The 110,529-nt window shown below is 65.9% G+C and carries 113 protein-coding genes and 1 tRNA gene (2 of these 114 cut by a window edge); 46 read left to right on the forward strand and 68 right to left on the reverse strand.

Annotated elements, in window-relative coordinates:
- The 3 genes from ABUE31_RS12980 to ABUE31_RS12990 all read left to right on the forward strand — a co-directional run.
- Window positions 1-235, forward strand: partial view of a glycosyltransferase family 2 protein gene (locus ABUE31_RS12980; protein ID WP_367724023.1) — the 3' portion only. The gene continues 728 nt to the left of window position 1, outside the view; 235 of the gene's 963 nt are visible here — the last part of the coding sequence; its start codon lies off the left edge, out of view; the stop codon is at window positions 233-235.
- A 2-nt stretch (window positions 236-237) separates the two neighbouring features.
- Window positions 238-777 (forward strand): sugar transferase, encoded by a 540-nt coding sequence (locus ABUE31_RS12985; RefSeq protein WP_367724025.1) that lies wholly within the window; start codon window positions 238-240, stop codon window positions 775-777.
- Window positions 778-871: 94 nt separating this feature from the next.
- Window positions 872-1,579, forward strand: coding sequence for an ABC transporter ATP-binding protein (locus ABUE31_RS12990; protein ID WP_367724026.1), 708 nt, complete (start codon window positions 872-874; stop codon window positions 1,577-1,579).
- Between the two features lies 1 nt (window position 1,580).
- On the opposite strand, the gene ABUE31_RS12995 is transcribed toward ABUE31_RS12990, so the two are convergent.
- The 10 genes from ABUE31_RS12995 to ABUE31_RS13040 form a co-directional block, all read right to left on the reverse strand.
- Window positions 1,581-2,681: a DegT/DnrJ/EryC1/StrS family aminotransferase gene (locus ABUE31_RS12995; protein WP_367724028.1), complete on the reverse strand. Its 1,101-nt coding sequence runs from the start codon at window positions 2,679-2,681 to the stop codon at window positions 1,581-1,583.
- 5 nt (window positions 2,682-2,686) lie between these two features.
- Window positions 2,687-3,232: a DapH/DapD/GlmU-related protein gene (locus tag ABUE31_RS13000; protein WP_367724029.1), complete on the reverse strand. Its 546-nt coding sequence runs from the start codon at window positions 3,230-3,232 to the stop codon at window positions 2,687-2,689.
- Window positions 3,229-4,374: a glycosyltransferase family 2 protein gene (locus tag ABUE31_RS13005; protein WP_367724030.1), complete on the reverse strand. Its 1,146-nt coding sequence runs from the start codon at window positions 4,372-4,374 to the stop codon at window positions 3,229-3,231. The genes ABUE31_RS13000 and ABUE31_RS13005 overlap by 4 nt, the downstream gene beginning before the upstream one ends.
- Before the next feature lie 2 nt (window positions 4,375-4,376).
- Window positions 4,377-5,066 (reverse strand): glycosyltransferase family 2 protein, encoded by a 690-nt coding sequence (locus ABUE31_RS13010; protein WP_367724031.1) that lies wholly within the window; start codon window positions 5,064-5,066, stop codon window positions 4,377-4,379.
- Window positions 5,063-5,962 carry a hypothetical protein gene (locus ABUE31_RS13015; protein ID WP_367724032.1) on the reverse strand — a complete coding sequence of 300 codons (900 nt, stop codon included), beginning with the start codon at window positions 5,960-5,962 and terminating at the stop codon, window positions 5,063-5,065. Before ABUE31_RS13015 ends, ABUE31_RS13010 begins: the two co-directional genes overlap by 4 nt.
- Window positions 5,963-6,132: 170 nt before the next feature.
- Entirely contained in the window at window positions 6,133-7,035 is a 903-nt protein-coding gene (rfbD, locus tag ABUE31_RS13020; RefSeq protein ID WP_367724033.1) for a dTDP-4-dehydrorhamnose reductase, read from the reverse strand.
- Window positions 7,032-8,096, reverse strand: coding sequence for a dTDP-glucose 4,6-dehydratase (gene rfbB, locus ABUE31_RS13025; protein ID WP_367724034.1), 1,065 nt, complete (start codon window positions 8,094-8,096; stop codon window positions 7,032-7,034). Before rfbB ends, rfbD begins: the two co-directional genes overlap by 4 nt.
- A gap of 39 nt (window positions 8,097-8,135) precedes the next feature.
- On the reverse strand, window positions 8,136-8,696 hold the full coding sequence (rfbC, locus tag ABUE31_RS13030; RefSeq protein ID WP_367724035.1) for a dTDP-4-dehydrorhamnose 3,5-epimerase: 561 nt from the start codon (window positions 8,694-8,696) through the stop codon (window positions 8,136-8,138).
- Window positions 8,689-9,576, reverse strand: a complete 888-nt coding sequence (gene rfbA, locus ABUE31_RS13035) for a glucose-1-phosphate thymidylyltransferase RfbA (protein WP_367724036.1) — start codon at window positions 9,574-9,576, stop codon at window positions 8,689-8,691. The genes rfbC and rfbA overlap by 8 nt, the downstream gene beginning before the upstream one ends.
- 192 nt (window positions 9,577-9,768) lie before the next feature.
- Window positions 9,769-10,362 (reverse strand): biotin transporter BioY, encoded by a 594-nt coding sequence (locus ABUE31_RS13040; RefSeq protein ID WP_367724037.1) that lies wholly within the window; start codon window positions 10,360-10,362, stop codon window positions 9,769-9,771.
- Between the two features lie 101 nt (window positions 10,363-10,463).
- Between ABUE31_RS13040 and ABUE31_RS13045 the strand changes: the two genes are divergently transcribed.
- Window positions 10,464-11,363 carry an MBL fold metallo-hydrolase gene (locus ABUE31_RS13045; RefSeq protein ID WP_367724038.1) on the forward strand — a complete coding sequence of 300 codons (900 nt, stop codon included), beginning with the start codon at window positions 10,464-10,466 and terminating at the stop codon, window positions 11,361-11,363.
- Here ABUE31_RS13045 and ABUE31_RS13050 read toward each other — a convergent pair.
- Window positions 11,334-12,230 carry a DUF1499 domain-containing protein gene (locus ABUE31_RS13050; RefSeq protein ID WP_367724039.1) on the reverse strand — a complete coding sequence of 299 codons (897 nt, stop codon included), beginning with the start codon at window positions 12,228-12,230 and terminating at the stop codon, window positions 11,334-11,336. The two genes, ABUE31_RS13045 and ABUE31_RS13050, sit on opposite strands and share 30 nt — an antisense overlap.
- Before the next feature lie 205 nt (window positions 12,231-12,435).
- On the opposite strand from ABUE31_RS13050, the gene ABUE31_RS13055 reads away from it, so the two are divergent.
- Entirely contained in the window at window positions 12,436-12,822 is a 387-nt protein-coding gene (locus tag ABUE31_RS13055) for a hypothetical protein (protein ID WP_437344118.1), read from the forward strand.
- Between the two features lie 55 nt (window positions 12,823-12,877).
- Here ABUE31_RS13055 and ppdK read toward each other — a convergent pair whose 3' ends face one another.
- Window positions 12,878-15,541 (reverse strand): pyruvate, phosphate dikinase, encoded by a 2,664-nt coding sequence (ppdK, locus tag ABUE31_RS13060; protein WP_367724040.1) that lies wholly within the window; start codon window positions 15,539-15,541, stop codon window positions 12,878-12,880.
- Between the two features lie 271 nt (window positions 15,542-15,812).
- Here ppdK and ABUE31_RS13065 point away from each other — a divergent pair.
- A tRNA-Gln gene (locus ABUE31_RS13065) sits at window positions 15,813-15,887 on the forward strand.
- A 99-nt stretch (window positions 15,888-15,986) separates the two neighbouring features.
- On the opposite strand, the gene smc is transcribed toward ABUE31_RS13065, so the two are convergent.
- From smc to ABUE31_RS13080, 3 genes are all read right to left on the reverse strand, one after another.
- Complete coding sequence (gene smc / locus ABUE31_RS13070; protein WP_367724041.1) at window positions 15,987-19,445, reverse strand: chromosome segregation protein SMC; 3,459 nt, start codon at window positions 19,443-19,445, stop codon at window positions 15,987-15,989.
- A gap of 54 nt (window positions 19,446-19,499) precedes the next feature.
- A complete protein-coding gene (locus tag ABUE31_RS13075) occupies window positions 19,500-20,231 on the reverse strand; it encodes a DsbA family protein (protein WP_367724042.1) in 732 nt (243 codons plus the stop codon).
- A gap of 147 nt (window positions 20,232-20,378) precedes the next feature.
- Complete coding sequence (locus ABUE31_RS13080) at window positions 20,379-20,885, reverse strand: DUF721 domain-containing protein (protein ID WP_367724043.1); 507 nt, start codon at window positions 20,883-20,885, stop codon at window positions 20,379-20,381.
- Window positions 20,886-20,942: 57 nt separating this feature from the next.
- Here ABUE31_RS13080 and mutY point away from each other — a divergent pair, with 57 nt between their 5' ends.
- Both mutY and ABUE31_RS13090 read left to right on the forward strand, forming a co-directional pair.
- Window positions 20,943-22,055, forward strand: a complete 1,113-nt coding sequence (mutY, locus tag ABUE31_RS13085) for an A/G-specific adenine glycosylase (protein WP_367724044.1) — start codon at window positions 20,943-20,945, stop codon at window positions 22,053-22,055.
- Window positions 22,056-22,063: 8 nt separating this feature from the next.
- Entirely contained in the window at window positions 22,064-22,675 is a 612-nt protein-coding gene (locus tag ABUE31_RS13090) for an HAD family hydrolase (protein WP_367724045.1), read from the forward strand.
- Window positions 22,676-22,679: 4 nt separating this feature from the next.
- Here ABUE31_RS13090 and ABUE31_RS13095 read toward each other — a convergent pair whose 3' ends face one another.
- Window positions 22,680-23,813 carry a site-specific DNA-methyltransferase gene (locus ABUE31_RS13095; RefSeq protein ID WP_367724046.1) on the reverse strand — a complete coding sequence of 378 codons (1,134 nt, stop codon included), beginning with the start codon at window positions 23,811-23,813 and terminating at the stop codon, window positions 22,680-22,682.
- Window positions 23,814-23,964: 151 nt separating this feature from the next.
- Here ABUE31_RS13095 and ABUE31_RS13100 point away from each other — a divergent pair, with 151 nt between their 5' ends.
- Window positions 23,965-24,648, forward strand: coding sequence for an HAD family hydrolase (locus ABUE31_RS13100; RefSeq protein ID WP_367724047.1), 684 nt, complete (start codon window positions 23,965-23,967; stop codon window positions 24,646-24,648).
- An 11-nt stretch (window positions 24,649-24,659) separates the two neighbouring features.
- On the opposite strand, the gene ABUE31_RS13105 is transcribed toward ABUE31_RS13100, so the two are convergent.
- Complete coding sequence (locus ABUE31_RS13105; RefSeq protein ID WP_367724048.1) at window positions 24,660-25,241, reverse strand: hypothetical protein; 582 nt, start codon at window positions 25,239-25,241, stop codon at window positions 24,660-24,662.
- A 133-nt stretch (window positions 25,242-25,374) separates the two neighbouring features.
- Here ABUE31_RS13105 and thrC point away from each other — a divergent pair, with 133 nt between their 5' ends.
- The 4 genes from thrC to ABUE31_RS13125 are packed head-to-tail and all read left to right on the forward strand — an operon-like array spanning window position 25,375 to window position 31,583.
- Window positions 25,375-26,778, forward strand: a complete 1,404-nt coding sequence (thrC, locus tag ABUE31_RS13110) for a threonine synthase (RefSeq protein WP_367724049.1) — start codon at window positions 25,375-25,377, stop codon at window positions 26,776-26,778.
- 7 nt (window positions 26,779-26,785) lie between these two features.
- Window positions 26,786-28,078 (forward strand): M16 family metallopeptidase, encoded by a 1,293-nt coding sequence (locus tag ABUE31_RS13115; protein WP_367724050.1) that lies wholly within the window; start codon window positions 26,786-26,788, stop codon window positions 28,076-28,078.
- A gap of 16 nt (window positions 28,079-28,094) precedes the next feature.
- A complete protein-coding gene (locus ABUE31_RS13120; protein WP_367724051.1) occupies window positions 28,095-28,691 on the forward strand; it encodes a GNAT family N-acetyltransferase in 597 nt (198 codons plus the stop codon).
- Between the two features lie 9 nt (window positions 28,692-28,700).
- Window positions 28,701-31,583, forward strand: a complete 2,883-nt coding sequence (locus ABUE31_RS13125; RefSeq protein WP_437344122.1) for an EAL domain-containing protein — start codon at window positions 28,701-28,703, stop codon at window positions 31,581-31,583.
- A 7-nt stretch (window positions 31,584-31,590) separates the two neighbouring features.
- Here ABUE31_RS13125 and ABUE31_RS13130 read toward each other — a convergent pair whose 3' ends face one another.
- Complete coding sequence (locus ABUE31_RS13130; protein WP_367724052.1) at window positions 31,591-32,196, reverse strand: YqgE/AlgH family protein; 606 nt, start codon at window positions 32,194-32,196, stop codon at window positions 31,591-31,593.
- A 138-nt stretch (window positions 32,197-32,334) separates the two neighbouring features.
- Between ABUE31_RS13130 and ABUE31_RS13135 the strand changes: the two genes are divergently transcribed.
- Together ABUE31_RS13135 and ABUE31_RS13140 are read left to right on the forward strand one after the other, a co-directional pair.
- Window positions 32,335-33,129, forward strand: coding sequence for a protein-disulfide reductase DsbD domain-containing protein (locus ABUE31_RS13135; RefSeq protein WP_367724053.1), 795 nt, complete (start codon window positions 32,335-32,337; stop codon window positions 33,127-33,129).
- Window positions 33,130-33,220: 91 nt separating this feature from the next.
- Window positions 33,221-33,703: a peroxiredoxin gene (locus tag ABUE31_RS13140; RefSeq protein WP_367724054.1), complete on the forward strand. Its 483-nt coding sequence runs from the start codon at window positions 33,221-33,223 to the stop codon at window positions 33,701-33,703.
- A gap of 32 nt (window positions 33,704-33,735) precedes the next feature.
- Here ABUE31_RS13140 and rnhA read toward each other — a convergent pair whose 3' ends face one another.
- The 11 genes from rnhA to coxB form a co-directional block, all read right to left on the reverse strand.
- Window positions 33,736-34,260, reverse strand: coding sequence for a ribonuclease HI (gene rnhA, locus ABUE31_RS13145; RefSeq protein ID WP_367724056.1), 525 nt, complete (start codon window positions 34,258-34,260; stop codon window positions 33,736-33,738).
- Window positions 34,257-35,219, reverse strand: a complete 963-nt coding sequence (locus tag ABUE31_RS13150; RefSeq protein ID WP_367724057.1) for a homoserine kinase — start codon at window positions 35,217-35,219, stop codon at window positions 34,257-34,259. Before ABUE31_RS13150 ends, rnhA begins: the two co-directional genes overlap by 4 nt.
- Before the next feature lie 11 nt (window positions 35,220-35,230).
- The gene (ispH, locus tag ABUE31_RS13155) at window positions 35,231-36,235 is read right to left on the reverse strand and encodes a 4-hydroxy-3-methylbut-2-enyl diphosphate reductase (RefSeq protein ID WP_367724183.1); all 1,005 of its coding nucleotides are present in this window, start codon (window positions 36,233-36,235) and stop codon (window positions 35,231-35,233) included.
- An 86-nt stretch (window positions 36,236-36,321) separates the two neighbouring features.
- Window positions 36,322-37,065 (reverse strand): SURF1 family protein, encoded by a 744-nt coding sequence (locus ABUE31_RS13160; protein WP_367724059.1) that lies wholly within the window; start codon window positions 37,063-37,065, stop codon window positions 36,322-36,324.
- On the reverse strand, window positions 37,062-37,445 hold the full coding sequence (locus ABUE31_RS13165) for a DUF983 domain-containing protein (RefSeq protein ID WP_367724060.1): 384 nt from the start codon (window positions 37,443-37,445) through the stop codon (window positions 37,062-37,064). Before ABUE31_RS13165 ends, ABUE31_RS13160 begins: the two co-directional genes overlap by 4 nt.
- 115 nt (window positions 37,446-37,560) lie before the next feature.
- The gene (locus ABUE31_RS13170; RefSeq protein ID WP_367724061.1) at window positions 37,561-38,448 is read right to left on the reverse strand and encodes a cytochrome c oxidase subunit 3; all 888 of its coding nucleotides are present in this window, start codon (window positions 38,446-38,448) and stop codon (window positions 37,561-37,563) included.
- Between the two features lies 1 nt (window position 38,449).
- Window positions 38,450-39,073: a cytochrome c oxidase assembly protein gene (locus ABUE31_RS13175; RefSeq protein ID WP_367724062.1), complete on the reverse strand. Its 624-nt coding sequence runs from the start codon at window positions 39,071-39,073 to the stop codon at window positions 38,450-38,452.
- An 11-nt stretch (window positions 39,074-39,084) separates the two neighbouring features.
- On the reverse strand, window positions 39,085-39,240 hold the full coding sequence (locus ABUE31_RS13180) for a cytochrome c oxidase system small membrane protein (protein WP_496400957.1): 156 nt from the start codon (window positions 39,238-39,240) through the stop codon (window positions 39,085-39,087).
- Window positions 39,241-39,245: 5 nt separating this feature from the next.
- Entirely contained in the window at window positions 39,246-40,199 is a 954-nt protein-coding gene (locus tag ABUE31_RS13185) for a heme o synthase (RefSeq protein ID WP_367724063.1), read from the reverse strand.
- Window positions 40,200-40,307: 108 nt separating this feature from the next.
- The gene (gene ctaD / locus ABUE31_RS13190; protein ID WP_367724064.1) at window positions 40,308-41,966 is read right to left on the reverse strand and encodes a cytochrome c oxidase subunit I; all 1,659 of its coding nucleotides are present in this window, start codon (window positions 41,964-41,966) and stop codon (window positions 40,308-40,310) included.
- A gap of 28 nt (window positions 41,967-41,994) precedes the next feature.
- Window positions 41,995-42,861, reverse strand: coding sequence for a cytochrome c oxidase subunit II (gene coxB / locus ABUE31_RS13195; RefSeq protein ID WP_367724065.1), 867 nt, complete (start codon window positions 42,859-42,861; stop codon window positions 41,995-41,997).
- 345 nt (window positions 42,862-43,206) lie between these two features.
- On the opposite strand from coxB, the gene ABUE31_RS13200 reads away from it, so the two are divergent.
- The 3 genes from ABUE31_RS13200 to ABUE31_RS13210 all read left to right on the forward strand — a co-directional run bounded on the left by ABUE31_RS13200 (window position 43,207) and on the right by ABUE31_RS13210 (window position 46,022).
- The gene (locus ABUE31_RS13200; protein WP_367724184.1) at window positions 43,207-43,788 is read left to right on the forward strand and encodes an invasion associated locus B family protein; all 582 of its coding nucleotides are present in this window, start codon (window positions 43,207-43,209) and stop codon (window positions 43,786-43,788) included.
- Between the two features lie 106 nt (window positions 43,789-43,894).
- Window positions 43,895-45,310 carry a metalloprotease TldD gene (gene tldD / locus ABUE31_RS13205; protein ID WP_367724066.1) on the forward strand — a complete coding sequence of 472 codons (1,416 nt, stop codon included), beginning with the start codon at window positions 43,895-43,897 and terminating at the stop codon, window positions 45,308-45,310.
- A 7-nt stretch (window positions 45,311-45,317) separates the two neighbouring features.
- On the forward strand, window positions 45,318-46,022 hold the full coding sequence (locus ABUE31_RS13210; RefSeq protein WP_367724067.1) for an NAD-dependent deacylase: 705 nt from the start codon (window positions 45,318-45,320) through the stop codon (window positions 46,020-46,022).
- A 43-nt stretch (window positions 46,023-46,065) separates the two neighbouring features.
- Here ABUE31_RS13210 and ABUE31_RS13215 read toward each other — a convergent pair whose 3' ends face one another.
- The 6 genes from ABUE31_RS13215 to ABUE31_RS13240 all read right to left on the reverse strand — a co-directional run bounded on the left by ABUE31_RS13215 (window position 46,066) and on the right by ABUE31_RS13240 (window position 51,893).
- Window positions 46,066-47,307, reverse strand: coding sequence for a class I SAM-dependent RNA methyltransferase (locus tag ABUE31_RS13215; RefSeq protein ID WP_367724068.1), 1,242 nt, complete (start codon window positions 47,305-47,307; stop codon window positions 46,066-46,068).
- Window positions 47,304-48,077, reverse strand: a complete 774-nt coding sequence (locus tag ABUE31_RS13220) for a TlyA family RNA methyltransferase (RefSeq protein WP_367724069.1) — start codon at window positions 48,075-48,077, stop codon at window positions 47,304-47,306. The genes ABUE31_RS13215 and ABUE31_RS13220 overlap by 4 nt, the downstream gene beginning before the upstream one ends.
- A gap of 37 nt (window positions 48,078-48,114) precedes the next feature.
- Window positions 48,115-48,393, reverse strand: a complete 279-nt coding sequence (locus ABUE31_RS13225; protein WP_367724070.1) for a hypothetical protein — start codon at window positions 48,391-48,393, stop codon at window positions 48,115-48,117.
- A gap of 133 nt (window positions 48,394-48,526) precedes the next feature.
- Window positions 48,527-50,443 (reverse strand): 1-deoxy-D-xylulose-5-phosphate synthase, encoded by a 1,917-nt coding sequence (gene dxs, locus ABUE31_RS13230; protein ID WP_367724071.1) that lies wholly within the window; start codon window positions 50,441-50,443, stop codon window positions 48,527-48,529.
- A 101-nt stretch (window positions 50,444-50,544) separates the two neighbouring features.
- Window positions 50,545-51,465: a pirin family protein gene (locus ABUE31_RS13235; RefSeq protein ID WP_367724072.1), complete on the reverse strand. Its 921-nt coding sequence runs from the start codon at window positions 51,463-51,465 to the stop codon at window positions 50,545-50,547.
- A 56-nt stretch (window positions 51,466-51,521) separates the two neighbouring features.
- Window positions 51,522-51,893: an MAPEG family protein gene (locus ABUE31_RS13240; RefSeq protein WP_367724073.1), complete on the reverse strand. Its 372-nt coding sequence runs from the start codon at window positions 51,891-51,893 to the stop codon at window positions 51,522-51,524.
- An 80-nt stretch (window positions 51,894-51,973) separates the two neighbouring features.
- Here ABUE31_RS13240 and ABUE31_RS13245 point away from each other — a divergent pair, with 80 nt between their 5' ends.
- Window positions 51,974-52,342: a winged helix-turn-helix transcriptional regulator gene (locus tag ABUE31_RS13245; RefSeq protein ID WP_367724074.1), complete on the forward strand. Its 369-nt coding sequence runs from the start codon at window positions 51,974-51,976 to the stop codon at window positions 52,340-52,342.
- Window positions 52,343-52,376: 34 nt separating this feature from the next.
- Here the strand turns inward: ABUE31_RS13245 and ABUE31_RS13250 are convergent, their stop codons facing one another.
- The 7 genes from ABUE31_RS13250 to ABUE31_RS13280 all read right to left on the reverse strand — a co-directional run bounded on the left by ABUE31_RS13250 (window position 52,377) and on the right by ABUE31_RS13280 (window position 58,015).
- A complete protein-coding gene (locus ABUE31_RS13250) occupies window positions 52,377-52,643 on the reverse strand; it encodes a DUF2277 domain-containing protein (RefSeq protein WP_367724075.1) in 267 nt (88 codons plus the stop codon).
- A gap of 53 nt (window positions 52,644-52,696) precedes the next feature.
- Window positions 52,697-53,515: a porin family protein gene (locus ABUE31_RS13255; RefSeq protein ID WP_367724076.1), complete on the reverse strand. Its 819-nt coding sequence runs from the start codon at window positions 53,513-53,515 to the stop codon at window positions 52,697-52,699.
- 4 nt (window positions 53,516-53,519) lie between these two features.
- Window positions 53,520-54,983 (reverse strand): metal-dependent hydrolase family protein, encoded by a 1,464-nt coding sequence (locus ABUE31_RS13260; RefSeq protein ID WP_367724077.1) that lies wholly within the window; start codon window positions 54,981-54,983, stop codon window positions 53,520-53,522.
- A gap of 125 nt (window positions 54,984-55,108) precedes the next feature.
- Window positions 55,109-55,360 (reverse strand): exodeoxyribonuclease VII small subunit, encoded by a 252-nt coding sequence (locus ABUE31_RS13265; protein ID WP_367724078.1) that lies wholly within the window; start codon window positions 55,358-55,360, stop codon window positions 55,109-55,111.
- 2 nt (window positions 55,361-55,362) lie between these two features.
- Complete coding sequence (locus ABUE31_RS13270) at window positions 55,363-56,289, reverse strand: histone deacetylase family protein (protein WP_367724079.1); 927 nt, start codon at window positions 56,287-56,289, stop codon at window positions 55,363-55,365.
- An 88-nt stretch (window positions 56,290-56,377) separates the two neighbouring features.
- Window positions 56,378-57,352, reverse strand: coding sequence for a hypothetical protein (locus tag ABUE31_RS13275; RefSeq protein WP_367724080.1), 975 nt, complete (start codon window positions 57,350-57,352; stop codon window positions 56,378-56,380).
- Between the two features lie 57 nt (window positions 57,353-57,409).
- A complete protein-coding gene (locus ABUE31_RS13280) occupies window positions 57,410-58,015 on the reverse strand; it encodes a TetR/AcrR family transcriptional regulator (RefSeq protein WP_367724081.1) in 606 nt (201 codons plus the stop codon).
- A gap of 132 nt (window positions 58,016-58,147) precedes the next feature.
- Here ABUE31_RS13280 and ABUE31_RS13285 point away from each other — a divergent pair, with 132 nt between their 5' ends.
- A complete protein-coding gene (locus ABUE31_RS13285) occupies window positions 58,148-59,371 on the forward strand; it encodes an MFS transporter (RefSeq protein WP_367724082.1) in 1,224 nt (407 codons plus the stop codon).
- A gap of 44 nt (window positions 59,372-59,415) precedes the next feature.
- Here ABUE31_RS13285 and ribB read toward each other — a convergent pair whose 3' ends face one another.
- Both ribB and aroC read right to left on the reverse strand, forming a co-directional pair.
- Entirely contained in the window at window positions 59,416-60,510 is a 1,095-nt protein-coding gene (gene ribB / locus ABUE31_RS13290; RefSeq protein WP_367724083.1) for a 3,4-dihydroxy-2-butanone-4-phosphate synthase, read from the reverse strand.
- 104 nt (window positions 60,511-60,614) lie between these two features.
- Complete coding sequence (aroC, locus tag ABUE31_RS13295; RefSeq protein ID WP_367724084.1) at window positions 60,615-61,709, reverse strand: chorismate synthase; 1,095 nt, start codon at window positions 61,707-61,709, stop codon at window positions 60,615-60,617.
- 300 nt (window positions 61,710-62,009) lie between these two features.
- Between aroC and ABUE31_RS13300 the strand changes: the two genes are divergently transcribed.
- Window positions 62,010-62,264 (forward strand): DUF1344 domain-containing protein, encoded by a 255-nt coding sequence (locus tag ABUE31_RS13300; protein WP_367724085.1) that lies wholly within the window; start codon window positions 62,010-62,012, stop codon window positions 62,262-62,264.
- Window positions 62,265-62,267: 3 nt separating this feature from the next.
- Here the strand turns inward: ABUE31_RS13300 and ABUE31_RS13305 are convergent, their stop codons facing one another.
- The 3 genes from ABUE31_RS13305 to ABUE31_RS13315 form a co-directional block, all read right to left on the reverse strand.
- Window positions 62,268-62,849: a histidine phosphatase family protein gene (locus tag ABUE31_RS13305; protein WP_367724086.1), complete on the reverse strand. Its 582-nt coding sequence runs from the start codon at window positions 62,847-62,849 to the stop codon at window positions 62,268-62,270.
- A 37-nt stretch (window positions 62,850-62,886) separates the two neighbouring features.
- Window positions 62,887-63,705 carry an enoyl-ACP reductase FabI gene (gene fabI / locus ABUE31_RS13310; RefSeq protein WP_367724087.1) on the reverse strand — a complete coding sequence of 273 codons (819 nt, stop codon included), beginning with the start codon at window positions 63,703-63,705 and terminating at the stop codon, window positions 62,887-62,889.
- Between the two features lie 108 nt (window positions 63,706-63,813).
- Complete coding sequence (locus ABUE31_RS13315; RefSeq protein WP_367724088.1) at window positions 63,814-64,629, reverse strand: MipA/OmpV family protein; 816 nt, start codon at window positions 64,627-64,629, stop codon at window positions 63,814-63,816.
- A gap of 181 nt (window positions 64,630-64,810) precedes the next feature.
- On the opposite strand from ABUE31_RS13315, the gene ABUE31_RS13320 reads away from it, so the two are divergent.
- The gene (locus tag ABUE31_RS13320) at window positions 64,811-65,386 is read left to right on the forward strand and encodes an HdeD family acid-resistance protein (RefSeq protein WP_367724089.1); all 576 of its coding nucleotides are present in this window, start codon (window positions 64,811-64,813) and stop codon (window positions 65,384-65,386) included.
- On the opposite strand, the gene ABUE31_RS13325 is transcribed toward ABUE31_RS13320, so the two are convergent.
- A complete protein-coding gene (locus ABUE31_RS13325; protein WP_367724090.1) occupies window positions 65,387-66,370 on the reverse strand; it encodes a bifunctional riboflavin kinase/FAD synthetase in 984 nt (327 codons plus the stop codon).
- Window positions 66,371-66,381: 11 nt separating this feature from the next.
- Window positions 66,382-67,242: a TIGR01459 family HAD-type hydrolase gene (locus ABUE31_RS13330; protein WP_367724091.1), complete on the reverse strand. Its 861-nt coding sequence runs from the start codon at window positions 67,240-67,242 to the stop codon at window positions 66,382-66,384.
- Window positions 67,243-67,423: 181 nt separating this feature from the next.
- Here ABUE31_RS13330 and ABUE31_RS13335 point away from each other — a divergent pair, with 181 nt between their 5' ends.
- The 3 genes from ABUE31_RS13335 to ABUE31_RS13345 all read left to right on the forward strand — a co-directional run bounded on the left by ABUE31_RS13335 (window position 67,424) and on the right by ABUE31_RS13345 (window position 72,676).
- Window positions 67,424-68,596, forward strand: a complete 1,173-nt coding sequence (locus tag ABUE31_RS13335; protein ID WP_367724092.1) for an EAL domain-containing protein — start codon at window positions 67,424-67,426, stop codon at window positions 68,594-68,596.
- Between the two features lie 142 nt (window positions 68,597-68,738).
- A complete protein-coding gene (locus tag ABUE31_RS13340; RefSeq protein ID WP_367724093.1) occupies window positions 68,739-70,685 on the forward strand; it encodes a pilus assembly protein in 1,947 nt (648 codons plus the stop codon).
- 35 nt (window positions 70,686-70,720) lie between these two features.
- Window positions 70,721-72,676 carry a TadE/TadG family type IV pilus assembly protein gene (locus ABUE31_RS13345; RefSeq protein ID WP_367724094.1) on the forward strand — a complete coding sequence of 652 codons (1,956 nt, stop codon included), beginning with the start codon at window positions 70,721-70,723 and terminating at the stop codon, window positions 72,674-72,676.
- 35 nt (window positions 72,677-72,711) lie between these two features.
- Here the strand turns inward: ABUE31_RS13345 and ABUE31_RS13350 are convergent, their stop codons facing one another.
- From ABUE31_RS13350 to ABUE31_RS13370, 5 genes are all read right to left on the reverse strand, one after another.
- Entirely contained in the window at window positions 72,712-74,253 is a 1,542-nt protein-coding gene (locus ABUE31_RS13350) for a DHA2 family efflux MFS transporter permease subunit (protein ID WP_367724095.1), read from the reverse strand.
- A gap of 42 nt (window positions 74,254-74,295) precedes the next feature.
- A complete protein-coding gene (locus ABUE31_RS13355) occupies window positions 74,296-75,474 on the reverse strand; it encodes an HlyD family secretion protein (RefSeq protein ID WP_367724096.1) in 1,179 nt (392 codons plus the stop codon).
- Window positions 75,471-75,947 (reverse strand): MarR family winged helix-turn-helix transcriptional regulator, encoded by a 477-nt coding sequence (locus tag ABUE31_RS13360; RefSeq protein WP_367724185.1) that lies wholly within the window; start codon window positions 75,945-75,947, stop codon window positions 75,471-75,473. Before ABUE31_RS13360 ends, ABUE31_RS13355 begins: the two co-directional genes overlap by 4 nt.
- Window positions 75,948-76,034: 87 nt before the next feature.
- The gene (locus ABUE31_RS13365; RefSeq protein ID WP_367724097.1) at window positions 76,035-76,811 is read right to left on the reverse strand and encodes an anti-sigma factor family protein; all 777 of its coding nucleotides are present in this window, start codon (window positions 76,809-76,811) and stop codon (window positions 76,035-76,037) included.
- The gene (locus tag ABUE31_RS13370; protein WP_367724098.1) at window positions 76,811-77,347 is read right to left on the reverse strand and encodes an RNA polymerase sigma factor; all 537 of its coding nucleotides are present in this window, start codon (window positions 77,345-77,347) and stop codon (window positions 76,811-76,813) included. Before ABUE31_RS13370 ends, ABUE31_RS13365 begins: the two co-directional genes overlap by 1 nt.
- Before the next feature lie 240 nt (window positions 77,348-77,587).
- Here ABUE31_RS13370 and ABUE31_RS13375 point away from each other — a divergent pair, with 240 nt between their 5' ends.
- The 6 genes from ABUE31_RS13375 (at window position 77,588) to ABUE31_RS13400 (ending at window position 84,364) form a co-directional block, all read left to right on the forward strand.
- The gene (locus ABUE31_RS13375; RefSeq protein ID WP_367724099.1) at window positions 77,588-79,006 is read left to right on the forward strand and encodes a S8 family serine peptidase; all 1,419 of its coding nucleotides are present in this window, start codon (window positions 77,588-77,590) and stop codon (window positions 79,004-79,006) included.
- A gap of 154 nt (window positions 79,007-79,160) precedes the next feature.
- On the forward strand, window positions 79,161-79,457 hold the full coding sequence (gene groES, locus ABUE31_RS13380; RefSeq protein ID WP_367724100.1) for a co-chaperone GroES: 297 nt from the start codon (window positions 79,161-79,163) through the stop codon (window positions 79,455-79,457).
- Window positions 79,458-79,509: 52 nt separating this feature from the next.
- Window positions 79,510-81,162 carry a chaperonin GroEL gene (groL, locus tag ABUE31_RS13385; RefSeq protein ID WP_367724101.1) on the forward strand — a complete coding sequence of 551 codons (1,653 nt, stop codon included), beginning with the start codon at window positions 79,510-79,512 and terminating at the stop codon, window positions 81,160-81,162.
- A gap of 351 nt (window positions 81,163-81,513) precedes the next feature.
- Window positions 81,514-82,290: a sulfite exporter TauE/SafE family protein gene (locus ABUE31_RS13390; RefSeq protein ID WP_367724102.1), complete on the forward strand. Its 777-nt coding sequence runs from the start codon at window positions 81,514-81,516 to the stop codon at window positions 82,288-82,290.
- 140 nt (window positions 82,291-82,430) lie between these two features.
- Window positions 82,431-83,828: a class II fumarate hydratase gene (gene fumC / locus ABUE31_RS13395; protein WP_367724103.1), complete on the forward strand. Its 1,398-nt coding sequence runs from the start codon at window positions 82,431-82,433 to the stop codon at window positions 83,826-83,828.
- 113 nt (window positions 83,829-83,941) lie between these two features.
- Window positions 83,942-84,364 carry a DoxX family protein gene (locus ABUE31_RS13400; RefSeq protein ID WP_367724104.1) on the forward strand — a complete coding sequence of 141 codons (423 nt, stop codon included), beginning with the start codon at window positions 83,942-83,944 and terminating at the stop codon, window positions 84,362-84,364.
- 81 nt (window positions 84,365-84,445) lie between these two features.
- On the opposite strand, the gene ppx is transcribed toward ABUE31_RS13400, so the two are convergent.
- Together ppx and ABUE31_RS13410 are read right to left on the reverse strand one after the other, a co-directional pair.
- Window positions 84,446-85,957 (reverse strand): exopolyphosphatase, encoded by a 1,512-nt coding sequence (gene ppx, locus ABUE31_RS13405; RefSeq protein WP_367724105.1) that lies wholly within the window; start codon window positions 85,955-85,957, stop codon window positions 84,446-84,448.
- The gene (locus ABUE31_RS13410) at window positions 85,954-88,158 is read right to left on the reverse strand and encodes an RNA degradosome polyphosphate kinase (protein ID WP_367724106.1); all 2,205 of its coding nucleotides are present in this window, start codon (window positions 88,156-88,158) and stop codon (window positions 85,954-85,956) included. The genes ppx and ABUE31_RS13410 overlap by 4 nt, the downstream gene beginning before the upstream one ends.
- A 162-nt stretch (window positions 88,159-88,320) precedes the next feature.
- Here ABUE31_RS13410 and ABUE31_RS13415 point away from each other — a divergent pair, with 162 nt between their 5' ends.
- From ABUE31_RS13415 to rsmA, 3 genes are all read left to right on the forward strand, one after another.
- Complete coding sequence (locus ABUE31_RS13415; protein ID WP_367724107.1) at window positions 88,321-88,566, forward strand: zinc-finger domain-containing protein; 246 nt, start codon at window positions 88,321-88,323, stop codon at window positions 88,564-88,566.
- A gap of 153 nt (window positions 88,567-88,719) precedes the next feature.
- Window positions 88,720-89,658, forward strand: a complete 939-nt coding sequence (locus ABUE31_RS13420; protein WP_367724108.1) for a SurA N-terminal domain-containing protein — start codon at window positions 88,720-88,722, stop codon at window positions 89,656-89,658.
- Between the two features lie 28 nt (window positions 89,659-89,686).
- Window positions 89,687-90,514: a 16S rRNA (adenine(1518)-N(6)/adenine(1519)-N(6))-dimethyltransferase RsmA gene (gene rsmA / locus ABUE31_RS13425; protein ID WP_367724109.1), complete on the forward strand. Its 828-nt coding sequence runs from the start codon at window positions 89,687-89,689 to the stop codon at window positions 90,512-90,514.
- A gap of 16 nt (window positions 90,515-90,530) precedes the next feature.
- On the opposite strand, the gene gmk is transcribed toward rsmA, so the two are convergent.
- The 9 genes from gmk to fabD form a co-directional block, all read right to left on the reverse strand.
- Complete coding sequence (gmk, locus tag ABUE31_RS13430) at window positions 90,531-91,184, reverse strand: guanylate kinase (protein ID WP_367724110.1); 654 nt, start codon at window positions 91,182-91,184, stop codon at window positions 90,531-90,533.
- A gap of 3 nt (window positions 91,185-91,187) precedes the next feature.
- Complete coding sequence (locus ABUE31_RS13435; protein ID WP_367724111.1) at window positions 91,188-92,078, reverse strand: YicC/YloC family endoribonuclease; 891 nt, start codon at window positions 92,076-92,078, stop codon at window positions 91,188-91,190.
- A gap of 66 nt (window positions 92,079-92,144) precedes the next feature.
- The gene (gene mltG, locus ABUE31_RS13440) at window positions 92,145-93,350 is read right to left on the reverse strand and encodes an endolytic transglycosylase MltG (RefSeq protein ID WP_367724112.1); all 1,206 of its coding nucleotides are present in this window, start codon (window positions 93,348-93,350) and stop codon (window positions 92,145-92,147) included.
- Between the two features lie 95 nt (window positions 93,351-93,445).
- Window positions 93,446-94,708, reverse strand: coding sequence for a beta-ketoacyl-ACP synthase II (gene fabF, locus ABUE31_RS13445; RefSeq protein WP_367724113.1), 1,263 nt, complete (start codon window positions 94,706-94,708; stop codon window positions 93,446-93,448).
- A 40-nt stretch (window positions 94,709-94,748) separates the two neighbouring features.
- On the reverse strand, window positions 94,749-94,985 hold the full coding sequence (locus ABUE31_RS13450) for an acyl carrier protein (protein ID WP_367724114.1): 237 nt from the start codon (window positions 94,983-94,985) through the stop codon (window positions 94,749-94,751).
- Window positions 94,986-95,183: 198 nt separating this feature from the next.
- Window positions 95,184-95,924, reverse strand: a complete 741-nt coding sequence (fabG, locus tag ABUE31_RS13455) for a 3-oxoacyl-[acyl-carrier-protein] reductase (RefSeq protein WP_367724115.1) — start codon at window positions 95,922-95,924, stop codon at window positions 95,184-95,186.
- Window positions 95,925-95,954: 30 nt separating this feature from the next.
- Window positions 95,955-96,221 carry a type II toxin-antitoxin system RelE family toxin gene (locus ABUE31_RS13460; protein ID WP_367724116.1) on the reverse strand — a complete coding sequence of 89 codons (267 nt, stop codon included), beginning with the start codon at window positions 96,219-96,221 and terminating at the stop codon, window positions 95,955-95,957.
- Window positions 96,205-96,426 carry a type II toxin-antitoxin system RelB family antitoxin gene (relB, locus tag ABUE31_RS13465; RefSeq protein ID WP_367724117.1) on the reverse strand — a complete coding sequence of 74 codons (222 nt, stop codon included), beginning with the start codon at window positions 96,424-96,426 and terminating at the stop codon, window positions 96,205-96,207. The genes ABUE31_RS13460 and relB overlap by 17 nt, the downstream gene beginning before the upstream one ends.
- Before the next feature lie 58 nt (window positions 96,427-96,484).
- Window positions 96,485-97,426, reverse strand: a complete 942-nt coding sequence (fabD, locus tag ABUE31_RS13470; RefSeq protein WP_367724118.1) for an ACP S-malonyltransferase — start codon at window positions 97,424-97,426, stop codon at window positions 96,485-96,487.
- A 209-nt stretch (window positions 97,427-97,635) separates the two neighbouring features.
- On the opposite strand from fabD, the gene ABUE31_RS13475 reads away from it, so the two are divergent.
- Window positions 97,636-99,543 (forward strand): LTA synthase family protein, encoded by a 1,908-nt coding sequence (locus ABUE31_RS13475; RefSeq protein WP_437344119.1) that lies wholly within the window; start codon window positions 97,636-97,638, stop codon window positions 99,541-99,543.
- A 16-nt stretch (window positions 99,544-99,559) separates the two neighbouring features.
- Here ABUE31_RS13475 and ABUE31_RS13480 read toward each other — a convergent pair whose 3' ends face one another.
- From ABUE31_RS13480 to ABUE31_RS13490, 3 genes are all read right to left on the reverse strand, one after another.
- On the reverse strand, window positions 99,560-100,138 hold the full coding sequence (locus tag ABUE31_RS13480) for a dihydrofolate reductase family protein (RefSeq protein WP_367724119.1): 579 nt from the start codon (window positions 100,136-100,138) through the stop codon (window positions 99,560-99,562).
- Between the two features lie 69 nt (window positions 100,139-100,207).
- The gene (locus ABUE31_RS13485) at window positions 100,208-100,687 is read right to left on the reverse strand and encodes an SRPBCC family protein (RefSeq protein WP_367724120.1); all 480 of its coding nucleotides are present in this window, start codon (window positions 100,685-100,687) and stop codon (window positions 100,208-100,210) included.
- Between the two features lie 57 nt (window positions 100,688-100,744).
- The gene (locus ABUE31_RS13490) at window positions 100,745-101,278 is read right to left on the reverse strand and encodes an SRPBCC family protein (RefSeq protein WP_367724187.1); all 534 of its coding nucleotides are present in this window, start codon (window positions 101,276-101,278) and stop codon (window positions 100,745-100,747) included.
- 493 nt (window positions 101,279-101,771) lie between these two features.
- Here ABUE31_RS13490 and rpsF point away from each other — a divergent pair, with 493 nt between their 5' ends.
- From rpsF to ABUE31_RS13545, 11 genes are all read left to right on the forward strand, one after another.
- Window positions 101,772-102,230 (forward strand): 30S ribosomal protein S6, encoded by a 459-nt coding sequence (gene rpsF / locus ABUE31_RS13495; RefSeq protein WP_367724121.1) that lies wholly within the window; start codon window positions 101,772-101,774, stop codon window positions 102,228-102,230.
- Window positions 102,230-102,478 carry a 30S ribosomal protein S18 gene (gene rpsR, locus ABUE31_RS13500; protein WP_367724122.1) on the forward strand — a complete coding sequence of 83 codons (249 nt, stop codon included), beginning with the start codon at window positions 102,230-102,232 and terminating at the stop codon, window positions 102,476-102,478. The genes rpsF and rpsR overlap by 1 nt, the downstream gene beginning before the upstream one ends.
- A gap of 206 nt (window positions 102,479-102,684) precedes the next feature.
- Window positions 102,685-103,263 (forward strand): 50S ribosomal protein L9, encoded by a 579-nt coding sequence (gene rplI / locus ABUE31_RS13505; RefSeq protein WP_367724123.1) that lies wholly within the window; start codon window positions 102,685-102,687, stop codon window positions 103,261-103,263.
- A gap of 180 nt (window positions 103,264-103,443) precedes the next feature.
- Window positions 103,444-104,751 (forward strand): cyclopropane fatty acid synthase, encoded by a 1,308-nt coding sequence (locus ABUE31_RS13510; protein WP_437344123.1) that lies wholly within the window; start codon window positions 103,444-103,446, stop codon window positions 104,749-104,751.
- A gap of 205 nt (window positions 104,752-104,956) precedes the next feature.
- On the forward strand, window positions 104,957-105,280 hold the full coding sequence (locus tag ABUE31_RS13515) for a YnfA family protein (protein ID WP_367724125.1): 324 nt from the start codon (window positions 104,957-104,959) through the stop codon (window positions 105,278-105,280).
- Between the two features lie 2 nt (window positions 105,281-105,282).
- Complete coding sequence (locus ABUE31_RS13520; RefSeq protein WP_367724126.1) at window positions 105,283-106,245, forward strand: small ribosomal subunit Rsm22 family protein; 963 nt, start codon at window positions 105,283-105,285, stop codon at window positions 106,243-106,245.
- 230 nt (window positions 106,246-106,475) lie between these two features.
- Window positions 106,476-107,966, forward strand: coding sequence for a replicative DNA helicase (locus tag ABUE31_RS13525; RefSeq protein ID WP_367724127.1), 1,491 nt, complete (start codon window positions 106,476-106,478; stop codon window positions 107,964-107,966).
- Window positions 107,967-108,036: 70 nt separating this feature from the next.
- Window positions 108,037-108,294 (forward strand): type II toxin-antitoxin system Phd/YefM family antitoxin, encoded by a 258-nt coding sequence (locus tag ABUE31_RS13530; protein WP_367724128.1) that lies wholly within the window; start codon window positions 108,037-108,039, stop codon window positions 108,292-108,294.
- Between the two features lie 2 nt (window positions 108,295-108,296).
- On the forward strand, window positions 108,297-108,737 hold the full coding sequence (locus tag ABUE31_RS13535; RefSeq protein WP_367724129.1) for a hypothetical protein: 441 nt from the start codon (window positions 108,297-108,299) through the stop codon (window positions 108,735-108,737).
- Complete coding sequence (gene radA, locus ABUE31_RS13540) at window positions 108,737-110,140, forward strand: DNA repair protein RadA (RefSeq protein ID WP_367724130.1); 1,404 nt, start codon at window positions 108,737-108,739, stop codon at window positions 110,138-110,140. The genes ABUE31_RS13535 and radA overlap by 1 nt, the downstream gene beginning before the upstream one ends.
- Window positions 110,141-110,167: 27 nt before the next feature.
- Window positions 110,168-110,529, forward strand: the 5' portion of a protein-coding gene (locus ABUE31_RS13545; RefSeq protein WP_367724131.1) for a CvpA family protein. The gene runs 325 nt beyond the window's last position; only the first 362 of its 687 coding nucleotides appear in the window; it begins with the start codon at window positions 110,168-110,170; its stop codon lies off the right edge, out of view.

Genomic DNA, 110,529 nt, shown 5'->3' on the forward strand with positions numbered 1-110,529 from the left:
GAAGCTCCTGCTCGACGGCCGCTTCAAGCGATGGACGGACGCCAACCTCGCATCGCTCGGCTGCAATCGCGACCTGCTGACGCCGGACGCGCTCGCCGCGCTCGACGAGTTTGCCGAGGCCCGCCAGGGGAACATGCTCGGTGCCATGGCGCGGCTGCGCCGGTCCGGCGTCTACCGCCAGACGCTGCAGGGCACGCTTGGCCTCTGGGGCGCGGCCCTGTTCAGGCTGCTTTAGCAATGAAGCGTCTCCTCGACATCGCGCTCGCCCTGCCGCTCGGCCTGATTGCCCTGCCCGTCGTCCTCGCCGCCGCGCTTTGGGTCCGGCGGACGTCGCCCGGCCCGGCCTTCTTTTCGCAGCTTCGCGTCGGCAGGAACGAACGCCCCTTCCGCTGCCTCAAACTGAGGACGATGCATCACGGCACGACCTCGCTGCCGACGCACGAGGTCGGCGCCGACGCGGTCACCGACGCGGGCCGCGTGCTGCGCAGGCTCAAGCTCGACGAACTGCCGCAGCTCTGGAATGTTCTTGTCGGGGAGATGAGCCTGGTCGGCCCCAGGCCCTGCCTGCCGATCCAGCACGAACTGATTGCGCTGCGCCGCGCCTTCGGCGTCACCGGGCTCCGGCCGGGCATCACCGGGCTCGCCCAGCTTCGAGGCATCGACATGTCCGACCCCGGGAAATGCGCCGGCGCCGATGCGGAGTACCTGAGGGCCCGCTCACTGCGGACAGACCTGGATATCCTTCTCAGGACCGTTTCCGGGGGGATCGCACGGTGAAGCCGGATCGCATCCTGTGTCGCCCGACTTGCAAATCTGCGCCGACGACCGCATGGGTCGCCATCCAGATGTTCGTCATGTCCCGGGTCTGACCATGGTTTTCGTCCGCGCCAGCAATGTCGGCCTGCGCTATCCCATACCGCGGCGCGTCAGGTTGCGCGGCGAGGCGGCCGGCAGGGTCGGCGGTCGCTTCCAGACATCGGCCGGCGGTTCGCGCTACGTGACGGCGCTCGACGGCATCAGCTTCGAGCTCGGGTCGGGCGACCGCCTGGGTCTCGTCGGCACGAATGGCGCCGGCAAGACGACTTTGCTCAAGGTGCTGTACGGCATCTATGAGCCCACCTCCGGAACGATGGAGACGCAGGGCCGCGTCGATGCCCTCTTCAACATCAACCTCGGCTTCCGCGCCCAGGCGACCGGTCGACGCAACATCGTGTTGCGCGGCCTGATCGCCGGCTGGAGCATGGCGGAGATCGAGACGCGGATGGACGACATCATCGCCTTCAGCGAACTCGGCGACTTCATCGACATGCCGTTCGACACCTATAGCCAGGGCATGGGCGCAAGGCTCGCCTTCGCCATCGCCACCGGCTTCCAGCCGGAGATCCTGCTGATGGACGAGTGGATCGGCGCGGGCGACAAGGCGTTTCAGGACAAGGCCAAGACCCGCCTGGAAGCGATGGTGGACAAGGCCGGCATCATCGTGCTCGCCTCGCACAACGACGACCTCATCAAGCGCGTCTGCAACAAGATCATGACGCTCGAGAACGGCCGCGTTGCGTCGCTGGACGCGATCGGCTGATCTAAGCGAACAGCCCGCCAAGCGCTTCGAACAGGCCGTCGCGCAAGTTGCCGGCATTGGCGCTGTAGACCGGAAAGCAGACAATCTGGTTCGAGACCCGGTTCGAAACCTCCAGGCTGACCGGTGTCGGCAAAGACGCGCCGACGGCGTTCGAAACCGAAGGCCAGTAGTACCGACGCGTTTCGATGCCCCGTCCCTGAGCCTTTCGCACGATCTCGTCGGCAGATTGTCCTTCGAAAACCACGGGATACATGGTCCAACCGCTTCCTCTGGTCACGCCCTGCAGCGTCCTTGCGCCGGGGACGGATGCAAAGAAGCTGTCGTAGCGGTGGGCAATCTCTTCCCTGGCCTGCTGCATTTCATCAACGCGACCAAGCTGCGACAAGGCGATGGCAGCGTGCAGTTCGTCCATCTTGCCATTGGTGCCGGTCGAATACCTCCTGTCCGCCTCGAACCCGAAGTTCAACTTCTTTCGGATCTCCACCGCAGCGTCGGCAGGCGCGAGGATGACACCCCCTTCTCCGATGGCGAAGACCTTGGTGGCGTGGAGTGAAAATACCTCGACCTCTCCGTCGTCTGACCCGAACTTGGGCAGGCTCGCGCCACCGAGGCTGGCCGCGGCATCGAACGTAAGCGGCAGCCGGCGGTCTCGACAGAAGGCGATCAGGTGCGATTGGTCGCGAACCAGCCCGAACGGTCGAACGGAGACCACCCCGTGGAGGGTCATCTTCCCCATCGCCTCCGCAAGGCTTTCGATACTGATCTCGAGCGTATCGGCATCGATATCGACTGGAACGGGGTTCAGTCCCGCGAGGCGGATGGCATGATAGGTGGCGGCGAATGTAAAATTCGGCAGCGCGATGTTCATACCCGCGTCGAAACGGGCCAGCAACGCCGCCAGCAGGCCCTGCGTCGCCGAGCAGCAAGTTACCGCTTCGTAGCCCGAAACCGCATAGCGCGCCGCCAGCGACGTTTCCAACGATCGGGATATGGGACCGAAATTGGCATAGATGCCCGTTTCGAACACCCGCTCGTAAACGGGAATCCATTCAGAGGTTCGCGGAATGTCCGGGATGATGAACGGATATGCCGGCTTTTCCAAGAACATTACCTCACCACGACGCCTGCCGGGATGCGGGCGCCTTGCTCGATTTCCATGCGCGGCACCACCACGACGCCAGCGCCAATCATTGCGTAGCTCCCGACCCGGACCCCTCCGCAGAGCACGGCTCCCGGCCCGACAAACGCGCCATCGCCGATCACGCAATCATGCTCGACGATTGCCGCGGTGTTCACGATCGTCAGATGTCCGAGCGCCGCGTTGGGTCCGACGTAGGATTGATGGCCGACGAAGACACCCTCGCCGATACGCTCGGTCCGCACCACAGCCAACGCAGACTTGAGTGAGAACCAGCGCGTGCCGGCTTCCAGGAGGCGCCCCGCAAGCTCTGTCCGCGCCCTCGACGGGCCGATCGCTAGATGAAACCGCGCGTCAGGAAAGCGCCCTATGTCGTCGAAAGACCCCAGGCGCTCCGACTTGCCGTCGTCAACGTCCGATAGGTGGAACAATCGTTCGAACTGGCCGCTCGCAACGTCGCGACACGCGCGAGCGTGGCCGCCGTCGCCAATCAGAATGTGCGCACACCCGTTCAACGCGGCAGACTTCGCCAGACCCGGCGCAGCACATGAAACGCCACTTTCCAGTACACTCTTGCTGCCTGCGACTTGGCGGTCCGGATGCGCCTTTGCAGATACTCCGCGACCTCGCGCTTGAAGCTGTAGCGCACGATGGAGACTGCCGGATCAGCGACACGGCGCGCAAAGAGCCCGGACACGACCGCTTCGAGTATTTCGGGCTGGTCGCCGAACTTCCGTCTCAGGTTCTTCACCACGAGGTCGTCGTCAAGACCATTCAGGCTGATAATCTCGTTGCCCCATTCGGCAGCCTTGCCGAGATTTCCGACGGAAACAAAATAGCGAACGAACCCGTGGTAAATGTACGAAAGTTCGTCCTTGGACCAGGGTCCCTCCGGCACGACATCGGCCGGCCCATAGGTCGCGGAAGCAACGTCCAGCCTGAAGCCGATCTCGTCGCGCAGTCGCACGTACCGTTTCATCAACTCGAAGGAGGTGTCGAACGAATTCCTCAGACTTGACGGCGAGAGTTCGCCAAACTCGGTCGCGCAGACATGATCCACCTTGACGATTGTGCTGCCGCTCGACCAGATCCGCCGGAACAGGTCCCAGTCGCAGGACCGGCGCAAGATGATACTGGAATCGTACCATCCCGACCTTTCGAACACTTCGGGCCGGATCAGAATACCGGCATTTGGCACGTCGGCCGATGTCGCCTGGAACGATGCACCGATAACCTCCGGTTCGCGTGTACCGATCAGCCAGCTTGACCCGTCGACCGTCATGATCCTGGTTTGGCCGTAGACGACATCAGCGCCCGTCCGCTCCATGGCGGAGACCAGCGTTTGAAGTGCATCCGGCGCGAGGATGTTGTCGTCAAACATCCACGTGATCGCACCCGCCTCGGGGCTTCTCGCCAGGAAGCATCGCCCGAGTGACTTGGCCACGGAATTCAGGTTCGGCGAACCTGTGATCACCCGTACCCTGCGATCCTCGGAAGCGAACCTCGCCAGCAGCTGAGCGGTCCCGTCGTAGCTCCCATCGTCATAGCAAATCAGTTCAAAGTCGGCGTAGGTCTGTTCCAGAACCGATGCGATGGCTCTTTCCAGCCAGCCACTCGCGGCCTGGCAGAACGTCGTGAGGTGAATGCTGACGAGCATAGTTAAGTCTCGAGAAAAACTTCAGACGGCTTCGGGACGAACGTCGGATAGTTGTTTTCCTTGTAATGCCACAGTAGCGGCCGGTTCACGAATCCAATCTTCGGGTTCATCTTGGTTTTGATCCTCGAAAACCTGTCCCAGTCCCCAGGATTGCCGCGCTTGAAGGCCTCGACGTCCCAGCCAACCTGCTTGTGCCGCCGATGGTAGAAAACCGAACCGGTCGTGATCTGCCCAAGCCGGAACCTGCCATCTCCCAACCGCACCCATTGTCGGTTTGGCAACTGCGAAAAGAAGGCGTGATGCACGAAGTCGTATTCTTCCGTGAGACACTTGGCCAGACATAGCTCCAGCTTGTCGGGAGCCATTTCATCGTCGTCATCAATGTGGCAGATGTACTCGCCGGTCGCATGAAGGAGCGCCGCATTCATCGCGTTGGTTCCGGCGACCTGCCACCGGGCGACACCCGGACGCGGATAAGGACCGCGCCTCGGCAGATTCTCAAATACTATCCGCGGGTCGGCGACGTCCAGGATCTTCCGGACATTTCTCTCCTCTATGAAATCCCCGACAATGCACACCTCGAAATCCTGTTCGGTCTGCTGAAGTATTGACGGCAGACACCGCCCTATCAAAAGTTCGACCCGATCGCTCGCGGCGATACATATGGAAATCCTGGCCACGTTACGGTTCACCCGAGCGCCTGATGCTTCTTGTGCTGCCCACCTTCAAAAAGAGCGCCCCGATCCCCCAGCACCCTTGTCTCAAACATCTTAGCTACACTTTCGATATCTGAATATATCAGTTTCGACAACATTTCCTCCTTCTCAATATACTCACCATCGATATGAATGCCAATTTCATTGACAATTTTTCTCCACTCATCCGACCTCATGCTCGACGAACAAAGCGCTCTAATCGATTTCTGCATATCGCTTCCGATTTCTAAATCAGAAAGAATTAAGTTTAACTTTCTTACTAATTCCACCTCGAGATATCCAAAACTTTCATTCATATCTTTTTGTCTATAATTGTTATCAATTAATTCTATCGCTGCGCAGAAATTTTCTATCAACGCTGACCGGGGTTCTGAGCGGGAAACATGAATGATCGCGACTTCTTTGGGGTTCAGACCGGACGCGAAGGACGATACGAAGTCGGGCCGCATCCCGGGCATACCGAATATCTGGTCAATCGCCTCCGCCAGCGACTTCGTCGAACCATGCTTGACCATCTCCTGCCAAAGGGAGGGTATCCGATACTGTGGCGAGTTGATCGTCACCAAGAGCCGCACATCGTGCTTCGAGAGAAAGCACAGACGGTTCAGGGCACCTGCATCCGCGAAGGAAAAATCCTCACTCGACAAAATCAAATGGCGAACCCCTGCTGCGTCGGCAACTGCGACCAGGTTCTCCAGCAGTCTTCCGCCTCGAATGTGGTCGAGAGCGAGGCGGGAGTGGCCCGGACCCCGATCGGTTGGCGCGGGATACCAGATCGAACGCGGGCCGCTGCCTCCATAGCGATCTAAAAGAAACGTCTGTATCGACGTAGTTCCGGTCTTATGAGGACCGATATGGAGGCTTATCTGCATTCTCCGTGCATGACAGATTCAATATTCTACGGCAACCGCATTCAGCAGCACTTGAACGGATTCAATTTTTACTGTTGTTAACGGCCTGAAAGCGCCCGAGACGCTGCGATTGCGCAAGCATTCTTGGGCGCAACGCGAGGATTCGGCGCTCACTCTCCTTCCGAAAGGCGCTATCTGGTCGGTCCGGGAACTTCCTTCGCCACCATCCGCGCCACCACCGCACGGCACGAATCCCGCCAGTCCGGCGCGCGCCACCCGAACGTCGTCTCGAACTTCGCGCAGGACAGGCGCGAATTGCGCGGCCGGTATGCGCGCATCGGAAAGTCCTGCGACACGACTTCCTCCACCTCGGCCGACGGCCCACCGAGGCGGCTGCTTTGCGCAAAGATCTCGCGCGCGAAGCCGGCCCAGTTCGTGCTGCCATGCCCGGCCAGGTGGAACGTCCCGCTGGCGGCAGGGGCGCCGGCCGCAAGCGCCGATGCGACGCGCAGCACGCCCTCCGCCAGGTCGGCCGCGGCGGTCGGGTTGCCCCACTGGTCGGCCACCACCCTCACCTTGTCCCGGCCGGCCGCCAGGCCAAGCATGGTTGTCGCGAAGTTCTGCCCGAACGGGCTGTAGACCCAGGCCGTGCGCAGGATCGCATGGCGCGGATTGACGTCGGCGACGGCCCTTTCGCCGGCGAGCTTGCTCATGCCGTAGACATTGCGGGGATCGGGCGGATCGGTCTCGACGCGCTCGCCCGGCTGATCGCCGGCGAACACATAGTCGGTGGACAGGTGGACGATCGCCGCGCCCGCTTCCGCCGCGCCCGCTGCCACCGCGGCGGCGCCGGCGGCATTCACGGCGAAGGCCGCCTCCGGCTCGTCCTCGGCGGCGTCGACCGCTGTGTAGGCGGCCGCGGAAACGACGACATCAGGCTTCGCCGCCACGATCGTCGCCCTCACGCTCGCCGGATCGTGCAGGTCGAGCCCGGGCCGTCCCGCCAGAACGACATCCATTTCCGGACGCCCGGCAGCCCGCTCGGCAAGGCTCCGCGCAAGCTGGCCGCGGCTGCCCGTAACCAGGATCTTCATTGCGCGGCCGACGGCACGCCAAGCCGCTCGCCGGCATATTTTGCGTCGCGGATAGGTCTCCACCACCACTCGTTGTCGAGATACCAGCGAACCGTTCTTGCCAGCCCGCTCTCGAAGGTCTCGGCAGGTTTCCAGCCAAGTTCGCGGCGGATCTTGGTGGCGTCGATCGCATAGCGGCGGTCGTGCCCCGGCCGGTCCGCCACGAAGGCGATGAGTTCGCGATAGCTGCCGGAACGGGCGGGCCCGATCGCGTCGAGCAGATCGCAGATCGCCCGCACCACGGCGAGGTTGCTGCGTTCGGCGCCGCCGCCGACATTGTAGCTCTCCCCTGCCACCCCTGTCGTCGCCACCAGTTCCAGCGCCCGCGCGTGGTCGTCGACGAACAGCCAGTCGCGAACATTGGCGCCGGCGCCGTAGACCGGGATCGGCCTGCCGTGGAGCGCGTTCAGAATCGTCAGCGGGATCAGCTTTTCCGGGAAGTGGAACGGGCCGTAGTTGTTGGAACAGTTGGAGAGGACGACAGGCAGCCCGTATGTCTCGTGCCAGGCCCGGGCGAGATGGTCGGACGCCGCCTTCGACGCCGAATACGGCGACGACGGGGCATAGGGCGTTTCTTCCGTGAACACGCCTGCGTCGAACGGCAGGTCGCCGAACACCTCGTCCGTCGAGACATGGTGAAAACGGAACGCCTCGGCCTTTCCGCCGTCCAGGCCGCGCCAGTAGGAAAGCGCCGCGCTCAACAGCTGGAAGGTGCCGACAATGTTGGTCTCGATGAAATCGGCCGGCCCGTCGATCGAGCGGTCGACATGGCTTTCCGCCGCAAGATGCATGATGACGTCGATCTCATGCCGGCGCAGCAGGTCGCCGATCGTCGCCGCGTCGCAGATGTCCGCCTTCACGAAGCTGTAGTTGGGATGGTTCTCAATCTGCCGCAGCGAAGTCAGGTTGCCGGCATAGGTCAGCTTGTCGACGTTGACGACTGTATGCACGGGATTCGCACAGAGCAGCCTGCAGACCGCCGACCCGATGAAACCTGCTCCGCCGGTAACCAGAAAGTTCATCTGACCTCGATTGCAATTCGCCGCCGCACCGCGCCTGGCTCAACTCTGCTCGAAAAGCTCTGCGTCGGCGAGAAGGGGCGCACGGTCGTCCTTCTCGGACAGGGTGATGCCGGCCGCGGGCAGGCGCCAGTCAATGCCGAGCGCCGGATCGTCGAAGCGGATCGAGCGTTCGTGCGTCGGGGCATAGCGCGCCGTCACCTTGTAGAGGACTTCGGTATCCGGGACGAGCGTCACGAAACCGTGCGCATAGCCCTTCGGAACGAAAATCTGGTTCCATTTCTCCGCCGACACTTCCAGCGAGAGCCATCGGCCGAAAGTGGGCGAGCCCCGGCGAATGTCGACGGCGACGTCCAGTATGGCACCCCGCGTGACGCGGACCAGCTTGTCCTGGCCGAACGGCGGCAACTGATAGTGCAGGCCGCGCAGCACGCCGGCCGGCTTCGAACAGGAATGGTTGTCCTGCACGAATGCTACGTCGAGCCCGTGCTCCGCTAGGGCCGCTGCATTGTACGTATCGGAAAAGAAACCGCGATGGTCGCCGAAACGAGGCGGCGTGATTTCGAGGACGCCCGGCAGCGCGAGTTGCCTTACCTCAGGCATCGCCGCGTTCCAGTTCAGCCATGCGCCGCTTCAGGTAGCGGGCATACTCGTTGTTGCCCAGTCGGTCGGCGCGCGCCAGGACGCTGCCGGGATCGAGCCAGCCCATGTCGACGCCGATCTCTTCCGGGCAGGCGATCTTGATGCCTTGCCTGTGTTCAATGGTCCGCACGAAGGAAGCGGCGTCGTGCAGGCTCTCGTGGGTGCCCGTGTCGAGCCACGCGAACCCCCGGCCCAGCCGGTGAACGCGCAGGCTTCCGCGCTCGAGATACGCGTTGTTGACGGCCGTGATCTCGAGTTCGCCGCGCGCCGAAGGCGTCGTCGCCGCAGCGATCTCGACCACGTCGTTGTCGTAGAAGTAGAGCCCGGTCACGGCCCAGTTCGACCTGGGCTGGGCCGGCTTTTCCTCGATGGTCAGGGCGCGCCCGGTGCCTCGGTCGAAGCTCACAACGCCGTACCGTTCCGGATGATCGACCTGGTAGGCGAATACCGACGCGCCGGACGGGTTCCGCGCGGCTTCCTGGCAGATCCGCGACAGGCCCTCGCCGAAAAAGATGTTGTCGCCGAGGATCATGGCGACCGAACTGTCGCCGATGAAGTCCCTGCCGATCACGAAGGCTTCGGCAAGGCCCCGCGGCTCGGCCTGCTCGGCGTAGGAAAGCCGGATGCCGAACGCCGAGCCGTCTCCCAGGAGCTGCCGGAAAAGCGGCAGGTCGTGCGGCGTCGAGATCACCAGGATGTCCCTTATCCCCGCCAGCATCAGGACGCTGAGAGGATAGTAGATCATCGGTTTGTCGTAGATCGGAAGAATCTGTTTCGAAACGGCAAGCGTAAGCGGATAAAGTCGAGTACCGCTTCCGCCCGCCAGAATAATACCCTTCATCCTGCTCCCGTTCTCCAAATGCCGCCGGCGAACTAAGCTGAAGCGGTCTGGCTATCGAAACCGATTCATCTTGCAACGGCAAGATGAATCGGCAGGTCGAACGTGGCAGATTCCCCGGTCAGCCGGTCAACGGCCCGGGCAGGGTACGGGGCCGAGGCCGCGCTGTTGGTCGGCCTCCCCGTCTTGCGGTCGTCAGCCGCGCTTCGGCAGCAGCGACCAGACTGCGGGCACCAGGGCGGCTGCCAGCGCAACCTTGATCAGATCGGGCACCAGGAAGGGGACGACGCCGAACTCCCAGGCCTTGGCAGAGCCGATCAGCACGGCCAGCCAGGCATAGCCCATCGCCAGCATCACCGCGTCGGCGGCAAGCATGACGCCGAAGAGCTTCAAGGGATTGCGGTCAAGCCCGCGATCGGCGGCCCAGCCGACGATCGCGGCCATCACGACGAAGCCGGCAAGGTAGCCGCCCGTGGTGCCGAGCATGTAGACGACGCCGAGGCCCTTCTCGGGCGTACCCTGGAACACCGGGAAGCCCATCGCCCCTTCGGCAAGGTAGAGCAGCAGCGTGGCGACGCCGAGGCGCAGGCCGAAACCGGCGGCGATCAGCAGGACGACGAGGGTCTGCAGCGACATGTCGACGGGACCAAGCACAACCTTGGTCTTTGCCGAAAGCGTCAGCAGCAGGGTTCCCGCCACGACGAGGAAAAGCTGCGCGCCCAGGCGGGCTGCACCCTTTTGCGGCAAGGCGAGGTCGACGAGCGGACGGGCGGTGACTGCAAAGCTCATGGTGATTCCTGTTTCGACATCGGCTGATCCCACAGCCCTTCGGTTCCGGTATATTTGCTTCCGTGATAAGCGGCAATGGTTTCGGTTGCCCGGTCTGTCCCATGAGCCTCAATTTCGATCGCGACTTCGAACCCGCCTATGGCGAGCCGATCCGGGTTTCGGCCAGAGTCTCCCGCCTGACCGCCCGGAATCCGAGCCCGTTCACCTTTCACGGCACGAACACCTACCTCATTGGCGAAACCGAACTGGCGATCGTCGACCCGGGCCCCGACGACGACCGTCATCTGGCGGCCCTGCTTCGGGCGATCGGTGACCGGAAGGTGAGCCATATTCTCGTCAGCCACACGCATCGCGACCACTCGCCACTCGCCAGGCGGCTTGCTGTTGCGACTGGCGCGACGGTCTGCGCCGAGGGACCACATCGCCCGGCGCGGCCGGGCCAAGGCTTGTCGCCGCTTGATACGGCAGCCGACACCGACTTCGCCCCGGACGTTTTTCTGGCGGAGGGATCTCGCATCGAGGGCGTTGGCTGGGCGCTGCAAACGGTGCTCACGCCCGGCCATGCCGCGAACCACGCCGCCTTCGCTCTCGAAGGCGAAGGCGTGCTCTTCTCGGGCGATCACGTGATGGGCTGGTCGACGTCGATCGTCGCGCCGCCGGACGGTTCGATGCGCGACTACATGCAATCTCTGGAAAGGCTGATCGACCGCGACGACAAGCTGCTGCTGCCCGGCCACGGCGGCCCGGTCCCAAGTCCGCAACCCTACCTTCATGGCCTGAGGGATCACCGTCTGGCGCGCGAGCGGTCGATCATCGACCGTCTCGCCCGGGGCGACCGGTCGATCGACGAGATCGTGGCCGCGGTCTACCGGGACACGGACCCCCGCATGCATGGCGCGGCCGCGCTGTCCGTCCTCGCCCATCTGGAAGATCTGGTGGAGCGCGATCTGGTGGAGACTGACAGCGTCCCGTCAATCGGGGGGATCTTCCGACCGGTCTAGCGGCTCGGCGGGCTCGGCTGGTTCCGGCGGCGGCGCAGCCTCGGCGGGCTCTGGCGGCGGCGGAGGCGGTTCCGGCGGCTCGACCGGCGTCACGACGGTCAGGTAGGCGACCTCGGTGTCGAGTTCGGCCAGGAAGGATTCGATCCGGGCCGCGTTGTCGCCGAAATCGTGCGGCCAGTAGCGCGACGCCGATCGCATGTCGACATAGGTCGACGTGTCCTCGTCGATCAGCCGTATGGCGACGTCTACCGGGAAGCCGAACAGGAACGACCCGGCCTGCGCCTCGATCGTGATCTCGGTCGCATCCGCCGGTATCTCAGCCGGACTGACGACCGTCCAGCCTCGCCGCTCGATGACTTCGGAGACGACGTCTGCAACCTGGCCGATCGGCGCTTCGTAGCGCCGGCCGGTCGCGGCCGGATAGCTGTCGTGCTGAAGCTTGCGGCGCTCCGGCGTGAACGGCTCGACCGCGTTCATGCCGGCCGTTCGTCGCGCCGCGGCTATGGCGAACTCCGGCGGATCGTCGGGGTCTGTCGAAATGTCGTTCATCATGGGCAGCGTAAAGCCGCGATAGGCCGTGATGAAGAAAGGCGTGAGCACCAGGAGGGCGACGAGGATCGCGAAGACCAGCGTGCCACCGCCCTTGCCGCCGTGATCCCAGAACAGGAAGACCGCTCGCACCGCGAAGGCCAGCGCGAGGATCGCGATCGCGCCGACGACGCCGAGCACCGCCGGCATGTCCGGCGTGGCCACGAAACCGATGCGGTGGGCGACGCCCGCCGTAAGAAGGACGACCGCCGAGAAGATGGCGAGCCGGCGCGACCAGACGGTGGCGTTTGAAACGCGCCGTTCGAGGTATTCGTCCATGAGTTCGGTCGCCGCCCGTTGCTGTTCGCCGGGGTGCTACTTAGAGCCTTTTCCCTGCGGCGGAAAGGCTTCGGGCGCTCTCCCGCAGCCGCATGACCGGATGACCTGACCCGGCGGCACGCGCGCTCGCCATATTGCGGCCATCGTCGACGCCGATTCTTGGCGGCGGCGGGGTTTTGTATGCGAATGGCCAAAGAGGTTGCGCATGAACGCCGAAGAATCGATCGAGCACCAGCCTGAGCAAGGCAGTTCCGTAACCGGCGCGGCCGAGGCGATGCTTGAGCCGGCGATTCCGATCGCCCGGATATCCCACGAGGTGTCCGACCAGGAGTTCGAACAGGTCGTGCGCGGCGCGCTCGAAGTCGTCGAGGGAACGCTCCTCTTCAAGATGAAGACCAGCGTCGACGGCGAGACGCAGCATGCCGCCGCCGCCGTGGTCGGGCTCGGAGAAGGACGGCAGTTCCTCCTGCTCACGCTGCCGGCGACAGGCGGCCAGCTCAAAGTCGAGACGGCCTCGCACAGCCGGAGCCCGCTGGCGGGAATCGCCGAGTCTTATGCCGGCCTGATGGACGTGCTGAAGGCCGCCGCCTGACGCGCCTGCGCGCTCTGTCGGACGGCGTCTGCGCCGCCCGAAGTTGGCCGAGACCTCAGCCGTTCTTCACCGCGGCCTGCGCGGCCGCCAGTCTCGCGATCGGCACCCGGTAGGGCGAGCACGAGACGTAGTCGAGGCCGACCTGCTCGCAGAAGCGGATCGACGCAGGGTCGCCGCCGTGTTCACCGCAGATGCCGAGCTTGATGCCGGGCCGGGTCGCCCGTCCCTTCTCGGCCGCAAGCTTCACCAGTTCGCCGACACCGTCGAGGTCGAGCGAGACGAACGGATCCTGATCGACGATGCCCTTCTGCCGGTAGGTCTCCAGGAAGGACGCCGCGTCGTCGCGCGAAATGCCGAACGCCGTCTGTGTCAGGTCGTTGGTGCCGAAGGAGAAGAACTCGGCCGTTTCCGCGATGACATGCGCGCGCACCGCGGCGCGCGGCAGCTCGATCATCGTGCCGGTGAGGTAGTCGATCGTTTCGCCGCTCTCCTTCATGACGGCCGCCGCCACGGCGTCGATGCGCGCCTTGACGAAATCGAGCTCCTTCTTGAGCCCGACCAGCGGCACCATCACTTCCGGCACCACCGGCTTTCCCGTCCTCCTTCCGGCCTCGACCGCCGCCTCGAAGATCGCGCGCGCCTGCATCTCGGCGATCTCGGGATAGGAGATCGCCAGCCTGCAGCCGCGGTGCCCGAGCATCGGGTTGAATTCGTGCAGGGCCTCGGTGCGCTGGCGCAGCTTGTCGGCGCTGACCGCCATCACGGCGGCGACTTCCTCGATCTCCTCGTCCGACTTCGGCAGGAACTCGTGCAGCGGCGGGTCGAGCAGCCGTATCGTCACCGGAAGACCGGCCATGATCTCGAACAGTTCGACGAAGTCCGATCGCTGCATGGGCAGGAGCTTGTCCAGCGCCGAACGGCGGCCCTGCTCGGTGTCGGCAAGGATCATTTCGCGCATCGCCACGATGCGCTCGCCATCGAAGAACATGTGTTCCGTGCGGCAAAGGCCGATTCCCTCGGCGCCGAACGAACGGGCCATGCGGGCGTCCGCGGGGGTCTCTGCATTCGTCCGCACGTTCATGCGGCGGATCGCGTCGGCCCACTCCATCACGGCGGCGAAGTCGCCGGAAAGTTCCGGCTGGAGCATGGGAACGGCGCCCTTGAGCACCTGGCCGTTGCTGCCGTCGATGGTGATGACGTCGCCCTTGCGGAAGGTCGAGCCCATCGCCATCAGCGTGCCGGACCGGTAGTCGACGCGCAACGAGCCCGCGCCCGAGACACAAGGCTTGCCCATGCCGCGCGCCACCACCGCGGCGTGGCTGGTCATGCCGCCGCGCGTGGTCAGGATACCCTCGGCGGCATGCATGCCGTGGATGTCCTCCGGACTCGTCTCGATGCGAACGAGGATGACCTTCTTGCCGAGCGCCTTCATCTCCTCGGCATCGTGCGAGGAGAACACGATCTCGCCGGTTGCGGCGCCGGGCGACGCCGGCAGTCCGACGGCGACGATGTCGCGCGGCGCCTTCGGGTCGATGGTCGGATGCAGGAGCTGGTCGAGCGAGGCGGGATCGATCCGGCCGACGGCTTCCTCGCGCGAGATCAGTCCTTCAGCCGCCATGTCGACCGCCATCTTCAGCGCGGCCTTGGCGGTGCGTTTGCCGGAACGGGTCTGGAGCATCCACAGCTTGCCGCGCTCGATGGTGAACTCGAGGTCCTGCATGTCGCGGTAGTGCTTTTCCAGCCGGTCGGAGATCTCGACGAAGGAAGCGAACGCCTCCGGCATGATCTTTTCCAGCGAAGGCCGGTCCGAGCCCGCGTCGATGCGCGCCGCCTCGGTGATGTTCTGCGGCGTGCGGATTCCTGCCACCACGTCCTCGCCCTGGGCGTTGACCAGGAACTCGCCGTAAAGCGCCCTCTGCCCTGTCGAGGGGTTTCGCGTGAAGGCAACGCCGGTGGCCGAAGTGTCGCCCATGTTGCCGAACACCATCGCCTGGATGTTCACCGCGGTGCCCCAGCCTTCGGGGATGTCATGCAGGCGCCGGTAGGTGACGGCGCGCGCATTCATCCAGCTCGAGAAGACCGCGCCGATCGCCCCCCAGAGCTGCTCCTGCGGGTCCTGCGGGAAGGGGTTGCCCAGTTCTTCCTCGACCTTGGCCTTGTAGAGGCCGATGACGGCGCGCCAGTCGTCGGCGGAAAGCTCGGTATCCAGTTCGAAGCCGCGCTGCGCCTTCTCGTCCTCGAGTATCTCCTCGAAAACCTCGTGGTCGACCCCGAGCACCACGTTGGAGAACATCTGGATGAACCGGCGGTAGCTATCATAGGCGAAGCGCGCGTCGCCGGAATCGGCGGCGAGCACCTCCACCGTGCGATCGTTCAGACCGAGGTTGAGTACGGTGTCCATCATGCCGGGCATCGACGCGCGCGCGCCTGAGCGCACGGAAACGAGGAGCAGCCTCACGGGATCGCCGAGCTTGCGGCCGGTCAGGCCGGCGATGTGGTCGAGCGCCAGCGAAACCTCGGCCGAGAGCGCTTCCGGATAGGCGCGCCCGTTGGCATAGAACCAGTTGCAGGCCTCGGTGGTGATCGTGAAGCCGGGCGGGACGGGCAGTCCCAGGCGGCACATCTCAGCGAGATTGGCGCCCTTGCCGCCGAGCAGGTTCTTGTCGCCGGCCTGCCCCTCCGCCGCACCGTCGCCAAACGTGTAGACCCATTTCGTCATCTTTGCTCCTCACGGAAAGCTGCCGGAACTGGCGATCCGGTGCGACCGTTAAGATGCTGCATTGCGAAAGGCAACCGGGCGCAGCTCCTACAATCGATTAGCGTTAGCCGGCACAGGAGGAAAACCACCACGGCAGGCAGGCCATCGATGTCCGGGCTGGACGCACCGGGGCGGTGGGTCCCACCGTGAAGCTGCGAACGCGGCCTCTGCGCCCGATTGTGCTTTTCAAAGACGCTGTTATAAGGCCGCTCACGTCGATGCTTCGGCACGGTGGGGCGTAGCCAAGCGGTAAGGCAGCGGTTTTTGGTACCGCCATTCCCTGGTTCGAATCCAGGCGCCCCAGCCAACGCGGCAGACGGACTTGCCTCGACTGAAAAAGTGCGTTTCGCGGGAGTGAATGGCACCGTGGCAGCAACGGCGGGCCGGCGGCGACCGCCGCGAAAGACTAGCTTGCCTCGCGCATCCGCTCCGCGGCTTCGAGGCTGACCGACACGAGCTGGCTCACCCCCTGCTCCGCCATCGTCACGCCGAACAGCCTGTTCATGCGCGCCATGGTGATCGGATTGTGGGTGATGATGACGAAGCGCGTCTCCGTCGACGCCGCCATCTCGTCCATCAGGTTGCAGAAGCGCTCCACATTGTGGTCGTCCAGCGGTGCATCCACCTCGTCGAGCACGCAGATCGGCGCGGGATTGGTCAGGAACACCGCAAAAATCAGCGCCATCGCCGTCAGCGCCTGCTCGCCGCCCGAAAGCAGCGTCATCGTCTGCGGCTTCTTGCCCGGCGGGCGCGCCAGGATCTCCAACCCGGCTTCCAGCGGGTCTTCGGATTCGATGAGCTGGAGCTCGGCCGTGCCACCGCCGAAAAGATGCGTGAACAGCCTCTTGAAATGGCCGTTCACGACCTCGAATGCGGCAAGCAGGCGCTCGCGCCCCTCGCGGTTGAGGCTCTGGATCGCCTGCCTGAGCTTGCGGATCGCCTCGATGACGTCCTCGCGTTCCGAAACGATGGTCTCGAGCCGCTCGCTCAGTTCGCGCTGCTCCTCCTCGGCGCGCAGGTTGACCGCGCCGAGCCTCTCGCGTTCGACCTTGAGACGGTCGAGCCGCCGCTCGATATCGGCCATGTCGGGCAGCGGCGCGTCCGGATCGAGTTCCGCCTGGCGGATCGCCAGATGCGGCGGGGTATTCAGTACTTCCTGGATACGCGCCTCGGCTTCCTTGCGCCGCTCGTCGGCCGCATTCAGCCGCTCTTCGGCCCGGACCCTGCTTTCGCGCGCTTCCGACAGCGCCTGAACGGAGCCGAGCGCGGTCTTGTCGAGCGCCGCCTGCCGCGTTTCCGCCTCCTGCAGCCGGTCGGCTGCCGCCTTGCGCAGCGTCTCTGCCTGCGAAAGCTGGCTGAGCAACGCCCGGCGCTTGGCGTCGATCTCGTCGGGCGCGTCGCTCAGGGTCTCGATCTCCGACGCAGTCTCGTCGCGGCGCTCGGCCAGTGCGGCGATCTGCGTGTCGGCGTTCGCCGCGCGCTGCACCCAGGTCGCACGGTCGGTTGCGATCGCTGCGAGCCGCCTGGTCCGCGCCTCGGCCTCGCGCTTCAGCCCGTCGTGGAGCGCGCGCGCGTCGGCGAGCAGCCCGCGGTCTCGCGTCACCGTCGCGGCGAGCGCGGCAAGCCTTTCGCCGAGGTCGCCGAGATCGGGCGCTTCGGCGAGCTGCATTTCCGCCTCCGCGACCGCCTCGGCGGCCTCGGAAAGATCGTCGGCAATGCGTGCGCGCGACTCCTCGAGCGACTGACGGCGCGCTGCGAATTCGCCCGCGGCCCTTTCGGCCCGGGAGAGCGCATCGCGCGCCTCGCCGAGACGGTTTTGCGCATCGCGCCAGCCCTGCCTTGCGGCCGCTTCGCCCGCCACGCGGTCGCGAACGGCCTGCTCGGCGTTTGCCAGCGCGGCTTCGGCGGCCCTGACCTTTTCGCTTGCGCCGGCCAGTTCGAGTTCGAGTTCGGCCAGCCGGTTCTTCTGCGCCAGGCGCTGCGCCGCGGCCGTCGGCGCGTCGGCGCTCGCCGTAAAGCCGTCCCAGCGCCACAGCGCGCCATCCTTGCCGACCAGACGCTGGCCGGTCTTCAGCTGGCCCTGCAGGCGGCGGCCATCGGCGGAATCGACGATGCCGATCTGCGCCAGGCGGCGCGCGAGCTGGCGCGGTGCGCGCACCACGCTGGCAAGGCTCTGAACGCCCTCCGGCAGCGCCGGATCGGCGTCGCCTGCCTCGACATCTGACCAGTGCGCGGGCGCTTGCGGATCGAGCGCGGCGTCGAGGTCTTCGCCAAGCGCAGCGCCAAGCGCCGTCTCGAAGCCGCGATCGACCTTGATCTGTTCCAGCACCGCCGGGAAGCGGTCCCCGCTTACCGCACTGATGATCTTGGCCAGCGTCCGGGCTTCGGTTTCGATGCTGGCGAGCGCGGCGCGCGCCTCCTGCAGCGGCGGACGGGCGGCGCTCTCGGCCGCGCGAGCTTCGGCCACCGCCCTTTCGGCGTCGCCGGCCACCGCCTCGGCCTGCTCGAGCCTGGCCTGGGCTTCTTCGGCCAACTGCTGCTTCTCGGCCGGGTCGGCGAGCGCGGCGATGCGCTGTGCAATCTCGTCCGCTTCGCGGTCGATGCCGGTAAACTGGCGCTCCAGACGCTCGCGCCGCTCCGTCGTCTCGCGCAACTGCCGTTCGATCTGGTTTCGCGCCGCAACCGCTTCCGCCCGCTCGGCCGTCAGCTTGGCAAGCGCGGCCTCGCTCAGCGTCAAGGCGGTCGAAGCGCCTTCGAAGGCGGCGCGCGTGGATGTTTCGCGGTCCAGCGACGAGGCGTTTTCCTCGTTGAGCGAGGTTTCCTCGGCGTCCAGCCGCTGCAGGACGTCCGCATTGTCGCGGATCATCTGCTCCTCGCGGGCCATGTCCGCGTCAAGCTGCTCAAGCCGTCGGGCGAGTTCGGCGCGCCTACGCTCGATCCGGGTCGCCTCTTCCTCGATCTGCGCCTTGGCGATGGACAGGCGCTGGAACGCGGCCGCCGCAGACGCCTCGGCCTCGCGCAGCTCCGGCATCTTGTGAGCGCCGATCGCCTGCTCCTTGGCGGCCTCCATCTGGGCGCTGGCGCGCTCGCCGACGACCGAGGTGGCCGCCGACAGCGCCGACTGAGCCTCCGCTTCCTGCGCCTTTGCCTGCGTCCAGCGCACATGCAGCAGCGTCGCCTCGGCCTTGCGGATGTCTGCGGAGAGGTTCTTGAAGCGCGAGGCCTGCCGCGCCTGGCGCTTCAGGTTCTCGATCTGGCCTTCGAGTTCGCCGACGACGTCGTCGAGGCGCTCGAGATTCTGTTCGGCGGCGCGCAACCTGAGTTCCGCCTCGTGCCGGCGGGTGTGCAGGCCCGAAATGCCGGCCGCTTCTTCGAGCAGTGCGCGACGCGCCTGCGGTTTCGCCTGGATCAGTTCGCCGATGCGTCCCTGCCCGACCATCGAAGGCGAGCGCGCGCCCGTCGACTGGTCGGCGAACAGCAGTTGCACGTCCTTTGCGCGCGCTTCCTTGCCGTTGATGCGGTAGACGGAGCCCGCCTCGCGCTCGATACGGCGCGATACCTGCAGTTCGTCCGCATCGTTGAAGGCGGCCGGCGCGGTGCGGTCGACATTGTCGAGGAAAAGCGTGACCTCGGCCGTGTTTCTGGCCGGCCGGGTGCCCGAGCCCGAGAAGATGACGTCGTCCATGCCGGACGCGCGCATGTTCTTGTAGGAGCTTTCGCCCATCACCCAGCGCAGCGCCTCGACAAGGTTGGACTTGCCGCAGCCGTTGGGCCCGACGATCCCCGTCAGGCCACGCTCGATGACGAACTCGCCGGGTTCAACGAAGGATTTGAAGCCGAGAAGGCGAAGACGGGAGAATTTCATGCGCACCTGCCCGCAGGCGCGCGAAAGCCCGCCCCGGCGCGGGCTGCGCGGGCGTCAGAGCATGCCGTCGATGATCGCCGACATTTCCGCAATCGTCAGGGCCCCTTTATAGGTCTTCCCGTTGATGAAGAAGGTCGGGGTCGAGTCTACCTTGAATTCTTCCGAACCCCGCTTCTGCACTGCTCTCACATCGTCCAGAAGCTTCTGGTCCGTCAAGCAGGCCTCGAACGACTCCTGTGAAAAACCCGCAAGCTTCGATATCTGGAGCAGCGCATCCTTGGCATTGTCGACGGCCGCCCAGCCGCGCTGCTGCTTGAACAGCACGTCGATCATCGGGAAATAGTTATCCTTCGAGCAGCGCGCCAGCATGAACCCGGCCTCGGCGCGCGGGTCGAACGGGAATTCGCGGAAAATGAGCCGCGCCTTGCCCGTGTCGATATACTTCGCCTTCAGTTCCGGCAGCGTGGTCTCGTGGAAATGCGCGCAGTGCGGGCAGGTCATCGAGGCGTATTCGACGATGGTGACGGGCGCGTCAGCCTTACCCAGCGACATCTCCGGCAGCGCGCCAGGCTCGAGCAGCTTGGCCATGTCCACGCTTCCCGAGGATTCCGGCGCTGCCGGCGTGGCCGAGGTGGTGATGGGCGATGGCGCATCGGCCGCCGGCGCGGCGGGTTCGGATGCCTCTGCCTTGGCCGTATCGCCGGAATCGCTGCAGGCCGCGACGAGCGCGGTTGCCGAAACGGCAAGAAGCGAAAGAACGGTTCGACGGTGCAGGTTACGTGTCATGCGAATCACCCGTTTGTGGTTTGATATTGCAACGCCGGCACGCCGAATGGCGAGCGTTGGCGCGAATTAGGCCATCCCCGTCCCCAATCCAATCGTCAAAACCAAGGCCTCGATCACGTTCGCGAGAGGCGCGGACCGGCAGATGGATCAGTTTCGGGGCTTGCGGGCGGCAAGAACGCTGGCTCCCAACCGCTCGAGCGAGGCACGCAGATCGGCGTCCTCGATCTTGTCGACCGCGCCCGAAACGCGAGCCTTTTCCTGCTCGGACAAGCTGCGGAGTGCCGGCCTTTCCGGCTTCTGCGGCGGCCGGACCGGCTTCTGCACGATGCGAATCCGGCCGATCGCGGAAAAGCCGAGGAAGGCGTTGACGCGGGCAATGATCTCGCCGGTTTCGTGCTGCAGGTGCAGCGCCGCGATACCCTCGCAGGCGATGACCAACACCGCCGGCTCGAACGCATCGTCGTCCTGCATGCGGCGCGGCCACCGGATTTTCTCGGGCCGCGAGGTGCGTGCCAGCCTGGGACCGACGATCTCTTCCCAGGACTGCACCAGCCCGATCGAAATGCCCGCGCGCCGGCGCAGCACCGGGTCGAGGATCGCCGTTGCAAGGTCGCTCACCGCGACGGCATTGCGGCCGGGCCCATTTCCTGCCATGGCGTCGAGTATCCAGTTCGCCTTCAACCTTGCCGCAACGGGCAGTCCCAAGAAGCAATGGCACCCAGTAGCGCCGCCCGCAAGGGCGTGTCAAAGCACCAGGACGATCTCGCGGGGCGGTTGCTCGCCTGGTACGATGCGCACCACCGCGAGTTGCCCTGGCGGATCGGCCCGGCCGAACTCGCAGCCGGCGCGATGCCGGATCCCTACCACGTCTGGCTGTCGGAGATCATGCTGCAGCAGACGACCGTCGAGGCGGTAAAGCCTTATTTCCGCAAGTTCCTGGAGAAGTGGCCGACGGTGGCCGACCTGGCCGCGGCCGACGCCGACGACGTCATGAAGGCCTGGGCCGGGCTCGGCTACTATTCCCGCGCCAGGAATCTCAAGAAATGCGCCGACTTCGTCGCGTCCGAGCTTGAAGGTGCCTTTCCCGGCAGCGAGGACGGCCTGCGCGAATTGCCGGGGGTCGGCGCCTACACGGCGGCGGCGATCGCCGCCATCGCGTTCGGCCGTCGCGCTTCGGTGATGGACGGAAACGTCGAGCGCGTCATGTCGAGGCTGTTCGAAATCCGCACGCCACTTCCCTCGGCCAAGCCCGAGATACGCGCCCTGCTCGACGGCCTTGTCCCCGAAGACCGGCCGGGCGACTTCGCCCAGGCCATGATGGACCTCGGCGCGACGGTCTGCACGCCGAAGCGGCCGCGCTGCATGCTGTGCCCGCTCAGGGAAGACTGCCGGGCGATCGTCGCCGGCGATCCCGAACTCCTGCCGGTGAAGGGCAAGAAGATCGAAAAGCCGCAGAGACGGGGCGCGGCCTATGTCGCGGTCAGGAAGGACGGAGCGATCCTGTTGCGCAAGCGCCCTGACGAAGGCCTGCTCGGCGGCATGAGCGAGGTCCCGACGACCGGCTGGACTGCGCGCGTCGACGGCGACACGGGCGTCGAGGCCGCCCCCTTTGCGGCCGACTGGCGTCATCGGGGGAGCGTCGCGCACGTGTTCACGCATTTCACCCTGGAACTGACCGTCTACCGGGCGGATATCGGGTCGCTCGCGACCCCGGCAGGCCATTGGTGGTCGCCGATTTCCGCGGTACATGACGAGGCCTTGCCCACCGTCATGAAAAAGGCAATCGAATCGGCCATTCCCGGCGCGACGAAACGCAGGCATTGAGGACCAGCATGACCGAAATACGCCACATCGTCTTCGACATCGGGAAGGTCCTCCTCCACTACGACCCGGACCTGCCCTTCAGCCGGCTCATACCGGACCCCGACGAGCGCAGGTGGTTCTTCGACAACGTCTGCACCTCTGCCTGGAACATCGAGCAGGATCGCGGCCGCACCTGGGAGGAGGCCGAGGCGGAGATCATTCCCCTGTTCCCCGACCATGCGGAAAACATCCGCAATTTCCGCCGCCACTGGCACGAGATGGTGCCGCACGCCTATGACGACAGCGTCGCTCTGATGGAGCAGCTCATCGACGGCGGCCACGACGTGACGCTGCTGACCAACTGGGCCGCCGACACATTCGTCGAGGCGCGCGGGCGTTTTCCGTTCCTGGAAAAGCCGCGCGGCATCACCGTTTCGGGCGACATCCGAGCGATCAAGCCGGAACGCCGGATCTACGACCATCATGCCGACACGTTCGGACTGGCGCCCGCGGCGACGCTGTTCATCGACGATAGTCCGAAAAACGTCGACGGCGCGAAGGCCGCAGGCTGGCAGGCCGTCCTGTTTACCGGGGCCGAGCAGCTGGAAGCCGACCTGCGTCGGCTTGGCGTCAGGCTCTAGCCGGTCAGGCCCCTGCCCGCTCCATGCCGAGGCGGGCGATGCGGCGCAGTTCGTCGATCTGGGTCAGGCCGCCGTTGCGCTCGTAGTGCCAGAAGGTCCATCCGTTGCAGGCGTCGAAGCCCTGCACCTGCGCCCCGACGCGGTGAATGGAACCTGCGATGTCGCCGACCGCGAGCGTGCCGTCGGCGCGAACGCGCGCCGCCCAACGCCGCCTGGAATCATAGAGCGTCGTGCCGGGCTTCATCACGCCGGCGTCGATCAGGCTGACGAAGGCCACCCGCGGCTCGGCCCGCTTGCCCGAGATCGTGGCGAGATCCTCCGATGCCATCGGCGTCACGGACGCGATACGCGCGGTGGCAGCATCGATGTAGCCCTGTTCCCGCTCGATGCCGACGAAGTTGCGGCCAAGCCGCTTCGCCACCGCACCGGTCGTGCCCGAGCCGAAGAACGGGTCGAGGATGACGTCGCCGGGCTTGGTCGAGGCCAGCATGACGCGCGCGAGCAGCGCTTCGGGCTTCTGCGTCGGGTGCAGCTTCTCGCCGTTCTCGTCCTTCAGCCGCTCGCCGCCGGTGCAGATCGGAAACAGCCAGTCGGAACGCATCTGGACGTCGTCGTTCGCCGCCTTCATCGCCTCGTAGTTGAAGGTATAGCCCTTGGCCTTCTGGTCGCGCGAAGCCCAGATCATCGTCTCATGGGCATTCTGGAAACGGCGGCCGCGGAAGTTGGGCATCGGGTTGGTCTTGCGCCACACGACGTCGTTGAGTATCCAGAAGCCGAGATCCTGCATCGTCGCGCCGACGCGGAAGATGTTGTGGTAGGAGCCGATCACCCAGATCGTTCCGTTGGGCTTGAGCACGCGCCGCGCGGCAAGCAGCCAGGCGCGGGTAAAGGCGTCATAGGCCGCGAAGCTCTCGAACTGATCCCAGTGATCGTCGACCGCATCGACCTTCGACTGGTCCGGACGATGCAGGTCGCCGTCGAGCTGCAGGTTGTAGGGCGGGTCGGCGAAAATGACGTCCACCGACTTTTCAGGCAGCTTGTCCAGCGACGCGACGCAGTCGCCTTTCAGGATCGTGTTCAGCCATGCGGGCTGTGCGGAAACGTCGGCGGAGCGGTCGAGAAGCGCGGCTGCGGACATGCTGATACTCGGACAAACGGTTACTGTTCACTGTCCGTTATGGTTACCGTTCTCGGTAAAGATTTAATGAAGCGCGCAGCCGCGTCGATTTGCGATGCAACGCCTCATGGTGTATGGCGCGCGGCTCCTCCCCTCACTCGGTTGCCGAAAAATGCCCCAGCCAGACCTCGTCATCTTCGACTTCGACGGCGTCCTCGTCGACAGCGAGATCATTGCCGCCCGCGTCGAGGCCGAGATGATCACGCAGGCGGGTTACGAGATCACCGGCGCCGAACTTTCGGAGCGCTATGCCGGACTGACCTTCAAGGACATCATGCTCAAGATCGAAGAGGTCGCGGCCATCCCGTTCCAGGCTTCGCTGATCGATCAGGCGGAAGCGATGGTCGACCAGCGGCTGCGGGCCGACGTGCGCGCGATCGAAGGCGCGCGCGAGGCGGTCGCCTCGGTTGCGGCCAACCGCTGCATCTGCTCGAACTCGCGCGCCGAACGGATCGGCTTCATGGCCGAGAAGACCGGGCTTGCACCCTTCTTCGCCGGCCGCATCTATTCGTCGCTGGAAACGCCGACCCGAAATCCCAAGCCTGCGCCGGATGTCTTCCTGCATGCCGCCGCAACGCTTGGCGCCAACCCGCGAAACAGCTTCGTCGTCGAGGATTCAGTCCATGGGATCGCCGGCGCGAAGGCCGCCGGCATGCGCGTGATCGGGTTCACGGGCGCATCGCACAGCTATCCGGGCCACGCGGACGCCTTGACCGAGGCGGGCGCGGAAACCGTCATCCGACGGTGGGCGGACTTTCCCGGCGTGCTGGCGGCGCTTTCGGAGTGGTCCGCCTAGGACCGGCCAGCCTAGAACAGGTCCTCGTCCTGCTTCTTCTTGGCCGGGACGTCGAAGCCGGCGAAGACCTGCAGCGTGTTGTTGTCCGGGATCGGAACCACGACGTTGGGGTCGTTGAACACGAACTGCTGTGCCTGGTTGCCGGCAAGCCCCACCTGGTGGTTGTAGGTCTGCGAATACAGAACCTCGCCGTCGCTGCGCACGACGCTGACCTTGATCGGCAGCGTCACGGCGCCGGGCGGGCTGGCTGGGCCGGGCACCACGCGGCCGGCAACGGCCACTTTCATCGCCAGCATGCCGGTCGTGCGGCTGCAGCTGCGCGTCGATTCCGAGATCGAGGCCTGGAAGATGAGTTTTGCCGCGTCGCCTTCGCCGCCCTTGGCGTAGCGATTGATGAAACCCTCGGGTTCCTTGACCACCACCTTGGGGCAATAGGCCAGCAGTTCGCTCGCCAGGACCTTGCCCTCCTGGGGCTTCTTTTCCTGCGAGCCGCCGAGCCCCAGGACACCTCCGGAGTCACCGGACTGACAACCCGAAGCCGCGAACACCAGGCCGGCAAGAGCCAACCCCGCCAGAAAACGAGCCGTCGCCAATCGAAAACTCCACTTCCCACTCGTAAAGCCGCTGCTCTATAGCAACGGCGGGACGAAAATGCGACTGACGAAGTTGCGGAAATCGCGGCTTCGCGGCAGTCAATGCGCCAAGGCAACGGAAGGACGGCCGGACATGAAGTACACGAGCACCCGGGGCGAAGCGCCAATCCTCGGTTTTTCGGACGCGGTGCTCGCCGGGCTGGCCCGCGACGGCGGCCTCTACCTGCCGCTGACATGGCCGGAATTCAGCGCCGCCGAAATCCGGGCGATGCGCGGCCTCTCCTATCCGGACCTCGCGGTCCGCCTGCTGACGCCGTTCCTCGGCGGCGAAATCGCACCGGCGACCTTCAAGCGCCTGGCGCACGAGGCCTACGCCACGTTCCGGCACGAGGCCACCTGCCCGATCGTGCAGCTGGCTCCGAACACCTTCGTCCTGGAGCTGTTCCATGGTCCCACGCTCGCCTTCAAGGACGTGGCCATGCAGTTGCTGGCCCGCCTGATGGACCACATCCTGGCAGAGCGAGGCCAGCGCGCGACGATCGCCGGCGCCACCTCCGGCGACACCGGAGGGGCCGCGATCGAGGCCTTTGGCGGGCGCGAGCGCACCGACATCTTCATCCTCTTCCCGAATGGAAAGGTGTCGCCGGTCCAGCAGCGCCAGATGACGACGCCGAATGCGTCCAACGTCCATGCGCTCGCCATCGAGGGCAATTTCGACGACTGCCAGGGTCTCGTGAAGGACATGTTCAACGACCACGGCTTTCGCGACCGCGTCTCGCTGTCGGGCGTGAACTCGATCAACTGGGCGCGCATCATGGCGCAGATCGTCTACTACTTCTCGTCGGCAATCTCGCTGGGCAGCCCGGACCGGCCCGTCTCGTTCACCGTGCCGACCGGCAATTTCGGCGACATCTTCGCGGGCTACGCGGCCAAGCGCATGGGCCTGCCCGTCGAACGGCTGGTCATCGCGACCAACGACAACGACATTCTGGCGCGCACGCTCGAGAGCGGCGAATACCGGATGAAGGACGTGATCGAAACGACTTCGCCGTCGATGGACATCCAGATCTCGTCGAACTTCGAGCGGCTTCTGTTCGAGGCCGCCGGCCGGGACGCAGCGTCGGTGCGCCGTTCGATGGACGGCCTCAAGCAGTCGGGCGCCTTCACGATCGAGCCGCCGGCGCTCGCCCGCATCCGCGCCGAGTTCGATGCCGGCCGCACCACCACCGGCGAGGCAGCGGCCACGATCCGCTCGACGCTGGAGGCGAGCGGCTACCTGCTCGACCCGCACACCGCGACCGCCGTCAGCGTGGCGCGGCGCACTGCCGGCCGCGAAACGCCGATGGTCGTGCTCGCGACCGCGCATCCGGCGAAATTCCCGGCCGCCGTCGAGGCTGCCTGCGGAGTCTCGCCGTCGCTGCCGGACTGGCTCGCGCCCATCATGGACGCAAAGGAAAGATACACGGTACTTCCATCCGACCTAAAAATGGTAGAAGATCATATAAACCGTCATGCGCGTGCGGTGTCAGGGAGTTAAGGTCTGTATGGGTGTTGAGGTAAGCCGTCTGTCGAACGGCCTGACAGTCGCCACCGAAACCCTTCCAAGCATCGAATCCGTTGCACTCGGCGTGTGGGTCAAGTCCGGCGCGCGCAACGAGCGCGACGACGAACATGGAATGGCGCACCTGCTGGAGCACATGGCGTTCAAGGGGACGTCGCGCCGCAGCGCCTTCCAGATCGCTTCCGACATCGAGAACGTGGGTGGAGAGATCAACGCCGCGACCAGCGTCGAAACCACCTCCTACTACGCCCGGGTGCTTTCCGGCGACGTGCCCCTCGCCATCGACATTCTCGCCGACATCCTGACGGACTCGAGGTTCGATCCCGGCGAACTGGAGCGCGAACAGCACGTCATCCTGCAGGAGATCGGCGCCGCGCACGATACGCCCGACGACATCGTCTTCGACAAGTTCACCGAGACCGCCTACCGGCACCAGACCATCGGCCGCTCGATCCTTGGCACGCCGGAGACGGTGAAGTCGTTCACCTCGCAGCAGATCCACGACTTCATCAACCGGCAGTACGGCGCCGAACGCATGGTCGTCGTCGCGGCCGGCGACGTGCAGCACGACACGTTCGTACGGGACGTCGAAAAACGCCTCGGCTCGTTCCGCAGCAAGGCGGACAGCACGGTTCCGACCTATGCCCAGTATATCGGCGGCGACTTCCGCGAGAACCGCGACCTGATGGACGCGCAGATCATCCTCGGCTTCGAGGGACGCGCCTATCACGTGCGCGACTTCTACGCCTCGCAGGTGCTGTCGATGATCCTCGGCGGCGGCATGTCGTCGAGGCTCTTCCAGGAGGTGCGCGAAAAGCGCGGCCTCTGCTATTCGGTCTACGCTTTCCATTGGGGCTTCTCGGACACCGGCATCTTCGGCGTCCACTCGGCGACCGGCCAGAGCGACATCTCCAACCTCATCCCGGTCATCGTCAACGAACTGCAGAAGGCCGGCGAAAGCATCGCGCAGGACGAGCTCGACCGGGCGCGGGCGCAGTACCGTGCGGGCCTGATCATGTCGGGCGAGAGCGCGGCCAGCCGGGCCTCCCAGATCGCCCGCCAGTTGCTGTTGTTCGGCAGGCCGATCGCCAAGGAAGAGCTTATGGAGCGGCTTTCCGCACTGACCGTGGAGCGGCTCCGGGATCTGTCGGAACGGCTGTTCGCGACGACCCCGACGATCGCCGCCGTCGGCCCTATCGGTCGGCTCGCGCCCTACGAGGCGATCCGCGACGCGCTGCCCGGACAAGAGGCGAGCCTGCGCCGCCGCGCCGTCTGATCCCTCGGCACGGCGCATGTTCGGGCTCTCCCTGCTCCGCCGCGACAGTCCGGCGCTGAAGGGCGAACGCGTCATCCTGCGCCTGCCGGTCGCCGGCGACTACGCCGCCTGGGCGGCGCTGCGCGGAGAGAGCCGCGCGTTCCTCGAACCATGGGAACCCACCTGGGCGCCGGACGAACTGGAGAAGGCGGCCTGGCGATACCGGCTCCGACGCTACCGCGAGGATTTTTCGCGCGGTGCGGCCGTCGCATTCTTCATCTTCGACCGGCAATCCGGCGCACTTCTCGGTGGCCTGACGCTGGGGAATATTCGTCACGGCGTCGCCCGTTCCGGGCACATCGGCTACTGGATCGGGGAAAAGTATGCAGGCCAGGGCTACATGGCCGAAGCCCTCGATCTGCTTGCAAGGCATGCCTTTGAAACGATGCGGTTGCACAGGATCGAGGCTGCCTGTATTCCGGGCAACACTAGGTCCATCCGCGTGCTTGAAAAAGTCGGATTCACGCGCGAAGGCCTGTTGCGGTCCTACCTGAAGATCAACGGAGGCTGGCAGGATCATTACCTCTATGCGCTGATCGCTGACGATCCGCGCGGCGCCCGAGCAAGGGATTGAGTATTGGCATTGGACGTCCTCTCCGCGCGGCTCGCCGCCTTTGTCCTGTCGGTTGTCGCCGTGATCTGCGCCGCCACGGCCGCGCATGCGATCGAGCCCATCAAGATCTCGCGTGACAACGTCGCGCTCGACCTCTCCCGCGCCGTCCAGATCTACCAGAATCAGGGTGAGAACTTTCAGGTCTCCACCGCGCCCGGACCGGACGGAATTGTTCGGCGCATCGAGGTCGAGGCCAACGACGAGCGGTCGAGCGGCGACTGGGCCGTCTTCGCGCTTGCCAACACCACCGACGAGCAGATCGACCGGCTCATCGTGGCGCCGCACTTCCGCCTGGTGAACTCTGGCATCTTCTGGCCCGACCTTGGGTCGAGCCGCATCGCCGCCATCACGCCCAGCGAAGGTTTCGCGCTCGACCGGCAGGCGAGCCCCGACGCGGACGTCTTCCTGGTGACGCTCAACCCCGGGACGGTGGTGACCTTCATCGGCGAACTGGCCTCGCCCAACCTGCCCCAGGTCTATCTGTGGGATCCGGAAGCCTACAAGGACTCGGTCAACTCCTACACGCTCTACCGCGGCATCGTGATCGGCATCGCCGGCCTGCTCGCCCTGTTCCTGACCATCCTGTTCGTGGTCAAGGGAACGTCGATGTTCCCGGCGACCGCGGCGCTGTCCTGGGCCGTCCTCGCCTACATCAGCGTCGACTTCGGCTTCCTCAACAAGATCATCGAGATATCGCCCGGCAACGAGCAGATGTGGCGAGCCGGCACCGAGGTCGGCCTTGCCGCCACCTTCGTCGTCTTTCTCTTCGCCTACCTCAATCTCAATCGCTGGCACGGCCATTTCAGCTACGGCGCATTTGTCTGGGTCTGCGGTCTCTTTCTGATCGCTGGCGTTGCCATCATCGATCCGGCCGTCGCAGCCGGCATCGCCCGGATTTCGTTTGCGGCGACCGCCATCACCGGCCTCGGCCTCATCGTCCTGCTTGGCATCCGCGGCTACGACCGTGCGATCATGCTGATCCCCAGTTGGGTGATGGTGCTGATCTGGCTGACCGGATCTTGGATGGCCATCACCGGCATGATCGACAACGACGTCGTGCAGCCGGCGCTCGGCGGCGGACTGATCCTGATCATCCTGCTGATCGGCTTCACGGTCATGCAGCACGCCTTCGCCGGCGGCGCCCTGCACCAGGGGTTGTTCAGCGACATGGAACGCCAGGCGCTGGCGGTGGTCGGCTCCGGCGATATCGTTTTCGACTGGGACGTGCTGCGCGACCGCGTCGTCACCAAGCCCGACATCAGCATGCAGCTCGGCCTGCCGCCGAACAGCCTGGGCGGTCCCGCCCGCACCTGGCTGCCGGCGCTGCATTCGGACGACCGCGACACCTTCCGCACCACGCTCGACGTCGTGCTCGAACACCGCCGCGGCAAGGTCGCCCAGAGCTTCCGCCTGCGCGGGGCCGACGGGCACTATCACTGGTTCTCGCTGCGCGCGCGGCCGGTGGTCGGATCCGATGGCGAGGTCATTCGCTGCGTCGGCACGATGGTCGAGGTCACCGAGCAGAAGAAGGCCGAAGAGCGGCTTCTGCACGATGCCGTGCACGACAACCTCACGGGCCTGCCCAACCGCGAGCTGTTCATGAACCGCCTCGAGGCGATCATTTCCGTCGCGAGGTCCGAGGACAAGATTCAGCCGACCGTGTTCGTCATCGACATCGACCGCTTCAAGCAGGTCAATGACGGGCTCGGCATCTCGGCGGGCGACACCATCCTTCTGACAATCGCGCGGCGCCTTCACCGGCTGCTGAAACCCAAGGATTCGCTGTCGCGTTTCGCCGGCGACCAGTTCGCGCTGATGCTTCTGTCCGAGCAGGATCCGGCTCGCATCGCAGGCGTAGCCGACGCCATCAAGCAGGCGATCCGCGCACCCATCAACTTCGCCAAGCGCGAGATCGTGCTCACGGCGTCGATCGGCCTCATCACCTGGACGAACTCGCAAAACACCGCCGAGGACATGGTCAAGGACGCCGAGCTGGCGATGCATCAGGCCAAGCGCTTCGGCGGCGACCGCATCGAGCCGTTCCGGCCGGCGTTCCGTTCCGTCGGCACCGACCGGCTGCAGCTGGAATCCGACCTGCGCCGCGCGACCGAACGCAAGGAGTTCACCCTCGCCTACCAGCCGATCGTCCGCCTCGAGGACGGCACGGTGGCAGGTTTCGAGGCGCTGCTCCGTTGGGACCACCCGCGCCGCGGCTCAATCCCGCCCTCTGATTTCATCCCGGTTGCCGAGAGTTGCGGGCTGATCGTCCAGCTCGGCCTGTTCGCCATGCAGCGCGCCGCCGAGGACCTCGCCAACTGGCAGAAACAGATCGGCGATGCGCCGCTATCCGTGTCGGTCAACCTGTCGAGCCGCCAGCTTATCCGCCGCGACCTCGTCAGCGACGTGCGTTCCGTGATCGCCCGGGCAAACCTCAAGCCGCGCTGCTTCCGCCTGGAGCTCACCGAGTCGCTGGTGATGGACAATCCCGAGCAGACGAATCACGTGCTGAGCAAGCTCAAGCAACTCGGCATCGGCCTGTCGCTCGACGATTTCGGAACCGGCTACTCGTCGCTTGCCTACCTGACCCGTTTCCCCTTCGACACGATCAAGATCGACAAGAGCTTCGTCGACGACACGACGCCGAAACGCGCAGTGCTGCTGAAGTCGATGGTCAGCATGGCGCACGAACTCGGCCTGTCGGTGGTGGCCGAGGGCGTCGCCGACGAGAACGACGCGCTGGAACTCCGGCAGATGGGCTGCGAATATGTGCAGAGCTACATGTTCGGCGCGCCGATCCCCGGCGATCAGGTGCTGCGCATGCTCAAGGAACAGTACCCGCTCGCGCCGGCGTAGCGGTTGATCAGGCGTGTCCGGCGGTCATGCTGAGATGCGCTGGGTTGATGCCGATCGAGGCCAGTATCCGGTCGTACTTGCGGTCGATGTCGGCATCGAACAGCAGTTCCGGCGTCGCCGGGCAGGTCAGCCAGCCGTTCTCGGCAATCTCGCTCTCCAGCTGGCCGGCACCCCAGCCCGAATAGCCGAGCGCCATCAGCGCATGGCGCGGCCCGCGCCCCGCCGAGATCGCGCGCAGGATGTCGACCGTGGCGGTCAGGCAGATGTCGTCCGAAACCGGCAGCGAGGATTCGACGGTGTAGTCGCCCGAATGGAGCACAAAGCCCCGGCTGCGATCGACCGGCCCGCCGTTGCGCACGACGAAGTCGCGCGCCTTCTGCGGCAGCCGGATCACTTCCTGCTCGTCGAGGATGCCGAGTTGCACGAGCAGATCGGGAAACGGCATCTGCTGCGCCTGGTTGATGATCAGTCCCATCGCGCCCTCGTCGCTGTGGGCGCAGACATAGATCACGGCGCGCGCAAAGCGGTCGTCCTTCATGCCGGGCATGGCGATGAGGAACTGATCGTCCAGAAACCCCCGGACGGCGTGCTTCTTCTGCCGCAAAAGGTCCATGCGTCAAAGTAGCCCTTTTCAGCTGCGGTTGAAAGATGGCTTTCGGCCCTCCGACCGCCTCCACTCACGCAAATATGATGCTCGCCCCGGCGGCCGCGCGTTGCGGAACCCGACTGTCCGGTCCAAATGTCGTCGGTGATGAAAGCGCAGCTTACGACAGCCGCCGCCCTGGCGCTTCTGGCCCATGCGCCCGCCCATGCCTCGTCGAGCGACTGGGTGGAGATGGAGGGCGCACGCGTCAGGCTGGTCACGGCCGGGATGCCGGACGCCGACGGCCGGATCAAGGGCATTCTGGACATCGAACTGCGGCCGGGCTGGAAAACCTACTGGCGCGATCCCGGCGACGCCGGCGTGCCCCCGACGATCGATGTTTCGGCCAACCCCAATGTCGACGACGCGGACTTCGACTTCCCCGCGCCGCAACGACACGACGACAGCGGCTTCCAGTGGGCGGGCTACGACTACCCTGTGGCGCTGCCGGTGACCTTCACCCTTTCCGATCCCGCCGGTCCTTCCGCCATCAGCGCCGAGGTCTTTCTCGGCGTCTGCGAGACGATCTGCGTGCCGGTCCAGGCACGGTTCGAACTCGACGCGAGCGGCGATCCGGATAACACCGGCGACGTCGACGCGGTCGAGGCGGCATTCGAGGCCGTTCCCCCGGCGGCGACGCAGGACTTCGGGGTGAGGATCTCGTCCAGGGACGGCGACAGGCTGGTCCTCGAAGCATCCTTTCCAGGCGATCCGGAATCCGCCGAACTGTTTGTCGCCGGCGAAGGCCACGTCTTCACCACGCCGGTGCGCGAGACGCGCGGCGGAAAGACCTTCTTCTCCGTCGAAATGACGCCGCCCGACCAGACGCCAGAGCGGCCGGTGATCCACTACACGCTGGCGACCGACGCCGGAGCCGTGAACGGGGTTCTGCCCCGGTTCTGAACCGCAGGCCCGGCCACGATCACGCGCCGGTTGCAGACGCGCCCGGTAGCATGTACCGACCACCCATCCTGTTCAATATCGAGGACGTTCCATGACCATTGCCGCCGGCCAGAAGCTGCCAGATGCCACCTTCAAGACGATGACCGCGGACGGCGCCAGGGACCTGACCACCGCCGACGTCTTCGCAGGCAAGACCGTCATTCTGTTCGGCGTTCCCGGCGCCTTCACGCCGACCTGCAACAACAACCACCTGCCGGGCTACCTGGACAACTTCGATGCGATCACGGCGCGCGGCGTCGACACGATCGCCGTCATCGCGACCAACGACGTGCATGTCATGGGCGCCTGGGCGCGCTTCACCGGAGGCGAAGGCAAGCTGCTCTATCTTGCCGACGGCAGCGGCGACTTCGCACGCGCGACCGGCCTCGACGTCGACCTCAGCCAGAACGGCATGGGTCTGCGCAACAAGCGCTTCTCGCTGATCGCCGTGGACGGGGTGGTAAAGGCGATCAACGTCGAGACGAAGCCCGGCGTCAACGAATCCGGCGCCGCGACGATCCTCGAACAGCTCTGAAGCTGCTGGCGGCGCGGCCCGGCGGGGTCGCGCTAGTAGCTCTGCGTTGACCGGCGGGGCCTCGGCTTCGCCGGCTTTGCGGCCTGCGACGTCACATTGACGGCCGGCGCGGCCGCTCCACCTGCCTTGAACGGCGCCATGCCCATGCGGGCAAGCTCGTCGGCCCGCTCGTTCTCGGCGTGGCCGGCATGCCCCTTGACCCAGTGCCACTTGACCTTGTGTCGGCTGTTGGCCGCGTCCAGCGCCTGCCACAGCTCGGCGTTCTTCACCGGCTTCTTGTCGGCCGTCTTCCAGCCGTTGCGCTTCCAGCCGTGGATCCAGCCGGAAATGCCGTCCATGACGTATTTGCTGTCCGTGTGAAGCAGCACTTCGCAAGGCTCCTTCAGCGCGTCGAGCGCGGAGATTGCCGCCAGCAGCTCCATGCGGTTGTTGGTCGTCGCAGCCTCGCCGCCCGACAATTCCCGGGTGTTTCCGTTGAAGCGCAGGATCGCGCCCCAGCCGCCGGGCCCGGGATTGCCCGAGCAGGCGCCGTCGGTGAAGATCTCGACCGTCTTCATGCCAGACCGTATTCCGACGGGGACCTGACCGCGCGATGGAAACGCAGCCGGCGAATGTACTCCATCGGGTCGCGCTTCTGCACCAGCGCGCCGTCGGGGATGGTCAGCCAATCGTAGAGGCGCGTCAGCATGAAACGCAGCGCCGAGCCGCGCGCCAGGAGCGGCAGCGCCTCCTTCTCCGCCTCGCTCAGCGGGCGGACTTCCTGGTAAGCCGCAAGCAGCGCCCTGCCCTTCGTCAGGTTGAAGGAAAAGTCCTTCTCGAAGCACCAGGCATTGAGGCAGGTGGCAACGTCGTAGGCATAGAAGTCGTTGCAGGCGAAATAGAAGTCTATCAGGCCTGACAGCCGGTCGCCGAGGAAGAACACGTTGTCGGGGAACAGGTCGGCGTGGATGACGCCGGACGGCAGGTCGGTCGGCCATTCCCTCGCGAACAGCGCAAAATCCTGGTCGACCTCGGTCGCCAGCCCCTTCTCGACCTCGTCGGCGCGCTCGTGCGAACCGGCCCACAGCTTGCGCCAGCCGTCGATCGCGAGCGCGTTCGGGCGCGACAGCGGAAAATCCTGCCCGGCGACATGCAACTCGGCGAGCGCCCGGCCGACCTCGCGGCAGTGGACGACGGAGGGCCGGCGCATCCACATGCCTTCCAGGAAGGTGATCAGCGCCGCCGGACGGCCGGCCAGCGTACCGAACAGCGCGCCGTCGCGCCGCTCGACCGGCAGCGGACAGGAAATGCCCTTTTCCGCCAGATGGTGCATCAACCCGAGGAAGAACGGCAGGTCCTCGGTGTGGACGCGCTTCTCGTAGAGGGTGAGGATGAACGGCCCCTCCGAGGTGTGCAGCAGGAAGTTGGAGTTTTCCGAACCCTCGGCGATGCCCTTGTAGGACAGCAGCCTGCCCACGGGATACTCCCGCAGGAAGGATTCGAGTTCGCCTTCTGAAACGTCGGTGTAGACCGCCATCCTGATGCCTGTCAGCCGTTGACGAAGGCCATGTCGGCCCTGGTCAGTTCGACATCGCGCAAGGCCCTCATGACCGGGAAGTTCTCGGTCTCGGTGGCGGTGACCGCCAGGTCGACCGTGACGTCGAACCGCTCGCGGAATGCATCGATGATTTCGTCGACCAGGATCTCCGGCGCCGATGCGCCGGCGGACAGGCCGAGCGTTCCGATCGCGCCGATGCGCTCCCACGGAATGTCGCTCGCGCGCTGCACGAGCAGCGACATCTTCGCCCCGGCGCGCTCTGCAACCTCGACGAGGCGCATGGAGTTGGAAGAGTTGGGCGCGCCGACCACCAGGAACAGGTCGGAACCGGCGGCTGTCTCCTTCACCGCTTCCTGGCGGTTGGTCGTGGCATAGCAGATCGATTCCGCCGCCGCGGCGTGTATCTCCGGGAACTTCTCCTCAAGGGCGCGGATGACGCCCGCGGTATCTTCCACCGACAGCGTGGTCTGGGTGACGAAGCCAAGTGCCGAAGGGTCGGCCGGGTTGAAGCGCTCGACGTCCTCCTCGCTCTCGATCAGCGTGACGACGCCCTCCGGCAACTGGCCCATCGTGCCGATCACCTCGGGGTGCCCGGCATGGCCGATCAGCAGAACATGGCGGCCAAGGCGCTGATGGCGCATCGCCTGCTTGTGGACCTTGGAAACCAGCGGGCAGGTGGCGTCGAGATAGAAGAGATTGCGCGCCTGGGCGTCCGCCGGCACCGACTTGGGCACGCCGTGGGCGGAGAACACCACCGGGCTGGACTGGTGTTCCGCCGGGATCTCGTCGAGTTCCTCGATGAAGACCGCACCGAGCTTCTGCAGGCCCTCGACCACGTAGCGGTTGTGCACGATCTCGTGGCGCACATAGACCGGCGCACCGTACTTCTTGAGTGCCAGGACGACGATCTGGATCGCCCGATCAACGCCGGCGCAGAAGCCGCGCGGCTGGCAGAGGCGGATGGTCAGCGACGGTTTGGCGGCACGGTCGAGCATGCCGCCGACATGGCGTTGCGGGGTGCGGCGTGTCAAGGGCAACGCTGAATTTGCGACGCGTTCTCCTCGGTCCCGCATGCTTGCAGCTAGCCGCCGCGCCGGCGCCACATCGCAACGCCCATCACGGCGGCGAGGGCTGCCGCGAGGCCGTACCAGGTGACGGCGTATTGCAGGTGGTTGTTGGGCAGGTCGATCAGCGTGACGCCGCCGACCGGCCAGCCGCCAGGGTTGGGCGCGGCATCGGCATCGATGAAGAACGGCACGACGACAGCCTTGTCGCCGAGACCGGCGCTCGCCGCCATCGCATCGCGGTCCTTCCAGTAGAAGACATTCTTGGCCAGGTCGTTGTCCGGCACCAGCGACGACGGCTTCTCAGACAGCGGATCGCGCGCCAGACCGGCAATCGCAACCGCGCCCGCGACCTGCCCCTCGGCACGCTCGGACGCGTCTTTCAGTTCGTAGGGCACAAATCCACGATTGACGATCACGAAGCGGCCGTCTGCCAGTTCCAGCGGCGTATAGACGAAGAAGCCGGAGCGCCCCTTCCAGGTCGCCAGGAAATGCCGCTCGCCGTCGTGTCGGAACGTTCCCGTCGCCATCACGGGCATGTAGTCGACGCTGCCCTGCGCAGCGTAGTCGGCCTCGATCGCGTCGAGCGGTCGAGGCATGCCGGAGACGCGCGCCTCGATGGTGGCGAGCAGGTCCTCCTTCCAGTGCAGGCGCTGGACCTGCCACGTGCCGAGACCGATCAGCACGATGAAGGCGGCGGCGGCAAGCAGGATGATCAACCAGGGGAACCGGCGATGTTCCCGAGCAGGGCTAGCATTCATCGGTCGAGACGCCCCTCGGCCGCCTTGTTGGCGTATTGAAGCGTCACCAACACGCCCTTGACCAGCCTCAGCGCGCCGAGGCTGAGCAGGACGGTCAGCGGTATCCACAGCAGGAAGTGCAGCCACAACGGCGGGCCAAGACTCACCTCCATCCACAGCGCCAGGCCGACGACGATGAAGCCGACGATCAGGATGACGAAGACGGCTGGTCCGTCACCGGCATCGGCGAAGCCGAAATCCAGGCGACAATCGCCGCATTCGGGCGCGATCGCCAACAGCCCGGAAAACAACCGGCCCTTGCCGCAACGCGGGCAGCGGCCCCGAAGTCCTGCCCCGATCGGTTCGACCGGCGGGTAGCCTTGATTGTCGTTCTCCGCCATCACCTGACACTTCGCTCCCGTCCTCGAGAGGCTTCCGTTGGAAGGTCCTTCAAAACAAAAGTCGGCCGCGTCACCGCAGCCGACTTTATCTGACAGCGGCCGCCTGCGGCGTCGCTCAGTGCACCGCGATCGTCGCTCCGACCGAGGCCCACACGTAGATCGACGCGAACAGGAACAGCCACACCACGTCGACGAAGTGCCAGTACCAGGCAGCAGCCTCGAAGCCGAAATGCGCCTTCGGCGTGAAGTCGCCGGCCATCGCGCGCAGCAGGCAGACGATCAGGAAGATCGTTCCGATCAGCACGTGGAAGCCGTGGAATCCGGTGGCCATGAAGAAGGTCGCGCCGTAGATGGAATCGTGGAAGGTGAACGGCGCGTGCATGTACTCGTAGGCCTGCACGATGGAGAACAGGACACCGAGCGCGACCGTCAGCGCGAGGCCGTTGACCAGGCCCTTGCGGTCGTTGTGCAGAAGCGCGTGGTGGGCCCACGTCACCGTCGTGCCCGACAGCAGCAGGATGATGGTGTTGTAGAGCGGCAGGTGGAAGGGATCGAGCACCTCGATGCCCTTCGGCGGCCACATGCCGCCGGTGTACTCCGCGCGCGCGTACTGCGCGACTTCGCCCGGGAAAAGGCTGGCGTCGAAGAAGGCCCAGAACCAGGCGACGAAGAACATCACCTCGGAGGCGATGAACATGATCATGCCGTAGCGCATGTGCAGCGAGACGACCTTGGTATGGTGGCCTTCGTGGCCTTCCTTGATGGTGTCCGACCACCAGGAGAACATCGTGTAGAGCACGATAGCCAGACCGATGAAGAACACCCAGGGCGTCGCGAAGTTCACCCCGAAGACGTGAAATTCGTTGCCCTTCAGGTACTGCATCCAGCCGACGCCGCCGAATGCCATGACCAGCGCTCCGATCGAGCCGATGAACGGCCACGGGCTCGGATCGATGATATGGTAGTCGTGTTGCGGTTTTGCGTGAGCGTGTCCGTCCGCCATATCAGCCCCCGAGCTTGCCTTGGGTAGTGGTTTCGTTTGTGCCCTCGCCGGCCAGCGGCGCAGCGGCCACCGGCTTCTCCGCCTCGATCGGGAAGAAGGTGTAGGACAGCGTGATGGTCTTCACGTTTTTCAGTTCCGGCACGTCCTCGATGTCGGGGTCGACATAGAAGAGCACCGGCATGTCGAGCGTCTCGCCCGGCTTCAACGTGGTGTCGGTGAAGCAGAAGCACTCGACCTTGTTGAAATAGGCGCCGGCCAGTTCCGGCGTGACGTTGAACGTCGCGCGGCCGCCGGTCGGGATGGAGAAGGTGTTGGTCGCCGTATAGTGGGCCTGCGCCGTCTCGCCGATGTTCATCGTGATCGCGCGCTGCGTCGGCTTGAAGTCCCAGGGAACGCCCGCGACATTGGCGTCGAAGCGAACCGTGATCTGGCGGTCGAGGACGCGGTCGGCGAACTGCTCGACGCGCTGCGTGGTGCCGCCGTAGCCGGTGACCCTGCAGAACATCTCGTAGAGCGGCACCGCCGCATAGGCCATGCCGACCATGCCGCCGAAGAAGGCCAGGCAGACGCCGGCGACGAGGCGGTTCGAGTTTTTCTTGCTCCGGTCGAGCTCCGTCGGCTGCATCGTCGTCCCCCTCACATCGGCCGGCTGAGCACGGCCGAGCCGAGCTTGACGATGGAGACCACGTAGACCAGCACGACGAAGACCGCGAGCGCCACCGCGATCGCGATGTTGCGGCTGCGGCGCGCCTTCTGCTGCGCCTCCGTGGGCTTGACGGTTTCCAGGTCCATGACGCTCACGCCCCGCTCCCGCCAAGCGCCACGCCCATGACGATCCGCTCGACGATGCTGTCGGCCAGATAGAGGGCGAAGATCGCGAAAAGATAGAGCAGCGAATAGCCGAACATGGACTTGGCCGGACGCATGGCGCGGTCCCCGGCCGGCATCAGCAGCACGTTCCAGGCATACCAGACGAAGCCGAGGCCGAGCGCGGCGGACGCAACGCCATAAACCGCTCCGGCATAACCCAGGACCCAAGGCAGCCCGCCGACGACGGCGGTCAGCACCGCGTAGACGAAGATCTGGCGCTTGGTCGATGTCTCACCCGCGACATTCGGCATCATCGGAATGCCGGCGCGGGCGTAGTCGTCCGACTTGAAGAGCGCCAGCGCCCAGAAATGCGGCGGGGTCCAAAGGAAGATGATGAGGAAGAGAATGACGCTTTCGAGGCTGATCGACCCGGTGGCCGCGGCCCAGCCGATCATCGGCGGAAACGATCCGGCGGCGCCGCCGATGACGATGTTCTGCGGCGTCCAGCGCTTCAGCCACATCGTGTAGATGACCGCGTAGAAAAAGATGGTGAAGGCGAGCAGGCCACCGGCCAGCCAGTTGACGAAGACGCCGAGCGTCATCACCGACAGCGCCGAGAGGACGAGCCCGAAGACGAGCGCCTGCTCAGGCAGCACGCGTCCGGCCGGTACCGGGCGCGAGACAGTGCGCTTCATAACCGCATCGATGTCGGCGTCGTACCACATGTTGAGCGCGCCCGAAGCGCCGGCGCCAATGGCGATCGAGACGATCGCGATGAGCGCGACGAACGGGTTCAGCGTCGCCGGCGTGGCCGCCATGCCCACGAACGCCGTAAAGACGACGAGCGACATCACCCGGGGCTTCAGGAGCTCCAGGTAATCGCCGGCCGTCGCCTCGGAGAGGCCGGCGTCGTCGATTGCGGTCTTGTCCAACAGGGTCATGTCGACTGCGATAGGTCTCCGGCCGCCAGCGATCCTGGCGGCCATGCGTGGCGAAACATCCATCCGGTCAGGCGCCGCTGCGGCTCGCGCGGCGGCGCCGGTCCGGCACTACTTGATCTTCGGCAGCTGCTCCCACTGGTGGAAGGGCGGCGGCGAAGGCAGCTGCCATTCGAGCGTCGTCGCACCCTCGCCCCACGGGTTGGCGCCTGCAATGCGCTTCTTCGAGAACGCCTCGAAGACGCCGTACAGGAAGACGACCACGCCGAAGGCCGAGAGGTAGGAGCCGTAGGACGAGACCAGGTTCCAGCCGGCGAACGCGTCCGGATAGTCGATGTAGCGGCGCGGCATGCCGGCAAGCCCGAGGAAGTGCTGCGGGAAGAACACCAGGTTGACGCCGATGAACGTGATCCAGAAGTGGCTGCGGGCGATGAACGGCGAGTACATGTAGCCGGTCATCTTGGGGAACCAGTAGTACCAGGCCGCGAAGATCGCGAAGACCGCGCCGAGCGACAGCACGTAGTGGAAGTGGGCGACCACGTAGTAGGTGTCGTGCAGCGAGCGGTCGAGGCCGGCATTGGCCAGCTGGACGCCGGTGACGCCGCCGACCGTGAACAGGAAGATGAAGCCGATCGCCCACAGCATCGGGGTACGCATCGAGATCGACCCGCCCCACATCGTGGCGATCCACGAGAATATCTTCACACCCGTCGGCACCGCGATGACCATCGTCGCGAACACGAAATAGCGCTGCGTGTCGAGCGACAGGCCGGTGGTGTACATGTGGTGCGCCCACACGATGAAGCCGACCACGCCGATCGCCACCATGGCGTAGGCCATGCCGAGGTAGCCGAAGATCGGCTTGCGCGAGAAGGTCGAGACGATGTGGCTGATGATGCCGAAGCCCGGCAGGATCAGGATGTAGACCTCGGGGTGCCCGAAGAACCAGAACAGGTGCTGGAACAGGATCGGGTCGCCGCCGCCTTCAGGCGCGAAGAAGGTCGTGCCGAAGTTGCGGTCGGTCAGCAGCATGGTGATGCCGCCCGCCAGCACCGGCAGCGAGAGCAGCAGCAGGAAGGCCGTGATCAGCACCGACCAGGCGAACAGCGGCATCTTGTGCAGCGTCATGCCCGGGGCGCGCATGTTGAAGATGGTGGTGATGAAGTTGATCGCGCCGAGGATCGACGAGGCGCCGGCGATGTGCAGCGACAGGATCACCAGATCCATTGCCGGACCCGGCTGGCCCGAGGTCGAGAACGGCGGATAGATCGTCCAGCCGCCACCCGCGCCGTAGGCACCGGCCGGTCCGCCGACGAACATCGACAGAAGCAGCAGGATGAAGGCCGGCGGAAGCAGCCAGAACGAGATGTTGTTCATGCGCGGGAACGCCATGTCGGGCGCGCCAATCATGATCGGCACCATCCAGTTCGCGAAGCCGCCGATCAGCGCCGGCATGACCATGAAGAAGATCATGATGAGCGCGTGAGCGGTGGTGAACACGTTGAACATGTGCTTGCCGCCGTCGATGGCCGCATCGCCCTCGAAGCCATAGACCATCTGCGCCAGGCCGGTGAAGATCTGGATGCCCGGCTCGGCGAGCTCCCAGCGCATCATCACCGACAGGAAGCCGCCGATGATGCCGGTGCAGATCGCGAAGATCAGGTAGAGGGTGCCGATGTCCTTGTGGTTGGTGGAGTACACCCAGCGAACCCACCCCTTGGGCTTGTGGTCGTGGTGTTCGTCGTGATGGTGGGTTGTCGCGCCTGCCATGGTCCCGTTCCCTGATTTCTACGCGGCGTCAGTTGCCGGCGACCGCGACCGTCTCGGCCGCGTCGACTTCTGCCATGAGCGCCTTGTTGGCGCTGCCGAGATCCGACTTGGCCGCAGCCAGCCACGTCGAGTACTGCGCGTCGCTCACCACGCGAATGGCGATCGGCATGAAGGCGTGGTCCTTGCCGCAAAGCTCGGAGCACTGCCCGTAATAGAGGCCTTCCTTGTTGGCCTTGAACCAGACCTCGTTGATGCGACCCGGGACGGCGTCGGTCTTGACGCCGAAGGCCGGCATGGCGAAGGCATGGATCACGTCGGCCGCGGTGACCAGCACGCGCACCATGGTGTTGACCGGCACGACCATCTCGTTGTCGACGGCGAGAAGACGCGGATAGGCGGCGACGTCTTCCTTGCCGGCGGCGGCCCGGTCGGCCTCCTGCAACATGGCCGAATTGAACGTCAGCGGCTCATCGACCTGGTACTCGTAGTCCCAGTTCCACTGGTTGCCGGTCGCCTTCACGGTCAGCTTGGCTTCTTCCTGGGGCGTATACTGCGCTGTCAGGAGCTGGAAGGACGGCACAGCGAGGAACAGCAGGACGATGACCGGACCGACGGTCCAGATCACCTCGATCATCGTGTTGTGGCTGGTACGCGACGGGTTCGGATTGACGCTGGCGCGGTATCTCAGGATGCACCACGCGAGCAGGATCAGCACCAGGATGGTGATCGGGATGATGAACCAGAGCGTGTAGACCTCGAACCACTCGATCTGCGCCATGATGTCGGTCGCGGGCGGCTGGAAACGCGTCTGCCAGTCAACCGGCTGAGCCGCATGCGCGACGCCCCCCGAAAGAAGTGCAGCAAAGGCGCCAGCCATAGCAAGAAGTCTTCTCATAGACCTGTCCGTCTCCCACTTGCGTGCCGGCAAACCGCCAATTCCCACTCACGACGGGGCCGGAACGATAAAGCCCGGCCCTGGCGAGAATCCCGTCGAATGCCTCGGGCGGTTCAAACCATACTCTGTTTCCTACCGCAAGAAAGGAGCGGAGCAAACCGTGCGGCATTTTTGCGCGATTGCGGCGCCTGCGGGCCGGCACGGCGGGCGTGCGCGCCCTGCCCCGGCGGCCCGGGGCCCGCACTGGCGCACAGTTCGGCCGGCATGGTCGCAATTCGGGCACTTTTGGGCTTGAAAAGCCAGCCAAAGCGCAGCGTTCCGCTGGCCCGCAGGCTGCGTTGCCCTATATTCTCGCGCCTTGCGGCGCGTCGCGCCCTGATTCGCAATGGAGTCGCAATGATACCCGGCCTCGGAAAAACCTTCGCGAAGGCTGCCCTGCTCGCCGCCGCCGTGGGACTAGCCCTGCCCGCCCAGGTCCAGCAGGGCTGGGCACAACAGAACGGCTCGGTGCGGTCGACGCACGGGTCGTGGTCGATCATCTGCGACACCCCGGCCGGTGCGAGTTCCGAGCAGTGCATCATGATGCAGAACGTGGTTGCCGAGGATCGCGCCGACCTGGGGCTTTCCGTGGTCATCCTGAAGACCGCCGACCGCAAGGCGGAGATCATGCGCGTGCTGGCGCCGCTCGGCGTGCTGCTACCCACCGGCCTCGGGCTCTACATCGACAAGAAAGACAACGGCCGCGCCTATTTCAAGCAGTGCTTCTCCGACGGCTGCTACGCCGAGGTGATCCTGGAGCAGCAGTTGCTCGATACGCTGCGCAGCGGCAAGGAAGCGACATTCATCGTGTTTGCGACACCCGAGGAAGGCATCGGCATCCCGGTCGACCTCTCCGGCTTCGGCGACGCGTTCGACGCGCTGCCCTAGCCGCCGCGTGGTCAGCCGACGCAGGGGCGTCGACGGCGCTCGGGGCTGGATCGGTTCGCCGCAACACCCTAGATAGAGCGCGTCCCGCCAAGCGAAGGCTCTTTCGATGACCACATCCCTGACCTCCCTCTTCGACTGCTCCGAGGACCGCCTCAAGGAGATCGTGTCGCAGACGATCGCCGGCGCCGACGACGGGGAACTGTTCCTCGAGACCAGCGAGAGCGAAGCGCTGCTGTTCGACAACGGCCGGCTGAAGACCGCCAACTACGGCACCGACCAGGGTTTCGGCCTGCGCGCCGTGGCCGGCGAGGCGACCGGCTACGCGCATGCAAGCGAGCTTTCGGAAGCCGCGCTGGTGCGCGCCGCCGATGCCGTCTCGGCGGTGAAATCAGGCTACTCCGGAGCGCTGGCCGAGGCCCCTCCCCGCACCAACCGCCATCTCTACGGCGAGGACAATCCGATCGGCGCGCCGTCCTTCGCCGAGAAGGCGAAGCTGCTCACCGAGATCGACGCCTATGTGCGCAACGCCGATCCCAGGGTACGGCAGGTGACGGCGTCGCTCGCCGCGTCCTGGCAACATGTCGAGATCATCCGGGGCGACGGCCAGATCGTCCGCGACATCCGCCCGCTGGTCCGCATGAACGTTTCGGTGGTGGTCGGCGACGGCGACCGCCAGGAAAGCGGCTCCTACGGGGCCGGTGGTCGCAAGGCCTTCGGCGAGTTCGTCGCCGAGGACAGCTGGAAGCACGCTGCCGACGAGGCACTGCGCCAGGCGCTGGTGAATCTCAGGGCGATCCCCGCCCCCGCCGGCACGTTCGACATCGTTCTGTCCTCCGGATGGCCGGGCGTCATGCTGCACGAGGCGGTCGGGCACGGGCTGGAGGGCGACTTCAACCGCAAGAAGACGTCGGCGTTCGCCGGGCTGATGGGAAGCCAGGTCGCAGCCAAGGGCGTGACCGTGGTGGACGACGGCACCATCGCCGAGCGGCGCGGCTCACTCACCATCGACGACGAGGGCACGCCGACCGACCGCAACGTGCTGATAGAGGACGGCCGGCTGGTCGGCTACATGCAGGACCGGCAGAACGCGCGGCTGATGGGCGTGACGCCCACCGGCAACGGGCGCCGCGAAGGCTACGCACACCAGCCGATGCCGCGCATGACCAACACCTTCATGACCGAGGGCCCCTACACGCCCGAGGAGATCATCGCCTCGGTGAGGAACGGCGTCTACGCCGTGTCGTTCGGCGGCGGGCAGGTCGACATAACCTCCGGAAAGTTCGTGTTCGGCTGCACCGAGGCCTATATGATCGAGGACGGCAAGGTGACCCAGCCTATCAAGGGCGCGATGCTGATCGGCAACGGGCCGGACGCCATGCACCGGGTGTCGATGGTCGGCAACGACCTGAAGCTCGACAACGGCATCGGCATGTGCGGCAAGGCCGGCCAGGGCGTGCCTGTCGGCGTCGGACAGCCGCATCTCAGGATGGACCAGATGACGCTGGGCGGAACACGGGTCTGACCGTTCCGTGCCCTCGTCGATCGTCATCCTGACAGGCGCGGGCATTTCCGCGGAGAGCGGCATTTCGACGTTTCGCGATCCCGATGGAATCTGGGCGAAGGTCGACTATCGAGATGTCGCGACACCGCAAGGGTTTGCGGCCAATCCGGCGCTGGTGCATGCATTCTACAACTGGCGGCGAAAGAACGTGCTGAGCGTCGAGCCGAATGCAGCGCACCTTGCCCTGGCGCGGCTCGAAAGCGCATTCCCCGGCGATGTCCTGCTGGTCACCCAGAACGTCGACAGCCTGCATGAACGGGCGGGCTCGCGCAATCTCATCCACATGCACGGACAGCACGACCAGGCACTGTGCAACGCTTGTGGCAAGCGCTCTGCATGGGCGGGCGAGATGTCGCTCGAATCGCCCTGCCCAGCCTGCCGCGGCGTCGGGCACATGCGGCCAGATGTCGTGTGGTTCGGCGAGACGCCCTACCAGATGGAGCGCATCCAGGCAGCGCTTGCGGGCTGCGACCTCTTCCTGTCCATCGGCACCAGCGGCAATGTCTATCCAGCAGCCGGCTTCGTACGCGAGGCCCGCTCCGCCGGCGCACGGACGGTCGAGTTGAACCTCGAGCCGTCGCAAGGCGCCGGCTATTTCGACGAAGCGGAGCACGGACCCGCAACGCGGGTGGTTCCCCGATTTGTGGAGCGGCTGCTTCAGCGCGCGCCGTAGGCGGACGTTGCATGATGCCGTCGTCGGACGATCTCGTATTCCGCTAGCGCCGCCGCTTCGGCTTCTCCAGCAGCGCCACCGCTTCGACATGCGGCGACCACAGGAACTGGTCGATCGGCGTCACGGCCTTTATGCGGTAGCCGCCTGCAACGAGGATCGACAGGTCTCTGGCCAGCGTGCCGGGATTGCACGACACTGCGACGACGAAGGGTACGTCCGAGCGGGCGATCTGCTTTGACTGGTCCTCCGCGCCGGCGCGGGGCGGGTCGAAGACGATGCCGTCGAAGGCATTGAGTTCCTTGAAGGTCAGCGGGCGGCGGAAGAGGTCGCGTTTTTCGGCCGTGACGCGCTTCAGGCCCGAAGCCTGGCGGAAGCCGCGGTCGAGTGCCGCAAGCGCGGCCGCATCCCCCTCGACCGCGTGGACTTCCGAATTTTTCGCCAGCCGCAGCGCGAAGCTGCCGGCCCCGGCGAAAAGGTCGGCCACCTTCTTCGCGCGCGACAGATGGGCGAGCACCAGGTCGGCCATCGCCTGCTCGGCCTCGGCCGTCGCCTGCAGGAACGACCCGGGCGGAACCGGCACGGCGACGTCGCCGAACAGGATCGCCGGCTTCTTCGGCTCGACGACGATCTCGCCGTCGACGGAGAGCCGCGCGAAGCCGGCCCGAGACGCGAAATCGGCAGCCGCCAGGCGTTGCGGGCCTGCCATCCTGCCGGAACCCTCCGCGGCGATGTCGAGACCGGACGCGGTGGCGGTTACCGTAACGTGGAAGGGCTGGGACGTCGCCGACATGATGCCGGCGAGTTCGCGCAGGGCCGGCATCGCCGCGACGATCTCCGGCAGCGAGATCGGACATTCCACGATGTCGACTATCTCGCCGGAATGGGCGCGGTTGAAACCGAGAATCATGCCGCGCTCGGTCTTGCGCGCCGACAGCGTGATGCGCCGGCGGACATGGAGCGAACAAGGGGCGATATCGGCGACCTCGGCGTCGACCTTGGCCGCACGCAGCGCTTGAACCACCTTACGCCGCTTCCAGTCGAGATAGGAGCGAGCTTCCAGGTGCTGGATTGCGCAGCCGCCGCAGACGGTGAAATGGCGGCAGGCCGGCTCGACGCGCTCCGGCGAAGCGGACAACACCGCGATGAGATCGGCGCGGTCCTTCAGCCGCGCGGCCGTGACCGCCTCGCCTGGCAAAGCGAAGGGAATGAAGACCTGGCCGGTCTCCGTATCGGCGATGCCGTCGCCCTGTGCGCCGAGCCGGGCGATTTCAAAGGTGGCGTTCATCGATCCTTGACCCCAGCCAGCAGGAATTCGCGGTTGCCGTCGCCTCCGGCGACGGGTGATTGGCAGACACCGAGCGCACGCCAGCCGGGAAAGGCGTCGAGCCAGGCCCGGAGCTTCTCTGCGATGCGCGGCCCGTCGGCCGGATCCTTGAGGATGCCGCCCTTGCCGATCGCCTCGCGGCCTGCCTCGAACTGCGGCTTGACGAGAAGGACGCACGTCGCGCCCGGCGCGGCGAGTTCGAGCGCTGGCGGCAACGCAAGGGTCAGCGATATGAAGGACACGTCGCATACGAGGAATGCGGGCGCCCCCCCACCGAGATGGCCAAACGTCAGGTCGCGAGCGTTGAGGCCTTCGATGACGGTGACGCGGGGATCGCCGTGCAGCGGCGGATCGATCTGGCCGTGACCGACGTCGATCGCCGTCACATGCGCCGCGCCGCGCTCTAGCAGCACCTGAGTGAAGCCGCCCGTCGACGCGCCGATGTCGAGGGCCTCGCTGCCTGCGGGATTGAGATCGAAATGGTCGAGGCCGGCCAGGAGTTTCAGCGCGGCGCGCGAAACGTAAGCGGCGGCAGGGTCTTCGATGCGGATGTCGCTCGATGCACCGACGGTCTGGCCGGGCTTCGCCGCGACCACGCCGTTGACCGTGACGGCGCCCCGCGCCACCGCGTCGCGCGCGCGGGAGCGGGTCGCATAGAAGCCGCGCCGGACGAGGCTGTCGTCAAGCCTGTGGCGCGTGTCTGGATCGTCGGCGGGAGCCATGGCCTTCATTGGAGAAGGACCGGCAAGAAGGCAAGTCGTGCGTCATTCAGAACGCGGCGCGCAGGCCCGTCGCATGTTCAGCCGTGTGCGTGACACTTTCCGGTGGCGGCAGGACGGCCTTCATGTCGGTCGTTCCCATGATGATCTCGTCACGCCGGAAGACGATGACCGGCTTGTCGTTCAGGCCGAACCCGCCGCGAAGGTCGCCCATCTTGGCCGCGACGATCGCCATCGCCGCCGCCTCCAGCTTGCGGTCATAGCGCGACTGGGTGCTCGCCGGCCCGACGGACGCCAACACAAGAACCAAGAAAAGCAGCGCTTTCATGCCGCCGGAATTCTCCCTGCCTGGGAGAGTTCGCTACACCCGCGCGGCTAAGAAAGGGCCAAGAGACAGGGTAAGCAAAGCGCCAAGGGGCAGCGTAAACGGAGGGTTATCCGGGCCGGCGGCGCGTTAACGATCAGGCGCGCGCGGCCTGCGATGCCCGGCCGCCGAGGGCAGCGAAGACGGTCTTGACGATGCCCGCGCTGTCGAGACCGGCGTCCGCATACATCTTTTCCGGCTTGGCGTGGTCGGTGAAGGCGTCCGGCAACACCAGCGGGCGCACCTTCAAGCCGCTTTCCAGCAGGCCCTTGTGAGCCAGGAAATGCAGCACCTGGGAAGCGAAGCCGCCGATCGCGCCCTCCTCGACGGTGACCAGAACCTCGTGGTCGCGCGCCAGGCGACCGACAAGATCCTCGTCGAGCGGTTTTGCGAAACGCGCGTCGGCCACCGTGGTCGACAGGCCCGCCGCCGACAGTTCCTCGGCGGCGAGCAGGCAGTCGGCAAGCCGCGTGCCGAAGGAGAGGAGCGCGACCTTCGTCCCCTCGCGCAGCACCCTGCCCTTGCCGATCTCGAGCACGGATCCGCGTTCGGGCAGGTCGACGCCGACCCCGTTGCCGCGGGGATAGCGGAAGGCGATCGGCCCTTCTTCATACTCCACGGCGGTCCGCACCATGTGGCGCAGTTCGGCCTCGTCGCCCGCCGCCATCACCACCATGCCCGGCAGGCTGGCGAGGAAGGTCGTGTCGAAGGCGCCGCAATGGGTCGGACCATCGGCGCCGACGAAGCCGGCCCGGTCGATCGGAAAACGCACAGGCAGCCCCTGGATCGCCACGTCGTGCACGATCTGGTCGTAGCCGCGCTGCAGGAAAGTCGAGTAGATCGCGGCGAAGGGCTTGAAGCCCTCGGTCGCCAGGCCGGCAGCGAAGGTGACCGCGTGCTGCTCGGCAATGCCGACGTCGAAAGTGCGCGCGGGAAACAGTTCGCCGAAAAGATCGAGCCCGGTGCCGCTGGGCATGGCGGCGGTGACGGCGACGATCCTTTCGTCGCGCGCCGCCTCGTCGATCAGGCTGTCGGCGAAGACCCTCGTATAGGCCGGCGCATTGGCCGGTGGCTTGGCCTGCGCACCGGTGACGACGTCGAAGCGGTTGACGCCGTGATACTTGTCGCTGGCCGCCTCGGCCGGGGCGTAGCCCTTGCCCTTCTGGGTGACGACGTGGATCAGGACCGGTCCGTCGATGCTGTCGCGCACATTCTTCAGCACCGGCAGCATGTGCTCAAGATTGTGGCCGTCGATCGGCCCGACATAGTAGAGGCCGAGTTCCTCGAACAGCGTGCCGCCGGTCCAGAAGCCGCGTGCATATTCCTCCGAGCGGCGCGCCTTCTCGGCCAGGAATTTCGGCAGCTTCTTTGCAAGCTGCTTGGCGGTGTCGCGCAACGACCGGTATGCGCGGCCCGAGACGAGACGGGCCAGATAGGCGCTCATCGCACCGGCGGGCGGCGCGATCGACATGTCGTTGTCGTTGAGGATGACGATCAACCGGGCGTCGAGCGCGCCCGCATTGTTCATCGCCTCGTAGGCCATGCCGGCCGACATCGAGCCGTCGCCGATGACGGCGATGACGTTGTTCTTGCCGCCCTTGAGGTCGCGCGCGACCGCCATGCCGAGGCCGGCCGAGATCGAGGTCGACGAGTGCGCCGCGCCGAACGGGTCGTATTCGCTTTCGGTGCGCTTGGTGAAGCCGGAGAGCCCGCCTTCGGCGCGCAGCGTGCGGATGCGCTCGCGGCGCCCGGTCAGGATCTTGTGCGGATAGGCCTGGTGGCCGACATCCCAGATCAGCCGGTCGTCGGGCGTATCGAAGACGTGGTGCAGCGCGACCGTCAGTTCGACGACGCCCAGCCCCGCGCCAAGATGGCCGCCGGTGACGGAAACCGCGTCGATCAGTTCGGCGCGAAGCTCCTCGGCGAGCTGCGGCAGGTCGCTTTCCGGCAGCAGGCGCAGGTCGGCGGGAACCTTCACCTTGTCGAGCAGCGGCGTTTGCGGTCGGGAATTCACGGTCTGAACGGCCCTCGGTCGATAGACTGTCGGCAGCGCTTGGCCACGCCGTCCCCGAATAGGCACCGTAGCGCCGAAAGTAAATGCGGCAAGGCCGGCCGTCAGCCCTCGGGAAGTGGAATGAACTCCTTGTCGTCGCCGGGCACGATGTCGAATCGGCCCGTTTTCCACTCCTCCTTGGCCTGCTCGATGCGTTCCCTGGAGGACGAAACGAAGTTCCACCAGATGTAGCGTTTCGAGCCCAGCGAGGCGCCGCCGAACAGCATGAAATGCGCGCCGCCTTCGGAAGAAACGACAATCTCGTCGCCCGGCCTGAAGACCAGCAGACGGTCCTCGGGAAAGAGATCGCCAGCGATCGATACGCCGCCGCCCAGCGTGTAGATGGCGCGCTCCTCCGCGTCGGCCGGAATTCTCACGCTCGCGCCGGGCTGAAGCCTAATGTCGGCGTAGAGCGTCTCGGACGCAGCCCTGACCGGCGATTTCAGGCCCTCGAAGGCGCCGATGACGACGCGGCCGGATGCGCCGGCATCGTCGAATCCTGGCAGTTCGCTTGCCGCTGTGTTCTCGAACAGCGGCGCGACCTCCTCGCCGCCGTCCGGCAGCGCCAGCCAGGTCTGCAGGCCCGACATCGACATCGGCGCGCCCCGCAGTTCCTCCGGGGTGCGCTCGGAATGCACGATGCCGCGGCCCGCCGTCATCAGGTTCACGTCGCCGGGCGCGATCACCATTTCGGTGCCGAGCGAATCGCGATGCCTGATCCTGCCGTCGAACAGGTAGGTAACGGTGGCGAGCCCGATATGGGGATGCGGCCTGACGTCGAGCGCCTGCCCGGCCCTGAGGATCGCCGGCCCCATGCGGTCGAAGAAGATGAATGGACCGACCAGCCGCCGCTTGGCGGTCGGCAGCGCGCGGCGCACCGCGAACCCGCCGATGTCCTTGGCGTTCGGGATGACCATCAGTTCGATGCCGTCGCAGGCGAGCTTGTCGCCGATTTCGGGGTCAGTTCCGGGAAAGAAGCTCATGGCGCATCATCCTACGGCCTCGCGCCCCAGCCAAGCCTGGAGGGGTGAACGATGCGTCACGCGAACAACAGGGCGCCCGCACCGACCAGCAACGCGCCGTAGGTGCCGACCATGCCGGGCACGCGCAAGGCGGTCGTACCCGTCATGATGCCGACGAAATGCAGGCAGCGGCCGACGATCAGGAGGCCGGCGATGGTCCACAGGACCAGTTCCGGGGCCTGCCTGTATTCCGCCAGCCCCAGCAGGATCAAGGCAAGCGGGACATATTCGGTGAAGTTGCCCTGGGCCCGGATGCGCCGCATCAACAGCGCATCGTCGCCGAAGCCGATGTTCACGCCGACCTTCATCCGTCGCAGGCTGACCGCGATGCTCATCGCGAAAAGCGCCACCGCCGCGAGTGCGGCGACCATCGATGTCAACGGCAACATGGTTTCCTCCAACCATCCTCGATGGCTGGAGCTAACCATTTTTAACTTGCATTTTGCAAGAACAAATCCATGCTGCGCGCATGACGACGTTTCGTTCCGGCTGTCCCATCGCCTCGACGCTCGACATCATCGGCGATCGCTGGTCGCTGCTGATCGTCCGTTCCATGGTGATGGGGGCGTCCAGTTACTCCGACTTCCTGGCGGCGCCGGAGAAGATCGCGACCAACATTCTTGCCGAACGGCTGAAGCGGCTGGAGGCGGTCGGCCTGGTCGTGCAGACGCAGCCGCGCAAGGGGTCGATCCGCGGAACCTACGCGCTGACGGCGAAAGGGGCGGCGCTCATCCCGGCCCTGCAGGCGCTCGCCCGATGGGGCGAGGAGAACATTCCCGACCGGTGGCCGGCCCCCGAGCGGTTCTACGCAGCCCGGCCGGCCGGATTTGGCGGATAAGCCACTCCGGCAAATTGTTCGAGCAGCAGAGAACCTAGGCGAAACGGATCAGCGTTCGCGCGCGGGCCTTGGCGGCCTCTTCCTCGCGATTTTTCGGGGGCTGCGTCGTTTCCATGCTGTCGATCAGGTCGCGGACGGTGGCTGCGATGGCATCGACCGCGCGATTGAAGGCAGCTTCGTTGCGCATGGACGGCTTGCTCGAACCGCTGACCTTGCGCACGAACTGCAGGGCCGCGTTGCGCACCTCGTCGTCGGTCGCCGGTGGTTCGAAGTTGAAAAGCTGTCTGATGTTACGGCACATTCCGGCCTCCAGGAAAGCTGTCGCAGCTTATCTGGGCGAACGGCCGGCCGAGATCAACCTCCGGCGGGCCCGCCGAAACGGTAGGTTACCCCGATGACCGGCCCCGACATCTCGACATCGAACAGGAGACCGTCCTCGTCATAGTCCACCGACAGGTGCTTGTAGCCGACGGAGGCGGACCAGTGGTCGTCGAACACGTAGTTGACGGTTCCCAGCAACGACCAGGTGAGGTCGGAGCCGACTCCGAAGCCGCCAATGTCGGCCTGGCCCATCACCGACAGCTTGTCGGTGATGTTGTAGAAGGCGCGCGCGCCGATCAGCGGGTCGAACCAGCTGAAGCTCTGCTCGAAGGAGCGGCTGCCCACATTCTGGAGCTGCAGCGTGAGATCGTTGGAGACGTACCAGAAGCGCCCGCCGGCAAGCGCGTCCAGGCTGAATTGTGGGGTGTCGACGACACGGTAGCCCGCCAGACCGGCCGCGTAGAACTGCACCGTGTCCAGCTCGGCGCCCAGTTCGAGTTCGGGCGCAAGGTCGGGCAACGGCCCGACGACCTCGGCCGCGGAAAGGTTGACGTACATGAGATCGCCGGCGAAGACGAAGCGGTCGCGGCGAGCCCAGATGCTCGCGAACCCGCCGAAATTCAGGTTGTCCCAGACCTCCGAGAAAGGCACGTCGACATGGGCCGTCGGCGCGCGCTCGAACGGCGAGACGCCGCCTTTCATGCCGGACGCCCACAGGTAGGGCGTCACCTGGACAACCCAGTCCGATGCGCCGAGCGGCGGCGCGGCAACCTCCGGATCGGCCGCGGCCGCGATGCCAGACGCGAGAATGCCAATGGCGAGCGCGCACCCGCCCAGTGTCTTCGAAGCCATCGCCCTATCCCCTCACCGTGTCCTTGTAGATTCGACCGTCCTTCATGATGATTTTCAAGTTCGTCTCGGGATCGGCAAGCAGTTTTATGTCGGCGATCGGATCGCCGTCGAGCAGCAGAAGGTCGGCGTAGGCGCCAGCCTCGATCACCCCGATCTTGCCCGGATACGGATTGCGCGGGCCGGACATCGCCAGCAGTTCGGCATTGGTTCCGGTCGCCATGAGCAGGATCTCGTCGTTCGAATACCAGCGGGTCATGGTGGTCAGGATCGCGCCCTGGTTCTTGGTCATCGCCGGATTGAACAGGATGTCGGTGCCCCAGGCGGTCTTCAGTCCGTACTGCCTGGCCAGACCGTAGGCCGTATCGGTGCCGGCGTACATGACCTGCTGCTTGGCTTCGTTGGCCGATCCCGGCGGATAGCTGTTCGAGAATTCGTTCTTGATGAACGCTTGGCTCGAGAACCACACGCCCTTGTCGGCCATGATCTTCGCCGTCTCCTCGTCCATCAGCTGGCCGTGGTCGATGCAGCGGACGCCGCCGCGGATGGCCGTCTGGATGGCGCGCGGCGTGTAGGCGTGGACAGTGACGTAGGTGCCCCAGTTCTCGGCGCTTTCCACCGCGGCGCGGAACTCGGCCTCGGTGTACTGGCTGACGTCGATCGGGTCGAAGCTGGAGGCGACGCCGCCGCCCGCCGCGAGCTTCAGCTGGCTCGCGCCAAGCATCAATTGCTCGCGCGACCGCTTGAGCACCTCGTCGACGCCGTCGGCGATCATGCCTGCGCCGGCCGTCTCGCCGCGCGAGAGCGGCGCATTCGGCTCTGCCGGAACTTCATAGGGAAAACGGAAATCGCCATGGCCGCTGCTCTGCGAAATCATCGCGCCGGACGGCCAGATGCGCGGACCGGCGTTGATGCCGCTGTCGATCGCCCGCTTCAGGCCGAAGGACGGGCCGGCCAGATCGCGGATGCTGGTGAAGCCGCGCATCAGCGTCCGCTCGGCTTCGGCCGCTGCCGCGAGGTTGACGTAGCCGATGTCGGCGGTCATCAGGTCGAGCATCGGCAGCGGCGCCAGCATGGCGTGCCAATGGGCGTCGATGAGGCCGGGCATCAGCGTGCGGCCGCCACCGTCGATGATCTCGGCCCCTTTCGGAGCCGGCTCCCCTGACGACACGATCGCCTTGATCTTGTTGCCCTCGACGAAGACCTGCTGGCCTTCCGACAAGCGGCCTGACTTGCCGTCGAAAACCTTGATGTTGGTGAACACCACCGGGCCGGACGGCGCCGCCGGAATCGCGGCCGAAGCGTCCTTCGGCCACAGCAGGGCGGCCCCCATCGAAGCCGCGCCGGTCAGAAATGCGCGGCGCGAGAACTTCTGCTCGAGCAGCGCATTGAGGCGCAGAAAGGCGGGGCTATGGCAAATGCAGCCGACTGCCGGCGCTTCCGGCTCTTCTACGGGCGAACAGGCAAACAAAGTTGATTTCCTTCAAAATCTCGTATGGGGCGCCGCCGAGAGCAGCACCACAAACGTTATCACCAATCATGTCGGATTGAACGTGGCTATCGGGGCGCGCCCGCGCGCGGGGCACCCGCTCCGGATCACTCGGCGTCGAGCGACTCCGTGCCGGCCGGCTTGCCGTCGCGCGACAGGCGAATCTTCTCCACCTTGTCCTCGGCGGCCTTGAGCAGGCCGTCGCAATGCGCCTTCAGCGCCTCGCCGCGCTCATAGATGCGGATCGACTGGTCGAGCGGCACGTCGCCCCGCTCGAGGTCGTCGACGATCTTCTCGAGCGCTGCCAGCGCCTGCTCGAAGCTCATCGCCCCGATGTCCTGATTCGCCTCGCTCGACATGTTCATCCCCTCATCAGGCGACCGACATGGGCCGCAACCGAAAAAGCCAGTCCCTGCAGATCGTAACCGCCCTCGAGCAGGCTGACGAGCCTGCCCTTGGCGTGACGGCCAGCGCTTTCCATCAGTCGTCCCGTCGCCCAGTCGAAATCGTCCTCGGTCAGGTTGATCTCGGCGAGCGGATCGCGGTGGTGGGCGTCGAAGCCGGCGGAGACGATGATCAGGTCCGGCGCGAAGCGGTCGATCGCCGGCAGCACGCGCGTCTCCAGGGCTTCGCGGAAGGCCTCGCTGCCGGTGTTGGGCGACAGCGGCGCGTTGACGATGTTGCCAGCGCCGGTTTCCGAAAGGGCGCCCGTGCCGGGATAGAGCGGCATCTGGTGCGTCGAGCAGAAGAGCACGCTCGGATCGTCCCAGAAGATGTCCTGGGTGCCGTTGCCGTGATGCACGTCCCAGTCGACGATGGCCACGCGTTCCGCCCCATGCGCCTTCTGAGCATGGCGCGCGGCGATAGCCGCATTGTTGAACAGGCAGAAGCCCATCGCCGTCGTCTTCTCGGCGTGGTGGCCGGGAGGACGGGCGGCGACGAAGACGTTGTCGGCGCGGCGCGCGAAGACATCGTCGACGGCGGCGTTGGCCGCGCCGATCGCCGTCAGCGCTGCCTGCCAGCTCTTGGGGCTGACGATGGTGTCCGAATCGACCCTGTGGATGCCGGTTTCGGGTATCTGCGCGCGAACGCTGTCCAGGAAGGACCTCGGATGCGCATAGACGATCGTCTCGGGATCGCCTTCCGGCGCCTCGACCCGGTCGAGCGCGTGGAACTTCTCGTCGTCCAGCATGCGCGCGATGGCGCGCAGGCGGTCCGGCCGCTCCGGGTGACCCGGCGGCGTCAGGTGCTCCAGATAGATGGAGTGGGAATACAGGCGGGTGACCATGACCCCATATAGGCGCGACGGCCCTGGCTTTCCACGCCGCCGACGCGACAGCGGCCGATGTTCACAGCTTAGGGCGCCCGGCGCCGGCTCAGGCCGGCCCGGAACCCCAGCGCGAACCGCCGACCGAGGCAACCGCGCGTTCCTTGAGTTCGCGGAAGTGCTTCGACGCGTCGGCGAGCCGCATGTCCCATGCCGGGTCGGGCTGCTGCCCCTCGATGGCGCGGAAATAGACCTGCATCAGGGCGGCAATCACGAAGGGCTCGACGAAGGCGGAAATGAAGGCCCAGGCGAACACGATGGCCAGGACGAAGCCCCAGCCTGCGAGTTCGCCCGGCATCGCATAGAGGATCGCACCTGCCGGCGCGAGCGTTAGGACGAAGACAACGGCGCCGAGCACCCAGGTCATGACTGTCAGCCAGACCGCGTTCTTCAGCATGGTGCGGGCGTTCTGCGCGTAGAGAACGACACCCTGCCTTCCCGTCTCGAAGGGCGCCGTGCTGCCCGTGCGGATGTTGTAGGCGAGGATGATCTCGTCGACATAGGTGAGCGACATCCGGATGACGGCGTTGACGAACTTCATCAGCCCATCAAGCCCGGGAATCGGCAGGAAGGCGGCAACGCCGCCGAGCAGCCCGGTGACGACCCGCAGCACGCCCTTGACCAACTGGTCCAGCACGAACAGCACGTTGGCTTCGGCGAACCGCTCGCGCACCACGGAATGGGCGTAGGCGATCTGCCCCTGTCCGCCGGGAACCACGCGTCCGTCGATCAGGTGGACCATCACCGCGATATGGCCGGCCTTGACGATGTAGAGGATGTATTCGCGCAGCCAGTAGAGCAGCACCGAGACCAGGCCGAAGCCGAAGATGCCGCCCCACATGGCGAAGGTGAGCGGCCCGTCCTCGCCCCCGACATGGCCGACGCCGTAGCCAATGCCTGCGCCGGCTCCGGTCGAGACGACGTAGGCCACGGTTATGCCGAAATAGACGACGATCCGTAAGACGACGAAGGGCCACGTCCGCACGACGATGCCGATCGTACGGCCGATGTCAAAGTCCCACATTCCAGGCCCCTCGTTCGAATCAGAGGTCGGGAGCTTAGCGGCAAATCTACCGTAGCGTCACTGGACGCGTTCGGCCGGGCGAAGACCCTCGAGCATTGACCGGAACGCGGCGACCGCCTTCGCCGAAACTGCCTCGGGATCCTCCGAATTGGCGATCCACAAGGCCGCCTGCACCGACGCGCCGTTGATCATGCGCGCGGCTGCGTCCGGCTCGATGTCCGGCCGCACGAAGCCTGCCTTCTTCAACGCCGTCAGATTCCTGATCAGCGCGCCGATGCAGCCGTCCTGGTTGGCCCATTGAAAGGGGTCGCCGAGCACGGCCGGGCCGTCGCGGTGCACGATGCGCTGGATCTCCGGCTCGAGCGCCATCTCGATATAGGCGGTGCATTCGTCCACGAAACCCTGCCACGGATTGTCGGCCCTGCGTGAAATCTCGTTCAGCCGCTCCGACATCTCCCGGTCGAGCTGGGCGATGACGGCCTCCAAGAGGCCCTTCTTGCCGCCGAAATGATGGTAGAGCGCGCCCCGCGTCAGGCCGGCCTCTGCGGTGAAGTCGTCCATGGAAGCCTGGGCGTAGCCGACCGCTCCGAACGCCTTGCGGGCGGCTGCGATCAGCTTGCTCCTGGTCTCGGCGATCATGTCGCCGCGCGGTCTGTGCGCCATGTCCGGCTCCCGTCTGCACCAATCGACATACGTCGCGTATGCCAATTGACATACGCAACGTATGAACTTACCTGCCTCAACATACGCTCCGTATGTAAGTCGTCGGAAGCGGAATATCGAGGAGTTGATCCAATGTCCAATCCCTATGCCGAAATCTTCAGGGCCAGGGGCACGAAAGGCTTCGCCGCGGCCGGTTTCGTGGCCCGGCTGCCGGTTGCCATGGCGCCGATCGGCATCGTCGCCATGCTGTCGCAGACGCATGGCGAGTACTGGCTCGCCGGCGCCGTGGGCGCCACATTCGCCCTGGCGAACGCTCTCGTCGCCCCGCACATCTCCCGCATGGTCGACCGGTTCGGCCAGACGGCGGTGGTGGCGCCCGCCGCGGCGCTATCCGCCGTCGCTTTCCTGGCGCTGATCGCCGCTTCGAACCGCGGCTGGCCCGTATGGACGCTGTTCGTCTCCGCCTTCCTCGCGGCGACGATGCCCTCAATGCCGGCGATGATCCGCGCGCGCTGGACCGAGATCTTCCGCAACACACCCCAATTGAACACCGCCTTCGCCTTCGAATCGGCGGCCGACGAGATGATGTACATTGCGGGCGCATCGCTTTCGGTCGGCCTCGCCGTCGCCCTCTTCCCCGAAGCCGGCATGCTGGTCAGCACGCTGTTCCTGGCGTTTGGAACGACCGCTTTCCTCGCGCAGCGGTCGACCGAACCGGTCGTTCGGCTCACCGCGGCCACGGCGAGTACCGGCTCGGCGATCAGATTGCCTGCGGTGCAGATCATCACCTTCGCCCTGATCTTCATCGGCGCGATCTTCTCGGCGGCCGAGGTGAGTTCCGTCGCCATAACCAAGGAACTGGGACAGCCGGGCGCCGCCAGCCTCGTCATCGGCGTCTATGCCGCCGGCTCCTTCTTCATCGGACTGATCCTCGGCGCGCTCGCGCTGAAGACGCCGCTGCAACGCCAGTTGCTCGTCGCCGTCGGCATCATCATGGTCACGACGGTGCCCCTGCTGTTTGCCGACACGGTGCCGTTGCTCGCGTTCGCCGTGTTCGTCAGCGGCCTGGCTATCTCGCCGACCTTCATCACCGCCTTCGGGCTGATCGAGCGGCGCGTGCCGGAAACCATGCTGACGGAAGGCGTGACCTGGGTGATGACCGGCATCGGCATCGGCATGGCGTTCGGCGCATTCGCCACCGGCTGGGTCGTCGATACGTTCGGCGCGCAGAACGGCTTCTGGGTGTCGGTCGTTTCCGGCGCGATCGCCCTGCTGACCGTCCTGCTCGGGCAGAAGACGCTCGGCGCGGACCGCGAGGCGCCGATGCCGGCGCCGGCCCACCAGCCCGCCGAGTAAGGGCACAAGAAAAACGCCCCGGCGCGTAGCCGGGGCTCTCTTTGTCAGATGATCTCGGTAGCCGCGATCCTGATGCCGAACCCTTCCAGGCCGACATAGTGGCGCTCGCGCGACGTGAGCAACCGGATCGAGCCAATGCCGAGGTCCTTGAGAATCTGGGCGCCCAGCCCGATCTCGCGCCATTCGCTCTCGCGGCGGCGGGCCTCGTCGTGGCCTTCGCCCTGCCCCGGCCGGCTGCGGTCGCGGTGGCCGACGCCGACCGACCCTTCGCGCAGGTAGACGATGACGCCGCGCCGGTTCTCGCCCATGGTCTTCATGATCGCGTCGAGGCGGTGGCTCGCTCCGAACACGTCGCGCACCACCTCTTCCGGATGCAGGCGGACGGGAACTTCCTCGCCGTCGCGGATGTCTCCGAACACGACGGCCAGGTGCTGCATGGGATCCCAGGGCAAGGTGTAGGCGAAGGCCTTGGCCTTGCCGCCCGGCGTGTCCAGGTCAAAGGTCTCGACGCGCTCGATCAGTGTTTCCTGCCGCTGGCGGTAGGCGATGAGGTCGGCGACCGAAACCTGCTTCAGGCCGTTCTTCTCGGCGAAGCCGGTCACCTGCGGCCCGCGCATGACGGTGCCGTCGTCGTTGACGAGTTCGCAGATCACGCCGACCGAAGGCAGGTTCGCCAGCTTGCAGAGGTCGACGGCGGCCTCGGTATGGCCCGAACGCATCAGCACTCCGCCCTCGCGCGCGATCAGCGGGAAGATATGGCCCGGCCGCGTGAAGTCGGACGCCCCGACATTGCCGTTTGCGAGGTTGCGGACGGTGAGCGTCCGATCCTCGGCGGAGATGCCGGTGGTCGTGCCGTGCTTGAAGTCCACGCTGACGGTGAAGGCCGTGGTGTGCGCGGAATCGTTGTCGGCGACCATCGGACCGAGATTGAGCCGCCGCGCATCCTCTCGCGTCATCGGCGTGCAGACGATGCCCGACGTGTGGCGCACGATGAACGCCATCTTCTCGGGCGTGCAGTGAACCGCGGCGACGATCAGGTCGCCCTCGTTCTCCCGCCCGTCATCGTCCATGACGACGACGATCTCGCCGCGCTCGAAGGCGCGCAGGGCTTCAACGACTTTCTTCTGATCGTAGGGCATGGGGCTCGCTTCGCTCGCAGGGGATTGGGGGAATAGGGGAGCAAGGGAATATTGAGTGGGGAACTGCAGCCGATTTTCCTCTATTCACTCAATTCGCTACTCACCTACTGCCGTCCAGTTTGTCCTCGGTGCCGCAGATAGTGGTCCGCGATGGCGCAGGCAACCATCGCCTCGCCGATCGGCACGGCGCGGATGCCGACGCAGGGGTCGTGGCGGCCCTTGGTCACGACGTCGACGTCCGCGCCCGTGCGGTCGACGGAACGGCGCGGCGTCAGGATCGACGAGGTCGGCTTCACGGCGAAGCGCGCGACGATGTCCTGTCCGGTCGAGATGCCGCCCAGGATGCCGCCGGCATTGTTGGACAGGAACACCGGCTTGCCGTCGTTGCTGGCGCGCATCTCGTCGGCATTCTGCTCGCCGGTGATGCGTGCGGCCTCGAAGCCGTTGCCGATCTCGACGCCCTTGACGGCGTTGATCGACATCAGCCCCGAGGCGATGTCCTGGTCGAGCTTGGCGTAGATTGGCGCGCCAAGGCCGGCCGGCACGCCCTCGGCGACGATCTCGATGACGGCGCCAACCGAGGAGCCGGCCTTGCGGATGCTGTCGAGATAGTCGGCGAAGACCGAGACAGACGCTGGGTCCGGCGTGAAGAAGGGATTATTCTCGTCGCCGACGAAGTTCCAGTTCCAGTTGGCCCGGTCGACCTGCTTCTCGCCCATGGCGACGAGCGCGCCGCGCACCACCATGCCCGGCACGACCCTGCGCGCCAGCGCGCCGGCCGCAACCCGGGCCGCGGTCTCGCGCGCCGAGGAGCGGCCGCCGCCGCGATGGTCGCGCACGCCGTATTTCACCTCGTAGGCAAAGTCCGCATGCCCCGGGCGGTACTGGTTCGCGATCTCGCCGTAGTCCTTGGATCGCTGGTCGACATTCTCGATCAGCATCGACACCGGGGTGCCGGTGGTGACCAACGCGTCGCCGTCCTCCAGGACGCCGGACAGGATCTTCACCTCGTCGGGTTCGCGACGCTGGGTAACGAAGCGCGACTGGCCGGGACGGCGCCGATCCAGCTCGCGCTGGATGTCGGCCCTGGTGAAGCGGATGCCGGGGGGACAGCCGTCGACCACGCAGCCTAGCGCCGGCCCGTGGCTTTCACCCCAGGTGGTGACCCGGAAAAGGTGCCCGAAAGTGTTGTGCGACATGAAAATCCCGGCCCTGCCCGGCTTTGCGCCGGCGACGGATGCCTTCTATTGGCCTTTTCCGCAGTGGTCAAACCCATGCGCCGCGCCGCCGGAACCCTTCTCCGGCTGGGCTACGCGGCCTCGCCGGACGCGCGTCGCCAAACGGAAACAAAGGCCGGCTAAGCATGTCTTTCAGCCCGAGACAAAGAAGCCGGTGCAAAAGCCGGGTTCTAGTTTTGACATATTCGGGGTGTTTCTGCTCTGCTTCGCCGACGGACCGGACGCGTCCATGCGAGAAGCAATGTAACGATGAGGTCGATCATGCGTAGCCTGAAAGGCGCCCTTGCCGCCGCCCTTATGGTCCTGAGCGCCGCGCCTGCATTCGCGGCGGAAGCCGAAGGCAAGATCCAGAGCGTCGACCGGGACAATCTGACGATCACGCTCGAAAACGGGAAATCCTACAAGCTGCCGGGCGAGTTCGATATGGACGCCATCCAGGAGGGCATGCAGGTGCTGCTTGCCTATGACAAGATCGGCGACCAGAACCTGATCACCGACATGGAACTGCCGCAGTAGGGCTCAAAGCCATTCCAGCCTTGCGTGCGACAGCCGCAGCACGCGGTCCTGCGGAATTTCCAGATTGGCGGCTTCTTCCTGCGGCAGGCCGTCGATCAGCCTGAACAGCACGCGCATCACCCCGCCATGGGTGACGCAGATGGTCTTCCCGTCGAGCGCCTCGAACCAGGGCCGGATGCGCTCGAGCAGCATCTGGTAGCTTTCGCCACCCGGCGCCACGAACCCCCATTTGTCGGCGAGCCGCGCCTCGGTCGATCCCGGCGCACGGGCTTCGAGTTCCGGATAGGTGAACCCCTGCCAGTCGCCGAAATGCACCTCCATGATGCGGCTGTCGACGCGGTAGCCTCTTGCGGGCAGTCCCATTTCGGTGCGCACGAGTTCCATCGTCTCGCGCGTGCGCCTGAGCGGGCTGGACACGAAGTCGAACTCAGCGGGGTCGGCCACCAGTTCGGCGAGGCGTCGGCCGTTGCGGACCGCCTGGTCCCGGCCGTGTTCGCTGATGTCGGTGTCAGCCTGGCCCTGCAGGCGACGCTCCGCGTTCCAGCCGGTCTCTCCGTGCCTCACGAAATAGCAGAGCGGCGGCATGCTGGCGGAACCTGTCGTCGCGGGCAGCCCGCGTTCCTCAGTCCTTGACGGTGGCGATATCGGGCGCGTCTACGGCCTTCATGCCGACGACGTGGTAGCCGGAATCGACATGATGGACCTCGCCGGTCACGCCGCGCGACAGGTCGGACAGGAAATACAGGCCGGCATCGCCGACTTCCTCGATCGAGACGGTGCGGCGCAGCGGCGCGTTGTACTCGTTCCACTTGAGGATGTAGCGGAAGTCGTCGATCCCGGAGGCGGCGAGCGTCTTGATCGGGCCGGCGGAGATGGCGTTGACGCGGATCTTCTTCGGGCCGAGGTCGACGGCGAGGTATTTTACGCTCGCCTCGAGCGCCGCCTTGGCGACGCCCATCACGTTGTAGTTCGGCATCACCTTCTCGGCGCCGTAGTAGGTCATGGTGACCAGCGAGCCGCCATCGGGCATCAGCTTCTCGGCGCGCTGTGCGACGGCCGTGAACGAATAGACCGAGATGTCCATCGTCTTGAGGAAATTGCCGTGGCTGGTGTCGACGTAGCGGCCGGTCAGTTCTTCCTTGTCGGAGAAGCCGATGGCGTGGACGACGAAATCGAGCTTGCCCCACTGCTTCTCGATCGCGGCGAAGACGGTGTCGATGCTGGCCATGTCGGTGACATCGCAATGGCCGGCGACGAAGGCGCCGATCTCGGCGGCCAGCGGCTCCACGCGCTTCTTCAGCGCATCGCCCTGGTAGGTCAGAGCGAGTTCGGCGCCCTGCTCGGCGCACGCCCTGGCGATGCCCCAGGCGATCGAGCGATTGTTGGCCACGCCAAGAATCAGGCCCTTTTTCCCGGCCATCAGGCCCTGACCAACCGTCATGTGGGATTCTCCGTGCTCATCTCGCGAAGTTGCCTATCGCACAGGCATATGACGCCTTCAAGCGGCTAAGCGCCGCCGTATCGGACCGACGACCGGCCGACGGCGGGCCTACATCGTGAAATCGAAACGGTAGGCGGCCGAGATGCCGAAGGTGAACTGGTTGGGCGACCCGCGCTCCTTGACGAGGCTGGAATCGGCCGCCGAGCCCATCAGGCGCGAGTATTCGCTGAATACGCTCGTGACGAACTTGTCGGTCACCTTCCAGTCATAGGCGCCGCCGACGCCGATCGACTTCAGGCCGCCGTCCGGATCGTACTGGGACAGGCCGGACTCGGCGGATTCCGACGCGCTGACGCCATAGTACGCGTCGAAATAGTCGGCCGAAGCGAACGACATGCGCGGACCACCCGACACCCGCACCGAGGGGGTGACGTTAAGGAACGCGTCGACCGCGACGTCGGCGACGATGCCGCTGTGCGACCGGACGCCGTGGCGCAACTCGCCGCGCACGCGCAGCCAGTCGGTCGGATAGACCTCGGCGAAGCCGCCGATCTCGGCGCCCCAGCGCACGGGATCGAGGCCCTTGAGGTCGTCGGAATCGTCCTCGTCACGCCCGAGAATGACCTTGCCGGTGGCGCCGACGCGCAACCGGCCGTTGTCGTAGAACGAGACCGAAATATCGTCGTTGCGCGAGGTGAAGCGGGCCTCCGGCCCGGCCTTGCCGATCGAGATGACCGGCGAGACGCCGAACATGCGGTGCCTGGATCCCTCGAAATCGGGAGCCACCATGCCGGTCGCGCCGACGATCAGTTTCCAGTCGCCCTTGACCCAGTCGAACAGGCCGGCGCCCTCGCCGGCGCATGCCGAGCCCGGAACCGCAAGCAACGCGGCCGCCATGACGGTGGATCTGAAACGCTGAGACATGAGACACCCCGCCGGCGCCTGGAAAGGCGCCTCGGCCCCTGTTTCGGCCGATTGCGTAAAATTTGAATTAAGCGGACCGTTCTTCCCTAGCGTCATAGCACCGTGGACGCAACCGGCGCGGGACGCTACCATCCGCCGTGGAACCCTGACCTCCAGGGCCATTCCGAAGGAGGGACATGACATGACATCGACTTCAGATCTGCCCGACATCCTCAAGGAACGGGTTGCGGAATTGCGTTCCAAATGGGGCTGGTTCGTGGGCCTCGGGGTAATCATGCTGATCGTCGGCGTGATCGCCATCGGAAACCTGCTCGCGGCAACCGTCGCGTCGGTCTATCTGGTCGGTTTCATGATGTTGATCGCCGGCGGCTTCGAGATCGCCCACGCCTTCGGCGTCAAGTCCTGGGGCGGCTTCTTCTGGTGGCTCCTTGGCGGCCTGCTCTATGCCGCGGCCGGCGTCATCGCCTTCGCCAACCCGCTGCTTGCGTCGAGCGTGCTGACCCTGCTGCTGGCGGCGAGCCTCGTGGCGTCGGGCGTGGTACGCGCCTGGATCGGCTACAAGCACTGGTCGCACAAGGGATCGGGCTGGATCATCGCCGCCGCGCTGGTGACCCTGCTCGCCGGCGTCGTCATCGCGATCGGCTGGCCGGTCAACAGCATCTGGGTGCTCGGCATGTTCCTGGCGATCGACCTGATCTTCCAGGGATGGACGTGCATCGCGCTCGGCTTCGCGTTGAAGAGCGGTGACCAGCGCTAGCTAGAAGGTCATGCGGGCGTCCAGTTCCGAGAGCGGACGGACGCCCGCAAGAACCGCCCTCGCCTCCGCCTCGTCGCGCTTCATCTGCGCCACCAGCGCGTCGAGGCCGTCGAATTTCTCCTCGCCGCGCAGGAAGCCGAAGAACGAGACGCTCGCAATCTCGCCGTAGAGATCGTCCGAAAAATCGAAAAGGAAGGTTTCGAGCAGCGGCGACCCGCTTTCGTCCACGGTCGGACGCCGGCCGAAACTCGCAACCCCGTCGTGCAGGGTTCCGTCCTGCCGGCGAAAACGCACGGCATAGATGCCATGCGCAAGCGCGAAGTCTGCCGACAGGCTCATGTTGGCCGTCGGATATCCGAGCGTGCGGCCAAGCTTCTTGCCTCCGGTGACCTCCGCCTGGACGGTGAAGCGGTATCCGAGCAGGCCGGCGGCGCCGACGACATCGCCGGCCATCAGCAGTTCACGAATGCGGCTCGACGACACCACTTCTGCAGCCTCGTCTCGGAAAGCATCGACCAGGGTCACGCCGAATCCGTGCCGCTCGCCGCTTTCCATCAGGAACGCGGGACCGCCCTGCCGGTTCTTGCCGAAGTGGAAGTCGAAGCCTGTCACGGCGTGGCTGACGCCCAGCCGCGCCTCCAGTACATCGGTCACGAAGCTTTCGGCCGACAGCGACGCAAACTCGCGCGTGAACGGCTGCTCGACCATCGCCTGGAAGCCGAGTTCGGCGAGCAGCTTCGCCTTCATCGGCGGCGGCGTCAGGACGAACAGCGGGATTTCCGGCCGGAACACCGTCCGCGGATGCGGCTCGAATGTCAGCGCCAGCGCCGGCGCGTCCCGGCGGCGCGCTTCTTCGAGGGCACGCTCCAGCACCGACTGGTGGCCACGGTGCACGCCGTCGAAGTTCCCGATCGCGACCACCCCGCCGCGCAGGGCGGCCTCGAGTGCCGCGTTTCCCTTGATATGGCGGAACGCCTGCTCCATGGACCGCTCAGCTAGCGCAGTTTCGCCATCGTCGCCACCGTCCGGAAGCCATGGCTGTCGAGAAACGCCTGCAGCCGGTCGGGATCGGGATTGTCCGGGTGGCCGTAGTCGCGCCAATGGATACCGCCCGAGATATAGAGCGCGTCGATGCCGTTGTCGGAAGCGCCCTTGATGTCGGTCAGCATGCCGTCGCCGATCGCCAGTGCGTCCTCGCGCCCGATTTCGCGACCGAGCACCTCGGCCGCGGCGGCGAAAGCCGCTTCGTAGATCGGCGCATGCGGCTTGCCGGCGATCAGCGTCCGGCCGCCCAATTGCGCGTAGTCGCGGGCCAGCGCCCCTGCGCACCAGATCACCTTCTCGCCCCGCTCGACGATGATGTCCGGATTGGCGCAGACGAACGGCAGGTTGCGCGCGCGCAGGCGCGCCAGCATTTCGCGATAGTCGTCGGGCGTCTCGATCTCGTCGTCGACGAGTCCGGTGCAGACCACCCCGTGCGCCTCGAACTCCTCGACCAGTTCGACGCCAAGGCCGTCGTAGAAGGCAATGTCGCGCTCGGGACCGAGATGAAAGACCCGGCGCGGCCCGGCGGCGACGAGGTTGCGCGTCACGTCGCCCGAGGTGACCATGCGGTCCCATGCCGCGTCCGGCACGCCGATCGTCTTGAACTGCTCCTCGACGCCTTCATGCGGGCGCGGCGAGTTGGTGATCAGGATGACCGCGACGCCCCGCCCGCGCGCCGCTTCGAGGGCCGCGACCGCGGGCCCGAACGCATGGATGCCGTTGTGGACGACGCCCCAGACGTCGCAAAGGACCGCGGCATAGCGGCCGCTTATCTCGTCCAGCGACGCGATTACGTTTAGCCTGTCAGTCATCCAGAAATCTTTGCAATGGGAAGGGAACTCCGGGCGGGCCACCGGATTAACCGATGCCCGGGCGGCTGTCACCCGCTTTCGCCGCCGATTCTGGCCCCACCGAAAGTCCCGGCGTGGGCGAGCCGATTGCTTTAGATCGTCCGCCGCAACATAATGCTATCAAGGGAGAGACAGTCGTTCCATGCAGCGTATCTTGTTGGCAATCGGTGGGGCGGCGGCCTTCTGCGCGGGAGTGACCTTCCTGCTGCAGATCGCGATAGCCCGCGGCCTTCCGGCGGCCGATATCGTCCTGGTGACGTCGTCGGCGACGCTTCTGCTTTCCCTCGGCGCGGCCGCCCTCGCCTACCGCGCGTTCAACCGGGCCCGGCTGCTCACCCATGAACTCGAGCGCCTGACGCGTTCGATGGACGCGGCGATCAAGGACTTGTCCGTGCGCGGCGACCGCGACGCCACCCGGCTCGACGATCTCAACGCGCTGGTGACGCTGAAGCTTTCCGCACCGACAAAGCACAAGGCCGACGACGGCGTCCCGACCGAGGACGCTTCGACCGAGGCGACGTCGCGCCGGAGTTCCCCGCGCAAGGGCAAGCCGGCGCAGTTGCCCGCTTCCGAGCCCGCGGAAGCCAGCGGAGTGGATGTCGCGATCAGGCGCATGGTCGCCGGCGGGCAGGCCGACCTCAGCCTGCAGCCGATCATTGCGCCCGGCCGTGGCGAGGCAGGCGGGTTCGAGGTCCACTTCCACATCGAACCGGAAGAAGGCAAGCCGGTCGATATCCGACGCCTGGAAGGCCACGTCGCCGACGTGCGCCCCGCGGCATTCGAGCGCCTCGCGATGGTGTCGGCGGCCGAAGCGATCCGCCGCGGCCTCGGCGACATCAGCGAGAGGAAACCGCTCCACGTCGCCGTTTCCGATGCGCTGCTGGACGACAAGATGGAGCTCGCCGCCGTGCTCGACACGTTCAAGCTTCATCCATCGCTGGCGCGCTCGATCGTCGTCTCCATGCCCGAGGATCTCCTGCAATCCACCGAACACACCGAGGTGTTCGGCCAGCTGTCTGGCCTGGGCATCCGCCTTGCCGCCGAGGACTGGCCCGGCTCGCTCGACGAACTGGAGACGGTCAAGGGCTCCGGCGTCGGCATGGTCAAGGTCGCCGCCGACAGGCTTCTCGACCGGGCGAAGACGCGCAAGGGGGCGCCCAACGGCGCTGCGATCGTCGAAATGGCCGAGAAGGCGCGCATCGACGTGATCGCGACCGACGTCCAGAGCGAAGAGGACGCGGTCAGCCTGATCGACATGGGCATCGACCTGATGACCGGCGACCGCCTGTCCGCGCCGCGCCGGCTGGAGGCATAGCCCCTCTGCCGACGGCCCTGGCGGCTTGGTTAATGCGCGATAAAGCCGGCACCGCGTTTTGAAGCTGCATTCAAAACCGGGAATTTAGGGATCTGTGCAATTTTGGCTCCCCTGACAACCAGTCGAGCAGGGGTGCTTGGGCATGTTCCGCCGGTTCCTGAAGGATGTACGTGGCAACTACGTGATGCTCACGGCGATTTCCATGGTCCCCATCATGGGCGCCCTGGCGATCGGCATTGACTATACCGAACTTTCCAATCAGCGCGCCGCCACGATGAGCGCGCTCGACGCGGCCGGCATCGCGACCGCAAGGCGCATCGCGCAGGGCGCATCGGAAGCCGACGTCAAGGCCTATGCCAAGGACTTCTTCGAAGCCAATCTCGGCGGCGTGGACCCGGCGAAGACCCAGCTGATCGTCACCCTGCCCAACAACAATTACGGCGGCGGCACGCTCAAGCTGGAAGCAAACCTGACCTATGAACCGCGTTTCCTGCCGGTCGCGGCCATGCTCACCAACCGCGTGTCGTCCTCGCCCAATGTCGGCTTCAAGGCCGAGGCCGAGATCCGTCTGAAGAACACGCTGGAAGTGGCGCTCGTGCTCGACAATTCGGGGTCGATGGACGAGTACGGCGCCGGCACCACCCAGAAGCGCATCGCGCTGCTGAGGACGGCCTCGAAGGAACTCGTCGAGACGCTTGCGAAGCAGGCCTCGCAGATGAAGCAGATCGCCAAGCCAGTGCAGTTCGCACTGGTTCCGTTCTCGGCCTCGGTGAACATCGCTCCAGCCAGTGACGACAAGTCCTGGATGGACACGATGGGCGTCTCGCCGATGCACCACGAGAATTTCGACTGGTCGAAGATGACCTACGCCAACCGCGCCCAGCTCGGCGACCGCTGGGCCGAAAAGGTCGGCGCCGTATGGTACAAGCGCGGCGACGGGTGGGGCCTGACCAAGGACCAGCCGCTCACCCGCTTCAGCCTCTACTCCGACATGCTGGCGGAAACCGACCGCGAAGAAGTTCCGGGCTCGCGCCACTGCGTCAGCTGGAGAAACAACGGCACGTGCCGTTCCTACAGCTACGACTACACCTACGAGACCAGCCAGTTCGCCTCCTGGCAGGGTTGCGTGGAAGCGCGCCCCTACCCCTACAACACCAACGACGCGACCCCCGACAGCAGCACGCCCGCAACGCTGTTCGTACCGATGTTCGCCCCCGACGAGGCCGGAAACCGCTGGCGCGATCTCGACCATGACGACGTGAACGACCTTTCGGCCGGCAACAGCGACTTCGACTACAACAACAGCTGGTGGGCGGACTGGGAGTACGGCAACACGGGCGTGCTCGACCGCCAGCGCGACGCGCGCAAGTACTTCCGGGTGAAACCCTACGGCTCGTCTTCCTCGGGCTCGGGCTACGGCCCGAACTACTCCTGCACGACGAGCCCGGTCACGCCGCTGACCGACGTCACCGTCGAGGCAAGCAAGCAGATCATCCTCGACGCCATCGACGCGATGCGGCCGACCAACAACACCAACGTACCTGAAGGCACGGCCTGGGGCTGGCGGATGCTGTCGAGCAACGAGCCGTTCACCGAGGGCCGCCCGAACGACGAGAAGGGTAACGACAAGGTCGTGATCGTGCTGACGGACGGCGCCAACGTCTACGGCAACCAGAGCGGAGACGACGACGCCGGCAACGAGACGACCTACGCCGCCTACGGCTACGCAGGCCACAAGTTTCCGGACACCGAAACGACGTCTCGCCTCTACAAGGGAACCAGCGTCAGCAAGACGACCTTCACCTCCTCCAACTACCAGGCCGCGCTCGACGAGCACATGCGCGCGATCTGCGCCAATGCCAAGGGCGCCAACGTCCTGATGATGACCGTCGCGCTCGACCTCGACGAGACCAAGACCGCGGACAAGAAGCAGATCGCCGAACTGAAGAGCTGTGCGTCGGACTCGCGCTTCCGCAAGGGACCCGACGGCAATCCGGCGAAGCTGTTCTGGAACGCGACCGGAGCGACGCTCTCGAAGGTCTTCAAGGAAATCGCGGACGAACTCTCGAACCTGCGCATCGTCGGATAACAGCATCGACAGCCGCGGCGGGACCGCAGAAAAGCATGATCAGAAAATTCCTGTGCGACCGCGGCGGCAACTACGCGATGATGATGGGGATCGCGATGCTGCCGATCATGGGCAGCGTGGCGATCGCCATCGATTTCAGCGAAATGAACCGGCAGAAGCAGGCGACGATCAACGCCCTTGACGCCGCGGGCGTCGCCACGGCGCGGCAGATCGTCAGCGGTGCCTCGGAAGAGGCGCTGATCGCCTATGCCAACGACTTCTTCCAGGCCAACCTCGGCCCGGTCGATCCGGCCGACACCCAGCTCACCGTCCAGCTGCCCAGCAACCAGTATGGCGGCGGCACGCTGAAGCTGTCGGCGGTGCTCAACTACAAGCCGTACTTCCTGCCAACCTTCCACAACCTGCTCGGTACTCCGGCGGAAGACCGGCCCGACGAGATCAGCTTCGTCGAGACGAGCGAGATCCGGCTGAAGAACACGCTGGAAGTGGCGCTGGTTCTCGACAACTCGGGCTCGATGAGTGAGGACGGTTCGGGTTCGGGCGAGAAGCGGCTGACGCTGCTGAAGGCGGCGGCAAAGCAGCTCGTCGACACGCTGGCGCTGCAGGCCGCACAGGTCAAGCAGGTCGCCAAGCCCGTCCAGTTCTCGTTGGTCCCGTTCGCCGCATCCGTCAATGTCGGGCCGGCCAACGCCGACGCGGCCTGGATGGACGTCGAGGGCCTGTCGCCCGTCCATCACGAGAACTTCGACTGGACCAGGCTCGACGACGCCGGCAAGGGGGCGCAGCAAGTCGGCGGCATATGGTACAAGAAGGGAAGCGGCTGGGGCGCGGAGGAAAACGGCGTCCTGTCGCGCTTTTCGCTCTACCGCGACATGCGGATGGTCAGCGACCGCGAATGGGTCGTCACCGGCCAGGAATGGGTCTGCACGCGCTGGTGGGAAAACGGATCCTGCCGCCGCGGCGAATGGCGCGAGACCGGCTACTACGACGAGACGATCTCGACCTATGCAAGCTGGCAGGGCTGCGTCGAGGCGCGCCCCTACCCCTACAACGTCAACGACGCGCCGGCGCAGGGCGGCACGGCCAACACTGGCATCGGCTTCGGTGACCCGGCCACGATGTTCGTACCGATGTTCGCGCCCGACGAACCCGGCGACCGCTGGGACGTGGAAGGAGAAACGCGCGACAACCTCGGCGCCTCGAACAACTGGTGGAACGACGGCACCGAATCCATTTCGGGCCAGACCCGCCAGAAGAACATGAAGAAGTACTTTGAGGTCCGGCCTTACGGGGCGACGTCGCCGCAGGGCAGCGGCCCGAGCTACAGCTGCACCGCGACGCCGATCACGCCGCTGACCGACGTCACCACGGAGGAAGGGCTCGCCACGATCAAGGGCGCCATCGACAGGATGAACGCCAACGGCAACACCAACATTCCGGAGGGAACTGCCTGGGGCTGGCGCACGATTTCCAGCACCGCACCCTTCACCGAGGGGCGGCCGGAAAGCGAGAAGGGCAACGACAAGGTCATCATCGTCCTGACCGACGGCGCCAACACCTATTCCGTGCCCAGCAAGGATCCGGCCGGCAACAAGTCCACCTACGCGGCCTACGGATACACCGGCGTCGGCTACAACGGCACCGGCACGACGCGCATGTTCATGGGGACGAGCGGAGCAATCGGCCAGTACGACTATTCGTCGTCGAACTACACCAGCGCGCTCGACGAGCAGATGGAGAAGGTCTGCGACAACGCCAAGGCCGCCAACGTCCTGGTGATGACCGTCTCGCTCGATTTGAGCACGAGCATCGCTGGCGAGAACAAGGCGATCGAGGCGATGAAGAAATGCGCCTCGGATTCCCGCTTCCGCAGGGATCCCAGCGATCCCACCAAGCCGGCCAAGCTCTACTGGAACGCAACCGGCTCCAACCTCGCGGACAAGTTCAAGGAGATCGCCGACGAACTGTCCAACCTGCGCATCGTCGGCTGAACCAGGCGTCGGCGGGAGACTCCGACCGGGTCAGGTCAGTCCATGTGGGCGGCAGGCGCGGCGGAGGTTCCCCTGGCCGGCGCCGGCTTCTTCAGCAGCAGCACCAGCGGCAGCGCGCACAGCGTCACGATCATCATCAGCTTGAAGTCGTTCACGTAGGACACCATCAGCGCCTGCAGGTTCACCAGCCCGTCGAGGCGCGCCAGGGCAGCCGGATCGCCGGCCACGGCTGACGGCATCGCCTGCGCCAGGTTCTGGTTGAACGGCGTCATGCCAGCGCCGAGTTCGGCGTGGTTGATCTGGATGTTGCGGGTAAGGACCACCGTCACGACCGAAATGCCGATCGACGAGCCGAGGTTGCGAACCAGGCTGAAAAGGCTCGCCGCGTCGGTACGCTGGCTGGGATCGAGCGTGGCGAAGGCGACGGTCGACAACGGCACGAACACCAGCCCGAGCCCCAGGCCCTGGACGACGCCGGTCTCGATGATCATGTAGCTGTCCATCTGCGGCGTGAAGCCGGTCATGACGTAGAGCGAATAGGCCGTGAGGACGAGGCCGAGCACGACGAGGCCGCGCGGGTCGACGCGGTGGATGATCCGGCCCACGACGATCATCGAGATCATCGTGCCGACGCCGCGCGGCGCCATCACCAGCCCTGTCGTGATCGTCGGATACTCGAAGATCCTGGAGAGCATCGGCGGCAGCAGCGCGAGGCTGGCCAGCAGGATGATGCCGACCACGAAGATGAAGACCAGCCCGGTCACGAAATTGCGGTCGGTGAAGATCTTCGGGTCGATGAACGGGTGCTCGGCCGTAACGGTGTGGACGATGAAGACCCAGAAGCCGGTCAGCGCCAGGCCGAGCTCGAGCCATATCTCGGCGGCCGAGAACCAGTCGACTTCGGCGCCGCGGTCCAGCATCAGCTGCAGCGCGCCGACGCCGAGAGACAGCATCGCGAAGCCGAAAAAGTCGAAGCCGCGCACGCGTTTCGCCACGGCCGGCAGGTAGGCCAGGCAGCCGACGAAGGCGATGATGCCGACCGGGAGGTTGATGAAGAAGACCCAGCGCCAGTTGAAGCTGTCCGTCAGCCAGCCGCCGAGCGTCGGGCCGACGATCGGGCCGACCATGATGCCGGCGCCCCACAGCGCCATCGCCGAGCCGTGGCGCTCGCGCGGGTTGATGTCGAGCAGGAACGTCTGCGACAGCGGCACGATCGCCGCGCCGAACACGCCCTGCAGGACCCGGAAGGCCACCATGCTCTCGAGGCTCCAGGCGACGCCGCAGAGCATCGACATCGCCGTGAAGCCGGCGACGGTCACCAGGAACAGCTGCTTGCGCCCGACCTTGTCGGACAGCCAGCCGGTCACCGGCGTCATGATCGCGGCGGCGACGATATAGGATGTCAGCACCCAGTTGATGGTGTCCGCGGAGGCCCCGAGATCGCCCGTCATCGAGGGAAGCGCGACGTTGGCGATCGTGGTGTCGAGCACCTGCATGATCGTCGCCAGCATGATCGAGACGGTGATCAGGCCGCGATGCGGCACGTTGCGGGGATCGATCGCCCTGACTTCGAACATGGGGCCTGGCTTTCCTGGAGGCCGCGCCGGGTCGGCCGGCTGCTACTGGGCGGCGCGAGCCACCCCGAACAGCCCCGCGAGGCTGTGCGAGACGCCGGTGTCCACTTCGACCGAGGCGCTCATGCCGGTACGGACGGGCACGTCGGTCCCCGCCGTGTCGAGCTTCAGCCGCACCGGGATGCGCTGCGTCACCTTCACCCAGTTCCCGGTGGCGTTCTGCGCCGGCAGCAGCGAGAACTCCGCGCCGGTTCCGGCGCCGATGCTGTCCACCGTCGCATGGAAGGTCACGTCCGGATAGGTGTCCAGAGTCACCTCCGCCGGCTGGCCGGGCCTGATGTTGGTCAGCTGCGTCTCCTTGAAGTTCGCCTCGACCCAGGTGTCGCCGGTCTCGACCAGGCTGAACAGCGGCGTCCCCGCCGACACGAACTGGCCGACCCGGAAGGACGACGCCTGGCTGATGACGCCGTCAGCCGGCGCGGCGACTGTGGTCCGCGCGAGATCGAAGGCCGCCTTGTCGCGCGCCGACTGGGCGGCAAGCACGCTCGGATGCCTGTCGGTGGCGATGTCGGGATCGCCGCCGAGCCCCGCGCGGGCGCTCTCGATGCCCCGCACGGTCGCGCTGTGCTGCTCCTCAGCGCGCGCCAGGTCGCGCACCGCCTCGTCCAGCGAGGACTGCGCGCTGATGCCCTTCTTGGCGAGGTCGGCGGCGCGCTCGAACTGCGACTTGAGATAGGTCACTTCGCTGGCCGCGACCCGCTCCTGGGCCACCGCCTGGCCGTATGCGGCCCTCAACTGCTCGACGTTCAGGCGCGCCGCGGCGAGCGCCGCATCGGCCTGGCCGAGCGCGATCCGGTAGGGTTCTGGATCGACCACGAACAGCTTGTCGCCCGCCCTCACCACCGCATTGTCGGCGATGTCGACTTCGGTGATGCGGCCGGCGGCCTCGGCCGAGACCGTCACCTTCGCCTGGCGCAGGTTCGCGTTTTCGGTCTCCTCGTAGCGCCCGCCGGCAAGCCACAAATAGCCGCCGCCGACGGCAAGCGCCAACGGCACGGCGAGCATCACCAGCGTGCGCCGTCCACGCTTCGGCCTCTGGGCGCGCGCCGGCGCCGCCTTGGGTTCGGCCTGGATCGGCGCCGGTGCCCGGACCGGCTCGACCGACGGCGAGCCATCCGGTTCGGTGCCGGCCGGGTCCTGCTTGATCTTCGCCACGGCGTTCATGTCGCATTGTCCTTGCTGCCGCCAGCCTGTCCGGCGGGCGGATCGCCCTCCGACAGATTGGCGATGATGGTGTTCAGGGACCGGATCAGGGTCTGCTTCTCGTCCGCGCTCAGTCCAGCCAGGGCAAGGTCGTAGACCTCGCCGGCGACGCTCTTGATTTCGGCGAAGGCCTCGCGGCTCTTCTCGGTCGGGAAGATCATGCGGACGCGCCGGTCGGAGGCATCCTGGCGGCGCTCGATCCAGCCGCCCTCCTCCATCCGGTCAAGCAGACGCGAGACGCTGATCGGCTCGATCTCGAGGAGTTCGGCCAGCCTCGCCTGCGCGACGCCTTCCTCCTTGACCAGGCGGACCAGCAGCCGCCACTGCGCGGCCGACAGGCCATACGCACTGCCCTTCGCCTCGAAACGCTTGCGCAGGAGCCGCGCCGCGTCGTGAATCAGGAAGCCCAGTCTGTCGATGCCGTCGGAAACCATAAGCGGCATATATAATAAGCATGCTTACTAAACAAGATCTCACCAGATTGGATCCGGAAAGATTCCGTCGCGGCAAGCGGTCGCGCGCTATCGGGCCTTCCGCAGCCCTTCCAGCGCCTCGGCTTCGGCGTCGGACGAAAGCGGCTCGCCGGCCTCGATTGCGGTGAGATAGGCGTCGAGCGCCTCGGTCGACGAGGCCGGCGCATAGCCGCCGGCGTCGCCGGGCGCGGAGACCGCGAAGCTGACGCGCCATTCGCCGGCCGCATCGCAGGCGACGGCGACGACCGTCGTGCTGCCTGCCGAGTCCAGTTCGAACTCGCGACAGAAGTTCTCCGCCTCGTCGCGGAAGGACGCGATGGCGCGGAAGCGGCCGCCGCCGGCGAGCGCGACTTCGCCGCCCGCGGGAACGTTCCTGAGCGCATCGCCGACGGAAGGATTGACAATGCCGGCCACAGCGAGCCCGGCCGGCCCGGACCCGCCGTCACCGGCGACCCAGTAGCCGGCAAGCCCGCCTAGGACGGCGGCGATGGACGCTGCGAGCGGCAGCGTCCAATGCCGGGCACTTGCCCTCGCGGCCGGCTTCGGCGCGGCGAACGGCACGACCGACGACGGCGTCTCGCGCTCCGCCCGGCTGGCCGCGATCATGCCCTCGACCGCGGCCACGAGCTTTTCGGGAACCGGTTCCGCCAGCAGGGGCGCGAGGGATGCCTTGGCCTGCGCCCTCGTCTCGATGAACAACGCCACCCGCGCGACCAGGTCGTCGTCGGTCTCCATGGCCTGCTCGATCGCCGCCATCTCCTCGTCGGCGAGTTCGCCGTCGGCGAATCGCATCAGCATGTCGTCAGAGAATTGTTCGCCGCTCATCATCCGGTCCCCTTGGCGACTGCAGAACGTTCCGGCGTCGCCGTTATTCCCGTTGCCTCGGCAAGATTGCGCCGCGCCCGCGCAAGCCGGCTCATCACGGTGCCGATCGGCACGTCCAGCACCTCGGCGGCCTCCTTGTAGGCAAGCTCCTCCACGCAGACGAGAAGCAGCACCTCGCGCTGTTCCTCCGAGAGGTCGTCGATCGCGGCGGCGACGCTTTTCAGCGTCAGACGCGTCTCGGCCTCGGCCTCTCCCGACCCGCGTGCCGCCAGTTCGTGGTGGGCGTCGATGTCCTCCTGCGGCCCGGCGGTCCTGCGGCGGCGCCCGTCGTCGATCCAGAGGTTCCTAAGTATCCGGAACATCCAGGCGTCGAAGCGCGTGCCTTCCTGGAAGGTCAGCGCGCTGGCGAGCGCCCGTTCGCAGGCCGCCTGGACGAGGTCGTCGGCATGGTCGCGCGACCGACAGAGCGAGACTGCGAACCGGCGCAGGTTCGGCAGAAAGGCGACGAGCTGGTCCTCAACGTGCTTTCCCGTCATCGTTCCTGGCAGTCCATCGAGACACCCGATTCACTTTTTCGGGAATAATCCCGGCACGGCCCCGTTTTCCCGCACAGTCCGGCGCGTGAGGGCGGACGGTCAACGGTTGACCGTCGGCCGCCGGAATGTGAGGAAATCGTGAGCATAGTCAACTCATTGCTGAAACCGCAGGCGCTTTGGCGATGACCACGCCCGCCGCGACGACGACTGATGCGATACGCTGGATGTGAGGATCCGACCATGACTGCCGACTGGCTGAAATCCCGAAAGCTTCTGCCGCTCTGGGTGGCGCTGGCGCTGGTCGCAGAGCCGCAGTTGTCCGGCAACGGGCTGCCCGATTTCGGCCCGGCGCCTTCCTACGCCGATGATGACGATGGAGACGATGGCGACGACGGGGACGATGGCGGCGGCGGCAGTTCGGGTCGGCCGGGCAAATCCGGCGACAGCGCCGGCGCCCCGGCCGCCAGAACGCCCCTTCCCAATCTTTTCCGCAAGCTGACCGACCGCCTGATGCCGCGCAACGAACGGCGGCAGACGCGTCCCCGGCGCAGCGAGCCCCTGCCCGACCGCGCGCCCGACGAGATCGTCGCCACCGGACTGACCGCCGCCCAGCTCGCGGCGCTCGAAACGGGCGGCTTTTCGGTGATCGAGCGGGCCGATATCGTCGGCTTCGGCGGCGAGGTTCTGCGCCTGCGCATTCCCGAGGGGACCGAGCTCGAGGCGGCGCGCGACGTCGTCGCGGCCGCCGCGCCGCAGTCGACCGCAGACTTCTCGCACTACTACCGGTCCGAGCAGGGCTCGGAATGCGCCGGGCCGGGCTGCGCATCCACCAGCCTGATCGGCTGGCCGGGCATGTCCGACCTTCCGGCCGGCTGCAGCGGTTCGGCCACCATCGGCCTCGTCGATACCGCGATCAACCCAGACCACGCGGCCTTCGCCGGCGGTCAGATCGAGGTCGTCAGGCTGTCGGACGCCACCCTGCCGGCGTCAGGAAAGCAGCATGGCACCGCGGTCGCCGCCCTTCTCGCGGGCGCCGCCGACAGCCGCGCACCCGGGCTCCTGCCGGGGGCGAAGATCGTCGCCGTCGACGCGTTCCACCGGGGCGGCCGGCGCGACGACCGCACCGGCGTCGTCGAACTCATCCGCGCGCTCGACCTGCTCGACCGCCGCGGCATCAAGGTCGCGAACATGAGCCTCGCGGGGCCGCCCAACGTGGTCTTCGAACGCCTGCTCGGGTCGCTGGCGGCGGACGGCATGGTGATCGTGGCGGCCGCCGGGAATGGCGGACCGAAGGCCCCCCCGGCCTATCCCGCCGCCTATGACGGCGTTATCGCGGTGACGGCGGTCGACCGCAACCGGCGCGTCTACCGCCGGGCGGCCCGCGGCGAACACATCGACCTGGCCGCCCCCGGCGTCGACGTGTGGACGGCGGCCTCCGTTTCCGGCGCCCGCACGAAGACCGGCACGTCTTTCGCCGCGCCCTTCGTCACGGCCGCCGCGGCCCTCTTGAAATCGGCCAATCCGGACGCCACCTCATCCGACATCGTCGCGGCGCTCGGCCAGTCGGCCGAGGATCTCGGCGAGCCCGGGAAGGACGCGACTTTCGGCTGGGGGCTGATCAATGTCAGCGCCGCCTGCGCCGCCGCCGAAAAGGCCTGACGGGCCGGCGATTTCCCGGCCGGGAATTCTTGACAGCCCAATCGCGAGCGCCTATCTCAGCGGCGCGTTAGCACTCACTCCAAGTGAGTGCTAACGTAGTCCGGCAGCCATGCCGGACGGAGGAATTTCAAACATCCGCACGAGGATAGAACCAATGGCTAAGTCCAAATTCCGGCCGCTGCATGACCGCGTGGTCGTCCGCCGCGTCGATTCCGAGGAAAAGACCAAGGGCGGGATCATCATCCCCGACACCGCCAAGGAAAAGCCGCAGGAAGGCGAAATCGTCGCCGTCGGCTCGGGTGCCCGCGATGAGGCCGGCAAGCTCGTCCCGCTGGACGTCAAGAAGGGCGACCGCGTCCTGTTCGGCAAGTGGTCGGGCACCGAAGTCAAGCTCGATGGCGAAGACCTTCTGATCATGAAGGAATCCGACATCATGGGCATCATCGGCTGATCGCACCTACCCTTATCACCTGAATTCAAGGGCTTAAGCCCAGGAGCTCACAATGGCTGCTAAAGACGTAAAATTCTCCCGCGACGCCCGCGAGCGCATGCTGCGCGGCGTCAACATCCTTGCCGACGCGGTTAAGGTCACGCTTGGCCCGAAGGGTCGCAACGTCGTCATCGACAAGTCGTTCGGCGCGCCGCGCATCACCAAGGACGGCGTCACCGTCGCCAAGGAGATCGAACTCGAGGACAAGTTCGAGAACATGGGCGCGCAGATGGTCCGCGAGGTCGCCTCGAAGACCAACGACATCGCCGGCGACGGCACCACGACCGCGACCGTTCTCGCTCAGGCGATCGTGCAGGAAGGCAACAAGGCCGTTGCCGCCGGCATGAACCCGATGGACCTGAAGCGCGGCATCGACCTCGCCGTCAACGAAGTCGTCGCCCTGCTCGGCAAGGCCGCCAAGAAGATCAAGACCTCGGAAGAAGTCGCCCAGGTCGGCACCATCTCCGCCAACGGCGACGAGTCGGTCGGCAAGATGATCGCCGAGGCGATGCAGAAGGTCGGCAACGAGGGCGTCATCACGGTCGAGGAAGCCAAGACCGCCGAGACCGAACTCGAGGTCGTCGAGGGCATGCAGTTCGACCGCGGCTACCTGTCGCCGTACTTCATCACCAACCCCGACAAGATGATCGCTGAACTCGAGGACGCCTACATCCTGCTCCACGAGAAGAAGCTCTCCAACCTGCAGGCCATGCTGCCGGTCCTCGAGGCCGTCGTGCAGACCTCCAAGCCGCTCCTCATCATCTCCGAGGACGTCGAGGGCGAGGCTCTGGCCACGCTCGTCGTCAACAAGCTGCGTGGCGGCCTGAAGATCGCCGCCGTCAAGGCGCCGGGCTTCGGTGACCGTCGCAAGGCCATGCTCGAGGACATCGCGATCCTCACCGGCGGCCAGGTCATCTCCGAAGACCTCGGCATCAAGCTCGAGAACGTGGGCCTCAACATGCTCGGCCGCGCCAAGCGCGTCCGCATCGAGAAGGAAAACACCACGATCGTCGACGGCGCCGGCAAGAAGGCCGAGATCCAGGGCCGCGTCGCCCAGATCAAGCAGCAGATCGATGAGACCTCCTCCGACTACGACCGCGAGAAGCTGCAGGAGCGTCTCGCCAAGCTGGCTGGCGGCGTTGCCGTCATCCGCGTCGGCGGTGCGACCGAGATCGAGGTCAAGGAAAAGAAGGACCGCGTTGACGACGCGCTGAACGCCACCCGCGCTGCCGTCGAAGAGGGCATCGTGGCCGGCGGCGGCGTCGCCCTGCTGCGCGCCTCCTCGCAGATCAAGTCGGACGGCGTGAACTCCGACCAGACGGCCGGCATCGCGATCGTGCGCCGCGCCCTGCAAGCCCCGGCTCGCCAGATCGCCTCGAACGCCGGCGCGGAAGCGTCGATCGTCGCGGGCAAGATCCTGGAGAACAAGGGCGCGACCTACGGCTACAACGCCCAGACCGGCGAATACGGCGACATGATCTCCATGGGCATCGTCGACCCGGTCAAGGTTGTCCGCACCGCGCTGCAGGACGCCGCTTCGGTGGCCGGCCTGCTCGTCACGACCGAGGCGATGATCGCCGAGGCGCCGAAGAAGGAAGCTGCCGGCGGCATGCCCGCTGGCATGCCCGGCGGCGGCATGGGCGGCATGGGCGGCATGGATTTCTAATCCAGCCAACCCGGCTACAGACCTACGGAAAGGGCGCCGCAAGGCGCCCTTTTTGTTTGACCTTCTGAGCCGTGAAAAAAGTCGACCGCCGACGGAACTCAAAGCCGGCGACCGCGTTGAGAAACTGTCCAGGGCAGTTCGAGAACAGCCAGGGACAACAAAAAACGCCTCCCGCACCGTATAGGGTGCGGGAGGCGTTTGTTTTGCCGGACGCGCGAAAGGCCGCCGGTTGTCGCGCAAGCCCCTTTCCGGGAACTGGATTTCCATCCATGGCTCAAAAGCCGGAAGAACGCGATCTTGGCGCGGCCCGGCAAGGCGCCTAGCCTCTGGCCGTCAAACGGATTGGCGTCCATGCAGGACTTTCTTCTCTTCGCTGTCGTCGGGTTTCTGGCGCAGGCCGTGGATGGTGCGCTCGGCATGGCATATGGCGTCATTTCCGCCACGACGCTGCTCGCGTTCGGCGTGTCGCCGGCGCATGCCTCGGCCGCCGTGCACGCGGCCGAGCTCTTCACAACCGCGGCGTCCGGCACCGCCCATCTCTACCACCGCAACATAGACTGGAAGCTGTTCTGGCGGCTGGCGCCCTTCGGGGTGCTCGGCGGCTGCCTTGGCGCCTACGTGCTGACGGCGATCGACGCCGGCGCGATGAAGCCGTTCGTGACGGCCTACCTCGCGCTCGTCGGCGGGTGGCTGATCCTGCGCTCGTTCCGCAAGCTGCCCAGCAATCCGGTGCCCGCCCACATCGTCGCCCCGCTTGGCGCGACCGGCGGTTTCCTCGACGCCGCCGGCGGCGGCGGATGGGGTCCGATCGTCACAACCGGGCTGCTCGGCGCGGGCGCGCCGCCGCGCTACGTCATCGGCACCGTCAACGCCACCGAATTCCTGATCACGCTGTCTGTCTCGCTGACATTCCTGCTGGCGCTTGTCACCGGGCATTGGGAGGATGCCGGCGCAATCAGCGACAACCTGCCCGCAGTGCTCGGCCTGATCTGCGGCGGGCTGGTCGCCGCTCCGCTCGCCGGCCTGATGGTGAAGTCGATCCGCGACACGGTCCTTCTCAGGCTGGTCGGCACGCTGATCGTGCTCCTCGCCGGCTGGCAGACCGCCCAGGCGTTCGACTGGATCTGAGGAGTTCCGGCGCGCTTGCGGGCGGCGACCCACCACGAACGGTTTTTGAACCGATTTGGTCGCGGCGACCGCGCTTCCGCCACTTGAAGCCGCCGGACCAACGGGCTAGGCCCTTGCCGACATCAGCAAGGAGACGGCCCGTGGCCAATGCGACGCACAGAACCGAGACCGACACCTTTGGGCCGATCGAGGTTCCCGCCGACCGCTACTGGGGCGCGCAGGCGCAGCGCTCGCTCGGCAACTTCAAGATCGGCTGGGAGAAGCAGCCCGCGTCGATCGTGCGCGCGCTCGGCGTGGTCAAGCGCGCTGCGGCGGAAGTCAACATGGACCTCGGACGGCTCGAGCCGGCGGTCGGCGACGCCGTCGTCAAGGCTGCGCAGGAGGTCATCGAGGGCAAGCTCGACGCCCACTTCCCGCTCGTCGTCTGGCAGACCGGTTCCGGCACCCAGTCCAACATGAACGCCAACGAGGTGATCTCCAACCGGGCGATCGAGATGCTCGGCGGCGAGATGGGCTCCAAGAAGCCGGTCCACCCCAACGACCACGTCAACATGAGCCAGTCGTCGAACGACACCTATCCGACGGCCATGCACATCGCCTGCGCGGAGGAAATACACCACCGCCTGCTGCCGGCGCTGCGGAAGCTGCGCAACGCGCTGAACGACAAGTCGAAGGCCTGGGCGCAGATCATCAAGATCGGCCGCACCCACACGCAGGACGCCACCCCCCTGACCCTCGGCCAGGAATTTTCCGGCTACACCCAGCAGGTGGAAAACGGCATCGCCCGCATCGAGATGACGCTGCCGGCGCTGATGCAGCTCGCGCAGGGCGGCACCGCCGTCGGCACCGGCCTCAACGCGCCGGTCGGCTTCGCGGAGAAGGTCGCCGAGCGGATCGCGGCGATCACCCACCTGCCATTCACCTCGGCGCCCAACAAGTTCGAGGCGCTCGCCGCGCACGACGCCATGGTCTTTTCGCACGGCGCGATCAACACGGTCGCCGCGTCGCTCTTCAAGATCGCCAACGACATCCGCCTGCTCGGCTCCGGCCCGCGCTCGGGCCTCGGCGAACTGGCGCTGCCCGAAAACGAGCCGGGATCCTCGATCATGCCGGGCAAGGTCAACCCGACCCAGTGCGAGGCGCTGACCCAGGTCTGCATCCAGGTGTTCGGCAACAACGCGTCGATCTCGTTCGCCGGCAGCCAGGGCCATTTCGAGCTCAACGTCTACAACCCGCTGATGGCCTACAACTTCCTTCAGTCGGTGCAGCTGCTGGCCGACGCCGCGGTCTCGTTCACGGACAATTGCGTTGTCGGAATCGAGGCGCGCGAAGACAACATCAAGGCGGCCCTGGAGCGCTCGCTGATGCTCGTCACCGCGCTCGCTCCGACGATCGGCTACGACAACGCCGCCAAGATCGCCAAGACGGCGCACAAGAACGGCACCACGCTGCGCGAGGAAGCGCTGAAGACGGGACTGGTAAGCGCGGACGACTACGACCGCATCGTGCGTCCGGAGGACATGACGCATCCGGGGTAACGGGTCGGATCGTTCTCAATCAGTGAACGAAGTGTCGAAGCGTACGCATCTTTCGTGAACGACTGGGTCCACGTACATCTGCGTCACGATTTGCACTCACATGGAGAACTGAGATGTCCACTTCAGTAACCGCCGGCCATGCCGGCACCTCGGGCGCCGCTTCACTCGCGATCCTTGTCGGACGCGTGCTCCTGTCCGTCATGTTCATCCTGGCCGGCTATTCCAAGCTGACCGCCATCGCCGGCACCGCCGGCTGGTTCGAGAGCCTCGGCATCCCGCTTCCGGCGGTCGCTGTCGTCGTGAGCGGCCTTGTCGAACTCGTCGGCGGCCTCGCCATCCTGGTCGGCTTCCAGACGCGGCTCGCGGCACTCGTGCTGGCGGCGTTCACCGTGGCGGCGACGCTGATCGCCCACACTGATCTCGCCGACCAGATGCAGCAGTTGCTCTTCATGAAGAACTTCGCCGTGACCGGCGGCTTCCTGGTCCTCGCGGCCGCTGGCGCCGGCGCGCTCTCGGTCGACGCCCGCCGCGGCTGATCGAAAGGAAGAAAGCCAAAAAAAGCCCGGATCGCTCCGGGCTTTTTTCGTTGTGAAGGATATCCGCCGACACCCGATGCGTCAGGCCACGACAAGTTCCAGCGTACGCCCCGAGATCTTCGAGAGCTGGGCGAGCCGGCCGACCGGCCTTTCGCCATAGAGGTCGGCAAGGTCCGAAGGGATGACCAGGGCCAGCGCCCCGCCGTCGCGCTTCTCCCACCGCAGCCTCGGCATCACGCCGGGCATCGACGCCGTCAGCAGGTAGACGACCCGCATCATGGCCGCCAGCAACCGCGCGCGGTCGACGTAGCGCGGTGTCGCCAGCGCCTTCAGTTCCGGCGCGATGGTGTCGCTGAACACGCCGTCGTTGCGGAAGGCGTTGACCAACGCCAGGAACAGCCGGCCAGGATGGTCGACCCCGATGAACGACGCGTGGGCGATGATGTTCAGCGACTGGGTGCCCCGATATTCGGGGTGCGCGCGCCAGCCGATGTCGGCGAGCAGGCAGGCCGATTGCCGGTAGCGGACCTCGTCGTCGCTCTCGGCGATGCCGAATGCCGCCAGCGCCTCGCCCGTCCATGCAACCAGCTCGCGCGCATGCGTTACCGAGCGGGCGCGCAGCAGGGCGAGTTCCTCCGACGCCGAGATCAGCGGGTCGATGCGCTGCTCGTCCTCGCTCAGCAGCGAGTACAGGAACCCCTCGCGCACGCCGAGCGCCGAGACTGAAATGTTGGACGGCTGCATCGCCGCGATGATCTCCAGCATCACGATCGCGCCGTAGGGCAGCAGCGCGCGTCGCGCCTTGGACACGCCCTCGATGCCCTTGATCTTGTCGATTTCCCCGCGCGCGACCTTCTGCAGGAAGGGAACCGAACTGGCGATGTTCATCTCGTAGTGGTGCATCACCGCGAGCGGATAGCCGGTGGTGTTCATGTGCAGCCGCGCGAGGTTTCGCCAGGTGCCGCCGACCGCGTAGAAGTGCCGGTCCCTGCCGGCGTGGAGCAGCTCGGCGCGTGCGATCTGCTCGCGCACGATCTTCGTCGCCGAGGCGAAGGAGCTCTTCGCCATGTCCTGCAGGCGAAGGCCTCCGAGCGGCAGCGTGATGCCGTCGCCGATCGCTTCGCCCGTCACGTCGACCAGTTCGAGGCTGCCGCCGCCGAGGTCGCCGGCGATCCCGTCGGCCGCATGGAAGCCGGAGATCACGCCGAGCGCGGAGTAGTAGGCCTCCTCGCGGCCGGAGAGGATGCGGATCTCGGTGCCCAGAACCTGTTCGGCGCGGTGGATGAAGTCGTGGCCGTTCTCGGCTTCGCGCGCCGCGGCGGTGGCGATCACATGCAGTTCTTCGGCGCCGGCCTGTTCCGACAGCGCGCGGAAACGCCGGAACTCCTGCATCGCGCGCGTGACGGCGTCGGGATCGAGCCTGCCGGTCGAGACAAGGCCGCGACCGAGGCCGGCCAGCATCTTCTCGTTGAACAGCACGGTCGGCGAACGCGCAATGCCCTCATAGACGACCAGTCGGATCGAGTTCGATCCGATGTCCACGATGGAAAGCGGCCTGCGGTCCTGCAACCGCCCCTGTGAAAGGGCTATCATCCGGCCTTGGACGAATTCGACTTCGCACGACGCTTGAACTGGGCGATCCGCTTCGGCGCGTGGGACTTCAGCGCGTCGCCCCTTCCGGACAGGCTCGGGTTGGTCATGAAGTATTCCTGCGCGTTGAACGGCTCCTCGCCCTCGTCGAGCGTGATGCGCCGCGAGGTGCCGTCGGGCAATACTTCAAAACTTTGCTGGTTGTCCATTATGTTTCCGAGCATGATCTGGCCCAGGATTTGCTCGTGCACGGTCGTGTTCGTGATCGGCACCAGGGTCTCGACGCGGCGGTCGAGGTTGCGCGGCATCATGTCCGCCGAGCCGATGTAGACGATCGCCTCGTCCGACGGCAGGCCGTGCCCGTTGCCGAAGCAGAAGATGCGGCTGTGCTCGAGGAAGCGCCCGACGATCGACTTGACGCGGATGTTCTCGGAAAGGCCCGGCACCTGCGGACGCAGGCAGCAGATGCCGCGCACGACGAGGTCGATCTCGACGCCGGCCCGGCTGGCGTCGTAGAGCGCGTCGATGACGATCGGGTCCACCAGCGAGTTCATCTTCATCCAGATGCGCCCGGTCCGGCCCGCCCTGGCGTGCTCGATCTCGCCGGCGATGTGGTCGAGGATGCGGCTGCGCAGCGTGTAGGGCGACAGCGCGATCTTCATGTTGGCGGTCGGCTCGGCATAGCCGGTGATGAAGTTGAAGATCTGCGCGACGTCGCGCGCCAGCCCCGGATCGGTCGTGAAGAATGACAGGTCGGTGTAGATGCGGGCGGTGATCGGGTGGTAGTTGCCGGTCCCGAGGTGCACGTAGTTGCGCAGCTTGCCGTCCTCGCGGCGCACCACCAGCGACATCTTCGCGTGCGTCTTGAGCTCGAGGAATCCGAACACGACCTGGACGCCGGCGCGCTCGAGGTCGCGCGCCCAGCGGATGTTCGCCTCCTCGTCGAAGCGCGCCTTGAGTTCGACCAGCGCCGTCACCGACTTGCCCGCCTCCGCCGCGTCCACCAGCGCGCGCACCACCGGGCTGTCGTTCGAAGTGCGGTAGAGCGTCTGCTTGATGGCGACGACTTCGGGGTCGGCCGCCGCCTGCCGCAGGAACTGCACGACGACGTCGAAGGATTCGTAGGGGTGGTGGACGACGATGTCCTTTTCGCGGATGGCCGCGAAACAGTCGCCGCCATGCTCGCGGATGCGCTCCGGGAAGCGCGGATTGTATGGCGTGAACTTCAGGTCGTCGCGCGGAACCGCCACGACCTCGGAGATCTGGCTGACGGCGAGCGGTCCGGTGAGGACGCTGACGCGGTTGCCGGCCACGCCGAGTTCGCCGGCAACGAAGTCACGCAGTTCCTCGGGCGTCTGGCTGTCGAACTCGATGCGGATCACCGAGCCGCGCCGCCGGCGCTTCAGCGCCGTCTCGAACAGGCGCACGAGATCCTCGGACTCCTCCTCCACCTCGATATCGCTGTCGCGGATGATGCGGAACGTGCCCGAACCCTTGACCTCGTAGCCCGGAAACAGCTTGCCGATGAACAGGCCCACGGTCTCCTCGATCGGGATGAACCTGATCTGCGACTTGCGGTCGGGCAGCCTGATGAAGCGCCTAAGCGCCGTCGGCAGGCGCAGCAGCGCGGTCATGCCTTCTCCGTCCTTGAGATGGCGCAGTTGCAGCGCGATCGAGAAGCCGAGATTGGGGATGAACGGGAACGGATGCGCCGGATCGATTGAGAGCGGCGTCAGCACCGGGAAAATCTGCTCGAGGAAATGCTCCTCCAGCCACGACAGCTCGTCTTTCGCGAGCTGGTCGGCCGAGATGCTTTCGATGCCTTCCTTGCGCAACAGCCCGAAGAGGTCGGACAGGCTCTTCTGCTGGTCCTCCTGCAGGCGACCGACTTCGACCAGGAGCTGTTCGAGCTGCTGCTCGGGCGTGCGGCCGTCGGGGCTGCGCGCCACGATGCCCTCGCGCACCTGGCCGGCAAGGCCTGCCACCCGGACCATGAAGAACTCGTCGAGATTGGCGGCGGAGATGGAGAGGAAGCGGACGCGCTCAAGCAACGGGTGCGAGGCGTTCTGCGACTCCTCGAGGACACGACGGTTGAACTGAAGCCAGGAGAATTCGCGGTTGACGAAGCGGTCGGGGTTGCCGGGGATGTCGTCGGCGGTGGCAACGGCCGTGAACTCCGTCTGGGCCGGCTTCAATTCACTCATATGGTCCTCGACCCCTTTTTCCTGCTTCGGCAGCCGGTATCCGGCGCAATCTACCCTCTGACAGGCTTTTGCGACAGTTTGATTTCACGCGGCTTGCAAAGCATAAGGTTATGCGACAAACGCTAACGGCCAGTACGGCAGGCAGATGCTGAGGAGCACGACATGGCGGGTGGATCCATTCCCCACTTCCAGAATGACGCCGGAGACGCGGCGATCGACATCGGCGTGAAGGAGTTCATGTGCGTCGGCGCGAACCCGCCGTTCGACCATCCGCACGTCTTCCTCGACATGGGCGCCGACGACGAGAAGGTATGCCCGTACTGCTCGACGCTCTACCGGTACGATCCGTCGCTCAAGGCCGACGAGACTCGACCGGCCGGGCGCCTCTACCTCGACCGGGCCGCCTGAGGCTCCGCATCGGCTTGAAAACGTGCTAGGGTGGCGAGACGCCTCGCCTGCCTCGACGGCAGGCAAAACGCAACAAGACCCGACATTCTTTCGCCGCATAGGACGGGCATGGAATGCAAACGGGCGAAAGATGGTGAGGACGGGACTATCCAGATGTTTTCGATGAGGAAATGCCTGACATCGGCGACCGTGGCGCTGATGATTGCGGCATCGCCGGGCGGCGTGGCGCTGATGTCGACACCGGCGGCGGCGAGCGAAATCAAGGTCATCGTCAACCAGATTCCGATCACATCCTACGACATCCAGCGGCGGGTGGCCTTCCTGAAGGTCCAGCGGCGCGGCGGCAACCTCAACGAGGAGGCCGAGAAGCAGATGATCGACCAGGCGCTGCGTCTTTCGGAGGCGCGCCGGCTCGGCATCACGGTCACCGACGACCAGGTGGACGCCGCCTACAACAACTTCGCCAAGTCCAACAAGATGACCGTCAAGCAGCTCGACGGCATCATGAACCAGAGCGGCGTGACGAAGCCGCATTTCAAGGAGTTCATCCGCTCGCAGATGAGCTGGAGCCAGGCGCTCAGCCGGCGTGGCCGCGGCAAGGCGATGAGCGAGCAGGACGTTGTTCGCCGCATGCTGCAGCAGGGCGGGGCGAAACCGTCGGCGACCGAATACATGCTCCAGCAGGTGATCTTCGTCGTTCCCCAGAACGAACGCGGCAAGATCGCCCAGCGCAAGCGCGAGGCCGAGGCCATGCGGGCGCGCTTCAGCGGCTGCAACACGACCCGCCAGTTCGCCAAGGGCCTGATCGATGTGACGGTGCGCGACCTCGGCCGCAAGCTTGCGCCGGAACTGCCCTCCGACTGGGCCGATCAGATCAAGAACACCAAGGTCGGCGGCACGACCGCCGTGCGCGAGACGCCGGCCGGCGTCGAGTTCATCGGCATCTGCTCGAGCCGCGAGGTCTCGGACGATCGTGTCGCCAAGCTGACCTTCCAGGCCGAGGGCGGCGCGGAAGGCGACAAGAGCACCGAAGAGCTCAGCAAGAAATACACCGAAGAGCTTCGCGAGAAGGCCAAGATCGTCAAGCGCTGACGCTTGCCTTGAACGAGCGGGGGGCCGCGTGACGAGCATCGACGGCCTGCCGCCGCTCCGCGAGGTGATCGAGCGCCATGGCCTGCAGGCCAGGAAATCGCTCGGGCAGAATTTCCTCCTCGACCTCAACCTCACCGGCAAGATCGCGCGCGCCGCGGGCGAGCTGTCGGGCTCCACGGTCATCGAAGTCGGCCCGGGTCCGGGCGGGCTGACGCGGGCCCTGCTGATGCATGGCGCCGGGCGCGTGGTGGCCATCGAGCGCGACGAGCGCTGCCTCGCCGCCCTGGCCGAGGTCGCCGCCCACTATCCGGGCCGGCTGGAGGTCGTGTCGGGCGATGCCCTCAAGGCCGATTTCGCCGCGCTCGCCGACGGCGCCCCGTCGCGGATCGTCGCCAACCTTCCCTACAACATCGGCACGGAACTCCTGGTGCGCTGGCTGACGCTGCCGCAGTGGCCGCCCTTCTACCAGTCGATGACGCTGATGTTCCAGCGCGAGGTCGCGCAGCGTATCGTCGCCAAACCGGCATCGGACGCCTATGGCCGCCTCGGCGTGCTGGCGGGATGGCGCACCGAGGCTCGGATCGCCTTCGACGTGCCGCCGCAGGCCTTCACCCCGCCGCCGAAGGTGACGTCCTCCGTGGTGCATCTGGTTCCTAGGGAAACGCCGCTTCCCGCCGACGTGAAGGCGCTTGGCCGGGTCACGGAGGCGGCTTTCGGACAACGCCGCAAGATGCTGCGGCAGAGCCTGAAAAGCCTTGGCGGGGACCGGTTGCTCGAGGCCGCCGGCATCGACGGCACGCGGCGCGCGGAAACGCTCGACGTCGAAGAGTTCGTCCGGCTGGCAAACGCGCTCTGAGCCGGAGCGCGACAGGCTACACCTTCTCGTCGAGCAGTCCCGAGACGAAGTCGAACAGGCCCGGCCGGCGATCGCGGCGCAGGCGCTCTGCGGTGACGATCGAGCGGACTTCCGGGAACGACTGGTTGAGGTCGTTGTTGACGACGACGAAATCGTATTCGCCCCAGTGTTCGAGTTCGTCGCGGGCGTTCTCGAGGCGCTTGGCGATGACCGCCTCCTGGTCTTCGGCGCGGCGCGTCAGGCGGGCCTTCAGTTCCCGCATCGAGGGCGGCAGGATGAAGATCGAGACTATGTCGCCGCGCATCTTTTCGCGCAGTTGCTCGGCGCCCTGCCAATCGATGTCGAACAGCATGTCGCGGCCCTCGGCCATCGCCTTCTCGGCGGGCGCGCGCGGCGTCGCGTAGAAATTGCCATGCACCTCCGCCCATTCGAGCAGTTCGTCATTGTCGCGCAGGATCTCGAACTCGCGCATGGTGCGGAAATGATAGTGTACGCCGTCGATCTCGCTGCCGCGGCGCGGCCGCGTGGTGACGCTGACGGACAGTTCAAATCCCTTGTCGCTCTCCAGCAGCAGGCGCGCGATGGTCGACTTGCCGGCGCCCGACGGCGACGACAGGACCAGCATCAGGCCACGTCTGCGGATGCGGGAGCCGACGTCAATGGCGGTCATCTGCTACTCCAGGTTCTGGATCTGCTCGCGGAACTGGTCGACCACGGCCTTCAGTTCCAGCCCGATCGTGGTCACGGCGGCCGCGTTCGACTTCGAGCAGAGCGTATTCGATTCGCGGTTGAATTCCTGCGCCAGGAAGTCGAGCTTGCGGCCGACCACGCCGCCCGAGCCGAGCAGCGAACGCGCGGAGGCGACATGCGTCTTCAGCCGGTCGATCTCCTCGCGGATATCCGCCTTGGTGGCGAGGAAGGCTGCTTCCGCATGCAGCCGGCTCTCGTCGAGCCCGACGGCCGCGTCCATGAGCATGCGAACCTGCTCGGCAAGCCGCTGGCGGATCACCGCCGGCTCGCGCGAAGGATCCGCCTCGGCGCGCTGCGTCAGCGCTTCGATCGTATCGACATGGCCAAGCAGTAGCAGGCGGAGCGCATCGCCCTCGTGCCTGCGCGCCGCCTCGAGGTCCGCAAGCGCAGCATCGAGCGCGCCCATGAGCGCCGCGTCGAGCGCCGCCTTCGCCTCCTCGCTCTCGAACTGCTCGGGCACGTCGAGCACGCCGCGCAGCGCCAGCAGGCCGTCAGCGCTTGCCGGAGCGACGCCGAAACCCTCCTGCAGGCGCTGCGCCAGCCCTGCGATGTCCTTGAGGAACGCTTCGTTGACCACCGGCTGGGGTTGCAGCCCGCCAGCCCGCCCGACCGTCAGGGTCGCCTGGAAGCTGCCGCGCGAGAAACGGCGCTGGACCGCCTGCCGGGCCGTCGGCTCAAGCCGCTCGAAGCCGGACGGCAGACGAAGCCGCAGCTCGACGCTCTTGCCATTGACCGACTTGACCTCCCAGGCGATCGCCGCGCCCTGGTGATCCGCAACGGAACGCGCAAATCCGGTCATGCTCTGCAAGGTCATGATGACTGTCCCCCTGCCCCGATGACGCTGCCCGCGGCGACCGCACGCGGCCGCCATGCGAGGACCTTACTGCGCTGTGGCTCCGGGCGCCGTGCCCGTCCCGTCGTCGGCGTTGGCCGCCTTTTCCGCCTCGGCGGCTTCCTGCGCCCGTTTCCGCTGCACGGCGCGCCAGCGCGCGACGTTCTCGTTGTGCTCGTCGAGTGTCGTCGCGAACACATGGCCGCCGGTGCCGTCGGCGACGAAGTAGAGATCCTTCGTCTTCGAGGGATTGGCGACCGCCTCAAGCGACTCCCGGCCTGGGTTGGCGATCGGCCCGGGCGGGAGGCCCTTGATGACGTAGGTGTTGTAGGGCGTGGGCTTGTCGATGTCGGACTGGTAGATCGGACGGTCGGCCGGCCGGCCCTTGCCGCCGAACAGCCCGTACAGGATGGTCGGGTCGGACTGCAGCCGCATGCCCTTGTTCAGCCGGTTGATGAAGACCGCCGCCACGCGCGAGCGTTCGTCGGCGATGCCGGTCTCTTTCTCGACGATCGAGGCGAGCGTGACGAACTCGTTGATGTCGGCCAGCGGCAGGTCGGAGACGCGGCGTTTCCAGATGTTCTCCACCAGGCGCTTCTGGTCGGCGATCATCTTGTCGACGATCTGCTGGCGCGTGGTGCCGCGGGTGAAGCGCTGCGTGTCGGCGATCAGGGAGCCCTCGGGCGGCATGTCCGTCGGCATGTCGCCGGTCAGCGCCTCATGCTCGGCGATGCGCTGGAACGCCTGCTCGACCGTCAGTCCCTCGGGAATGGTCAGCGAGGCGAGCACCGACTTTCCGCTCTCCATGAGATCCATGATGTCGCGCATGGAGGCCTGCGCCTTGATCTCGTATTCGCCGGCCTTCAGCGCTGCATCCTTGTCGTAGGCGCGCACGCCGACGCGGAAGATGCGCGAATCGCTGATCAGCCCACGGCGCTCCAGCTGCTCGGCGATCTCGGCGAGGCTGGTGTTGGGGCGAACCAGGAAATTGGTGGTCGTCGTCGAGGGACCGGGGCCGTCGAAAGCCCGCTTGCCGAGGAAAAGCACAAGGCCGGCAACGATCACGGCAAGGATGACGGAGCTGACGACGAAGTTGAGGAACACGACGAACTGGCTGCGCGAGGCGCGCGAGCGGGCCGGCGGCGGCGTTCCGATTTCCGGGCGCAGAGCCTCGCTTGCGGTCTTCGGGACGATCGGCTGAAGCGGATGGGTCCGCCGGCCGAATTCGCCATTGCTTGGCGGATCAATGCTCATGTCGCCTCAATTCCGTGTATCGGGCCGACTCTCCCCCGACGCACAGGTGGAAGCCTAGGTACGAATATGGCCAAAATCGCGTCGTTGCGGCGCGCTCAGCCATTGTAACGGCGGATGACGAGCGAGGCGTTGGTCCCGCCGAATCCGAAGGAATTGGAAAGCGCGACATCGATCTGGCGGCGGCGCGGCTTGTTCGGCACGAGGTCGATCGCGGTTTCGCGCTCGGGATTGTCCAGGTTGATGGTCGGCGGCGCGATGTTGTCGCGGATGGCCAGCAGCGAGAAGATCGCCTCGGCGGCGCCGGCCGCGCCAAGCAGGTGCCCGATCGAAGACTTGGTCGACGACATGGAAATCTTGGATGCCGCGTTCCCCACCAGGCGCTCGACGGCGCCAAGCTCGATCGTGTCGGCCATCGTCGAGGTGCCGTGCGCGTTGATATAGTCGATGTCGGCTGGCGCCAGCTTGGCGCGCTTCAGGGCGTTCGTCATGCAGCGGAACGCACCGTCGCCGTCCTCGGAGGGAGCGGTGATGTGGTAGGCGTCGCCGGTCAGCCCGTAACCGACGATCTCGCCGTAGATCTTGGCGCCGCGCGCCTTGGCGTGCTCGAGTTCCTCGAGGATCACGGCGCCGGCGCCCTCGCCCAGCACGAAGCCGTCGCGATCGGCATCATAGGGACGCGACGCCTTTTCCGGCGTGTCGTTGCGGGAGGTCGACAGCGCACGGCAGGCGGCGAAGCCGGCCACGCCGAGCGGGGTGATCGGCGCTTCCGTGCCGCCGGCGACCATCACCTCGGCATCGCCGAAGGCAATCAGGCGCGCCGCATCGCCGATGGCGTGGGCGCCGGTCGAGCAGGCGGTCACGACCGCGTGGTTCGGGCCCTTCAGCCCGTGGCGGATCGACACATGGCCGGAAACGAGATTGATGATGTTGGCCGGAATGAAGAACGGGCTGACGCGGCGCGGCCCGCGCTCCTGCAGGAGGATAGCCGTCTCGGCAATGCCTTCGAGGCCGCCGATGCCGGAGCCCATCATCACGCCGGTGGCGCACCGATCGTCTTCGGTCTTCGGTTCCCAGCCGGAATCCTTCAGCGCCTCGTCGGCGGCCGCGATGCCGTACAGGATGAAGTCGCCGATCTTGCGCAATTCCTTCGGCTCGAGGACCGCCTCGGGGCTGAAGGTGCCGTTCGAACCGTCGCCGCGCGGCACCGAATGCGCGATCTTCGCCGCGTAATCCTCGACGTCGAACTTGGTGATCCGCGAGCAGGCGCTGCGGCCGGAAAGAAGCTCCTTCCAGCCGTGTTCCACGCCGACGCCGAATGGCGAGACGAGGCCCATGCCCGTGACGACGACACGCCGCATTGCCGGTGTCCTCAGATGCGCTCGAACTGCGAAGTGCGCGTCAGGCCGAGGCCTTGTCGATGTACTTCACCGCATCGCCGACCGTCAGGATGGTCTCGGCCGCGTCGTCCGGAATCTCGACCCCGAACTCCTCTTCGAACGCCATGACGAGTTCGACCGTGTCGAGGCTGTCGGCGCCGAGGTCATCGATGAAGCTCGCCTGCTCCGTTACCTTGTCGGCGTCGACGCCGAGGTGTTCGACAACGATCTTCTTGACGCGCTCTGCGGTGTCACTCATTTGGGCATCCTCGCCTTCATTGATGTCAGTCTTCGTTAGCTGCCGGAGTGGCGCCAATCAAGCTCAAAAGGCGGCGATCCAGAATGCGGCTTTGGTGGCCGGATTCGCTTGGGAACGCCGCGTTGGAGGCCGCATTACACGAAAAAACGGCCGTGTCCAAGGCGGAAATGGGCCTGTGGACGAGCAGCGGCCTTTCGCTCAGATCATCGCCATGCCGCCGTTGACATGGATCGTCTGTCCGGTGACGTAGCCGGCCTCGTTCGAGGCAAGGTAGGCGACGGCGGACGCAACCTCGGCGCTGACGCCCATACGCTTGGCGGGGATGGCCGCCATGATCGCTTCCTTCTGCTTGTCGTTCAGCTTGTCGGTCATGGCCGACTCGATGAAACCGGGGGCTACGCAGTTGACGGTGATCGAGCGCGTGGCGATCTCTTGCGCAAGCGACTTGGTGAAGCCGATCATGCCGGCCTTGGATGCGCAGTAGTTGGCCTGGCCCGGGTTTCCGGTGACGCCGACGACCGAGGTGATGTTGACGATGCGCCCGAAACGGCGGCGCATCATCGGATGCGTCAATTCGCGCGTCAGGCGGAAAGCTGCCGTCAGGTTGACCTCGAGCACGGCGTCCCAGTCCTCGTCGGACATGCGCACGAACAGGCCGTCCTTGGTGATGCCGGCGTTGTTGACGAGGATGTCGACGCCTTCCAACTCGGCCTCGGCCTTCTGGCCGAGCGCCTTGACCTCGTCGCGGTCGGAGAGGTTGGCCGGAAAGAGCTTGACCCGCTCGCCGCCGAGCCTGGCGGCGAGTTCCTCCAGCTTCTCGACGCGGGTGCCGTGCAGGCCGACGGTCGCGCCCTGGGCGTGCAGCGCCTCGGCGATCGCCTCGCCGATGCCGCCGGAAGCGCCCGTCACGAGTGCCTTGCGGCCGGTCAATGAAAACATCGCTATTTTCCCGTTCTTATTTTGTTTGACTTAGCTGTAGATTGCGCTGCGGTGGCCTGTAGTGACGATCAGAATGACGAGCCTGTCGTCCTGAATGTCGCAGATGATACGATAGTCACCGGCGCGATAAACCCAGAATGTCGAAAGTGGGCCTCGCAAGGCCTTTCCGGCATCGCGCGGGTTGTCGAGGAGAGCCACGCGCTTTTCCAGCAAGGCCTTGATGCGCCCCCGCGTCTGATGGTCAAGCTTCCTGATATTTTTGCGCGCGGTTTCTGAGTACTCAATCGTCCAAGCCACGCCAGAACTCCTCGCTGGACATGACCTTTTCTTCACCGCGCTTGATACGTTCCATCACCTCGGTTGCGAGGTAATAGTCCTCAAGATCCTCTATCCCGCTCTCGATCATCTCGCGAAGATAGAAGGCTTTGCTACGACCTGTCCGGGCCGCAAGCGCGTCCAGCCGTTTCTCGGTCTCTTCGGACAGTCGGACGGACGTTGGCATGGCAAGCTCCATGAATACATGTATTCATGTACTGCCATACATGTCGATTTTCAACCGTTCATCCCAGCGCGGCCAGCGCCGCCTCGACCTCGGCCGGGGTGCCGATGGCGGCCGTGGCGATGTCTCGGTTGATGCGGCGGGCCAACCCCGACAGCACCTTGCCTGAGCCGATCTCGTAGAGCGTGGTGACGCCGTTTTCGCCGAACCACTCCACCGACTCGCGCCAGCGTACGCGGCCGGTGACCTGTTCCACCAGCCGGCGGGCGATCTCGTCGGGATCGCCCAACGGCTGCACGACGACATTGGCCAGCACCGGCACGACCGGCGCGCGCTTCTCGACAGTAGCCAGCGCCTCGCGCATGGCCTCGGCGGCGGGCGCCATCAGCGCGGAATGGAAAGGCGCGGAAACCTGGAGCATGAGCGCGCGCTTTGCGCCCTTCTCCGTGCAGAGCTTGGCGGCGCGCTCGACTGCGGCCTTCTCGCCCGAAATCACCAGCTGGCCGCCGCCATTGTCGTTGGCGATCTGGCATACCGATCCTTCCGCGGCTTCGGCGCAGGCGGCCGCGACGTCCGGCTCTTCCAGGCCGATGATCGCCGCCATGGCGCCGACGCCGGCCGGAACCGCTGCCTGCATGGCGTTGCCGCGGATTCTCAGGAGCCGTGCCGTGTCGCCGATCGAAAACGTGCCGGCGGCGGCTAGCGCCGAATATTCGCCGAGCGAGTGGCCGGCGACATAGGCGACCTTGTCCTTGAGCGAGAGGCCGCGGGCTTCCAGCGCCCGGATCGCTGCCATGGACACCGCCATCAGCGCCGGCTGCGCGTTCGCCGTCAGCGTCAGCGTCTCCTCCGGGCCCTCCCAGATCAGCGTGGACAGTTTTTCGCCCAGCGCCTCGTCGACCTCGTCGAAAACCCGGCGCGCTTCGGGGAAGGCGTCCGCCAGGTCCTTGCCCATGCCTACGGCCTGGCTGCCCTGCCCCGGAAAGGTGAATGCGATGGCCATGCTCTCGGGTCCCGATTTCTTCTGCGACTGCCTGTGAAACAAGCAGGTTGGTCAAGTCAAGGGCGCTCGCCGGCCGTTGCCGACGCCGCCCCTTGCGCGGAACGGAAAAAAGAATAGAGCCGGCTTCTCATTTCCGACACAAGGACTGGCTTTGTGTGACGGAACCATGACAGTGGCATGACGTTCTACCGCCTACCGAGGTACCTGAGTTGGCAAAGCAGAGTTTGGACAGTTCGCCGGCCGGAGATGCGCCCCGGGGCCGGCGGGGATGGCCGCGTACGCGTCGCGCGTTCGACTGCGCCGGCACGCTCGCAATTTCGCTGCTGCTCTCGGCTGTCCTGGTCTTCCTTATTGAACTGATCGCGCGCGGCTCGCTGGACAAGACCGTCGAGTTCTTCAGCCAGCCCTTCCGGCCCGGCTGGACAACCGTCGCGCTATTCGCGCTGATCCTGATCGGGTGTGACGCGCTCTTCGGCCGCCGCCACAACGGCATCCTTTTCATTGCCCCGATCACCCTCCTGCTCGCGGCGATCGGCCACCAGAAGTCCTCCTACCTGGGCGACCCGCTCTATCCGGCTGACTTCCTATATTCCCGGCAGATCATGGAACTGGCGCCGCTTCTGGTGCGCGAGCGCCCGCTCGCCGCCGCCATCATCGCGGTCGGCGGCGCCGCAGCAGCCTTCCTGCTTGTCGCGCTCTGGCGCCACTGGCGCCGGCGCTTCCCGGCGATCCGCTGGCGCATGCGCGTGGCGCGGCTCGCCCTCGTCGTGCCGGCGCTGGCCTTCTTCGTCTCGATCATGGACTTCGCCACCTTCTCCTGGACGCGCGACCGTCTGCAGATCATCCCGATCATGTGGGACCAGAAGGAAAACTATGCCTCGAACGGCTTCGCCATCGCCTTCGCGCTGAACGTGCCGATGGCGAAGGTGCTGGCTCCGCCGAGCTACGAGGACGACGTCCTCGATGCGATCCGGGCCGAGCCGGGCAAGCCCTCGCTGCCGCAGGACAGGCCCGACATCATCATGGTGATGAGCGAATCGTTCTGGGATCCGACGCTGCTTCCCGCGACCACGATCACGCCCGATCCGATGCCGACCGTGCGGGCTATGCGCTCCGGCTCGGTCTTCTCGCCGGAATTCGGCGGCATGACGGCCAATGTCGAGTTCGAGGCGCTGACCGGCTTCTCCAACGCCTTCCTGCCCTACGGCAGCATCCCCTACCAGCAGTATGTCCGCGGGCCGGTGCCGTCGCTGGCAGGCTTCCTGCGTGCGGAAGGCTACGACACCCTCGCCATCCATCCTTTCGAGGGATGGTTCTGGAACCGCGAAAACGTCTACGAGGCCTTCGGCTTCGACCGCTTCCTCAGCATCGAGAAGCTGCCGCCGATGGCGTCGCGGGGACCGCTGGTGTCCGACGACGCGCTGACGACCGAGATTATCGGCCGGGCGGACGCCGCGAAGCGTCCCATCTTCACCTTCGCCGTCAGCCTGCAGGGCCACGGTCCCTATGAGCCAAACCGCTACGCCGACGCCCGCGTAACGGTGGAATCGGTCGCCAGCTTCCGCACCCGGGAGTCGATCCGCTCCTTCGCGGAAGGCGTGGCCGACGCCGACCGGAGCCTGAAGCGGCTGATGGACTGGGCCTCGAAGCGTGAGCGGCACACGCTGATCGTCTTCTTCGGCGACCACCTTCCGCCGCTCAACCAGGGCTATACCGAGACAGGCTTCCTCAAGGGGCCCGTTCCCGAGCGCCGCGAGCCGGCAGCCGAACTGGCGCTGCACCGCGAGACGCCGCTGGTCATCTGGTCGAACCGGAACGGGCCGATGCGCGACGTCGGCTCGATAAGCCCGTCGCTGATCCCGCTGAAGCTGTTCCAGGCCGCCGGCATCCAGCACCCCTACTACACCGGCTTTTTGGGTCGTGTTGACGCCAGGTACGACGTGGTCGAACGCCATGTTCTGATCGCGCCCGACGGCGCGACGCCGGACTGGTCGCGCGCCGCACGGGTCGACCCGCTGATCAACGATTTCCGCCTGCTGCAGTACGACGCCCTGTTCGGCAAGCGGCGGACCGTCGAGCGTTTCTTCCCGCGCCTGCCGAAGCCGGCTGGCGTCTAATCCCGGCGGCGGGCCGCTATCCGCCGATCCCGTAGGCCAGGCGGACCCGCCCGTCGCCCAGCGGTTCGGCGCGCCTGAGATCGAGCCCTTGGCGACGCCCGCCCGTCGCGAACAGCGCCTTCCCGTCGCCCGCGATCACGGGATAGACGATCAGCCGGAGTTCGTCGACGACGCCGGCGTCGATCAGTCCGGCCGTCGTGCGGCCGCCGCCGACGAGGTAGATGCTCTTGCCAGCCTGCTGCTTGAGGGCGGCCAGGTCTGCAACGCCGCGGATGAAAGCGGTGTCCGGCCAATCCGCATGATCGAGCGTCGCCGACAGGACATAGTGCGGCGTCCTTCTGATAAAGTCCGCCCACTGGCGCTCGGCAGGCGTCGGAGGCGCTCCACTGATCCAGGCAGGCGTATCGGGAGCGGTCTGGACCGACGTCCAGTAGCGCTCATAGCCGCCATACATGCCGGCGCCGAGCACGCATGCGTCGACCTCGGCCATCAGGCCGTAGTCGTCCGACCAGGCTTCCACCCAGTCCGCCACGCTCTCCGGCCCTTCGTACTTTCCGTCGAGCGATACCTTCATTCCGGCAATCAGTTTGCGCATGGCGACGTTCCTCGAGCAGGCGGAAGCGCTCCGCCGGGACGGGCGGAGCAAGTTCGCGATGGACGGCTTCTAGACGGCGAGCGCCTTTTCGGTCTCGTTCATCGGCTCGCCGACATTGGGATTACCCTTGCCGGTCTCGATCAGGGCCTTGAGACTGCCGTTGACGTAGGTCGTCCAGCCGCCCGTGCAGGCATCGTAGCACTCGTATTCGGGGACGAGCCCGACATGCGTCAGGCGAACCTCGGTCGCGCCGCCCTTCTCCGAGATGTCGAAGACGATCTCGGTACCCTTCCACTCGGTGGTGTCCTCTGTGAAGGAGAAGTAGTTGTCGACCACCCGCCACACGACCTTGCTGGCAGGCTCCACGCTCTTGATCTTGATGGTGCAGCGGTGGATGTCGCGGAACCGGTAGTTGAAGATGTCGCCGGCCTTCTCGGTGCGGCCGCGGATGTCCTCGGACCACCATCCGCGGACATTGAGGATGGCGGCCAACGTCTGCTCGGGCGTCCTGTCGACGGTGAAGGCGGTCGTGAAGCTGCGATTTTCCATGATCGGTCTCCTGGATTGAAGAAATGTCGGGAACGCCGGCTCGGCCGGCCGTTGGGGCTATGCGGGCAAGCGGGCGTCGTATTCTTCCCTCAGCCGCCGCCATCCGCTCCAGAATGGCTGCGGCTCGGCGCCTGCGGCCCGGTCGGCAAGCGTGTCGAGATGCATGTGCCAGCCGGCAGCGACCATGATCAGCGTATCGCGGTCGGGCAGGCTGCGGTGGGTGACGGTGAGCAGGACCTCGTCGCCGAGCGGCGTCAGTTCCATTGTCACGTCGCCGCTGCCTTCCCAGGTGAACGACAGCCTGTAGGGCGGATCGACCTCGGTGATCCGGCTGTGCATCCGCTGCTCGTCGGGGAAGTCGTTGACCTTCGGCTCCTTGCGGGACGAAAGCTCGTCGTTGCGCCAGACGAGTTCGAACGGCGCGCCGACCCTCAGTTCCATCTCGCCGGCCGCAAGCCACTGGCGGCGCTTCTCGCTGTCGGTCAGATAGGCCCAGACCCGGTCGACAGGGCCCGGCAGGAGGCGCTCTATTCTTATCGTGTTCGGCTCGGTCAACGCGCCATAGGCATCGCGGGTCGCCAGTCTCGTCATCGTGCAGTTCCTCTCAGTCGTCGTTGAAACGTCGGTCGGGTCGGCCAGCACCCTGTCCAGCGCGTCGAGGCGTCCGGCCCAGAACCGCTGGAGAAAGCGCAGGCGTTGTCGTTCGAAATCGGGGCTCATTAAATTCAACCATTTGGTTTACAGTATGCCCTGCAGAACCAACTGTCAACCTTGCGGTTGAATATAGATTCGTCGGGCGCCGCGGCGCGCCCGCATCTGGGCCGTGCAAGCGTGTCGCAGGCCCGGTGCTTGCCATTCGCCGCCTTCCCCTGTATGGACCGCCGCAATCTGCCGGTCCTGCTGGGGGCTGAACGGAGGGCCGGGGGTTCGCCCCCTGTCGAAGCCAGAAGGTTTCGGCCTCCCGTGTCTCCGCTCTCGACCGTCTCGTAGATGCGCCTTTCTCTCCCGCCTGGCGGGTTGGACAAGTCGCAGAGGCTTAGCCGCGGGAACCGGACAGGGACGTGAAACGAAAGGCAAACGAACAATGGCACTTTACGAGCATGTGTTCCTTGCCCGGCAGGATCTGTCGCAGCAGCAGGTCGATGCACTTGTCGAACAGTACAAGGGCGTCATCAGCTCCGGCGGCGGCAGCGTGGGCCGGGTCGAGAACTGGGGACTGAAGTCCCTCACCTACCGGGTCAAGAAGAACCGCAAGGCGTACTACACGCTGATGGATCTGGACTGCCCGCCGGCGGCACTGAAGGAGATGGAGCGCCAGATGGGCCTCTCGGAGGACGTGCTGCGCTTCATGACCCTCAAGGTCGAAAAGCACGAGGAAGGCCAGTCGGCCATGCTGCAGAAGCGCGAAGAGCGCTCCGAGCGCGGCGGCTTCGGCGATCGCGACCGCGGATCCCGCGGCTTCGGTGATCGTGGCGACCGCGGCGATCGCGGTGATCGTGGACCGCGCCGTCCGCGCGAAACCGGTGAAGGAGCCGCAGAATAATGGTCGACATCAACCAGATCCCGACCCGGCGTCCGTTCCACCGTCGCCGCAAGACCTGCCCGTTCTCCGGGGCCAACGCGCCGAAGATCGACTACAAGGACGTGCGTCTGCTGCAGCGCTACATCTCCGAGCGCGGCAAGATCGTGCCGTCGCGCATCACGGCCGTCAGCCAGAAGAAGCAGCGCGAACTCGCCCAGGCGATCAAGCGTGCGCGTTTCCTGGCGCTTCTGCCCTACGTGGTGAAGTGAGACCGAATTCCGGCGCGGGCCTTTCGTCCGCGCCGGCCTTCGCCGCGACGGGCGCGGCGGACGGACATGACAAATCCCGGGTTGGGTGGTCGATGCGATCCACCCTAACTGCCTGACGGGCAGGACAGCGAAACAGGCGCGACGCGCAACCGCTTCCTGATCTCGTCTTTTGATTCAGGGCCCTCGGGCCAGACAAGGACGAAACCATGCAAGTCATTCTTCTCGAACGTATTTCCCGCCTCGGCCAGATGGGCGACACCGTCAACGTCAAGGACGGCTACGCCCGCAACTTCCTGCTGCCGAAGGGCAAGGCGCTGCGCGCCAACGAAGCCAACAAGAAGAAGTTCGAAGGCCAGCGCGCCCAGCTCGAAGCACGTAACCTCGAGCGCAAGTCGGAAGCCGGCCAGGTCGCCGAGCAGCTCGACGGCAAGAGCTTCGTCGTGGTGCGTTCGGCCGGCGAGACCGGCCAGCTCTACGGCTCCGTGTCGACCCGCGACATCGCCGACCTTCTGACCGCCGAGGGCTTCACCGTTGCCCGCAACCAGATCGAGCTGAACCAGCCGATCAAGACCATCGGCCTCAGCAACGTCGCCATCGCGCTCCACCCGGAAGTCGAGGTCACCGTCACCCTCAACATCGCCCGTTCGCCCGAAGAGGCCGAGCGCCAGGCGAAGGGCGAGACGCTGACGACCGCCGAGGCGATCTACGGCGAGGACATCAACGAAAACGCCCGCCCCGAGGCCTTCTTCGATCCGAACTCGGACGAGGCCGAAGAGGAAGCCTGATCGCTTCAGGCCCGCAATTGACGGAAAGCCCGGGTTCGCCCGGGCTTTTTGCTATCCGGCTCAGGCAGTTGGCCCGACGCCTGGTCGCCGTTTTGTGCCAGAGGGAACTTTTCAAACTGCGACAGATTGGGCACAGTATCCATCCGTTCCTATTGGAGTGGGGTGGTTGCAGTGAAGAAAATGTTGAACCGCGTCGTCTCGGGTCTGGTCCGCACCGGTAATCTCAGCATCACCGGCCCAGACGGCAGGAAGCATACATTCGGCGACGGCACCGGCGATCCGGTGCACATTCAGATCAAGACGACACGCGCCGTGCGCGCGATCGCCATCGACCCCATGCTGGCGGCGCCGGAAGCCTACATGGACGGCGAGGTCGACTTCCTCGAGGGCGACACGCTCGACCTTTTGCGCGTGGCCTTCCAGAACATGTCGCCGACCGGCATCGACGCCTTCTGGTCGAAGACGATCGAGAGCACCCGCAACCTCTTCCGCCGCTTCCAGCAGGTCAACACGACCAGCCGCTCCAAGCGCAACGTGCAGCGCCACTACGACCTGTCGGGCGACCTCTACAAGCTCTTCCTCGACAAGGACATGCAGTACTCCTGCGCCTATTTCGAGCATCCCGACGTGACGCTTGAAGAGGCACAGGCCGCCAAGAAGCGTCACATCGCCGCAAAGCTGCAGCCCAAGCCAGGCCAGACCGTGCTCGACATCGGCTCCGGCTGGGGCGGCCTCGGCCTCTATCTCGCCAAGACCTTCGACGTCGACGTGCTCGGCGTCACGCTGTCGACGGAGCAGCACGGCGTGGCGACCGAGCGCGCGCAGGCCGAGGGCCTCGAGAACCACGTGCATTTCGAGATCAAGGACTACCGCGACATCTCCGAGCGCTTCGACCGCATCGTCTCGGTCGGCATGTTCGAGCATGTCGGCGTCAACCACTACCGCACCTTCTTCGACAAATGCGCGCAACTCCTGAAGCCCGACGGCGTGATGGTGCTGCACTCGATCGGCCGCAGCGGACCGCCCTTCGCGACCAGCGCCTTCATCCGCAAGTACATCTTCCCGGGCGGCTACATCCCTGCCCTGTCGGAAGTGCTGCCGTCGATCGAGAAGTCGGGCCTGGTGGTCAACGACATCGAGATCCTGCGCCTGCACTACGCCGACACGCTGAAGAACTGGCGTGCCCGCTTCCTTGCCAATCGCGACAAGGCGAAGGCGCTCTACGACGAGCGCTTCTGCCGCATGTGGGACTTCTATCTTGCCGGCTCCGAAGCCGCCTTCCGCTGGCAGGACCTGATGGTCTTCCAGATCCAGCTCACCCGGAGGAACGATACGCTGCCGGTGACGCGCGGCTACATCGAGAAGACCGAGAAGGCGCTGGCCCTGCACGGCTCCGGGCATGGGTCGGAACTCAGCGTCGACAAGAAGGCCGATGCGCCGAAGCCGAAGAAGGCTCCGGCCAGGCGAAGCAAGGTCGACAAAGCCTGAGGCAGGCCGGGCAGACATCTGTCCGTCGCTCAGAGCTTAGACCGTCCAACCGTTGACGCCGTCATCCTCGGGCTTGTCCCGAGGATCTGCCATACGGCGATCGGCCACAACGACATCGAAACTGCATTAGCTTAATATCCTCAATCCGCCGCAGACCCTCGGGACAAGCCCGAGGATGACGACGGAGTCGTCGGGGAACCCTGCCATGACCTTACCCGTCTTCGTCTGCGCGGCACTTGCTGAGATCGCCGGCTGCTTTGCCTTCTGGGCGTGGTGGCGGCTGGAGAAGTCGGTGCTGTGGCTTATCCCCGGCGTCGCCTCGCTCATCCTCTTCGCCTGGCTGCTGACGCTCGCCGACACCAGCGCCGCCGGCCGCGCCTATGCGGCCTATGGGGGAATCTACATTGCCGCCTCGCTCGCCTGGCTGTGGCTCGCCGAAGGCGTGCGGCCCGACCGCTGGGACCTGGCCGGCGCCGCCATCTGCATCGCCGGCGCGTCGCTCATCCTGTTTGCGCCGCGGGCGGCCTGACCATGGAAATGCCCCCCGCGCTCCGCCAGGCCGTCGACCGCTTCCTCGAAGGCACACCGCTCGACCAGTTGCGCGCCGCCTCGGGTCGCCTGACCAGCCGCTACCGCAGCGAGACGCGCGATGGCCGGCTGCATCTCGACGACGGCACCGCGGTCAAGGCCTATCTCGCCGCGCGGCTGCCGGCGACCTACGCCGCGGTCCGTGCCAGCATGGCAAACCTCGCCGAGGCGATGCCCGGCCTCTCGCCCGCCAGCCTTCTCGACGTCGGCTCGGGTCCGGGCACGGTGCTGTGGGCCGCGGCCGACTGCTGGCCTGCATTGGAACGGGCGACGATGGTCGAGGCGAGCGGCGCGGCGCGCGAAGCCGGCCGCGCACTTGCCTCCGATGCGCCGCTTCCCGCCGCCGACTGGCTGGCCGGCGACGCCACCGGATCGCTGCCCGCCGCCGGCCCCGCCGACCTGGTGACGCTTTCCTACGTGCTGGACGAACTGCCGCCGGAGGCGATCGGCCCGCTGGCGGACAGGCTGTGGGCGCTGACGGCGCAAGTCCTGCTGGTCGTCGAGCCGGGCACGCCCGCCGGCTGGCGCCGCATCCTTGCCGTTCGCGAACGGCTTGTCGCGGCTGGCGCGCACATCGCCGCGCCCTGCCCGCACGCCACCCCCTGCCCGCTCTCGCCGCCCGACTGGTGCCATTTCTCCAGGCGCGTCGCCCGCGCCCGCGTGCATCGCCTGACCAAGAACGCGGACGTCCCCTGGGAAGACGAAAAGTTCATCTACCTCGCGGCTTCCCGGCGACCGGTCGCGACGCACGCGGATCGCATCATCGCCGCTCCCGACCATGCCAAGGGACGCGTGACCCTGAAGCTCTGCCGCGCCGACGGGTCGGCGGGAACACGGCTTTTCAGCAAACGCGACGGACAGGCGTACAAGGACGCGCGCAGGCGCGATTGGGGCGATCTGCTGTAGACCGTCCCGACCACGCCCTGCGGCGAAGCCCGGCCGGTTTTTGTTCCCATTCTGTTCGCTACGCGGTATTGTCTGCTCTCGAATCGAGTCAACCGGGATTCGTCTGCATGGGCCGCCAGCCTGTGGACCGCTGTGGACAGCGGGGGCCGCCTTCCAAGCTGCGTCGATAGTTGCTCGCTTCGCCGCCGACTCTGATACGGGATGGGTCGGGCCAGGGGATCGGAATCGAGATGGCAGAGGCAGCGCGAAAGTTCGAAGTGGCGGAGACACCGCTTTACCGCGAGGCGCCGAACAACATCGAGGCCGAGCAGGCGCTGCTCGGCGCCATCCTCGTCAACAACGATGCCTTCTACCGGGTCTCGGACTTCCTCAAGGCCGGACATTTCTACGAACCGCTGCACCGCAAGATCTTCGAAGTCTCGGCCGAGCTCATCCGCATGGGCAAGATGGCCAACCCGGTGACCATCAAGACCTTCCTTCCCGCCGACGAGAAGGTCGGAGACATGACGGTCGCGCATTATCTGGCACGCCTCGCCGCTGAAGCCGTCACCGTCATCAACGCGGCCGACTACGGGCGCGCCATCTACGACCTCGCCACCCGCCGCGCGCTGATCACCGTCGGCGAAGACATGGTCAACATCGCCTACGACGCCCCGGTCGACATGAGCCCGTCCGAGCAGATCGAGGACGCCGAGCGCCGGCTTTTCGAGCTTGCCGAGACCGGTCGTTATGACGGCGGTTTCGAAAGCTTCACCGACGCGGTGAAGACGGCGGTCGACATGGCCAACGCCGCCTTCATGCGCGACGGCCATCTGTCCGGCGTCGCCACGGGCCTGCGCGACCTCGACCGCCGCATGGGCGGCCTGCAGCCTTCCGACCTCATCGTGCTGGCCGGCCGTCCCGGCATGGGCAAGACCTCGCTCGTCACCAACATCGCCTTCAACATCGCCCACGCCTACGAGCCGGCGCAGCAGGCGGACGGGTCGTTCAAGGCCGCCAATGGCGGCGTGATCGGCTTCTTCTCGCTGGAAATGTCGTCCGAGCAGCTGGCCACCCGCATCATCTCGGAACAGACGGAAATCCCCTCCTCCAAGATCAGGCGCGGCGAGATCACCGAGACCGATTTCGAGAAGCTCGTCGCCTGCTCGCAGACGATGCAGAAGATCCCGCTCTACATCGACCAGACCGGCGGCATCTCGATCGCGCAGCTGGCAGCGCGTGCCCGGCGGCTGAAGCGCCAGCGCGGCCTCGACGTGATCGTGATCGACTACATCCAGCTGATGCAGGGAACCTCGGCGCGCGCCTCGCAGAACCGCGTGCAGGAAATCACCGAGATCACCACCGGCCTCAAGGCGCTCGGCAAGGAACTCGGTGTGCCGATCATCGCGCTGTCCCAGCTCTCGCGCCAGGTCGAAAACCGCGACGACAAGCGCCCGCAGCTTTCCGACCTTCGCGAATCGGGCTCGATCGAGCAGGACGCCGACGTGGTGCTGTTCGTCTACCGCGAGGAGTACTACCTCAAGAACAAGGAGCCGAAGCCCGGCACCGAGGAGTACATCAAGTGGGAAACCGAGATGAACGAGGCGCGCGGCAAGGCCGAAGTGATCATCGCCAAGCAGCGCCACGGCCCGACGGGCACGGTCTCGCTCGCCTTTACCGGCGAGTACACCCGCTTCTCCGACCTCGCCGAGGAACACCACCTGCCGGAACGGTATGAGTAGTCGTTGCTGAAAATCAGCGTCTCATGCATTATATGCGTGATGCATAAGATGCATGAAAAGGCTTGTGAACATGATCAAAGTCAGTTCGGCGGAATTCCAGCGCAACATCGGCCGCTACCAGGACCTGGCGCTCACGCAGCCGATTGCCGTGACCCGCAATGGGCGGGAACGGACGGTGATGATTTCGACCGAGGAGTACAACCGCCTCAAGCGGCGCGACCGCCAGGTGCTCCGGCTCGAAGACTTCACCGACGAGATGATCGAAGCGATCGAGAAGGCCGAGCCGTCTGCGGCGTCGGAAGCGTTCAACCACGAACTTGACCGCTGAGCTTGGCGACGCTTCCCAAACCGGTTCCGGGTCTTGTCATCAGGTACAGCTATCTCTGGGCCGATGAGCATGATCGCGGTAGCGAGGAAGGCCGCAAGGACAGGCCCTGTGCAATCGTGCTTGCGACCTTGCTGGCGGATCATGAAACGCATGTCGTCGTGCTGCCGGTGACCCACACTCCCCCGGCGCCGGGCCAGGCCGCGGTCGAAGTACCCCTGGCGACAAAGCAACGTCTGGGCCTCGACCACGAGCGTTCGTGGATCGTCATCTCGGAGGCCAACAGGTTCGGTTGGCCAGGCCCCGATCTGCGCCCCGTGGTCAGAGGTACCGTCGCGACTGTCGCTTACGGCGAACTTCCGGCAGATCTCTTCCGCAAGGTTCGCGATGCCTTTCTGCGCGAGCACCACCGGCGTCGCGCCCGCCTCGTTTCCAGGACCGACTGATGGCCAAGCCCCGCTCCCAGTTCATCTGCCAGTCCTGCGGCAATGTCAGCACGCGCTGGGCCGGCAAGTGCGACGCCTGCGGCGAATGGAACACCATCGTCGAGGAGAACACGGTCGGCGGCATCGGCGGCGGCCCGCAGGCGCTGCGCAGCCCGCGCAAGGGCCGCGTCGTCGCGCTGACCTCGCTTGCCGGCGAGATCGAGGACGCGCCGCGCATCCCGTCCGGCATCGCCGAACTCGATCGCGCCACCGGCGGCGGCTTCGTCAGGGGTTCGGCCGTCCTGGTCGGCGGCGATCCCGGCATCGGCAAGTCGACGCTGCTGATGCAGGCGGCGGCCGCACTGGCCGGCAAGGGACACCGCATCGTCTATGTCTCGGGCGAAGAGGCGGTCGCACAGGTCAGGCTGAGGGCGCAGCGCCTCGGCGCATCCCAGGCGCCCGTCGAACTCGCGGCCGAGACCAATGTCGAGGATATCCTCGCGACCCTCTCAGAAGGCAGGCGCCCCGACCTCGTCATCCTCGATTCCATCCAGACGCTGTGGACCGACCTCGCCGATTCGGCGCCTGGCACGGTCACCCAGGTCCGGGCCGCCGCCCAGGCGATCATCCGCTACGCGAAATCCACAGGCGCGGCGGTCGTGCTGGTCGGCCATGTCACCAAGGAAGGCCAGATCGCCGGTCCGCGCGTGGTCGAGCACATGGTCGACGCCGTCCTCTACTTCGAGGGCGAAGGCGGCCACCATTTCCGCATCCTGCGCGCGGTGAAAAACCGCTTCGGCCCGACCGACGAGATCGGCGTCTTCGAGATGTCGGACAAGGGTCTGCGCGAAGTCTCCAATCCTTCCGAGTTGTTCCTCGGCGAGCGCCACGCCAAGGCGCCGGGCGCGGCGGTCTTTGCCGGAATGGAAGGCACGCGTCCGGTGCTCGTGGAGATCCAGGCGCTGGTCGCGCCGTCGTCTCTCGGCACGCCGCGCCGTGCCGTCGTCGGCTGGGACCAGCCGAGGCTGGCGATGGTCTTGGCCGTGCTGGAAGCCCATTGCGGCGTGCGATTCGGCCAGCACGACGTCTATCTCAATGTCGCCGGCGGCTATCGCATCTCCGAGCCCGCCGCCGATTTGGCGGTCGCGTCGGCGCTGGTCTCGTCCCTCACCGGTCTTGCCCTTCCCGCCGATTGCGTCTATTTCGGCGAAATCAGCCTATCGGGCGCCATCAGGCCTGTCGCGCACGCGCAACAACGGCTCAAGGAGGCCGAGAAGCTGGGGTTCGGGCAAGCGGTATTCCCGCAGGGGAGCGAGGAGCCGTCCGGCCCGATGGCTGGACGCTCGTTCCAGCCAGGGACGTTGACCGACCTAGTGATACGCATAGCCGGGTCAAAGCGCGGCAGCGCCGAGGACATGGAGTGACGCCGGTCACCTAAGGAGTGGGGCACTATGCCGATAACGCTGCTGGACGGAATTCTCGTCGGCTTCACCCTCGTCTCGGCCATGCTTGCGATGGTGCGCGGCCTGTCGCGAGAAATCCTGTCGATCGCATCCTGGGTTGCGGCCGCTGCGGCGGCCTTCTTCCTCTATCCGATGGTGCTGCCCTATGTGCAGCCCTATATCGACAACGACCAGATCGCGATGGTCGCCGCCGCGGGCATCGTCTTCGTCATCGCCCTGATCGTCGTCACCGTCATTACCATGAAGATCGCCGACTGGATCATCGATTCCAGGATCGGCGCGCTCGACCGGACGCTGGGCTTCCTCTACGGCGCGGCGCGCGGCATCCTGGTCGTCGCGGTCGGCCTCCT

This window comes from Mesorhizobium marinum (assembly GCF_040813675.1).
Taxonomy (GTDB): domain Bacteria; phylum Pseudomonadota; class Alphaproteobacteria; order Rhizobiales; family Rhizobiaceae; genus Mesorhizobium_K; species Mesorhizobium_K marinum.

Excerpts from the sequence above, each read along its gene's own strand:
- ABUE31_RS12985 (WP_367724025.1), top strand. The coding sequence starts at position 238 with ATGAAGCGTCTCCTCGACATCGCGCTCGCCCTGCCGCTCGGCCTGATT.
- ABUE31_RS12990 (WP_367724026.1), top strand. The coding sequence starts at position 872 with ATGGTTTTCGTCCGCGCCAGCAATGTCGGCCTGCGCTATCCCATACCG.
- ABUE31_RS13005 (WP_367724030.1), bottom strand. The coding sequence starts at position 4,374 with ATGCTCGTCAGCATTCACCTCACGACGTTCTGCCAGGCCGCGAGTGGC.
- ABUE31_RS13015 (WP_367724032.1), bottom strand. The coding sequence starts at position 5,962 with ATGCAGATAAGCCTCCATATCGGTCCTCATAAGACCGGAACTACGTCG.
- rfbD (WP_367724033.1), bottom strand. The coding sequence starts at position 7,035 with ATGAAGATCCTGGTTACGGGCAGCCGCGGCCAGCTTGCGCGGAGCCTT.
- rfbB (WP_367724034.1), bottom strand. The coding sequence starts at position 8,096 with ATGAACTTTCTGGTTACCGGCGGAGCAGGTTTCATCGGGTCGGCGGTC.
- rfbC (WP_367724035.1), bottom strand. The coding sequence starts at position 8,696 with ATGCCTGAGGTAAGGCAACTCGCGCTGCCGGGCGTCCTCGAAATCACG.
- rfbA (WP_367724036.1), bottom strand. The coding sequence starts at position 9,576 with ATGAAGGGTATTATTCTGGCGGGCGGAAGCGGTACTCGACTTTATCCG.
- ABUE31_RS13040 (WP_367724037.1), bottom strand. The coding sequence starts at position 10,362 with ATGAGCTTTGCAGTCACCGCCCGTCCGCTCGTCGACCTCGCCTTGCCG.
- ABUE31_RS13045 (WP_367724038.1), top strand. The coding sequence starts at position 10,464 with ATGAGCCTCAATTTCGATCGCGACTTCGAACCCGCCTATGGCGAGCCG.
- ABUE31_RS13050 (WP_367724039.1), bottom strand. The coding sequence starts at position 12,230 with ATGGACGAATACCTCGAACGGCGCGTTTCAAACGCCACCGTCTGGTCG.
- ABUE31_RS13055 (WP_437344118.1), top strand. The coding sequence starts at position 12,436 with ATGAACGCCGAAGAATCGATCGAGCACCAGCCTGAGCAAGGCAGTTCC.
- ppdK (WP_367724040.1), bottom strand. The coding sequence starts at position 15,541 with ATGACGAAATGGGTCTACACGTTTGGCGACGGTGCGGCGGAGGGGCAG.
- smc (WP_367724041.1), bottom strand. The coding sequence starts at position 19,445 with ATGAAATTCTCCCGTCTTCGCCTTCTCGGCTTCAAATCCTTCGTTGAA.
- ABUE31_RS13075 (WP_367724042.1), bottom strand. The coding sequence starts at position 20,231 with ATGACACGTAACCTGCACCGTCGAACCGTTCTTTCGCTTCTTGCCGTT.
- ABUE31_RS13080 (WP_367724043.1), bottom strand. The coding sequence starts at position 20,885 with ATGGCAGGAAATGGGCCCGGCCGCAATGCCGTCGCGGTGAGCGACCTT.
- mutY (WP_367724044.1), top strand. The coding sequence starts at position 20,943 with ATGGCACCCAGTAGCGCCGCCCGCAAGGGCGTGTCAAAGCACCAGGAC.
- ABUE31_RS13090 (WP_367724045.1), top strand. The coding sequence starts at position 22,064 with ATGACCGAAATACGCCACATCGTCTTCGACATCGGGAAGGTCCTCCTC.
- ABUE31_RS13095 (WP_367724046.1), bottom strand. The coding sequence starts at position 23,813 with ATGTCCGCAGCCGCGCTTCTCGACCGCTCCGCCGACGTTTCCGCACAG.
- ABUE31_RS13100 (WP_367724047.1), top strand. The coding sequence starts at position 23,965 with ATGCCCCAGCCAGACCTCGTCATCTTCGACTTCGACGGCGTCCTCGTC.
- thrC (WP_367724049.1), top strand. The coding sequence starts at position 25,375 with ATGAAGTACACGAGCACCCGGGGCGAAGCGCCAATCCTCGGTTTTTCG.
- ABUE31_RS13115 (WP_367724050.1), top strand. The coding sequence starts at position 26,786 with ATGGGTGTTGAGGTAAGCCGTCTGTCGAACGGCCTGACAGTCGCCACC.
- ABUE31_RS13120 (WP_367724051.1), top strand. The coding sequence starts at position 28,095 with ATGTTCGGGCTCTCCCTGCTCCGCCGCGACAGTCCGGCGCTGAAGGGC.
- ABUE31_RS13130 (WP_367724052.1), bottom strand. The coding sequence starts at position 32,196 with ATGGACCTTTTGCGGCAGAAGAAGCACGCCGTCCGGGGGTTTCTGGAC.
- ABUE31_RS13135 (WP_367724053.1), top strand. The coding sequence starts at position 32,335 with ATGAAAGCGCAGCTTACGACAGCCGCCGCCCTGGCGCTTCTGGCCCAT.
- ABUE31_RS13140 (WP_367724054.1), top strand. The coding sequence starts at position 33,221 with ATGACCATTGCCGCCGGCCAGAAGCTGCCAGATGCCACCTTCAAGACG.
- rnhA (WP_367724056.1), bottom strand. The coding sequence starts at position 34,260 with ATGAAGACGGTCGAGATCTTCACCGACGGCGCCTGCTCGGGCAATCCC.
- ABUE31_RS13150 (WP_367724057.1), bottom strand. The coding sequence starts at position 35,219 with ATGGCGGTCTACACCGACGTTTCAGAAGGCGAACTCGAATCCTTCCTG.
- ispH (WP_367724183.1), bottom strand. The coding sequence starts at position 36,235 with ATGCTCGACCGTGCCGCCAAACCGTCGCTGACCATCCGCCTCTGCCAG.
- ABUE31_RS13160 (WP_367724059.1), bottom strand. The coding sequence starts at position 37,065 with ATGAATGCTAGCCCTGCTCGGGAACATCGCCGGTTCCCCTGGTTGATC.
- ABUE31_RS13165 (WP_367724060.1), bottom strand. The coding sequence starts at position 37,445 with ATGGCGGAGAACGACAATCAAGGCTACCCGCCGGTCGAACCGATCGGG.
- ABUE31_RS13170 (WP_367724061.1), bottom strand. The coding sequence starts at position 38,448 with ATGGCGGACGGACACGCTCACGCAAAACCGCAACACGACTACCATATC.
- ABUE31_RS13175 (WP_367724062.1), bottom strand. The coding sequence starts at position 39,073 with ATGCAGCCGACGGAGCTCGACCGGAGCAAGAAAAACTCGAACCGCCTC.
- ABUE31_RS13180 (WP_496400957.1), bottom strand. The coding sequence starts at position 39,240 with ATGGACCTGGAAACCGTCAAGCCCACGGAGGCGCAGCAGAAGGCGCGC.
- ABUE31_RS13185 (WP_367724063.1), bottom strand. The coding sequence starts at position 40,199 with ATGACCCTGTTGGACAAGACCGCAATCGACGACGCCGGCCTCTCCGAG.
- ctaD (WP_367724064.1), bottom strand. The coding sequence starts at position 41,966 with ATGGCAGGCGCGACAACCCACCATCACGACGAACACCACGACCACAAG.
- coxB (WP_367724065.1), bottom strand. The coding sequence starts at position 42,861 with ATGAGAAGACTTCTTGCTATGGCTGGCGCCTTTGCTGCACTTCTTTCG.
- tldD (WP_367724066.1), top strand. The coding sequence starts at position 43,895 with ATGACCACATCCCTGACCTCCCTCTTCGACTGCTCCGAGGACCGCCTC.
- ABUE31_RS13215 (WP_367724068.1), bottom strand. The coding sequence starts at position 47,307 with ATGAACGCCACCTTTGAAATCGCCCGGCTCGGCGCACAGGGCGACGGC.
- ABUE31_RS13220 (WP_367724069.1), bottom strand. The coding sequence starts at position 48,077 with ATGAAGGCCATGGCTCCCGCCGACGATCCAGACACGCGCCACAGGCTT.
- ABUE31_RS13225 (WP_367724070.1), bottom strand. The coding sequence starts at position 48,393 with ATGAAAGCGCTGCTTTTCTTGGTTCTTGTGTTGGCGTCCGTCGGGCCG.
- ABUE31_RS13235 (WP_367724072.1), bottom strand. The coding sequence starts at position 51,465 with ATGAGCTTCTTTCCCGGAACTGACCCCGAAATCGGCGACAAGCTCGCC.
- ABUE31_RS13240 (WP_367724073.1), bottom strand. The coding sequence starts at position 51,893 with ATGTTGCCGTTGACATCGATGGTCGCCGCACTCGCGGCGGTGGCGCTT.
- ABUE31_RS13245 (WP_367724074.1), top strand. The coding sequence starts at position 51,974 with ATGACGACGTTTCGTTCCGGCTGTCCCATCGCCTCGACGCTCGACATC.
- ABUE31_RS13250 (WP_367724075.1), bottom strand. The coding sequence starts at position 52,643 with ATGTGCCGTAACATCAGACAGCTTTTCAACTTCGAACCACCGGCGACC.
- ABUE31_RS13255 (WP_367724076.1), bottom strand. The coding sequence starts at position 53,515 with ATGGCTTCGAAGACACTGGGCGGGTGCGCGCTCGCCATTGGCATTCTC.
- ABUE31_RS13265 (WP_367724078.1), bottom strand. The coding sequence starts at position 55,360 with ATGTCGAGCGAGGCGAATCAGGACATCGGGGCGATGAGCTTCGAGCAG.
- ABUE31_RS13270 (WP_367724079.1), bottom strand. The coding sequence starts at position 56,289 with ATGGTCACCCGCCTGTATTCCCACTCCATCTATCTGGAGCACCTGACG.
- ABUE31_RS13275 (WP_367724080.1), bottom strand. The coding sequence starts at position 57,352 with ATGTGGGACTTTGACATCGGCCGTACGATCGGCATCGTCGTGCGGACG.
- ABUE31_RS13280 (WP_367724081.1), bottom strand. The coding sequence starts at position 58,015 with ATGGCGCACAGACCGCGCGGCGACATGATCGCCGAGACCAGGAGCAAG.
- ABUE31_RS13285 (WP_367724082.1), top strand. The coding sequence starts at position 58,148 with ATGTCCAATCCCTATGCCGAAATCTTCAGGGCCAGGGGCACGAAAGGC.
- ribB (WP_367724083.1), bottom strand. The coding sequence starts at position 60,510 with ATGCCCTACGATCAGAAGAAAGTCGTTGAAGCCCTGCGCGCCTTCGAG.
- aroC (WP_367724084.1), bottom strand. The coding sequence starts at position 61,709 with ATGTCGCACAACACTTTCGGGCACCTTTTCCGGGTCACCACCTGGGGT.
- ABUE31_RS13300 (WP_367724085.1), top strand. The coding sequence starts at position 62,010 with ATGCGTAGCCTGAAAGGCGCCCTTGCCGCCGCCCTTATGGTCCTGAGC.
- ABUE31_RS13305 (WP_367724086.1), bottom strand. The coding sequence starts at position 62,849 with ATGCCGCCGCTCTGCTATTTCGTGAGGCACGGAGAGACCGGCTGGAAC.
- fabI (WP_367724087.1), bottom strand. The coding sequence starts at position 63,705 with ATGACGGTTGGTCAGGGCCTGATGGCCGGGAAAAAGGGCCTGATTCTT.
- ABUE31_RS13315 (WP_367724088.1), bottom strand. The coding sequence starts at position 64,629 with ATGTCTCAGCGTTTCAGATCCACCGTCATGGCGGCCGCGTTGCTTGCG.
- ABUE31_RS13320 (WP_367724089.1), top strand. The coding sequence starts at position 64,811 with ATGACATCGACTTCAGATCTGCCCGACATCCTCAAGGAACGGGTTGCG.
- ABUE31_RS13325 (WP_367724090.1), bottom strand. The coding sequence starts at position 66,370 with ATGGAGCAGGCGTTCCGCCATATCAAGGGAAACGCGGCACTCGAGGCC.
- ABUE31_RS13330 (WP_367724091.1), bottom strand. The coding sequence starts at position 67,242 with ATGACTGACAGGCTAAACGTAATCGCGTCGCTGGACGAGATAAGCGGC.
- ABUE31_RS13335 (WP_367724092.1), top strand. The coding sequence starts at position 67,424 with ATGCAGCGTATCTTGTTGGCAATCGGTGGGGCGGCGGCCTTCTGCGCG.
- ABUE31_RS13340 (WP_367724093.1), top strand. The coding sequence starts at position 68,739 with ATGTTCCGCCGGTTCCTGAAGGATGTACGTGGCAACTACGTGATGCTC.
- ABUE31_RS13345 (WP_367724094.1), top strand. The coding sequence starts at position 70,721 with ATGATCAGAAAATTCCTGTGCGACCGCGGCGGCAACTACGCGATGATG.
- ABUE31_RS13350 (WP_367724095.1), bottom strand. The coding sequence starts at position 74,253 with ATGTTCGAAGTCAGGGCGATCGATCCCCGCAACGTGCCGCATCGCGGC.
- ABUE31_RS13355 (WP_367724096.1), bottom strand. The coding sequence starts at position 75,474 with ATGAACGCCGTGGCGAAGATCAAGCAGGACCCGGCCGGCACCGAACCG.
- ABUE31_RS13360 (WP_367724185.1), bottom strand. The coding sequence starts at position 75,947 with ATGGTTTCCGACGGCATCGACAGACTGGGCTTCCTGATTCACGACGCG.
- ABUE31_RS13365 (WP_367724097.1), bottom strand. The coding sequence starts at position 76,811 with ATGAGCGGCGAACAATTCTCTGACGACATGCTGATGCGATTCGCCGAC.
- ABUE31_RS13370 (WP_367724098.1), bottom strand. The coding sequence starts at position 77,347 with ATGACGGGAAAGCACGTTGAGGACCAGCTCGTCGCCTTTCTGCCGAAC.
- ABUE31_RS13375 (WP_367724099.1), top strand. The coding sequence starts at position 77,588 with ATGACTGCCGACTGGCTGAAATCCCGAAAGCTTCTGCCGCTCTGGGTG.
- groES (WP_367724100.1), top strand. The coding sequence starts at position 79,161 with ATGGCTAAGTCCAAATTCCGGCCGCTGCATGACCGCGTGGTCGTCCGC.
- groL (WP_367724101.1), top strand. The coding sequence starts at position 79,510 with ATGGCTGCTAAAGACGTAAAATTCTCCCGCGACGCCCGCGAGCGCATG.
- ABUE31_RS13390 (WP_367724102.1), top strand. The coding sequence starts at position 81,514 with ATGCAGGACTTTCTTCTCTTCGCTGTCGTCGGGTTTCTGGCGCAGGCC.
- ABUE31_RS13400 (WP_367724104.1), top strand. The coding sequence starts at position 83,942 with ATGTCCACTTCAGTAACCGCCGGCCATGCCGGCACCTCGGGCGCCGCT.
- ppx (WP_367724105.1), bottom strand. The coding sequence starts at position 85,957 with ATGATAGCCCTTTCACAGGGGCGGTTGCAGGACCGCAGGCCGCTTTCC.
- ABUE31_RS13410 (WP_367724106.1), bottom strand. The coding sequence starts at position 88,158 with ATGAGTGAATTGAAGCCGGCCCAGACGGAGTTCACGGCCGTTGCCACC.
- ABUE31_RS13415 (WP_367724107.1), top strand. The coding sequence starts at position 88,321 with ATGGCGGGTGGATCCATTCCCCACTTCCAGAATGACGCCGGAGACGCG.
- ABUE31_RS13420 (WP_367724108.1), top strand. The coding sequence starts at position 88,720 with ATGTTTTCGATGAGGAAATGCCTGACATCGGCGACCGTGGCGCTGATG.
- gmk (WP_367724110.1), bottom strand. The coding sequence starts at position 91,184 with ATGACCGCCATTGACGTCGGCTCCCGCATCCGCAGACGTGGCCTGATG.
- ABUE31_RS13435 (WP_367724111.1), bottom strand. The coding sequence starts at position 92,078 with ATGACCTTGCAGAGCATGACCGGATTTGCGCGTTCCGTTGCGGATCAC.
- mltG (WP_367724112.1), bottom strand. The coding sequence starts at position 93,350 with ATGAGCATTGATCCGCCAAGCAATGGCGAATTCGGCCGGCGGACCCAT.
- fabF (WP_367724113.1), bottom strand. The coding sequence starts at position 94,708 with ATGCGGCGTGTCGTCGTCACGGGCATGGGCCTCGTCTCGCCATTCGGC.
- ABUE31_RS13450 (WP_367724114.1), bottom strand. The coding sequence starts at position 94,985 with ATGAGTGACACCGCAGAGCGCGTCAAGAAGATCGTTGTCGAACACCTC.
- fabG (WP_367724115.1), bottom strand. The coding sequence starts at position 95,924 with ATGTTTTCATTGACCGGCCGCAAGGCACTCGTGACGGGCGCTTCCGGC.
- relB (WP_367724117.1), bottom strand. The coding sequence starts at position 96,426 with ATGCCAACGTCCGTCCGACTGTCCGAAGAGACCGAGAAACGGCTGGAC.
- fabD (WP_367724118.1), bottom strand. The coding sequence starts at position 97,426 with ATGGCCATCGCATTCACCTTTCCGGGGCAGGGCAGCCAGGCCGTAGGC.
- ABUE31_RS13480 (WP_367724119.1), bottom strand. The coding sequence starts at position 100,138 with ATGCGCAAACTGATTGCCGGAATGAAGGTATCGCTCGACGGAAAGTAC.
- ABUE31_RS13485 (WP_367724120.1), bottom strand. The coding sequence starts at position 100,687 with ATGGAAAATCGCAGCTTCACGACCGCCTTCACCGTCGACAGGACGCCC.
- ABUE31_RS13490 (WP_367724187.1), bottom strand. The coding sequence starts at position 101,278 with ATGACGAGACTGGCGACCCGCGATGCCTATGGCGCGTTGACCGAGCCG.
- rpsF (WP_367724121.1), top strand. The coding sequence starts at position 101,772 with ATGGCACTTTACGAGCATGTGTTCCTTGCCCGGCAGGATCTGTCGCAG.
- rpsR (WP_367724122.1), top strand. The coding sequence starts at position 102,230 with ATGGTCGACATCAACCAGATCCCGACCCGGCGTCCGTTCCACCGTCGC.
- rplI (WP_367724123.1), top strand. The coding sequence starts at position 102,685 with ATGCAAGTCATTCTTCTCGAACGTATTTCCCGCCTCGGCCAGATGGGC.
- ABUE31_RS13510 (WP_437344123.1), top strand. The coding sequence starts at position 103,444 with ATGTTGAACCGCGTCGTCTCGGGTCTGGTCCGCACCGGTAATCTCAGC.
- ABUE31_RS13515 (WP_367724125.1), top strand. The coding sequence starts at position 104,957 with ATGACCTTACCCGTCTTCGTCTGCGCGGCACTTGCTGAGATCGCCGGC.
- ABUE31_RS13520 (WP_367724126.1), top strand. The coding sequence starts at position 105,283 with ATGGAAATGCCCCCCGCGCTCCGCCAGGCCGTCGACCGCTTCCTCGAA.
- ABUE31_RS13525 (WP_367724127.1), top strand. The coding sequence starts at position 106,476 with ATGGCAGAGGCAGCGCGAAAGTTCGAAGTGGCGGAGACACCGCTTTAC.
- ABUE31_RS13530 (WP_367724128.1), top strand. The coding sequence starts at position 108,037 with ATGATCAAAGTCAGTTCGGCGGAATTCCAGCGCAACATCGGCCGCTAC.
- radA (WP_367724130.1), top strand. The coding sequence starts at position 108,737 with ATGGCCAAGCCCCGCTCCCAGTTCATCTGCCAGTCCTGCGGCAATGTC.